This window comes from Lujinxingia vulgaris, assembly GCF_007997015.1.
GTDB lineage: Bacteria > Myxococcota_A > Bradymonadia > Bradymonadales > Bradymonadaceae > Lujinxingia > Lujinxingia vulgaris.
The window spans coordinates 227,663-343,005 of record NZ_VOSM01000003.1; the positions used below are offsets into that span (position 1 = coordinate 227,663).

Sequence of the window (115,343 nt, forward strand, 5' to 3'; positions counted from 1 at the left end):
GACCGCAAAAGCCTCGTCAAAGCGCTGGCGCGCCGCTCGGATTCGACGGTCGACGTGCTTCTGCAGGTCAACATCAGTGGCGAGGAGAGCAAGGGTGGGGTGGAGCCCGCTGATCTCAACGACTTTTATGCCAACGTGGTCGCCCGGCCCGAGCTGCGGGTACGCGGGGTGATGGGCATGGCGCCTTATGCCGACGATCCGGAGGAGGCGCGCCCCTATTTTCGGCGGCTGCGTGAGCTTTTTGAGGGCCTGGTCGCCTACGCGCAGGAACACGCCCCGGAGCGCGCCGGGGATCTTCGGGAGATCTCGATGGGCATGTCCGGGGATTTTGAAGTCGCAATTGAAGAAGGTGCCACATTGATTCGCGTGGGCAGCGCGCTCTTTGGAGAGAGGAATTACGATGCATGAGCCCGATGAAACACCGGAAGCAGCGGCTTCGGCCGACACCGAAAAGCTCGTGGTGCCTGCGCTTTCCGACGATGATGCGCCGACCTTTGATGCGCGCCTGAACGACTATCTCGTGATCCTGATCGGCTGCGGGAAGATGGGGCGGGCGCTGGCCGAGGGATGGATCGACAGCGGCGCGCTCGACCCGCGTCGCCTGGTCTGCCTGGATGCGCATGAGAAGACGGCTCAGGACCTGGCCGACGACTTAAACGCGCGTGAGGCCATCCCGGAGGTGGAGCTTGATGAGAACGACAAGCCCATCCGGCGCCCGCGCCTTTATATGGTGGCAGTTAAGCCCGGTGATGTGCGCGCGGTGCTCGAGGCGCGTCAGGAGGAGTTCACCGATGAAGACACGATCATCTCGATCGCTGCCGGCGTGAAGATCGCGTCGATGCGCCGCTACGCCGGGCCGCTCGCCGGAATGGCGCGCGCGATGCCGAATACGCCGGCGCTGGTCGGCGCGGGGGTCACCGGTGTGATGGGCGACGGCACCGTCGATATGGCCGCGATCGGAGCGCTCTTTGAGGCGGTCGGAAAGGTCGTGCGCATCAAAGACGAAGATCATTTTCACGCGCTCACCGCCATCAGTGGCAGCGGTCCGGCGTATATCTTTACGGCGGTGGAGGCGCTGGCCGACGGCGGCGTCTTTATGGGCCTTGATCGCAAGACCGCCATCGAGCTTGCCAGCGCGGTAATGGAAGGGGCGGCGCGGTTGGCCCAGGAGCGAAGCTACGTGCACACCGCCGAGCTCAAAGATCAGGTGGCGAGCCCGGGGGGCACGACCATCGCGGCGCTCGTCGCGTTGGAGGAGCACGGCTTTCGCCACGCGCTGATCCGCGCGGTGGAGGCCGCCGCCCGCCGCAGCGCCGAGCTCAGCGAAGAGGTCTCGGAGCGACGCATCGAAGAGGAAGGGCCCATCGGATAGATGGTTTTTGCACCACCCCACGGGAGCAGGGCAGCACCCACGTCAACGCCATGGATGAGGTAGAAGATGTTCAAGTTCAGCGCCGATGATATCGCCAATCAGTCGTTTCAGTCGAAGTTCCGGGGCTACGACGCCGACCAGGTTCACGAGTTTCTGGAGGGGCTTGCCCGCGAGTGGCGCCAGGTCCAGGACGCGGTGCGGCGGATGCAGGATGAGCTCGACGAGCAGACCCGCGAGCTGCGCGACTACCGCCGCCGTGAGCGCAGCCTGGTCGAAGCCCTGGAGATGGCCCGGCAGGTCGCCGAGGAGATCCGCCATCAGGCCGATCGCGACGCCGAGCTCGTGCTGGCCGAGACCGAGCTCAAAGCCGAGCGCATGCTCACGCGTGCCGAGCAGAAGGTCGGGCAGCTGCGCTCGGAGATGCTGGAGCTGCATCAGCATCGGGTGCGTTTTCAGAGCGAGCTCAAGCATATGGTCGAGAGCTATGGCTCGATGATCGCGCATTTTGAGAAGCGCGCCGAAGGCGTGGAGGTGCTCCCGCCCATCCCCGGTCACGCGCCCAGCCCGGTCTCGCCACGCACTGAGGAGAGCGCGCAGGCGGCTGAGAGTGATGAGAGCGAAGAGGTCGACGACGACGCGCTGGTCGATGAGCGCCCGCGCCGTCATACCTCGCCAGGGATGATCGCCGGCTCCTCGACCTCGCATTGAGGTGGGAAGGGTAGGGCCGCAAGAGATCGTTTGGTGGTTGGGCCGATGTGCGTACCTCTTGGTGCGGCGCGTCGCGCAATGATTGCGTGACGCGCGCCCACCCCTGTGATCTTCGAGGTCGATGTGAAGTTGTTGCGCGCCACCCTTGTTGCGATCCTTGTCTCCGCACTCACGATCTTCAGCGCGCCGGCCCGGGCCGAGGTGATGCCCGGGCTTATCAGCCGACCCGGCGCGGAGGTCGCGCTGACCTACTATTATCCCGAGCGTTTTGAACCGGCGATTGCCCAGCTCGACGCCGAGGCCACCGAGGTGGTTGAGGCGCTGGAGCGCCGTCTGGGAGTCGATGCGCTCGACGGCGTTGACGTCTACCTGCTGCACGACATGAACACCTATTTTGAGTGGAAGGGCGCCGACTACCGCCCGTCGAGCTGGGCGGTGGGGCTTTCGTTGAGTGACCGCTCCACGGTGCTGGTCAAGCACGGGGTGGGGTCGGCGGCGGAGCCGGTCGATATCCGCAAAACCTTCATTCATGAGCTTGCGCACGTGGCGGTCGACCGCGCTCGCGGCGGACATCATGTGCCCCGGTGGTTCAACGAGGGCTTTGCCGTACTTCACGCTGAGGAGTGGACGCCCGAGCGCAGCGATACGCTGACGCGCGCGGCATCGACGGGCAGCGTGATGGCGTTTTCGGCCCTGGACCGCTACTTCCCGCCGCACCACCAGTCGGTGTCGTTGGCCTACGCGCAGAGCTTTCATTTTGTGCGTCACCTGGAGCAGCGCTTCGGCGAGGACTTTTTTGCTGAGGTGATGGCCCAGGTGCGGGCGGGTACGCCTTTTGAGGAGGCGGTGCATAAGAGCAGCGGAAGCACCTTGAGCGCGCTGGAGACGCAGTGGCGAAACGATCTGGAGGAGGGCGCCTCCTTCTGGGCGATCCTGGGCGATGCCAACGGTCTTTTTTTTGGCGCCTCCTTTCTTTTCCTTGTAGCGTTCGTGGTGCGCGTGATGCGTAAGCGCCGCCAGGCGCAAGCGATGGTCGATGATGACGACCCCGGGCCGTGGGATTACGACCCGGAGCTTTACCCCTTGCCTGGCCAGGATCGCTGACGTCGCGTCGCGCCGGCTGCCACGGATGGCAGCATACGCAGGCATCGACACGAACGACGATTGCAGCCAGGAGCTAAGGATGGCTCAGAGCATCTCCGACGTATTCTCTCGCGCCCATGACAGCGACCGAACGCAGCGGCGGACCGCGCGCTTTGTCGCGCCGAAGTCCGATGAGGCGCCGCCGAGCGCGGCGCAGACCCCGACGCTCAACTTAAGCGCTGGCGAGGCCGATGAGGCGCGCCGCGCGGCGTTTCGGCCGCGCGAGAGCGTGGCGCTTCGACGCGATGTGCTCGAAGCCTTTGTAGCCGCCTCGCTGGCCGATCGCGCCCATGTGGCTGAAGATGACGCGGAGGTCGCGCGCCGCCACATCGAGGTGGCCCGCGCCTGTGAGGCGCTTGGTGATTTTGAGCGCGCGCTTGAGATGCTGCGTTGCGCGGGCATCCATGAGGTGATGACCTGGGAGGTCGCACACCTGGTGCGCCGCCTTCGCCGCGCGCTGGGCGACGATGACGCCGTGATCGACGCGCTGGAGCGCGCGCTGGCGCTGCGCGACCAGCCCTCCTGGGCACCGACCTATGTGGAGCTTGAGTTGGCCACCACGCGCTGGATGCGCGGTGGAAGCCCCGATGAGGTGCTGCGCGGCTGCGATCGTGCCGCCGACGAGCGCGAGGGGCGCGCCTGCCTCGACATCTTCGCGGCGCTCTGGGCGCTGCACCTTCGCTGCGACGCGCTGCTGGAGCGTGGCGAGTTTGAGGAGGCACTCTCTGCGCTGGAAGAAGCCGCGCGCCTGCCGGAGCTTTCGGTCGACATTCGCCAGGCGCTGGAGTCTCGCCGGGCGGTGTGGCTGCACGTGTTCGGGCGTCATGACGAAGCCCGCGACCTACTCAACGATCTGGCCAACCAGGGCCAACTTCCCGGCGATCTTGACGATCTGCTGGTGAGCCTGTGTTTTGAATCTGGCGAGGTGGGCCGCGCCTTCGGCGTGCTGCGTCGCTCGGCGCGTCAGGAGCTGCGCCAGGGCGTGCACGCGGTGCCGCTGGCGATGTTGCACCTGACTGCCTCCGATCATCCCGCCGCTGCCCGCGACGTGTTGCGCCAGGGCACCGAGCGCGATGACGACTGGACGCTCCTGCGCCTGCGTGAGCATCTTTTGGAAAGTGAACCCGAAGCGCAGGGTGGGGGAGGCTCCGAGCTGATCGACGTGCTCAACCGTCGCCTGGAAGGCCCGCTCTCGGTGAGCGAGCGTGTGAGCACGCTGACGCGCCTCGGTCGTCTCTATGAGGTTGAAGCCGGGCTTGCCGAGGCAGCCGCTGAGGTCTACCGCGAGGCGCTCAGCTACGACCCTCGCCATGTGCCCGCGCTGCGCGCGCTGGGCCGTCTCTATACCCGCCGCGAGAACTGGCGCGGGCTTGCCGACCTCTACGAGCGCGAGATCACCTCGGCGGACTCTGCGGCCGGCGCCTGGCGTCGTCATTTCCAGCTGGCCGAGGTGTACGAACATCGCCTCGAGCGCGATGAGCGCGCCCTGGAGCACTACCTGCTGGTGCTGGAGGTGCGCCCCAATTACCTGCCTGCGCTTAAGAGCGCCGCGCGTATCTTGAGCCGACTGGAGCGCTGGACGCAGCTTGCCGACCTCTTCCTGGGCCTTGTGGAAGTGGCGCCCTCGCGCCGCCAGAAGCTCTACCTGCTCGATAAGGTCGCCGAGGTGGCCGAGCAGCAGCTCAAGAACTACGAGGTCGCCATCGGCGCCTGGCTGGAGATCCTCGCCATCGACGAGACCAACCCCCGCTGTTTTGCAGCGCTGGGGCGTCTGTACGCGCGCACCCACCGCTGGGAAGACCTCATTGCGCTCAACGAGCGTGAGATCGCGCTGATCGACGATCCGGAAGAGGTCGCTGCGACCTGGCTTCGCAACGCCGAGGTGGCTGAGCAGCAGCTCGATGACGTGGTGCGCGCCGAGCGTTATTACCGCCGCGCCCTGGAGGTGCTCCCCGACTTTTTGCCCGCCCTCGAAGCGCTGGGACGCATTTATATGCGCGGCTCGCGCTGGGATGAGATCGTGCAGATGACCGGTCGTGAGCTGCACACCATCACCGACCCGCGCGCCGCCGCCCGTCAGCTGGGAGCGCTGGCCGAACTTCTGGAGACTCGCCTGGAGCGCCGCGATGAGGCTGTGGCCATCTATGAGCAGCTCCTGGCGATGAACCCGAACGACAGCCACGTGTTCAACGCGCTGAGCCGGCTCTACCGCCAGAGTGGGGCGTGGACCTCGCTGGAGGCGCTGCTGCTCAACCGCCTGGCCTACATCACCGGCGCCGCCGAGCTCGCCGCGGGGTGGGGCGAGCTTGCGATGATCGCGGAGTGGCGCCTGAACAACGCGCAGGATGCCTGCGCGCGCTACCTGGAGGCGCTGCAGGTCGAGCCCACCAACACCCACTGGTTGGGCGGGGTGGCGCGTACCTGGAAGCGCGCCGGTCATGCTCCGGACGCCATCGCCGATCAGCTCGAAGATCTTTTGATGCACGCGACCGAAGCCACGCTTCGCGACCGCTACTTCATGGTGATCGCGCGTCTTCGTGAGCGCGCCGAAGTCTCACCCGACGCCAGCCGGGCCTACCGCGCCCATGGCGCGGCCGACAGCCTGGAGAACCAGATCGTGCTGCGCGTGGCGATGGCCTGTGCGGCTGAGCGCGCCGAGCTTGCTCAGGCGCGGGTGCGACTTCCGCACCACCCCCTGCAGGCGCTGGTGGCCATGGGCCGCCACAACCTCAACGCCTGGGAACGCGACGCTCTGGCCGGCCATGAGTTTGAGATGTTGCCCTCGGCGGCGCGCGCCTTCCTCAGCCAGGAGATCGAGCTGACAAGCGCGGCGGCGGCCACCAACCTCTCGGGGCTGAGCGCCGATCTGGTCGCGGTGCTCAACGGCAGCGAGATCTTTGCGCAGAATCCCGGCGATTCGATGTCGGCCGCCGAGCAGCGCCTGCGCGCCTTGCAGGCGCGCAGGCTTCAGGAGCACGCCCGCTACCTGTCGTGGACGACGCTTGAGGCCGACACGCACACCAACCCCCTGGTGCGCGCCTCGCGCCGCCTGGAGATGGCCCGCTACGCCTCGCGTCACGGGCTCGCCGGCGCCGATGACCTTTATACGCTGGCCTGCGAGGCGACTTTCCCCGAGCTGGTCGAGCATGTGGGTCCGACTTTGGTTCCGGAGGGTGAGGCCGAACTCGACCCTGCCGACGAGGCGTCCACCGCGATGATCCCGGCTGACTGCGAGCATATCGAGGCGCTCTACACCGCGCTCCGAGAGACCTCGCGTTGGGACCTGCTGCGCCACTGCCTTCAGGCCCATGTCGGGCGCGAAGGTTTAAGCCAGACCCGTCGCCTGGAGCTCTTTGAGTTGCTCGCCACGCTTTGCGCCGACGAGCTCGCGGACTACGAGGGCGCGCAGCGCGCGCTGACCACCTGCTGGCAGATCTCCGAAGACGCGACCTACCTGCGCTCGCTGGTGGAGCTGGCCTCGCGTTTTGAGAAGATCGACGACGCCATCGACTTCCAGCGCCGCCACTTCGAGTGCATCACCATGGACGACGAGCACGTCGTCGAGGAGCGCATTCAGTCGGGCTACTGGCTCGGCCGCCTGCTGATGAGCGTCGACGATGAAGCGCACCTGGAGCAGGCCATCGACTGCCTGGAAGACCTCGTACACGACTACGAGGGGCTCGAAGCCTTGCACCGCGCTGAGCGGCTGCTGGCCCGCGCCCATCGTCAGGCCGGCAGTGGCCGACGCTCCGCCGAGCTCTACGAGCGTGTGCTGAAGTTCCAGGTCATCGGCGAAGAGCTCGACGACTGGCGCGCGCTGGTCGATGTGCGTCATCGTCTGCTCAATGATGTCGCCGGTGCCTACACCCTGCAGTGGCAGATCGTGCGCGCCTTCCCCGACTCTCGCGCCGACCTGGATCTGCTCATCGATCTGGCTGCCGAAGCCGGGGAGGTCGCCGATTGTGTGGAGCAGCTCGCGCAGCTCTCTCACGCGACGAGCTCGGCGGCGAAGATCGATCTACTGGCGCGCGCGGCCGAAGCCGCCGACGAGGAGCTCGGCCATATCGAAGAGGCCGCGCGCTACTTCGAGCGTCTCATCACGCTGTGTGAACAGGACACCGAGCGCTCGGCCTACTTCCGTCGCCGCCGCGCCTTCTGCCTGGCGCGTATGGCCGGTCGCGAAGCACTGGCGATGAAGGCCTTCCGCGAGCTGCTCGCTGAAGAGCCCTTTGAGCCCACGAACTACCGTGGTCTGGAGACGCTCTTTGAGCGCGCCCAGGCTCACGATCGCCTGCGCCTGACCCGCCAGACCCTGCGCGCGCTGGGCGCGAAGGTGGAGCTCAGTGAGGCCCGCACCAAGACCACGCCCTCGCGCGCGGTCGACGCCGAGCTGGTGGAGCGCCACCTGATCGACGATGCCCTTCGCGGCGGCGTCTTCCAGGCGCTGCAGGCGGCGGTGCCCCTTGTGGAGCGCGTCTTCTCGGAGACCTTGCCCCAGAAGAAGGCCCTCGACGGTCAGCGCCTGCGCTCCGGCGATCATCCGGTCTACGACGCGATCGCCGATGGTTTTGCCGCCATCGGCGTGGTGAAGTTCCGACTCGTTGTGGGCGACAGCGGCCCGGAGCATCCGGTGGTCTTCGCTGAGAGCACGCCGACGGTCTGGCTCAATGAGGCGCTGATCGACGGGCTCAGTGAGGCCGGGCTGCGCTTTGTCGGCGGCTACTGCGCCGCGCTCGTCGTCAGCGACCTTGCGCCCTTGATGAGCCTGGATGGCCGTCAGGTCTGGCACCTGATGGAGGGCGTTGCCCTGCGTCAGAACGGCCGCGGGTTTACAGACCGCGTCGATCTGCAGAGCCAGGAGCTCGGCGAGCAGGTCGGTGGGCCTTTCCACACCCCGGCGCGCCGTCGTCTGGCCCAGGCGATTGAGGCGCATGAGGGCCTCATTGAGCGACTGGCCACGGCCCATTGTGAGGCGTGGGGCCGCAACGTCGACGCGTTTGCCGCGCGTTTTGGTCTCTTGATCTGCGGCGATGTGGCCGCCGCCGTCGAAGCGATGCTTCGCCTGGAAGGTTGGGGCATGGCGCTCGACGAGGTCGCCACCCAGAAACGCATCCGCCACCACGACGGTGTGGGAGCGCTGGTCGCTTTCGCCCACGACGACGCCTTCCTGGAGCTTCGCTACCGCCTGGGACTGGCCGGCCGCCCCAGCGCGCTGGAGATCTGAACAGGCATTGAGACCGGCACAGCCTTCATGATGAAAACACCCCGGAGCGATCCGGGGTGTTTTTTTTATACGCGCAACAATCGAAGTTTAGTCTTGCCTAAATCTTTTATGGGGTTAGATTAACTTCTCAGGTGGGGGCGGCTAATTTTCGCCCGGGCGCATAGGGTATGCGCCGACATCGCCTGTGAGGCTTATTATGATGACGATGAACCAACTTTTTCTGCGCGTTGCCTTCGTGGTGGCACTGATGCTGTTGAGCGCGTGTGAGCGCGAGGCGGAGCCCGTCGACGATCGCCCGGTGGTTGTCGCGACCACGACCATGCTCGAGGATCTGACTCGTGAGCTGGCCGGCGACGATGTCCGGGTGGTGGGGCTGCTCTCCGCGGGCGCCGACCCACACATCTACCAACCTCGCCCGGCCGACGCTCGCCAGATCGCCGAGAGCGACCTGGTGGTCATGAACGGGCTGCTGCTCGAAGGCTGGATGGAGGGTTTAGTGCGCCACGCCGGCGGTGAGCGGCCTATTCTGGTGGTCGGCGAGCGCATTGAAGAAGATCGTCTGATGTCGGTCGATGGCGCGGTGGACCCGCACTTCTGGTTCGACGTGGCGCTCTGGCAAGAGGGGGGCAAAGGGGTCGCCGAAGCGCTGCAAGCGCTCTTCGATGAGGGTGACGCACGTCGCGCGGCGATCGCCTCGCGTCACGCCCGCTACGACGAGGAGCTCGAAGCGCTCGATGACTGGGTGCGCGCCCAGCTGGCGACCGTTCCCGAAGAACAGCGGGTGCTCATCACCAGCCATGACGCCTTTGGCTACTTCGGACGCGCCTACGATCTGGACGTCGAGGCCATCCAGGGCTTGAGCACCGAGCAGGAGGCCAGCCAGCGTGACGTCATCAACATGATCGAGGTGGTGCGCAAACGAAACGCGCCCGCGGTCTTTATGGAGTCCTCGGTCGCGCCCGGGCTTATTGAGCAGGTCGCGCGTGAGACCGGCGCGCGCATCAGTGGGCCTCTTTACTCCGATAGCCTGGGGCCGGAGCAGAGCGGGGCGCACACCTACGTCAAGATGGTGGAGTCCAACGTGCGCCTGATCACCGGCGCCTTAGGTGGCAGCCCCGAGGCTTTTAAATGGCGAGCGACACGCACCTCGCCAGCAGGTTCCGAGGAGAGCGACGCATGAGCCGTAGCGATGCGCTGAACATCCAGAACCTCAACCTCTCCTACGGCGCTGAGCGGGTCGTCGAAGACGTCAACCTGCGCCTTCAGCCCGGGAGCCTGGTCGGCATCGTCGGACCGAACGGAGCGGGAAAGTCCACGCTGATCAAGGCGATCGCCGGCGCCAAAGATCCCGACAGCGGCACGGTGACCATCTGCGGTGACACCGGGCGACGCGGGCGACAGAAGTTGACCTACGTGCCCCAACGCGGCGAGGTCGACTGGGACTTTCCGATCACGGCGGAGGAGGTCGTGCGTCAGGGCCGCTTTGCGCATGTCGGGCTCTTGCGTCGCTTTAACGCCGACGACAAAGGCGCAGTCGCAGACGCCCTCGACGCGGTCGCAATGACGCCCTTAAAGCATCGCCAGATTGGAGAACTCTCCGGCGGGCAGCAGCAACGCGTGTTTCTGGCGCGCGCGCTGGCCCAGGGCGGAGAGGTCTTCCTGATGGACGAGCCCTTCGCCGGCGTCGACGCGGCCACCGAGAAGGCGATTGTCGACGTGCTCCGCGCGCTTCGCGACGCGGGCAAAACCGTAGTGGTGGTGCACCACGACCTGGTCACGGTGAGCGACTACTTCGATGAGCTCGTCTTATTGAACCGCACCATCATCGCCCACGGCCCCACCTCCGAGGTCTTTACGCCGGAGAACATGCGGAAGACCTACGGCGGAAACCTTGCGATTTTTGAGCGCCGCGACGCGGCCGAAGCGGTGGAGTAGGGCGATGAAGACGGGCAGTACCGAGATCTTCTGGAGCCGCGCCGCCGAGTTCTTCTCTTTGCAGTACGACTTTGCGCTCTATGCGTTACTCGCGGCGGTGCTGGTCGGGGTGATTTGCGGGTTGGTCGGCACCTTTATGGTGCTGCGAGGCATGTCCCTGGTGGGGGACGCCGCCGGCCACGCAACCCTGCCCGGCGTGGCGATTGCATTTTTGATCACTGGCACCAAGAGCGCGCCGGCGCTTCTGCTCGGCGCGCTCGCCAGTGCGGTGCTCGCTGCGATGACCATCACCTGGATCAGCCGCGGGCCGCGCGTACGCGCCGATGCCGCGATTGGCATTGTGCTCTCGACCTTTTTCGGTCTGGGGATCGTCCTGCTCTCGTATATTCAGGCCTCACCCACCGGACAGCAGGCCGGCCTCTCGGAGTATCTCTTCGGCAACGCGGCGGCGGTCACCCCGGCGCAGATCGGCGTCGTCGCCCTGGCCGGGGCGCTGCTCGTGGTGCTCGTCGGCGTCTTCTACCGACCGCTCTCGCTGATGGTCTTCGATGAGCGATTTGCGCAGTCGCTGGGGTTGCCGACCCACTGGCTGGAGTTGGGGCTGATGGCCGCGCTGGCCGTCGCGGTGGTGCTCTCCATTCAGGCGGTCGGCGTGATTCTGGTCGCGGCGATGCTGATCATTCCTCCCTCCGCGGCGCGTTTTCTCTCCAAAAAACTCCCCGGCGTGATGTTCGCCTCGATCTTAATTGGCGGCATCAGCGGGGCGATCGGCGCGATGATCTCGTACGTGTACGAGGGCGTGGCCACCGGCCCGGCGATGGTGTTGGTGGCGGTCGTGTTCTTCGCACTGGCGCTGGCCTTTGGGCCGGTGGGCGGCGCGTTACCCCGCGCCCTGCGTCGACGAAGCGCTCGCCAGATCGCGCTGCAGAGAGGCTTGCGATGACCTTCCTTATCGAACCCTGGCAGTGGGGCGACTGGATGTGGCGGGGCATGCTCACGCTGAACCTCGTGGCGATCACGAGCGCGGTGTTGGGCGTCTTTTTGTACCTGCGTCGCATGAGTCTTATCGCCGATGCGCTGGCGCACGTGGCGCTGCCCGGCATCGTGATGGCCTTTCTGGTCACGGGCTCGCTCGATGGGGCGTTGATGCTGGGGGGGGCCGCGCTGGTGGGGCTCTTTACAGCGGTAGCCATTGAGTGGGTTAGCCGCCAGCCGACGGTTCGCAGCGACGCGGCCATCGGCGTGGTCTTCACCGCGCTCTTTGCCCTGGGCGTGATCCTGCTCTCAACCCGGGTTCGTGATGCGCATATTGATACCCACTGCCTGCTCTTCGGCGATGTGCTCGGCGTGAGCGACCGCGCGCTGAGCCTCGTCGTCTGGAGCACCCCGGTGGTCCTGGGGTTGGTGGCCATCTTTTACCGCTGGCTTTCGGTCAGCAGCTTTGACGCGCGTTTTGCGCTGGCGCTGGGGGTGCCGGTTGCCGCCCTTAACTACGGGTTAATGAGCGCGGTGACGGTCACGGCAGTGGCCGGTTTTGAGGCGGTGGGTGCGGTGCTCGTCATCGCCCTGATCATCGTGCCGGCGGCCACCGCACATCTGCTGGCCCGAAGCCTTAAGGGAATGCTGGCGGTAAGCGTCGGCCACGGGATCATCGCCAGCTGGGTGGGGATGTACCTGGCCATCGGCCTCAATATCTCCGCGGCCGGCGCGGTGGTCGTGGCCGGTGGTGCGCTCTACGCGCTGGCCTTTCTCTTTGCTCCGGGCCACGGGCGTTTCTGGCGCTGGCGACGGCGCTCCCTGGCCCACAGAGGGCAGCACCAGCCCTTGTCGCCCCCGGGGTGATCTGTTAGACCCCGCCTGAATCTAACCCCTCGCCATGGATGATGCGTCGATGCCCACGATTTCGGTCGAAAACTACCTCAAGGCCGTCTTTCATCTTCAGGGGGATGCTGGCGAGCGGGTCAAGACCAAGGCGCTTGCCGAACACCTGGACATCTCGCTGCCCTCGGTCACCGGGATGCTCAAGTCGCTGGCCGACGAAGGCCTGGTGGATTACCTGCCTTACCGCGGCGCCTTGCTCACCGAGGCGGGCCGTCGCATGGCCCTGCGCGTGATCCGCAATCACCGCCTCATTGAGGTCTTTTTGATGAAGACCCTCGACTACAGCTGGGATGAGGTGCACGCAGAAGCTGAGCGCCTGGAACATGCCGTCAGCGACACCCTTGTCGCGCGCATTGAGCAGGCCCTGGGGTACCCCAAATTCGATCCCCACGGCGACCCGATCCCCAGCGCCGATGGCGAAATCTCTCGCCGCGATGTGATGCCGCTCAGCGTGGCCACCGCCGGGATGTGGGTGCGTGTGGAGCGCGTGCTCGACCAGACCCCGGAGGTGCTGCGCTACCTCGACCGCATCGGTCTTCGCCCCGGGGGGCTTGTACACGTGCGGGAGGTGCTCAGTTTCGATGGCCAGATGTTTCTGACGCTCAACGACGAAGATGTCTCCGTCAGCGAGAGTCTGGCAGCCAAGATGCTGGTCACCGAGGTGGAGTCCCCGTGAGTGATGCATACGCGCTGAGCGTTCAAGTGGAGGATGCGCCCGAGAAGGCGACACTGCTCTACGACGCCGAGTGTGGTTTTTGCACCTACTGGGCGCGGCGCTGGGCGATGAAGATCGGTGACGCCCTGAGCATCGTCGCGCTGCAAAGGCGAGGGGAGCGCTTCCCGGTTATCGCCGAGCGCGACCTGCTGGAGGCGATTCATTTTGTCGACGTCGAGGGTAGCGTCTGGCGTGGGGCGGCGGCAGTCTACAAAGCCGCGTCGTTGCGCCCACGTTACCGTCTGCCCTGGTGGATGTACCGCTACGTTCCGGGGTTTCGACAGCTGAGCGAGTGGGGCTACCGGCTGGTGGCCAACAACCGTATGACGGCCTCCAGGTTGACGCGGTGGATGCGACGCGAACTTCCCGATGACGCGCCCAGATAGGGGCGCGATAGCGCCTGGCAAGCGTCAGCAGTTGTAGACAGGCAAGGGGGCGGTTCTTATAGTGCGCCGGAGTTCGGTGCCACCCACTTTGATGGGGTTATTGTCTATGGTGTTTGAGATCGCGACACAGCCGCTTCGCGAGGCGGCACAGGCCGGAGCGCCGGGGGTGCTCGATGGCAAGGCGGTGGCCGCAGCGCTGCTCTCACAGGTCGAAGACGCCACCGCGGCGCTCGCTAAGCGCGACATCGTGCCCACACTTGCTGTCGTGCGCGTGGGCGATGATGTGGCCAGTGAGATCTATGTGCGCCACAAGGAGCGCGCCTGCGCGAAGGTCGGCATCGACTTCCGCCACGAGCATCTCCCCGCCACTGCGACGGAAGCCGAGGTGCTCGCCACGCTTCGACGCCTCAACGACGATGAGAGCGTGCACGGCATCTTGCTGCAGCTTCCGCTCCCCGGAGACATGAACGGCGCCGATCTGCTCACCGCGATCGATCCGCAGAAAGACGTCGACGGGTTTCACCCCCTAAACCTGGGCGGGTTGATGAGCGGCAACGCCGTTCTGGAGCCCTGCACGCCGCGCGGAGTGATGACGCTGCTGGCAGCCTCCGGAGTGGAGCTTACCGGAAAACACGCGGTGGTGATCGGCCGCAGCGTCATCGTCGGTCGCCCGATGTCGTTGATGTTGGCCCGCGCCAACGCCACTGTCACCCTCTGCCATCGTCACACCCGCGACCTCGCCGAGCTCGTCTCCCGGGCCGAGGTGCTGGTGGTGGCGACCGGCGTCGCCGGGCTTGTTCACGGCGACTGGGTTCGCCCCGGGGCGGTGGTGATCGATGTGGGGATCAGCCGCGTGGATGGCAAACTTCGCGGCGATGTCGACTTTGAAGGCGCGCGCCAGCGCGCAGCCGCCATCACCCCGGTCCCCGGTGGTGTGGGCCCGATGACGGTGGCCACTCTGATGGAAAACCTGGTGCGCGCGGTGTGTGTGCGCCACGGTTTGCTCTTCCGAGACGGTGAGCTCATTGATGCCGCCTCGGCAGGCGTTCGTTTTGACTCCGGCGTGGGGCTCGCGCCCTGGCGTGCGCGCCCCATCGCTTCGACCTGAGCCCGCTGGATCTTTAACGCGATTGGCACAGCGCTAACCCTGCTACCCGGGCTGCGTGAGGTGCCCCGATGATGGAAGCCCCCTATGTCTGATGCACTTCACCGAGTCCCACTTCACGCCCGCCATGTTGAGCTTGGCGGGCGCATGGTGCCTTTTGCCGGCTTCGAGATGCCCGTGCAGTACCAGGGCATCAAAGATGAGCACCTCGCGGTGCGCTCCTCCGCCGGCCTCTTCGATGTGAGCCATATGGGCGAGGTGGAGGTGCGCGGCCCCGACGCCATCGCAGCGGTCGATGCGCTGGTGACCAACAACGTGCGCGGACTCGTCGATGGGCAGGCCCTCTACACGGTGATGTGCGCGCCCGACGGCGGCATCGTCGATGATCTGATCGTCTACCGACTCGCCGAAGACCATGTCTTTATCTGCGTCAACGCCGCCAACCGTCATAAAGACGTGGCCTTTATGCGGGAGTACCTTCCGAGCCTTAACGCCACCCTGGAAGACACCTCCGACGCGTATGTTCAGCTTGCGCTGCAGGGCCCGAAGGCCGAGGCGCTGCTTCAACCTCTGGTGAGCGACGCAGAACTGTCTGCCGTGAAGTTCTTTCGCTGCGCCTGGATGCATGTGGCCGGCGTCAACGCGCTGGTTGCCCGCACCGGCTACACCGGCGAAGACGGCTTTGAGCTTTACATCCCGGCGGAGGGTGGGGCGACGATCTTCGACGCGCTCGTGGAGCGCTACGTGCCCGAAGACCTCACGATGTGTGGACTTGGCGCACGCGACACGCTGCGCCTTGAGGCGCGCCTGCCCCTCTACGGTCAGGATCTCAGCGCGCAGATCAACCCGCTGGAAGCAGGCTTGAGCTGGGTCGTCAAACTTGATGCCGGCCACGACTTCGTTGGCAAAGCGGCGCTCGAAGCGATCAAAGCGAAGGGCGTGGCCCGACGCCTGCGTGGTTTTAAACTTGAGGGACGCGGCGTGCTGCGCCCGGGCTACCCGATCTTCGTCGATGATGCGCAGGTGGGCGAGCTCACCAGCGGCGGATATGCCCCGACGCTTGATGCCAGCATTGGGCTGGGATACATCGACACAGAGCATACCGATGTAGAGCGCGCCGAGGTTGAGATCCGCGGTCGCCGCCTTCCGGTCCAGGTCTCCAAAAAGCCGTTTTATAGCCGTCCGCGCTAAGCCCAACCCCCATGTTCGCGAGAGAAGCTCGCGTTGAGGAGCCGTCATGCAACTTCCCGATTCCTTCCGCTACTCCAAAGACCACGAATGGGTCAGCGACCAGGGCGATGGCACCGTGCTGGTGGGCATTACCCACTATGCGCAGGATGCGCTGGGCGACATCGTTTTTGTGGAGCTCCCCGAAGTCGGCGCAGAACTCAGTGCGGAAGATGACTTCGGCGTCGTTGAGAGCGTCAAGACCGTCTCGGATGTCTACGCACCCGTCTCGGGTGAGGTCGTCGCCATCAACGATGCGCTCGAAGACGCGCCCGAGTTGGTCAACGAGAGCCCGTACGAGAAGGGCTGGATTGTGCGAATCAAGCTCAGCGATCCTGGCGAGATCAACGCCCTGATGGATGCCGCAGGCTATGAAGCCTTTCTTAACGATGGCGAGTCCTGATCATGCGCTACATTCCGCACACCGAAGATGATATCGCCCGGATGCTTGAGGCCATCGGCGTCGAGAGCATCGACGCGCTCTTTGAGCGCATTCCGCAGGAGCTGCGCGAGCGGGCACGCGAGCTGAGTTTGCCGGCGCCGATGAGCGAGATCGCTCTGAACCAGCACCTGGGCGCGCTGGCTTCTCGCAATCAGACCTCCGATCCCTCGACGATCTCGTTGTTGGGAGCGGGGTGTTACGATCACGTGGTGCCTCAGGCGATCAATCAGCTTCTGCTTCGTGCGGAGTTTTTGACCTCATATACGCCCTATCAACCCGAGATCAGCCAGGGCACCACCAAGACGATCTTCGAGTTCCAGTCGATGGTCTCGGAGGTGCTCGACATGCCCATCGCTAATGCCTCCATGTACGACGGGGCGCATGCTACGGCCGAAGCCGCGCTGATGGCTCAGCGGATCAGCCGCCGCGAGCACGTCTTCGTGGCCCGCAATGTTCACCCGGAGTACCGAGAGGTCATCGAGACCTATTTGCGCTACCAGGACGGCGTCTACCACGAGTTTGATGTGGACCCGACGACCGGGCGCATCGACCTCGACGACCTTAAGGCGCGGGTCGAAGATCCGCGGCGAGTGGCGTGTGTGATCTTCCAGACCCCGAACTTCCTCGGTGTGTTGGAAGACCCGCGCGAGCTCGTGGCCTGGGCCCAGGAGCACAAAATCCTGACGGTGGCGGCCTTCAATGAGCCGCACGCCTTTGCGCTGGCCAAACCTCCGGGAAGCCACGGCGTCGACATCTGTGCCGGCGAAGGCATGGGGCTGGGTGTGGGCTTGAGTTACGGCGGCCCCGCACTGGGCATCTTCGCCGCCCGCGAGAAGCATCTTCGCGCGATGCCCGGTCGGCTCGCCGGCCAGACGGTCGACTCGCTCGGCCGAGAGGGCTATGTGCTCACGCTCTCGACCCGCGAGCAGCATATCCGTCGCGCGCGCGCGACCAGCAACATCTGCACAAACCAGGGGCTGATGGCGCTCGCTGCGGCGATCTACCTGAGCCTGATGGGGCGCGAGGGCTTTAAAGAGCTGGCGAGCCTGAATATGTCGCGCGCGCGCCATGCGCTGCGCGCCTTTGAAGAGCGCGGTGTGGGGCGCCGCGTCTATTCGGGAAGCTTCTTCAATGAGTTTGTCATCGAGCTTCCCACCTCGGCGCGCGAGGTGATCGACGCCTGCCTCGATCAGGGCATCGCGCCGGGGCTCGACCTGGGCAGTGTACGCCCGGAATGGAGTCACCACATGCTGGTGGCCTGCACCGAGATGACGACCGCGGAGTCGCTGGATCGCGCCCTGGATGCGGTGGAAGCGGCGCTCTGATCGCCGGCGACGTACGATTTCACGATGACCGGCCGAACATGAGACTTGCGGGGGGGAGAATTGCGATTAGCATTGCCCGCTAAGTCCAACATTTTCTATCAGGAGCCCCATGTACAGCTACGACGATGCGGGCCTGTTTGACGTTGAGGCAGGTCTCTCTCCGGACTTTGATGCCCAGTGGTCGGATCGCTGCCAGGACGCGATCGCCAGCCTTCGACGTCGTATTAGCGAGGGTGAGCTTGGCTTTGCGACGCTTCCCGAGCGCGACCCGCTCGATCTGATCACGTGGGCCGAGGGGCGGCGCGCGGAGGGGTGGACCGATCAGATCGTGATTGGCATCGGCGGCTCCAGCCTGGGCACGCGTGCGGTGCTGGAAGCGATGGGGCCGGCCTGGCAGGCGGCCATGCGTACGCATTTTGCCGAAAACCTCGACCCGGTCACGCTGCATGCGATCCTCCGACAGGTGAACCTGCAGACGACGCTCCTCGTGGTCGTCACCAAGAGCGGCTCGACCATTGAGACGATGAGTCAGCTGTGGATCCTCTACGACGCGCTTGTCGAAGCGGTCGGGCAGGCTCAGGCCGACCGGCAGGTCATCGCCATCACCGATCCTGAGAGGGGCTCGCTTCGTTCGCTGGCCACGGAGCGGGGCTGGGAGACGTTCGATGTGCCGCCCAACGTCGGGGGGCGCTTCAGTGTGCTCAGCCCGGTCTCGCTGGTCCCGCTGGCGCTCGCGGGCTACGACATCGACGGCCTGCTCAGCGGAGCGCGCCGTTGTCTCGATGGCAGTGATGCGTCGTGGATGCAGCTGGCACGTATCGCGGCGCAGCATGTCGCGCTGGGCGATCAGGGCTACGGGCAGCTGGTCATGATGGCTTACGCCGACAGACTCAACGCGCTGGTGGACTGGTTTCGTCAGCTCTGGGCGGAGAGTCTCGGAAAGGCGCGCGATCGCAACGGGGCGCGGGTGCACACGGGCATTACCCCCATCAAAGCCATCGGCGCGATCGATCAGCACAGCCAGGTGCAACTCTACATGGAGGGGCCCAACGATAAGCAGATTATCTTCGTGGAGACCCGCTCCCACAGCACCGATCTGACCATCCCGGCATCGCCTTCGCTTCCGGAGGCGTTGAGCCATCTTCAAGGGCGCAGCCTCGCGGAGATCCTTCATGCGGAGGCGCTGGGTACCCGGGCAGCGCTCGCCAGGGCGGGGCGCCCCACGGCCTGCTGGAGTCTCGAATCGACCGGTGCGGCCAGCGTGGGGGGCTTCCTTATGGCCTGGATGTTCATTACCGCGCTGGCCGGCGAGCTGCTGGACATTGACGCCTTTGATCAGCCCGGGGTTGAGCTCGGCAAGAAGATCGCGCACGGGCTGCTGGGACATCCGGAGCACGGGGCGTTGGCCGGAGACGTGGCGCCAGTCACGTTCGACGGCACCCCCGAGTCGTGGGCGGCAGGGCGCTGAAGGTCGCGTTGTGGGCTTTGCAATCGACGGGCGACTTTGTTTTAATCAGTCTGGAAGAATCCCGCTGACTCCCTGAGTTTGACCTGAGGTTGGTGCCCCGCCTGTAGGGCGCGCTGCACCGGGTCAACTCGACGTAGCAAATCGCACCTCCTGCGGAGGTGCCCTTGCCAACCTCGGTGGAAACCGCCCCGGCGGATTCGGAGACGAAGAAGGCGATTATGGGTAAGGACAGCACCGTCGTCACCGTCATCAGTCAGATCCCCAAGTCGGGATCTTCGATGCGCGATGCTTGCCTGGTGGTCATCAACGGGGGTGACCTCGGTAAGAAGTATGGCCTGGCTCAGCCTTCGACGGTCATCGGCCGGTCCAGCAAAGTCGACATTCAGATCGATGAAGACTCGATCTCGCGGAACCACGCCGTCATTAACAACCTGGGCAACGAGATCGTGGTGCGCGATCTGGAGTCGACCAACGGCACCTACGTCAACGACCGGCCCGTGCGGGAACATCGGCTGATGGATGGCGATCAGGTCAAGATCGGCCGCACAATCTTCAAGTTCCTCTCCGGCAGCAATATTGAAGCGGCCTACCACGACGAGATCTACCGCCTGACCACCACCGACGGGCTTACGCAGGTCTACAACAAGCGCTACTTCCTCAAAGAGACCGAGCGCGAGTTGAGCCGTTGCATTCGTTACCAGCGCGAGCTCTCCCTGGTGATGATCGACATCGATCACTTCAAACCCGTGAACGATACCTACGGTCACCTGGCCGGCGATCATATCCTCAAGCAGGTCGCTCAGCGGATCGTTCGATCGATTCGGCGCGATGATATCTTTGCGCGTTACGGCGGCGAAGAGTTCATTCTTCTGCTCCCCGAGATCGACAAAGCCCGTGCGATTCAACTCGCCGAGAAGATTCGTGTGCTGATCAGCGAGGAGCCCTTCACCTTTGATAACGTCGATATTCCGATCACGCTCTCGATGGGGGTGACCGATCTGCGTGAGTATCTGGCGCGTTTTGCCACCCCCCAGGAGATCGATATGAGCGCAGAGGTCAACGCCTTTGCGTTCATCAAGATCGCTGATGAGCGGCTCTACAAGGCTAAAGAGACCGGACGCAATCGCGTGGTGGGTCAATAGCGTCGCGGCGCCGCACCGACGCCCGTAACGTCAGGTTTTAAAGCGAAGCGAAACAGAAGAGGCCGGCAGTCATCACTGCCGGCCTCTTCGTGTTCAGGGCTGTCGCGGGCGATGCCTCAGCCCAGCCGGTGGAACTTGATCAGGTTGGTCTCGGTGCCATGGCCGGCCGGCGAGCCCATGACGACGATGATCTCATCGCCTTTTTTGGCGCCGCGCTCCCGACGCATCAGATCTTCGGCGCGTTGCAGCATCAGGTCGGTACTCTGCGACATCTCGAGCAGGTAGGGCTCCACGCCCCAGTAGAGCGCCATCTGTCGGTAGACCTGCTCGGAGGGCGTGCAGGCGATGATGGTGTTGGTGGGGCGATAGGTCATCATCAGCCGGGCGGTGGCCCCGGAGGTGGTCAGCACCACCAGGCCGGAGACACTGAGCTCGTCGGCGGCGATTGCCGCAGCACGCGCGACCGCATTGGGGAAGGTCTTGAGGTGGCTGATGGAGCGAGGTTCGGGCAGCGAATGAAAACGTGGCGAGCGCTCCACCTCTTCGATGATGGAGCTCATCATGCGCACCGCCTCGATGGGGTAGCGACCCGCGGCGGTCTCGCCAGAGAGCATGACGGCGTCGGTGCCGTCGAGGATGGCGTTGGCCACGTCGGAGGCTTCGGCGCGCGTCGGACGGAAGTTCTCGGTCATCGACTCGAGCATCTGGGTAGCCGTGATGGTGAGCCGCCCCTGCTCGTTGGCGCGCGCGATGCACATCTTCTGGAGCATCGGCACTTTTTGGGGAGGCATCTCCACGCCAAGGTCACCGCGGGCGATCATGATGCCGTCGGAGACGGCGATGATGTCATCGATCTCGGCGATGGCCTGGGGCTTTTCGATTTTGGAGATGATCTTGATCGACTCGGCCGCGCTCTCGGGCATGCGTGAGCGTAGCTGGTGAATGTCGAGCGCCGAACGCACAAAGCTCAGGGCCACGTAGTCAACGCCGAGCTCCATGCCAAATTCGAGATCTTCGCGATCCTTTTCGGTCATGCTCGGTGCGGAGACGGCGGCGGTGGGCAGGTTGATGCCCTTGTTGTTTTTGAGCGTGCCGGCGACCTCTACCAGTGTGCGCACATCGGGGCCCTGAACATCGACGACGCGCAGTCGAATGAGACCGTCGTCGAGCAGCAGGATGTCGCCGGGGCGCACGTCGCGGTGCAGATCTTTGTAGGTCGTGGAGACGCGCTCCTGGTCGCCGATGATATCATCGACGGTGATCACGAACTCGTCGCCGCGGGCCAGCTCAACGGAGCCGGTCTCAAAGGTGCCCACGCGGATCTTGGGGCCCTGGAGGTCTTGAAGGATAGCCACCGGGCGGCGCAGCTCTTGGGAGAGCTCGCGGACCATCGCGTAGGTAGCGCGGTGGTCGTCGTGGGTGCCGTGGGAGAAGTTGAGCCGGGCGACGTTCATCCCGGCTTTGATCATCTCGGAGAGAACCTCAGGGGAGTTGGAGGCAGGCCCGAGAGTACAGACAATTTTGGCGTGGCGCATGGTCACCGCAATGGTTCAAAGAGCGTGAAAAAAAGAGAGATCAGTCGTTCCGATCCATACATACGCGTGTCGGTTCAATGCTTCCGACAACTTCGCGATTTGGGCAGTGAATTCGAAGGTTGGTGCGGGTAGGGTCGAGCGGGCAGACCTCGTCCGAGCATCGGGGCTGGCACCACTGCTCGCCACCGATGCCAATGCAGGCGCTGCCCTCGGGGCAGCCGCCGGCCTCACAGCTGCGCGTGCAGTAGCCGATGGCGTTATCGTCGGAGTCGGAGAAGTAGTCCAGTCGGCAGGTCTCCGAGGCGCATTCGGCGTCGGAGGTGCAGCGCGCGCCGATCGACTTCAGGGAGTCCGGGAGGCAGGCGTTAGCCCAGGCGATCTCGCCATCGACCTCGGTGCGCACGGCCACGCAGCTCATATCTTCGCGGGCGCAGCTGACCTGGCAGCGCTCCAGGCAGTGGGACTGGAGTTGATGGTTGATGCCGTCGACGATCCAGCAGCTCTCGTGGTCGCCGCAGGGGTCGTTCTGGCAGGCGCTGGTGCAGTAGGAGGTGCCGCCGACATTGAGGCAACTTCCACCGGCGCACTCCGTGTCGGAGGTGCATTCGGCACCGTTGGCCAGCCCGTTTCGACATTCGCCGGCGGCGCATACCTGGCCACCGGTGCACGTGTCGGTGCGGTAGGCCAGGCCCGTGGCGCGGCAGGTGAGCTGGGTCTGTGCGTCAACGCAGCGGGACTCTCCCGGGGTGCAGATCGGATCGGGCTCGCAGACGCCAGCGCTGCAGGAGGTTCCTTCGTCGCAAGGCGCGGCCTCGTAGGCTGTACCCGTTTCGTTACAGACCTCGCGGGCACCACCGACTCCGCAGCGCGCCGTTCCGGCGCAGCACACCGGGCAGGGATCGGGCGCGGTGTCGGCGTCGTCGGCATCAGCGCCGCTGTCGACCGGGTCGGGCGAGGTGTCCTCGGAGGCATCGCTCTCGGTGGCGTCTTCGCCCGTGTCGGTTGCGACAATGGGGGCGTCCACGCCAGAGCAGGCGCTCAACAACGCGATCGTGAGGAGAGGGAGCAGCGTCAAGATGGCCCGGCGCACAGCGCCAGAGGTAGGTCGGGTGCGCGCGCGATCGAGATGCATCGAGACTCCACAGGTTGGGCCGGCCACCACCGGGCGCAGGGCAAAAGTCAGCGTGAGAAACCGGGCTCAGACTAGGTTCTCACTGCGCCGAATGCAACCGGGTTCGCCGGCGTGGTGACCTGTGCGGGGAGCTCAGCCCTGGGCGGACTCAGAGGGGGAGGAATTTGCGTTGGAAAGTGCATCCTCGACCTGGAGGGTGAGCGCCTCGGCGTGGGCGCGCAGCTCACGCAGCTCGCGACGCTGCGATTCCAGCATCGACTGCCCGTAGAGCCATCCGCCGGCGGCGCAGAGCAGGGCGGCGGGCAGCCGCCCACGCAGCCAATCGGAGCCGCCGGACATCAACCCGATCTGAGCTCCGATCACGGTAAGCTGGTTGGCGGCGCTGGCGTTTGCGTCGCTCATATCCAGCTGCGCACGCAGACCTCCGAGGCGCGCGCGTGCCGCTCGCCATTCGCCGCGTCGCATGTGTGCTTCAACTCGGATGAGCTCCCGGGAGAGCCCGCCCAGTTCGGATTCGAGTTGTTGGAGGGGGCCGCGAATATTGGGCATGTTGTCCTCGGTCGGTAGCGTTATGTATGCGTCAGAGTAGGGCGCCAAATCTTGCGAAGTCGGCCGCGAAGTCAAGCGCCCACCCTGAGTCACCCGGAGATCTCAAAAGGAACGCGCACCGCCTGGGCGACGGTCAGCGGATCACCGGTGTCGAGCTGCTGTGCGCGACCCTGGGAGTCGAATGCACGCACGGTGAGGGTGTGCGACCCGGGGCTGAGACCCTGAAGGTTTGCGCTCCAACGCACCCAGACGTTGGGAAGTGGCCACGCTTCGTCGCTCTGCGCGGCGTCCGCCATCAACGTCTGAAGGGCCGGCGAGAGGCTCTGGCGCACTTCGTCGGCATCGTCGCCGAGGAGGTCAGCCGGCTCTTCGGGGCCGTCGTCCACGCTGAAACGGACCTCGGTGATGGCTGCGTCCCCGCTGACGGCGACGCCCTCAATGGTGATATCGGGCCCCTCAAGCGTGGCGTTGCGGCCGGCCAGGGTGATGGTGTGGTTGGCCAACGCCATTTTGCCCGGGGCGTCGATGCTCTCGACGCCGCGAAAGCGCACCGTCTCGTAGACGCCGAAGGCCTCCTCGTTGGCGGTGAAGTCGATGCGATCGAGCCACTTCATGTTTTTGTAGCCCCACATCTCCGGGATGATCAGGCGAACCGGGCCGCCCCGAAGTCGGCTCAGGGGCTCGCCGTTGAGCTCGTAGGCGAGCATGACCGGGAGCTGGCCGGCGGCGCTGAGGCGCGCGACGGGGATGTTGCTGGTGAAGCCGTCTGCGCCGTAGGTGCGAACCTTCACCGCCTCGGGTGGGACATCGAGCGCGTCGAGCACAGCGGTGAGGGGCACCCCCGTAAAAAGGCCGTTGGCGATGAGGCTCGTGAGCAGGGGGCCCAGGTTGAGGCTGAAGACACAACGCAGCGTTTTCCAGTAGGTGAGCTCGTGGCCCTGGGCGCCAAGATCGCGAAGTTCCTGGTAGGTGAGCTGCGCGAGCTCTTCGTCGCCGGCGGTGATGGAAAGTCGCCAGTCGTCGGCCGCGATGTTCGGCGCGTCTTCTTTGGCAATGGAGTTGCCGCTCTGCCAGAACCACACGCCGTCGTCCTGGGGGGTGACAAACGGCGTGTCGCCTCCGGCGCCGAAGGTCTCCACGTCGACGAATTCGCAGCCGCTGGTAAAGCGCAGCGCGAGCAGCGCGGCGGAGCCTGTGGCGAGCGTTTTGAGAAACTCACGGCGATTAAAACGCGTCATAAAGACTCCGTCAGGGTGCGAACTCGTAGGCGACACCGAAGAGGATATCGGTGCTCTGGACGGTGTTGACGCCCCAGGGGGTGAGCATCAGATCCAGACTCAGCTGAATGCCGCCGGGGACGCTGGCGATGACGCTGGGGCCAACCTTCAGGTAGCTTTGCGTCAGCGGGGTGAGGTTGAAGATGTCGAGCGCCTCGGGCGGGCCCAGGCCGATGACCGATTGCGCGACGCCGCGCACCCAGATCGCATCGTGAGGCGCCCACCCAACCTCGGCCATGATCGGGATCTCATCGTACATCTCCACCGGTTCGCCACCGGCGGCCTGCCGATCGCCGCGCAGGCGGTAGCCCACACTCATCGAGGCATAGAAGGGGCGTGGCCAGAGACTGGCGCCAAGCGAGAGCCCGAGTTCGTGCTCGCGCACACCGTTTCCCAGTGTGGGGACCATCGGGTCGGGATCGGCGGTGTAGCCGGTGGGCGATTTTGTGGCGGCGTAAGCCGAGAGCACCACCGGCGCGTCGATGATGCTGGCGCGCGCGCCCAACCAGACGTCGCCCAGGCCAGTGACGCGGGCGCGCTGGAGGTCACTTTCGAGGGTGAGTGATTGAAATGCGGCGCTTCCGTAGACGGTCAGGCGCGGCAAAAGGCCGTACTCTGCGTAGGCGAAGGCCGCGCTTGAGGCGAAGGTGCCCGCCACGTCGTCGCTGAGCAGCTGAAAGGTCTCCCCGGTCTCTTTGTACTGCTGGTCGGCCCGGGCGTGACCCAAACTCAGCTTGGCGTAGAGCCCGCGATCGGGCTGCGTCCAGGCGCCGGCAAAGGCCGGGCTGGCCTGAAAGAAGATCGTGAGCGCAAGGCTCGTTGCGATCGCTCGGAGCAGGGTCCGAGGGGTGATGTCGCGCATGCGCAAACCCAGACGTGGGGAAATGAAGACAGCCGTGAAGAGGATGCAGGCAGGCAGCTTAACCGCTACGAACTGGCGATACCAGCACGTGCTACGAGGTTCAGCGCTGCCCGCGTAGCTGTTGCAACACCACGCTGATGGCGACGATGACGTTCCCTGGTGCCAGTACGACAAGAAGGTAAGGCAGGACCCCGCCGATGGCCATGAGCATTGCGACGAAGACGATAAAGTCTTTGCGAAACGCGTAGTGCACAAGGGAGAGCGCGCGTTTGAGGGGGGAGGGGGACGGCTCCTCGGACTTAAAGCTCCACTCGAAGGCCAGAAGGTCGCCGCGGCCCCGGGCGATAAGCCAGCGGTAGTACACGATCATGCTGGCGAGCTTGCCGCCGCCGGCGGCAAGGCCCAGGTAGAGCCATACCTCGGGGCCGAGGGTGGCCAGACCGACTTCAAGCGTGCGCCAGGCGCCCACGCCCAGACCGATGTAGAGCAGCAGGTCCGATAGGTCGTCGCTGACGGTATCGAGCCACTCGCCGAGGACGCTGAATTCGTAGCGAACCCTGGCGAGCTCGCCATCGACGCCGTCGATGACCGAGTTGAGCTGGTAGAGGATTCCCGCGAGGAGAAACGCCGTATAGCCACCCACGCCGGCGGCCACCGCCGCGGCGATGCCCAGCGAAAAGGTCACCACCGAGATGTGGTTCGGGCCAATTGGCGAGGAGACGAGCGCGCGGCTCATCGCCAGGCTCAGGTGACGGTTGAGGTGGCGCGAGACGATGCCGTCTTGAGGCTTTCGGCAGTCGTTGAAGAGCGCATCTTCGGCGCGGGAGATATCTGAGGGGGCTTTCAGGCTGATGGACCAGCCTTCAGGGGTACGGGCGTCGGCGGCCGAGGTGGGCGCCTGCCTTTTACGAAGCGCCGCCAGCTCGCCGGGCCAGTCGAGCTCGGAAGTGTACGCGACGCGCTCGATCTGATGTGGCTGCAACGTCAGGCTATCGTCGGAGCTGTCTTCCGCGCAGCGCTCCACGGCGCGTTGCACCACCGCGCGTTGAAAGACGCGGTGGGCCGGCAGGGCCAGCACGCAGCTCGGGTGAAGATCATGGAGCAGGGCGGGGGCGTCGTTCGCGTCAATGACATGCACTTCACCGCGGCGGCGGGTGGCCTTCGAGATGGCGTCATTAAGGGAGGATGCCGTCCGGCGTTCGTCGCACAGAACGACGACGGTGGAGACGCCGCTGACCAGGCACATTCGGGCGATGCGATCGACGAGCGAAAGCCCGGCGACCTCCACGGCTGGCGGGAGGTCGTCGGGCAGGCCGCCCAGGTCGGTGATGGCGATGATGGTCATAGAAGGCAGCTCAGCGCGCCGTCTCGGCGTAGAGGCGCTGGGCGAGCTCACGCTCGTCGGTGCTCTCGCAGATGAACTCCAGGCCGTAGGCGCGTCGGCCGGCGACCTCGGTGCGGCGGCGGACGAGTGCGCGCAGTGCGAACTTCTCGACCTCCGGACCGCCGATGACGGTCACGGTCAGATCGACCTCGGTGCCGTCGGCGATGGTCGATTCCGTTTTGACCAGACACCCGTTGAGGCTGACGTTGACAACCTGGCCGAAGATCTCGCGGGGGCCGCCCGACCAGGTCATCGTAGCGATGGCGCGGGTGGCGTGGCGGCGGATGCGGGTGTGCGGGCCCGGTTCAAAGATCGGGGCGCCGGGGCCGGAGCGGAGCTCGGTCGTGGCGGGGGCGTCGAAGTTCAGGGGGGATGCGCTCATGATGACCTCCATGTCTGAAAAGCGTGGGCGACCGATCCGTGGTCGTTGTCGCTTCGGCGGCACAACCCTGTGCCCTTTGCGACCGGCGCAGGTTAACCCGGGAGATCGGGGGCGCAACTATTTTTCTGACGCGTTGTCTTCACCCTCCAGGCGAAGTTCACCGGCGGGAAGTCGCAGCAGGTAGCCCTGCGTGTCTTCAACCAGAAAGTCGGCGATCCCGTGGTACACCGAGCGCTTAAATCGCGCCTCGAAGCGGCCTTCTTTGACAGGGCAGTAGAGCCGACCGCCTTCGGCGTAGCGCAGGCTCTCGGCCTTGAGTTCCTCTTCGGTGCCGTCGCTCAGCCAGAGGCGCGGCGGGACGGCCTCCCAGTCCGCGCGTTCAACAAAGAAGCCGGTGTCTTCGACGACGATCGGGTAGGTGAAGCGGCCGATCTCGAGTACCCAGGTGCCACCTTCGGTGCGGTTGACGCTGCGGCTGAAGAGGTCGACCACGCGCTGGTTTTCAAAACGCAGGCCTTCGTGCAGCCAGGTGCCGTGCGCGTTGAGGCGAATCTCCTGAAGGGTTCCGCCTTTGCGTAGAAAATCCTGAACAACCGTCGGAAGGGTGGGGTCGATGGCGTCTTCGGGAGTCGGGGTGGTGTTGTCGTTCTCAGCCATGGCGTTCCTCGACGACGACGGGGCGGCTGCGCTCGAATCCAAAGATCGCGCGGCTCAGAGGTGTGTCGCTGGTCTCAAAGACCTCGTCGGTGGCCGCGCGCAGCTGCTCGAGGTTGCCTTCGCCCGCCTCGTGAATGACCAGCAGGTGATCTGGCGAGGGCATCGAGAAGCGCAGCCCCGGGCCGACCTGGGTGTAGAAGGCGTCGGCGTAGACCATGGCCCGCGCAGCATCGTGACCGTCGCCGGCGTGCAGGCGTCGCACATGGAGGAAGTCTTCAAACTGGCGGGTCTGCAGCTCCCGGGTGCGGTGAAAGAGCATGCTGCGAGCCCCGGAGAAGACGCGATCGCCGGTGGCCCCCCAACGCTCAAATTGATCGGCCGTCACCACACGAAGACCCGGGCTGATGCGGATGACGAACGCGCAGACAACCTCATCGGAGACACACTGCACCCAGGCCGGCTGCCCGTGTACGGCTTCGACGCCCATCGGGAAGCTCGGGGGCTGGTAGATGGGCATCAGCGCGCCGGCGCTCTCGACAAAGTTCCACTCGGCGGCTTTGGAGTGGCGCGGCTCCAGCAGGGCGTGCTCGACGCCGCTGACAAAGCCGCTGATCAGGGGCTTGATCTGATCGTCGTCGCTTTGCTGAAGGAGCTCGATCAGCGCGCCCGGATCGACGTTGGCTTTGCGCGCGGAGGGGCCGCGGCCCATGGCGACATTGAACGTGCCGGCGACCTCAGAGGGTTGAAGGTTGGCGAGGCGAAGGCTCTCGGCGATGTAGGCCAGATAGTCGTTCATTGAAGGTCGGAGTCTGGGGAAAGTGGAAGCGCATCGGCACAGACACGCGGATGGGCGAAACGATAAACACCTGTGCAGCGGGTCAACGATTTCAGACCGGCCTCACGACCTCAGCGGGATCATCAGGTCGCGAGCAGCAGCTCGGCGGGGTCTGGCAGCTGATGGCCCGGCCAGAACCAGGCGCCTTCACACAGCAGCACCGCGTCGCGCTCAAGTTTCCAGCAGGCGTCGGTCAGGGGAAAGGGGTGATCTGTGAAGTGGCGCTTTAGCCTTTCTGAAAGCAACGCTTTAGCTTTCTGGCGCTCAACGCTGCCCGGAGGCTCGGGGCGAGCGATCAGGAGGTGATCGCGTGTGGGCGCGGCGACGTAGCCGCCGTCCTGGGCGCTGTCGAAGTCCAGCTCGGGCATCACCAGAGCCCGCGAGGCGCCAAAACCTTCGGTGGTCGAGAGGGTGCGGAGACGCACTCCAGGGACTTCTTTTGAGGTCACCCCCCGAACTTTGTAGGAGTTGTAGAAGAGCGCGGTGCGGGCGTTCTCCCAGCGCGTGGCCTCCTCGGTGTCGGACTCCTCCTGGCGGGCGCGGGTCATCAGGTCGATGCGCAGTCCGGTTTCATGCACGATCACCGCGTTGAGGTGTCCGGCGGAGTTCAGGGAGGTGCGCCAGAGGGCCTCTTCCTGACTCACCACCTCGAACCAGCGCCGCGTCCACCGCGGGACGAGGTGCAGCAGATGTTCGCCATAAAAGGTCGGGGCTTCGTGGTAGCGCTGAACGGCAGTCCGACGAAAGCGAGGCTTTTTGGCGGGGGCGTCGCGACGGGCATGCTCCACATCCAGGCCAAGCCGGATGCCGTAGAGCGCCCAGGCAGCGGTAGACCGCTCGCGCGCAGTGTCGGGAGCGGGCAGGGCGCTTTCATCAATCCGCACGCTCAGGCCGCGACGCTCCACCACCCAGGTATCATCGTCGCGGCGCAAGCCCAGCCCCAGGGCGTGGGCCAGTGCGTCGTGTGAAAACTCGGGGTGCGTCACTCGGCCGGCTCCTCAACACGCTGGCGGAAGACCTCGGAGCGGAAGGGGCGAAAGCCCGACTCATGGCTTTCAAAAAGGTGGGTCTCAATCTCGGCCAGCGCGCCGTCTTCGATCGTGTAGATATTGAACTTTCCAGCCATCACCGGGTCGCCACCTTCCATCGACGTGCTACCCGCCTCGCATACATAAGTCGTGCCTGGCTCGCCGAGCTTGGGAACCTGCAGCACCGAGAGGTAGTGATTGTGGCCGTGGAGGACGAGGTCGACGTTCTTCTGGCGCAAGGTCGTGAGCACCTCGTCGGCGTTGAGCAGGCGACGGTTGAAGTTGAAGCGGTGATGCTCATCGGCCATCAGCGGGTGGTGAACGACTACAACCTTAAAGCGTGACTTGAGCCTTTCATCGTCGAGCAAACGGGCGGCCTGCTCCAGCTCATCCTCGGCGACCTTGCCGGTGGCAAAGAGCCAGGGGGTAGCAAGGCCGCTGTTAAGGCCCACAATCGCCACATCGTCGCGCAGATGGCAGAAGGGGTAGCCGCGCTCCAGCTGGTATTCGGGGAGGTCGCTTTTGAGGTAATCCTTAAAGTGACGCTCGAATCTTCCTTCTTTTGCCGCCCCGGGGGTGTAGTAGTCGTGGTTTCCGGGAACGACGCTCACGCGGGTAGAGGCGGACTCGATGCTGCGGATGATCTCGGCCGCAGCGGCGAACTCCGAATCCAGCGCCAGGTTGGTGAGATCGCCGCTGATGACGATGTGATCGACGTCGAGTGAGGCCAGCGCCTCCAGCGCCCGCTCCACCACCACCGAGGAGTGCGCTTTGGAGCGGTTCAAGAGCAGGTTGAGCCCGCCGACCAGGCGCTTGTTGAGGTACTCCCAGGGGCGAACATCAGAGATGGCGAGGATGTGAAGGTCGGAGATGTGGCCAATGCGCATGGCGCGGCTCCTGGTGTTGAGCGGTTAGGGCGCTCAACGACCGGAGCCGGAGCGCGTCAGGGGGTGCCGCCGTTTTGAGCTTCGACGAGCTCAATGGTGCGGCTGGCGACGTTGTTGGCGCGGTTAACATCCCCGAACTCATCCAGAGGGTCAACGACCACGTGCAGGTAACCTGTGCCGGGGGTGTATCCACCCGGGAGGGCGACCTGCCCGGTGACCTCCATGGTCTGGCCCGGTGCGACGTCGCTCAGCGTGAACTCACCAAGGAAGATGTCTTGCGCCTCATCGCGAAGCGCCGACGCGCCGAGGAAGACTTCGTAGGTGGGCGAGCTGGCGGTGTCGCCACCGGCGTTGGTGAGGTCAAAGCCGTAGCGCACCACGTCGCCCTCCTGATAGGAGCCCGGGCCGATCGTGAGGTCGGTGGCGCTCAGATCGATTCCGGGGAGGTTTTCGGCCTCCAGGGTGTATGTGACCCGACGTTCGCTGCCACCGACGGAGACCTCGACAAAATAGCGCCCGGAGACCGGTGGCACATAGTCGACGAGCTCGGCACGCGGCAGCCCGGGCGCGCTCTCATCGAGGTCGTCGGGGGTGCGGTTGGGGCGGTAGATCTGCATGCGCAGGATCCCCGGCTGGGCCTCCGGAGTCAGGTTGGCGCGCAGGGTCACCGGCTCTCCGGCAGCGAGCTCGACGTGGTAGACGTCGACATCGCCCACCGGGCAGCGATCGAGGGCCGCCGGAGCGTCGAGCGCAGCCCGCAGGCTGGTGGCGTTGTCGAGATCGTCGTTGGGCTCGAAGTCGCCGTCGCAGCGCAGCGCCGGGTCGACCTCGCGCACGTCCAGATCCAGTGTGTAGGTCGTGGAAGCATCCGGGTCGACGGGGACCAGGGAGACGCGCAGGTAGTAACACTGCGCCCCGTTGACGTAGTCGACGCTCACCTGCTCCTGGTCGACGCCGCTGCGCGCGCTGGTGTCGATCACGCTGCGGTCGGCCGCGAAAAGACGCAGGTCGAGGTCGCCCTGGCTGTTGAGGAAGTTGATGGTGGCGTCGAACTGCTGACCGTCGGCCACACAGATCTCGTAGTAGTCGCTCTGACCGGCGCAGGCCAGAAGGTTGCTGAAGCTGCCGTCGGAGAGCGACGCGGCTTCATCAAAGGAGGTGTTTGGCGAGAAGGGGTCAAAACAACGCGTGAACACCTCAAAGGAGGTGCTAAACGCGGCGTTGTTGTTTACCCGCGTCTCGTTGAGTGTGCCGGCCGGGTCGAGCACCAGCGCAAGGTGGTAGGTGCCGTCGGCGACGCCCGCGCCCAGCTCCACCGGAAGGGTGAGCTGACGGCTGGAGCCCGCCTCAATCGAATCGATGGGGAAGTTGCCCAGGGTGATGTCGCCCGCGCCACCGAGCTCGCGGGTGGCGGTCAGGATGACGCGAGCCTCAAAGCCGCCGGTGGCCTCATCGCCGATGTTCACGATCTCGGCGCCTAAGTCGATGGTCGCACCTGCCGACCAGGAGGTCTGCGGGGGGATTTCGAGTGCGCGCGGCAGCACATCGACGTCGGTGGCCAGATCAAGCACCTGGACGTCCAGCTCGTAGTAGTTCTGATCGCCGGCGCTCCGACCGCACACCGAGTACGGGTACACCCGGCTCTCCGGCGCCAGAAAGACCGCCACCTGCTGCTCGTCATCGCTCGATGCGCTGGCCAGCTGCTCCGAGCCGTTGGGCGCAAAGAGCGTCGTCTGCAGCGCGCCGCGCTCGCTGTCAAAGCGCGTCGTGATGATCAGCGACTGACCGGCGCTCACCTGGGTCTCGTAGAAGTCGCAGATGTTTGGCGAACATACGGCCGCGTCCTGCGCGCCGGCGGCCACGTTGACCGCGTCAAAGACCTGGTGGTTAGGGCTGTTGGCGTCTTCGACGCAGGTGCAAAAGGGCCCTTCGACGATCAGCGCGTTGGTGCCGGTGCGGCGGTTGTTGCCCACGTTCTCTTCAGGCAGCAGCTCCCCGGTGTCGACGGCGATGCCGAAGCTCTGGCGCTCAACAAAATCCGCACATTGCGCCTCCAGCTCAAACTCCAGCTCCACGCACTCGCCGGGGTTGATGTTGGGGATCTCGAAGGTCTCAATGGGCTCGGCGCCGAAGTCCACCGAGTTACCCGCCGAGCGGAAGAGGGCGCCGGAGGTGGGGCCCGAAGCGTTGGAGCCGTCGACGCAGATCTCGGCGCGCACCGTGGTGAGTTCGCCCTGAACGGCGGATTGAGGAACGGTGAGTGAGGCCACAAAAAGATCGATGTCGGCCTCATCGGTGATGTTGACCGCGTCGAGCTGCAGGGCGGTATTGTTGGAGCGGAAGGGCTCCTCGATGGCGCCCAGCGGGTCGCAGACGATGTAGGGGTAGTAGACGCCGGGGCGCACGAGCATCGGCACGTTCACCGCCCGCTCGACCTCGCGGGTTGCGCCGCTGGCCAGCGCGGCGACGTTGACGTTGGTGATGCGCAGGTCGTTATCGACGTTGGGTCGCGCCTCAAGACCCAGGTAGACGCCGCAGAAGAAGCTGCCGACGTCCAGGGTGCCCTCGTTGGCGATGGTCGCGCCGACTTCGAGGTTGCCGCCCAGGTAGGTGCTCTGCGGGGTGACCAGAAAGTCGCGCACGGCGATGTCGGGCCCGTCAACGAGCTGGTCCGAGACGATGATCGGCTCTTCGATGGCCAGCTCGTTGTTGTCGAGGGTGCTCTCCTCGACGTCGCCATCTTCGGAGAAGGCTTCGATGAAGATGTAGACATCAAGTTCGCTCTCCGGCTCCGGGATAATTTCTTCATCCAGGACAAAGACCTCGGGGCCGATGACGCGGGACGCCTGCGCGGGAAGCCCTATCGGGGCGCTCTCGTGGATGAGGATGGCCGAGTCATCGCGCACCGCGCTGCCGATCTGCAGGTAGGTGCGGTGTACCACGTTGAAGACGTCTTCGCCGCCGCGGTTCTCCAGCACAAAGCCGCGGGTCAGCCGATTGAGTGTGGGGAAGGCGCGGTCGGGGCTGACCACAAGCTCCGAGACGCTGATGTCAGCAAGGCCTGCGTCGAAGTTCTCAATGCGAAGCGGGGTCAGGCTTACGGCGATGTTGTCGTCGAGGTCCGTGTCGGCCAGCTCGCCATCGGGGGCCATGACCACGGCGACAAAATAGGAGCCGGACGCCACATCGGGCACCGCCGCTGAGAATCCCACGTTTCGGGTCGCTCCGCCGGCGAGCACTTCGGCGTCGTCGGTGGTCGCCTCAACGAGGGTTTCGCCCAGGACGGTCAGGCTGGCGAGGTCCTCGCTGGAGACCTGCGCGTCGGCGGAGAGGTAAGCGCGAACCGGAATGTCGGTGAGCACCGGTGAGGCGGTGCGGTTGATGAGATCAAAGGAGATCGTCGCATCTTCTCCCGTCCGCACATTGGTGGGGCGGGCGCTGACCGATTCCACGCCGAGATTGATCGGATCGTAGACCTGGTAGGTGATCGTCTCGCGATCGGCGCGGCTGCCCTCAAAGAGCGCCTCGACCTCAATCGTATACTCGCCGACCGACGCATAGCGGTGGCTTGCGGAGCCCTCGACGCCAGAGCCGCTGAGCGTGGCGCCGTCGCCGAAGTTCACCCGCCAGCTAAAGCCGTCCGCGCTGCGTCCCTCCGCCGGCGCGACCGAGAACTCCAGGCGCACCTCCACGTCAGGATAACCGGCCGCAGGGCGAAGCGCGTCGATCGTCAACGTGCCGGCGCCGCTGCTGGTATCCGGATCGTCGCCGCAGGCCGCTCCGGCAAAGAACATCAGCACGGTGAGCAGCACCACCATCGGTGCGGAGACGAGAGAGAGAGCAGAGGATCGCATGACCATAAGTTACATCGGGGAAGAAGAGGCTTTAGCTACGTTCGGGCGAAACGCGCCTGGTGAGGCGATTGGTCCGAGTATCCGGACCTTACCACTCCATGAGGGTAGGGCGCACTCGCGCTTCAAAAGGAGCGTCATCCTGCGTAATGCTCCGGCGCATTTCAAGGTAAGGTGCCCGGAGCATCGCCTGTGAAGAGGGTGCAAAACGCAACCTTTAAAGACGTGTAAACGCCAACGGGCTCGGGGCGAAGCGCCTTGACGAAGTTTTGAGCGCTGGTCTAGCTTACATCGACGTTTCATCCCCCCCCCGCGACACTCCCTACCCGTAAGCGGAACATTCCGCGATATCGACTCGGGTGACCATTCTGAAAGAGAAGCAGGAGGAAGGCTCTTGTCGACGAATAATAACAAGCCAGATCTTTCGGATTTGAAGGCGCGGCTGGGGTTGAAGCCCGCTGCTAAACCCGGGGCCGCGAAGCCTGCCGGCGCAGATAGCGCGAGCAGCTCGGGCGCCCGTTCCACGATCCCGCGTCCCGGGGCTGCGTCACCGGCGCAGCCTTCGAGCAGTGATGCTGCGGTGGCCACGCCCTCTCGTCCCGTGACGCGCCCCAACCCGGCTGCGTCGGGCGCGCAACCGGTCCAGCCTGCGCAGACGCAACCGGCTCAGCCGGCCGCGCAACCCGCGCCTGCTCCGGTGCGGCCTGCCGGTCCGCCGGCGGCGGCAGCCGGCCCGCCTCCCACCGCGATGGTTCCGCCTCCCAAGGCCAAGCCTGAGCCGCGCCCCAAACCTGTGCCCATGAGCGCTGAAGAGATGGCGGAGATCGAAGCCGCCGCCTCGTCGCTCGACGGCGGGGGGATCTTCTCCAAGAACGCGATCGTGGTCATGGTCGTGCTGGCGCTTGTGGGTACCTTCTTTGGTTACTTTGCCGCTCAGGGCCAGAGCAGCCGCCAGATTGAGATCGCTCGCATCGAAGATGCGCGCGCTCTTCAGGAGTCGATCGATCCGGCGCTGGCCACCTTTGGCGAGATGGCCGAGACCATCGCCAAGCTCTCTCCCTCCGAAGTTGATTTCGAGGCGGCCGAGTCTCTGGCGGCCAAGCAGTTTGTGGTCAGCGGAGACGTCCTCTCCAGCAACCGTCTTCTGCTGGGTCGAGACGTCATTCACCCCCTGACTGCCTACATGGCGGAGTCGGCCGTGCTCGCTGAGCTGCTCGCCGAGCATAAGCGCCTGACCACGGTGGTGGATAAAGCGGAGATCGAGCGCCTGCTCTCCGAGAATGAGGTGCTCGACGAAGATCTTATCGCGGTGGTCTTTGACTACCGCCACCTCTTCACCCAGGGGGGCAACGAGGCGTACCGTCCGCGTCCCGGCCGTTTGGTCACCCTCAAAGACCTTGAGCGCGATGATGAAGGCATGCTTGAAGCGAGCATGTTGAACTCCGAGCGCACCCAGAAGGTCGAAATGCAGGCGCTGGTGCCCCTGGAGCGCGCCGAGATCCTTAAGACGGCGGGCGACAACGCGCTGCAGCGCTATGAGCGTCGCGTCAAAGAGATTCAGGAGCGCACCGAGAAGCTCAAGCAACGCATTAACCCGCTGAGCTCTTCTCTTGATGAGCTGGCCTCGCAGCCCGAGCCGCCTTTGCTCAGCTTGTGAGAAAGCTGTTCTGAGCGCTAAGGTCCCCACCCACATCGGCTTGTCCGGTGTGGGTTTTTTCGTCTCAGGCTGGTTGGTTTTGGAGTTTTAGGGAGCGGCGTCGATGGTCAACACCCTGGTCGAGTTGTTTGAAGAGCAGGTCCAACGCTCAAGCGTGCGCGTCGCGATGCGCTTTTATGAAGATCAGGCGTGGACCGCACGCACCTGGCGCGACTGGTGGGAGCGCTCCGAGCGCATCGCTGCCGGGCTGATGGCGCTGGGCATTGAGGCGGGCGACCACGTGGCGTTGATCGCCTCGACCCGTCCGGCCTGGGTGGAGGCCGATATGGGGATCGCGATGGCCGGCGCTGCCACCGTCGCGTTGCACCCCGCGGCCGGTGAGGCCGGGATCGCCGCCGCGCTCAGCCATTGCAAACCCGGCGTGGTGATCGTCGAAGATCCCGTGCAGATGGCCCGCCTTGTGGCAATCCCCGAGGCCCTGGCCTCGGTGCGCGCGGTGATTTACGTCGACGCCGATGTGATGGTGAAGACGCGCGGGGGAAGGGCGCGCGAGTTGATGCGGGTGGATGCGTTTCAACTTCCCGAACACATCGCCCGGCTCTCGATCGATGAGCTCGGGCAGCAGGGGCGACGCAAGCTCGCCGAAGACTCGCGCTATGTGGCGTCGAGGCGGCGGCAGATCACCCCGGAGATGAACGCCGCGGTGGTGTTTACCGCGGGCACCAGCGCTGAGCCGCGTGCGATATCACTGACCCACCACAACCTCGTGGCCCAGGTCGAGGCGATGTCGGCGCTGCGCCTCTTTAGCTTCGATGATGTGCAGCTGCTCTTTTTGCCCCTGGCGCACGTCTTCGCTCGGGTGCTCTACCTGGCCGGGATGGGCTCAGGCATGACCGTGGCGTTTGGCCGAGGCGCGCGTCATCTACTCGATGATCTTGAGGAGGTCCGGCCGACGTTGCTCGCGAGCGTGCCCTGGGTCTATGAGCGCCTTCAGGCCGAGATCGTCTCCCGGGTTGAGGAGCGCGGGCTGCGCGCGCAGCTGATGCCCCTGGCGTTGGAGGTCGGTAAGACGGTGCGTCGGCGCATGCTGGGAGGTCAGCCCGCCTCGCGCCTCTTGCGCTGGGAGCACGCCTTTTTCTCTAAAGTATTACTTGAGGACGTTCGGGAGCGGCTGGGCGGACGCATGCGGTTTTTGATCAGCGGCGGCGCGCCGCTTCGCCCCGAGATCACCGAGTTTTTCTTCTCCACCGGGGTGCAGTTGCTGGAGGGCTACGGTCTCACCGAGGCGTGCGGCGCGGTGGCCTTTAACCTCCCCGAAGATGTGCGCATTGGCAGTGTGGGCCGCGCGCTGCCGGGCGTCGATGTCACGCTGGCAGAAGACGGCGAAGTTCTCGTGCGAGGCGACACCGTCGCGCACGGGCTCACACAAGGGGAGGGCGCCGGCCAGGTCGACGCGCGCGGCTGGCTGCACACAGGCGACATCGGGCGGTTTGATCGCGAGGGCTTTCTCTTTATCGTCGATCGCAAACGGGAGGTGGTGATGACCTCCACCGGGCGCCAGATTGCCCCGGGGCCGCTGGAGAGCGCGCTGGAGGAGTTTGAGCTGATTGCCCACGCCGTGCTCGTCGGCGAGGGACTTCCTTTTGTGTCGGCGCTGGTGGCGTTGAACCCGGATCGGCTTCTGGAGTTTGTGCAGGCCCAGGGGCTCGACTACCGGGCCTCGGTGCGTGAGCTGACCACCCATCCTACGGTGCATCAGGCGTTGATGGGGCATCTCGATGAGGTGAATCGCCGGCATGCTGTGGCCGAGCGCATTCGCCGGATCGCGGTGATCCCGGAGTTTCTCTCGGTGGCCGACCAGACGCTGACCGCGTCCGGGGAGGTGCGTCGCCCGGTGGTGCTGGAGCGCTATCAGGCGCTTGTCGACTCGCTCTACGCCGACCGCCGCGTGGGCGCGGAGGCTGCGGCAGGAAAAAATTGACGGCGCTCCACCGTGTCCTACCGTGGACCACGTTAGTTCGCCGGTGGCCATGAAGGCGCACCGAAGTCAACGCGTTCGAATTATGGAGGATTCGATGAATCGCATCAGCGGCACCATCCGACGTCAGCCCAGCTTCCGTCCCTCGTTTGCCGGCGTGCGTCGCCACCCTCGCTGCGAGCTGCAGACCCGGGTCTTTGTGCAGGACGCCGACGGCTGGGAGATTCCCCTGGAGAGCCTGGACTTCTGCCCGACCGGGATGTTTGTGCGATCGAATTTTCTCTTTGAGCCCGGTCAGGTGCACACCTTGATCTTTGAGGGCCCCGGTGGTGAGTCGACCTACGCGGTGCGTGCCCGGGTGGTGCGTGCGGAGACCGGCGCGGAGTTTGGCGATCGCCTCCCGACCGACTTTGTGCCCGGCATGGCCTATGAGTTTGTCGACGTGGCTCCGCGGGTGCGCCAGCGCCTCTTCGGGCTGGCCTCGATGTGCGGCGTGCGAGTCTGAGCATGATCGACTTCGCCAAGTTTCATGGTCTGGGAAACGACTTCATCGTCGTTGAGCAAAACGCCGAGGCGTGGACGGCGGCTAAGGTGCGCGCGATCTGCGATCGCCACCTGGGCGTCGGCGCCGACGGCGTGTTGGCCCTGGAGCGTCTGGGCGAAGATCATCTGCGCATGGTCGTCTTCAACCAGGACGGCAGCCGCCCGCAGATGTGCGGCAATGGCGTGCGTTGTGCGGCGGGCTACGCCCATAGCCGCTGGAACATGAGCGACGCGATCCTTGTGGAGAGTGACGCCGGGCCGCGCCCCTGCGAAATCATCCCGGGCAACGCTCCGGGACTCTGGCAGGTCAACGTAGCGATGGGGCCTGCGCGCATCGGCGCGGCGGGCTCCTTCAAGGTGCAAGGCCGAACCTTTGACTACGTTCCGGTCGATATGGGCAACCCCCACGCGGTGATCCTGGAGTTTCCCGGCGATGAGATCGTCGATCGCGCAGGGACGCTCGCAAACGCCGCCCACCCCGACTTCGCCCAGGGCGTCAACCTGGAGTTCGTCGAGGCGCGGGGTGACGAATGGCACACAAGCGTGTATGAGCGGGGCGTCGGACGCACCCGGGCCTGCGGCACCGGGGCCTGCGCCGTCGCCGCCGCGATCTGGAACCTGGATCTGGCCAGTCCCGACGCACCGGTGGTCGTCGCGCTCCCCGGCGGGAGGCTCACCATCGCGCAGCGCAACGGCCAGATCTGGATGCAGGGTCCGGCTCAGGAAGTCTTTACAGGGATGTACCCGAACATCAGGAGCAACGAAGATGCGTAACCTCATGTTGGCCTCCGCGGCTATCGCCACAGTGTTTTTGACCGGCTGTCAGGAGACGGTCGTCGTCGCCTCCAACGGCGCGGCGATGGTCGTCGCCTCGGCGCTGCTCTGGTCGACGGTGCGTCTGGGCAAACACTCCGATCGCGACAAGGAGTGAGCATGAAGTGGTCCGAGGTCTTCGAGCCGGGGCTCTCCACCGACGAGCTCTTTCTCAAACGTCTGCCGGCGATGCAGCAGACGCGCCAGCAGGAGTTTCGGGAGTTCTCCAGCGCGACGATCATCCTCAGCGTGCTCTTTGAGGACGTGGACCAGCGCTACACCCTCACCTTTGACCGGGACGGGCTGGAGGTCATCGACGAGGAAGCCATCGACTTCCCCGTGGCCAGCGCGCGAGGAAAACTCAGCGACTGGCAGCGTGCGCTCCCCTGGATCCAGGAGCTCGTGATCCCGGCCGACGCGCAGGTCGCCCGCTACCGCGGCAAGGTGCACCTGACCCCGGAGATGATCGAGCATTTCGAGCGCTTCGACGGCGTCTTCCAGGTCGAGGTGACCGATCTTCCCGACGGCCGCCCGCTGAGCTTTTCGATCGTCCTTAACGACTATGAAGCCCCCGAAGATGCGCGCGTGGTGCGGGCCTCGGTCAGCTGGCCGCTGCTTCAGGACGTGGCCCACGGTCGCGTCGATCCGGTCCAGGGCGCCCGTCAGCTTTCGATCGCCGGCGAGGTCGGTCTGGCGCTGGAGATCGGCGCCTTCATCATGCGGGAGCTCGGGCTCTAGGAGCCTTGCGCGCCCGCTTTAAGGTCGATACACAGGGGAGGTAAACGTGCCCCCCGACCCCCCTCCGGCGACTCCCAGCCCAGCGACCCCCCTATGATTCTTCAGCCCCGCGACGTCGGTTGGATTGAAGTCATCTGCGGACCGATGTTCTCCGGTAAGACCGAAGAGCTGATCCGACGCCTCAAGCGTGCGAGCTACGCCCGCCAGAGTGTGCAGATCTTCAAGCCGGCTATCGACGACCGCTACGATGAGAGCGCGATCGTCAGCCACAGCCAGATCTCCCTGCCCAGTGTGGCCGTCAAAAACCTCGATGAGCTGCGTCAGGCGCTTGACCCTCAGGTCGATGTCGTGGGCATCGATGAGGTGCAGTTCTTTGATGAGCGCGTCATCGACTTCTGCGAAGAGCTCGCCGACGGCGGCCGCCGCGTGGTGGTGGCCGGCCTCGATCAGGACTACCGCGGGCAGCCCTTCGGGCCGATGCCCGGGCTGCTCTCGGTGGCCGAATACATCACCAAACTGATGTCGATCTGCATGCGCTGCGGCAACCCCGCGCACCGCAGCTACCGACTCTCCGAAGATCCCCAGCAGGTCCTGGTGGGGACCGCACAACAGTACGAAGCCCGCTGCCGGCGCTGCTTCACCGAGGGCTACCCCTCGCAGAGCGCCGCGGCGTCTCAACCCGCAGAATCCCAACGTATGGAACCCCGAGGTCGTCGATGAAAGCTCCCAAGCGCAAACTCAAAGTCCTTATCTCCGAGGAGGAGATCCAGAAGCGCTGCCGCGAGCTCGCCGCGCAGATCAACGAGGACTTCGCCGGCGACTCGGTGCACGTCATCGGCGTGCTCAAGGGCTCGTTTATGTTCCTCTCCGATCTGGTCAAGCACCTGACGGTGGATGTGTCGATCGATTTTCTGGGGCTCTCCAGCTACGGCACAAGCCAGGAGACCAGCGGTGTGGTGCGCATGACCTCCGACCTGGCGTTGCCCATTAAGGAGCGCAACGTCATCATCGTTGAAGACATCATCGATACCGGTCTGACCATGAAGTACCTGGTCGAGAACCTGCGCACGCGCATGCCTTCCGATCTCAAGGTGTGCACGCTCTTGTCGAAACCCTCCAACACGCGCGAAGATGTGCCCCTGGATTACGTGGGCTTTACCATCGGCGATGAGTTCGTGATCGGCTACGGTCTCGACGATGCTGAATTTTCGCGCAACATCCCCTACATTGGGGTCGTTGATTTCGATTCGCAGGATTAAACAAGCCCCCTCACCCCGTGCGTGAGGGCGCGCTCTGAGGAGAGACGCTATGTCGAAACGAGCTTTTGGGAACTCAAAGACCGGAACGCTACTTGCGATGGTAGGCGCGGCGACGATCTCGCTGGGCGCGCTTGCAGGCTGTGAGGCGCCGGACTGGGAGAACCCCGATTACGTCGCGAAGATGCTCAAGGAAGGTGAAGGCGCCGAGAAGTCGATCGCGCTTGAGAACCTCCGTAAGTTCCCGGAAGAGCGCTACAGCGAGGTCGCCCCGGCGCTGGTCGAGATCTATATGGCCGGCGAGCGCGACGCCAAAGACGCGATGAGCTACCTGGTGCAGTGGCGGGTGCCTGAGGCGGTCGACGCCTACATCAAAGAGATGGAGACCGATGAGGCCGGCTACGCCGGTGCGGCCGCCGAGGCGCTGGGCATTCTCGACCACCGCGCGGCTATCCCCAAAATGGTCGCGGCGCTGCAGGGCACCGACAACAACGAGCGTAAGCAGGGCATCCTGCGCGGGATGGCGCGCATGTCCGACCCGCAGATGGTCGAGCCGATGGTGGAGCTGCTCAAGCTCGACGCCGACAACTTCCCGATCGCGCTGCACGCTTACGCCTGTGAGATTCTCGGCAATATTGGCCAGGAGAACGCCGGCGCCATCACCGAAGAGGCGCGCGACATGGTGGTGCTCGGGATGTTCCTGAGCAACAACACCAACCAGAACACCAACCGCGAGTGTGGCCTTGCCGCCCAGCAGATTGGCCCGACGATCGTGCCGCATCTGGTCAAAACCTTTAATGGCGAGCATCAGGCCGTCAATCAGCTGCTGATGAAATACAATCAGGGGCCCGATTATGCGTTCCCGCCCAACCAGGCCAAGCTGGTGAGCGCGATTCGTCTCGGGTCGATGCGCGCGCCGCAGGCCGTGGAACTCTTTATGGCCGACCTCAAGAGTGAGAAGGGCGCGCCCGAAGAGCTCTCGGGCCGCCAGGCGGTGAGCTGGCGTCTGAAAGAGGGCAACGCCACCGACGAGATGATCCTTGCGCTCGGTGACCTGGGCGATCCGCAGGCCCGGGAGCTGCTTGAGGAGATCGTCAGCGATGAATACACCAACGATGAGTGGGACGAGATCACCGACGGCCTCATCGAGCTTCAGCTTCGCCAGGACGCCGCTACCGCGCTGGCCCGCCTTGGCGACCGCGCCGCGCTCCCCACGCTGATGAAGATGGCGAAAGACGGCGTCATTGTGGATCTGGAGAAGCGCTTTGTGATGCTCGCGCAGAACGGTCAGCCGGGCAAAGAAGAGGAGCGCTACCAGTTCAACTGGATGGTGGCCCAGTCCTACGCGATGCTCGCGGAAGCCGACCAGCGTGAGACCTACCAGGGTCTGATTGATGCGACCGATGAGGGCGGGCTCAAAGAGAAGTACAAGAGCTTCCTTCCGGCCTTCGATGTGGCCGCCGAATGTGGCGGTGCCGGTGACGCGGCGGCCCAGGCTGCCTGCTACGGCAAGAAGATCGAAGACGAAAACGAGGTCGTGCGCTCCAAGGCGGCCTACGAGCTGAGCCGACTTCCCGCCGAGGTCGCCTCGCCTGTGGTCGCCGAGGCGATTAAGACGCAGAACCTTGAGACGCGCGAGCTTCTCACCTTCGCCGGCTACCGGGTCGCCACGCCGGAGCTCGCGCAGGCCGTGGGCGAACTTCTCGAAGAAGAGAAGGGGCGTAGCAACGACGCCGCCCGCCGCGATCGCAATCGCCTGAAGCTCCTGCACGCCTACGCTTTGCGCTCCTCGCAGGGCGGCGCTCAGGCTGCCGAATAAGGGTATCTATGAGCCTGACAGCTCGCCCGAGCGTGGCGCTCCTTGAGGGGAACGCCACGCTGGCACGAATCATCAGCGAGACACTTCGAGCCAGCGCGCTTGAGGTCGTAAAGCTCAGCGGTCCACCGCCGGGCGCCGAAGGCGCCCGGCTTGTGATCGTCGACGTGGACAGCGCCGGGGTTGATGCCCGGCGCTGGCTGCGTTTTTGCGAGGAACGTCAGCTCCCCGTGCTGGTGTGCGGGGTGGCCAGCTCGCGCGCCCATTTTGCGCAGTATCCCTGGCTGGGCCGCCCCTTCACCACTCGTCAGCTTGAGCGCGTCTGCGAAGAACTCTTGCGAGAGGGGACACCCTCGCGCCGCTCGCAGTCGGTGCCCGGTGGCATTGAGGTTCGCGATCCGGTGACCGTCGAGATGGAGGGCGATGACGCCTCCGATCTGGAAGCAGAGCTGGGGTTGAGCCCGGGCACCCTGGGCGGCGGTGCGTACGAAGACGACGATCTTCTGGAGATGATCGACGTCGATACCACCGGCTCGATGATTCTGGAGATCGAGGATCTTCCCGGAGGACTGGGGCAGGGCGGCATTCTTAAGGGGCAGGCACAGCGTCACTCGCTGGATGCGGCACGGCTTGAGGCGGAGCGCTCGCGCAGCGCTGAGGTCGATGTGACCATCGACGAGGTGATCAGCCCCTCGACCTTTCCAGAAGTTCCCGCCGGCGTTGAAGTTCCGGCGTCTGGCGGTGACGCGACGGTGATCTCCGCGGTGACGCCGTCGCCCGAGAGCGATCGCGTGATGCTCCATCAGGTCGCTCATCTTCTGGCGGAGCATTGGGAGCGCATCGGGTTGAGCGCCCGTGCCAGCGACCGGGCCGAGCGCCTGGAGCGTCTGCTGGGCGCGATGGTCGACGCCGGCATCGACCGCGTCGCCGAAGAGCTCAGGAGGGTGCCCAACGCCCGCGGCTTCTCCGGCCAGCTGGAGACGCTCTCGGTGGTCGACCTGCTGCACACCCTGCGCGAGCGGCGGCTGCGAGGGCGCCTGGAGGTGAGTCTTCCGGGACGAAGTTTCGTGCTCTACGTCGATGGCAACGCCCTCCACGAGATCGAATCACTTGGCGAGAGCACCGACGGCGTGCTTCTGGAAGTGCTGCGCGCTGAGGGAGCGCTCGATGAGAGCGTCTACCAGCGCCTCTCCCACAAGCTGCGCACCGGGCAGTTTGATGAGGGGCCGCTCGAGATGTTCTTACGCCGTGAGCAGCTCGTCGATGACCTGCGCCTCTTCGACGCCCGGAAGGGCAGGGCGAGGCGACTGCTTGGCGAGATCTGCGGAGGACGTCGAGGGGGCTTTGCTTTTATCGAGGTGGCGCGCGACTCCAGCTTCGCCTGGCCGACCCGCGGCCTGGACCTGAAGATCGATACACTGCTCCTGGAGATCATGCGCGAGGTATCGCTGGATACCGGCCACTCCGAGGCGACCGCGCGCACGCGCCTGGTGCTCGACGCCGGTCGCGCCGCCAGCGTCGACCCTCAGGCGCTCACCGACGATGAGCGTCAGCTGCTCAACTTCTTTGAAGAGGGGCAGACCCTGGGAGAGGCCCGCGCGCGCCTGGCGACCACCGGCGAGGAGTCGGTCGACCGCGTGGTGCAGCGGCTCAAACGCATGGAGCTCCTCAAACGGAAGTCGAGCGCTGGCGAGGTCATCGTCAAGCGAGCCTCCGGACCTCATGAGCGTCCCACGGCGGTGAGCAACTGGGAGATCGACATCCCGGAGCTCGATCGCTCGCATCCGGTTGAGGTCGTCACGCCCCGGAGCACCGATGAGGAAGAGACGCAGCAGGAGCGCGGTTTTCTCGCCGGCGCCCCGATCGAGGAAGACGCCGATCTGAGCTGGGATCAAGAGCTTGACTCGATCTTTCGTCGGGCGGCCGACACCGCCGAATTTGATACGCAGGGAAGAGACGATGACGACACGAAATAAGCTGCGTTATGCGGCGCTGTGCGTAGCCTCGGTGGTCGCGATCACCAGCGGCTGCCAGGACGAGGAGCCCGGACCCGAAGAGGTCTTTCGAGGCTTCGTCGAGAACATCTGGCGCGGCGAGGATGCTCAGGCCTTGGAGGCGGTCGCGCCCGACACGCGCGCGCGACTTCTGGAGCCTCTCGACGACGTGGAGCAGAGCATCGGCGAGGCGCACGGCCTGGAGCCGGTCGACATGTTGATCGTGACCCGTCTCGATAACCCCCACGAGCTCCAGGAGGTTGAGGTCGTTGGCGAGCTTCCCGATCCGCTCGAGGAGGGCAGCCGCGTGGAGCTTGCGCTGCGCATGCTCGATGATCGCACGGGCAACGCGACGATGGTCTATCAGGGCGGTCGCTGGTACGTTGATCTGCCGCTGGACGAGGTGGACACCGAGCAGGTGCTGGTGCCCCTTCATCGCGAGGATAAGGAGCCGCAGGCCGCCCCCGAAGAGGCGCCTGCCGCCGAGGAAAGCACTGAGCACTCCGAGGAAGAAGGGAAGGTTGAGCGATGAGTGAGTCGTCGAATAAGCCGCCGCGCGTTCCCCCGCCGTTGACGCCCGCCGGGCGCAAGCCTTCGGCTCCCGGGGCGAAACCTCCCGGACCGCCTCCCAGGCCCGCCGTTCGGCGTCAGGCACCCGGCGTTCGCGGCAGCACCCAGGCGCCGGAGGCCGCGACTCTGAAAACCGGCGATGCCGTCGGTGGACGCTTCGTGGTGGAGCGCTATCTGGGAAGCTCCGGCGGTGGGGTCAGCTACCTCTGCAACGATCGTCAGACGCAGTCGCCGGTCGTTGTGAAGGTGCTCGAGATGCCCTTCCCGGGCGACGACGCCTTCGCAAAACTCAGCGCCGAGGTGCGCCTGGCCGGGAGCATCGACCACCGAAACCTCACCGGTGCGGTGGGGATGGGGCGCACCCAGAATGGCGAGATTTTTATCGCGATGGAGTTCGTGGAGGGGTCTACGCTCTCGCAGCTCGTGGCCCAGAGACGCGAAGAGGGGCGCACGCTGAGCATTCGTGACACCTTCACAGTGCTCGCCCACGTCTGCAGCGCACTCTCGGCGGTGCATGAGCGCAAAACCAGCCACGGGGTGCTCACGCCTTACAACATCTACGTCAACAAGCAGGGCGTGGTGAAAGTGGGGAACCTGGCCTTCGGCCGCATGGTCAGCACCTTTCTTCACGGACGAGGGGAGGGGCCTTTTCATGACAGCATCTACGTGGCGCCGGAGGTGGCTGAGTCGCCGGGGAACCTGAGCGCCGCGGCCGACCTCTACAGCCTGGGCATGATCGCCGCAGAGCTGCTCAACCCCACCGGTCTTCCCAGTGAGCGAAAGCAGGCCCACGAGATGGCGCTCGACGGGCTTGCCAAATACCCGCCGGCGCTCTTCAGCCTGGTCTCGGCGTGTCTCTCCGCCGATCGCACGCAGCGACCGCGCTCCGCGCAGCACTTCCGCGATGAGCTTGAGGAAATCGCCCGCGACGCCGGCGCGCGCTTAAGCGGCGCGGCCCCTCCCGGCGCGCTGCCGGTGGAGCCGGCCGTGGCTGAGAGCGAGGAGGGCGACAGCCTCTTTGATCTTTTCGACGTCGGTGACATCGCGCCGCCCCCGGCCGATGAGGCCGAGGCCGAGCGCTACCTCGTGCAGAAGAGCGGCCTCGACTACGGCCCCTTTACCGAAAAGCAGATCATCGATCAGCTTCGCGCCGACGAGATCGACGAGAACTCGCTGGTGCTCGACCGCTTCACCCAGCAGCGTTGCCGTCTCATCGAGATGGAGGCGTTCACCGCCGAGGTCGAAGCCTACATTCCGGAGCGTGAAGAGCGCCGCCGGCGTGAGGCCGAAGCCCGCGCCGAGCTGCAGCGTAAGGTCAAGAAAGGTGGCCTTGCCGCGCTGGTCGTCTCCATTGTTGCCGGGCTCGTGGTGCTGGCGGCGATGGGCTGGTTCTGGCTGCAGCAGCCCGACCCGGAGCCGATGCCTCTGGAGCAGGCCTTCGCGTCGCTGGATTATACCTTCCTGCCACCGCCCTCGGAGTTTCAGGCGGTGGCGGTCGACTCCGACCTTCTGCAGAGCATCTTTAACCCTCGCGCCAGCGAGGAGGAGATCGCGCGCACACTCAAGAAAGTGCGCGGCGCCGGTGGCAAGCGCGCCTCGGGCAAAGCTGCGGCCGGCGGCGGCTCCGGGCAGCGTGAGGCCGATGTCGATATGGCCAACTTCTCGGGCTCGTCCAAGCACCTGAGCGACCAGGAGATCAACCGCGTTATTATGAGCGACTTCAACGCGATGACCGACTGCATTCGCTCCGAGCTCAACCGAAACAGCTCCTTTAAGGGGCTGACGGTGCAGTTCTTTATCCGCCCCTCCGGCACCACCGGCGGTGTGCAGATCAAGGAAAGTCAGTACCAGAGCCGCGAGGTTGGCCAGTGCATGATCCAGCGCTTCCGTGCGATGAAGTTCCCCGAGCACGGCGCCATCTCCAACCGCGGTGTGGAGTTCCCCCTCTACGTGCAGTGAACCCGCAGGTGGCAGCATGACGACCCGTGAGCGCCCGAACTTCTCGCCGGGCGACTATAACAACCTCGGTGCGCAGCCGCGCACCGAGCTGACGCTTGATGGCGAGCCGGCGACCCTGAACCTCGGGCGCGCGCTGGGTGAGGCGATGCGTGAGCGCGGCGAGGGCTTCCTGGGCCTCGTCGGCGACCTCGGTGCCGGAAAGACGACGCTTATCAAGGGGTTGGCCGAGGGCATGGACATCGCCCCCGACGAGGTCTCAAGCCCCACCTATGCGCTGGTGCAGGAGTACGGCGCCGAGGGCGAGCTTGTGCATATGGACCTCTACCGCCTGGAGCATTACGACGATCTGGAGTCGCTGGCCTACTGGGACTACATCGACCGCCCTCAGACGTTGGTCTGCGTGGAGTGGCTCGACCGCATCCCCCACGCCTGGCCCGGCCAGGGCGTGGTTGTGGAACTTCTGCGCCAGGGCGATGGCCGCCAGGCACGCATCTTCGCCAGCGAGGCGTACCACGCCCTGGTGGAGCGCATCGGCTCCGATCTCAACGACATCACCTGAAGGATCTACCCATGAGCGCGACCCCCAATGACACCCCGACCCCGCAGGCCGAGGTGGTGCTGCCGGTGGCGGCCCGACGGAAGATCGAGTCGCGCCTTCGCACCCGCTACCACGCCTATCTTCGCCCCGGCGAACGCATCGGGCTGCGGGTGGAAGAAGAGTCCGATTTTGTCTTTGCCTGCCTCAAACTCACCAGCGCCGATAAGCGTTTTGCCCTGGAGCTCGAAGGCGCCGCCATCGTCCAGGATCAGGACGCCGCCTTCCTCGCCGCAACTTCGCCACGCGACCGGCTGCTGGCGGTGATCGAGTTTCTGGCCGACCAGCTCAACGACTATTTTCGGGTTCAACGAAACCAGCGCTTTCACCTGGACTGGCGAAAGCACCCGTGCAGCGGGCTTATCGTGCGTTTTCGCGGCACCGAGCGCTCCCCGGAGCTTGAACAGCAGGCCAACCGGCTTCTGGGAGAGACGTCGGAGGAGATTTGAGTCAGCAACCCGACGATCCCCAGCTCTCCGGAGCACCGAGCGTCTTTGCCGCGCTGATCTTTTACGGCGCGATGCTGGGCGTGGCCTGGCTTCTGGGCGTGGTGTGGCTGGACTTAAACCTGCTGGTCTGGCCGGAGAAGTTGCAGGGCGCCACCGCGATGCATGCCGCGCTGGGTGCCGCGGTGGGGCTCGGAGCGGTGGTCGCCTCGCGGCTGGTGGAACGCTACACCGCCTGGGGCCGCAACCTCGGGGATGCTTTTGCGGGCATGCTCGGTCCCATGACTCCCGGACAGGTGCAGGTTCTGGCGCTGACCAGCGGGGTTGCTGAAGAGATCTTTTTTCGGGGCTTTTTACAGCAGGCCTTCAGCACCGCCGGATGGGCCGGTCCTTACGGCGACTGGGTGGGGCTTGTGCTGGCGAGCGTGATTTTTGGGCTTATTCATATTGGCCCGGAGCGCGATACCTTTCGGCCCTGGACATACATGGCGCTGGGGCTGGGCGCGATCTTCGGGCTGATGTACCTCTACACCGGTTCGGTGCTTGCGCCGGTGATCGCGCATATCACGGTGAACTATTTCAACCTGGGCCACATCTCGCGGCAGGCGTTGGCCGAGGGCGAGGGCTTGAGCCCCGAGGATGAGCGATGAACCCGGTGGTGGTGATCACAACGGTGCAGCCGGCGTTGATCTTCTGGATCGCTACGATCGCGCTTTTTCTGGGCATCGCGCTGGCCGCGATCGTCTCGCCAGGGCGGCGATGGTTCGAGCTCACCGTGATCCTGGCGCTGGCGATGCTCGTCTTTGGCGCGGCGGGATTTGCCTTTACGCAGCTGGTGCTGGGCTATGATGTAGTGGTGGTCGACGCCATCGCTTCAATGCGCGGATAGGCGCCGAAGTCGTTGTCTGGTGCGGTCTAGAGCGTGCACGCCGCCTCAATCGGGCACCCCGGGCAGTGCTCGTCGGAGCGGCGGTGAATGCAGCGCCGACCGATGCCCAGGTGGCAGAGCGCAAAGTCATATTTGAGGGGATCCTGAGCGTCGAGCGAGGCCAGCCGCTCGGAGACCTCGATCGCCGCGCGGGCGTCGAGCGTCTTTCGGGTGAGCAGCCCCAGGTAGCGGCAGAGGCGACCGGTGTGGGTGTCCAGGGGCATCACAAGCGCGTCGGGCGAGAGGGAGGGCCATAAGCCCAGATCGATGCCGTCGGGGCCGCGGCTCATCCAGCGAAAGAAGAGGTGCAGGCGTTTGCAGGTGCTGCCATCGGCCGGGTCGGGGAGCAGGTAGCGAAACCCGCGCGAGAGCTCCTGGCGCGCACGGCGCTGACGCAGTGTCTGCACGAAGTTGGACGCGGCATGCAGGTGGCGCTCGCGGGCGCTTAAACCATCGGTTTCGGGGAGGCCACGGCGGTAGAGTTCGCTGAGGCTTCCTTCCCGGCGCAGCGTCGTTCCCAGGGCTACCGCGAGGTCGGCCAGATCCTCGCCGCGGGTCATGCGGTAGGTGAACGCGGGCCAGCGCGTTGCAAGATCCTCAAGCGGGGCCACCCGGAGCGTGTGGGCAGGGTGGGGCCCCAGGGGCGAAAGCGCGCGCACGATGGCCTCGCGCAAGACCTTAACCTGGCCGTAAGCCAGCGAGCTTGCCACAAGTGCGGCGACCTCCCGATCCTCATCGCGCTCGTACTCCCAGACGCGGCCCACCGGATCATGGTCGCGACGGGCGAGGTGGTCGCATTGCGCCATGGTTTCTTTAAGTAGTGCTTTAAGTGTCTGGGAGTTCGGCATGGGGGCTCAGGGTGAGAACGACGAGGTGAAGATCTTTCGTACAAAATTTTTGACCGCCGCGCCGCCTCGCATAGGGTGTGCCTCCGATGTGGGAGAGGCGCGGTGGAACGCGGCCTCGCCCTGGCACCCGACGATGCGCCGAAGTCACGGAGGACTCAATGGCCACCAAAAAGAAGATGACCCTGTACCTGCCCGAAGAGCTTCTCAATGAGATGCGGCAGGAGGCGCTTCGCCAGGATCGCTCGTTGAGCTGGATCATGGAAGCCGCCTGGAAGATCGCCCGGGAGCGACTTCGCGAGATGCCCGGTGTCGACGAGCTCTACGAAGATTACGAGGCCGCCAGCTGAGCGGACCTTGCGCACGAGCGCACTGCGCGTTGATGGGCCGCCGGGCGATTGCGCCCGCGCGGCCCTTCGATTATGGAAGAGGCATTGCTGAGCGTGCATTCCTCCAGAGCCCGAAGAGTTGCCCATGGCCGAGAAGACCCCGCCGAGTTCGACTGCGTTGAGCCCCCGCGAGCAGCGCCTCCAGAACGTCACGCGTAAGGCGCGCCGGCTGGGCTATGTGGTCTTCTTCGGCACGGCGGTGCTGGTCTTCTTGCCGATCGCCTTCGGTGCGATCACCGGAATTCGGGACGGACGCATCTGGGATCCCTTTACCGGGCAGCAGGTCGGCGCGGGATCGGTGGAACCGGACTGCCGGCAAGACGCCACGGACCTTCTGATGGAGGCCGGGCGTCTCAACGCTCTGAGCGCGTCCTGGGAGAATCGCCACCGCCGCTGGGTTACGCGCTGCAAAGGGGAAGAGCCGGTGGCCTTCTCGATGTTACGCACCGCGCGCGGCGAGCTTCGACGAGGGGAGTCGGGCGGCGAGGCTGCAGCTGAGGACGATCGGGATTAACGCAGCGCTTCGAGCGCCGGCGCCGGCACAATGAGCTGGTAGCGCCCGGCGGAGTCGGTGCGTCCTTCGGCAAGAACGTCGCCAAGATCGGGGTGGGTGAGCTGCACGGTGATTGCGCCGGTGTCGTGCTGCGGGTGCACGAGTTGCCCACGCACGATGGCGGGAGCCTCCAGACGCCAGAGCAAGGTCGGGGATTGGTCGCTGGCACTGAAGGTCTCGACCTGACGCGGCTGGCCAAGGTTTGCCGGCGGCACGATCGTGGCGCGATAGTCGCCGGCGGGAATCCGCGCGGCCCAGCTGCCATCCTCAAGCGTTGCGATGCTGCGGGAGAAATCCGACCTCTGGAGGTGCTCCAGACGAAGGCGCGCTGATGCGATCGGGTCACCCTCATTGGTGACCACGCGCCCGGAGAGGGAAGGGCGAGCATCGAGCTCAAGCGTTGCGCTCAGGCCATCGAGGAGGTTGACCTCGGTGCTGGTGGCTTCCAGCGCGCTCTCCGCCGGGGGACGCACCTCCAGGGTGTAGGTTCCGGTGAGCAGGCTTGCGCGCGCACGACCTTCCCCGTCGACGGGGAGAGGACGCTGAAGCTCGCCAATCCCCAGCGGCGCGCGGGCCATAAGCGAATAGGCGGACCAATCTTCGGGCTCGGCGTCCGGTGGACCTTGCAGCTGGACCTCGAGCTGCAGCAGCTCGATGAGCCAGCTGCCCAGGTGAAAGCGCCCCCCGGTGGTCTCGGGTCCGATCGCGTCTTCAAAGATCGCAACCGGGATAAGATCGTCGGTCTGGGCGGGGCTGACATGGAGGTCATAGCTGCGGCCGTCGTCAGGCACCCGCAGCGTAAACTCGCCAAGAGCATTGCTGAGCGCCGAGGAGGTTGTCTGGCGAGAGTCGGGATCGATGCCGATAACGCGCGCGCCGCCCACGGGAAGATCGAGGAGGTCGAGCGGAAGCCCGGATTGACGGACCAGGGTCCCGCGGATCTCTCGGAGCTCGGAAGTGGCAGGCACCTCAAGGGTTCGCTCGCCATCTTCCCGCGCCGCCAGCGTACCCAGGTCGTAACGCGGAAGTTCGCTGCTATCGGGCACCAGAAGGATCGCGTAGTCGCCTCGGGCAAGCGTGAGCGTGGCGCGACCCTCGCGCACGCTGACCTGGCTCTGCGCCTCGGAAACGGTGTTCTCGGGGATGGCGACCAGTGTGGCGCTGCGATCGGGCGACAAACCCTCGATGCTCAGATCGATGGTGATAAGCGCTTCGACGTCGACCATCGCGCCACCCACCGGCCAGGCCTGAGGTGCGATCGTCTGCGGCGCGATGCGCGACGCGCTCGATGGGAGGATCGTCAGACCGTAGCGCAGCGTGGTCTCTGTAACCGGGACCACGCAGAGCTCCTGCTCGCACCGCCGGTCCGAGGGGCATTCCGCATCGCTCTGGCATTCGCCATAACGCACCGTGGGTTCATCCTCCGGAGGTTGAGGCTCATCGGGCCCCCCGGGGCCGCAGGCGGCGATGGCCAGGCCGGTGAGCAGGCCCCCGAACGCCCGCAAGGGTCGAGAAAAAGTCTTCTTCACAGCGCCTCCGAACACAGACCGGGCCTCAGGCGAAGCTGCCAGCTATGCGAGACCAAAAACCCCTCGGGAGCGACCTCGACCTCCGAGCCGGTGACGCGCACAAAGCGTCGGTCGGCCACGATCAGCCAGATCGTCTCATCGGCCCGGTCGCGCAGGCGCTCGCTGCAGGGATCGATGTTTGTGGCCACTCGCTCGTAGACATGGAAGACATCGCGATGGCGCGGATTGCCAGGCACCGCGCTGACTTCGGCCTGCTCCAGAAGTCCGCTATGCTCCCCCATCCACACGTAATACAGAGCGTCTTCTTCGTTGGGATCAAAGAGCCCCTCAGCGGCCAGCGTGATCTCGCGCGTCGTCTCCACGCGCACCACGTCGAGCGCCGGTGAGACGAAGTCGCGATCGATGTAAGGGGGCAGGTTCACAGGGGCTTCCTCCACATGCAGTGGCGATCCAACGCAGCCTACAAGAAGCAAAGCCCATGCCACGCGCCCAAAGCGGCCTCTGAGGTCCGCAGATGGCGACGACGCGGCATGGTCGGCCTGTGAAGTGTCGATAAACTCGGACATCGGTGTCAGACCTTCTCCAGATATCGGAAAATTGTGCGTGGATCGACGTCGAGGTCGCGGGCGGTCTGGCTGCGGTTGCCGCCGTTTCGCTCCAGAGTCTCCAGAATATAGGTCAGCGCAAACCTCTCTTTGGCTTCTGCCAGAGACTGTCGCGGAGGAAGAGCGCTCTCCTCCAACTCCAGGTCAGTGGGGGTGAGGGCAGGACCGGTGGCCAGAATCAACGCGCGTTTGATGCGGTTTTCGAGCTGGCGCACGTTTCCCGGCCAGTCGTAGCGGCAGATCGCCTCGCGGGCACGGGTGTGAAGCGGACGCGGTGCGACGCCGAGCTCGGGGGCCAGGCGTTCAATGAGGAAGTTGGCCAGCAGAACCACATCTTCGCCGCGCTTGCGAAGCGGCGGAAGATGCAACTGCACCACGTTGAGGCGGTAGTAGAGATCTTCTCGAAAACGCTTGCTGGCGACGGCTTCGGTCAGGTCGACGTGCGTGGCAGCGAGCACCCGGAAGTCCAGCGCTTCGGGGGTGTTGGAGCCCACGCGGGTGACGCAATGCTCCTGCAGCACGCGCAGGAGTTTTACCTGCAGCGCCCCCGGCATCTCGCCAATCTCATCGAGAAAGAGGGTGCCCCGGTGGGCGGCGTGAAATTTGCCGTCGCGGCGGGAGGTGGCGCCGGTGAACGCGCCGCGCTCATGGCCGAAGAGCTCGCTCTCGAGAAGATGCTCCGGGATGGCACCGCAGTTGATCGTGATAAAGGGCCCGTCGGCGCGCGGGCTGCGGCGGTGAATCTCGTGGGCGATGAGCTCTTTGCCGGTGCCGGTCTCGCCAGTGATCAGAACGCTGACCGAGGCCGGGGCCACCCGCTTCACCGCCTGGAAGATCGTCTGCATCGCCTTACTGGCCCCGATCACCTCGCCGAAGCGCTGGCTCTGAAGCCGGCCGCGCAGCGCGTCGCGATCATGCTCCAGGGCGTTGACGTGCAGAGCATTGGCGACGATGAGGCTCGCCATCGAGGCGAAGACCTGCAAAAGCTCCAGATCGACCCCGGCGAAATAGCCGGTGATGCGATCATCGCCCACATAGATCAGCCCCAGCAGCTCGCCATGCGCGAAGAGGGGCAGGCAGAGCACGCTGGAGAGCTCCAGGTCCACCACCGACTGCGCCCCCTCAAAGGCCTCCTCCTCGCGCACATCGGCGATGATGAGCGGCTGGCGGCTGGCAATGGCGTGCGCGATGATCGAGTCGGAGAGGTGCAGGTGGGCGTCTTCCATGGCCCGGGCGTCGACGCTGCGTGCGACCGGGACGCTCCAGCGCCCCTCGCGCACAAGGATCACAAATCCCTTCTGCCCATCGCTGAGTTCGAGCACGGCGTCGAGCACGTCTTCGAGCACCTGCTCGACGTCATAGGTGCCAGTGAGGCGCGTGGCCAGGGCGCGAAGATGCTCCAGTTCCGGGCCGTCTGTGCTTCGCTTCGTGGCGGGCTGGCCGGGATCGAGCAGCGAAAACTCCAGCTGCGCCTCGCCAATCGTCAGCTTGTCGCCGTGGCAGAGCGTGTGTTCGCGGCGTTTTTTGCCGTTCACCATCACGCTCAACTTCCGGGAGGTGGTGCGCAGCACAAACCCGGCCCCATCGAGCTGGATGGTGGCGTGATGATCGGCGACTCCCGATGTGTTCAGGCTGACGTCGTTGGCGGGCGCGCTCCCCAGCGTCACCACGCGTTCGCTCAGGGGGTAGAAGTCGGGATCAGAGGCGCCGAGCACACGAAGGACAGCCATAGGAACACCGTATCGAAGGGAGAATGTCGTTTCAGAATAAGGCAGACGCGCCGCACGTGTCAGCTCCCGAACTCAGGGGGCGTCTTCAAGCTCGGGAGGAGGTGCGTCCAGGGTGCGCAGGGTCACGTCCGTCCTATCAAAGTGGTAGAGGGCGTCGGCGACGCTCAGTCCCCAACCCAGCGCAGCCACAGCGAGCCCGGTCCACTGCAGGGTTTGCCAGCGTCGCGCCTCGTCGTGGGCCGCGGCGGCGATCAGGCCGCGCCGGTCGCGATAGGCCTCCACCTGCCAGAAGCCGATGAGGTTTGCGGCCAGGCCCAGCGCCTGGGTGGCCGCAAAGACCGAACCCCGGATCGGGTGTCCGTTTTGAAACTGACCGGCCCCCATCGGCAGAAGCGTCACCCATGGTGAGCGACGGGTGATGCGTCGCTCGACATAGATCAGCGGTGAGTCCTCGGGCGATGGCGAGGCGGTGCCAGGGAGGGGAAGTCGCCTCACAAGCGTGCGCTGCAATGCGACCAGATCTGCGGGAAACACCAACGGGTCGAGCGTGTGGTCGGGGGCCTCAATGACCGAAACCTGGAGCTGCGCTCGGACGTGGGCCATCAGCTCACTGGCGAGCGCAGGGTCGGAGAGCGCCTGGCTCTCGAAGTAGAGGCCCAGCGCGAGCAGCGCGCGCGCCCGGGCGCGCTCTTCGGCCGGAAGCGCGTGGAAGGCATCGCTGTCGATAAAGGGGGAGAGCAGGGGGCGCAGGCGCTCAAACTCGGCGCGTCGCAGCGCGCTGAGAGCCTGCTCCAGCGGTGAATCTTCAAGTGATACTTTAAGCGCAGGGTCGGAAGGCTCCTGCGCATAAGCCGGCAGGACGCAGCCCAGGAAGATGGCGAGCGTCAGCGTAGCGAGCGCAGATCGTCGACCGAGGGTGCTGCGCTCAGCGTTGGGGGACGGCATCGGCAAGGGAAAGCGCCAGGGAGGAAGTTTGTCCGGGGCGTACGGTCACCGTACGCACAAAGGTGCGGGTGAGGTCATGCCGGCTGGCCACGCGCACCTCCAGCTGGCGTTCGGCGAGGGCTTCGTCGGCCCTGCCGAAGGGAACCTCGATGGGGCCGGAGGCCCCGCCGGCGCTGACGACCAGCGGGCTGGTGCGCTCCTCAAGCCAGACCAGCGCGTCGCGATCGGTCACAAGCTCAATGTAGCCCGGCAGCCAGCTCAGGACAACGCGCTGCGCGCGTTGGCTGGACTCCTCACTGACGTCGATCGTGGTTTTTAGAGGCGCACAGCCCGGGCTGGAGGCCTCAAGCTCGATTGTTTCGGCCGGCAGCTCAATGCCGCGGGCTGCCTCGATGGCCGAGTAACGCTTGCCCGCGATGCTGAGCGTGGCCGCAGCGGGCATAACCCTGAAGCGTTGCTTGAAGGTTTGGGGCGCAGCGGGCGTGTCCTGCGTCGGGGCATCGACCACCGCCGCCACGGCAGGCACTCTTCTTGTACGCGCCGGCGGAGGGTTTGCGCTGACGCTATCGACACGCGCCAGGTCGGGCGCCGAAGCTGAGGGGGCCACAGAAGCCGCCGCGCTGCGCCGTGCGTCCTGCAGCGCCGCAAAGACCTCTTCTCGGGGTACAGACCAGTCAACCGGGGGCGCCGGGGCCTCGGTGGTTTTGGGCTGGGCCAGGGCCTCGTCCGCGTTTCGCTGCGGTGCGAGGTTCCGGGACGAAGCTCTGGCGGCAGGTGCCTCGGAGGTGGGGGATAAGCCAGCATGCCAGAGCGCTCCGGCGGCAGCGAGCGCCGCCACCGCAGCACCCATCCCGAGCGCCCGGCGTCTGGATCCTTCTTTCTCGCCAGCTCCGGCGTGAAGCGACGAGAGGCGGCTCAACGCGGCCTGCGAGTCCGGTTGGTAGGCCAGAACGCGCTCAAGCTCGTAAGTTGCTTCCAGGGTTTGGCCCTGCTCGATGAGCGCATCGGCGCGCCCCAGGAGCGCGTCGCAGATCGTGTCTTGGAGTGGGGGAAGGTTGTTGGTTTCTGAGGTTCCTGAAGTGTTACTTTTGGTTTTATTAATGTGTTGCTTTAGGTGTGGTTGCCATGACACTTCATCGAAGAGGGGCTGAATCTCCTCCAGCGCCGCTCGGGCGTTGGCCGGGCGGTGATCGGGGGAAACGCTCATCCAGCGGCTGATAAGAAGGCTGAATCGGCGTCCTGCCTCGGGTTGGAGTCGATGCGCGGGGGTATGATCGCCGTGCTCAATCGCGCGCAGGATCTGCGCCGGGTGCTGCCCCTGGAAGGCGTCTTGCCCGGTGACCAGTCGGTAGAAGGTCGCGCCGATCGAGAAGAGATCACTGGCGACGTCGGCGCGGCCTCCTTCCATCAGCTCCGGCGCCATATAGGCGGGGCTTCCCAAAAGCGCGCCGGTACGGGTGATGCGGGCCTGGTCGAGGAGGTTGGCCAGCCCGAAGTCCAGGAGCACCACGGAGGCGTCGCTTCGCACCATGATGTTTTCGGGCTTTAAGTCGCGGTGGATGATGTGGTGCTGATGCGCAACGTCCAACGCTCGAAGGGTTTTGGCGATCAAGACCCCTGCGAGCTCGGCGGGCAGCGGCCCACAGCGCTCAAGGATCGTGGCGAGCGACTCGCCATCGACGAGCTCCATGACGATGTAGGCGTCGTCGGTCTGGGGCGACGAGAAGTCGTAAATTTTGACGATGCCCGGGTGGTCGAGGCGCGCGACGGCGCGGGCTTCGCGCTCAAATCGGGCGCGGTGTTCCGCGACCTTTGCCAGATGCGGATGCAGACGTTTGAGCGCAACCTCTCGGCCCAGGGTGCGGTCGAACGCGCGAAAAACCGTGGCCATGCCGCCCTGTCCGAGCTCCTCGATGAGCTCATAACGCTCGGCGATCGTCTCGGGCGTGGGGATCGGGCTCATGGCGCGGCAGACTCCGGCGCGCAGAGCAGGGCGGGGCGCTCGACCTCGGGCCGAGCCGCCAGCAGCGCGGCATCGTCACGCCGCCCGACGATGAGCAGCGCGGCGAGGTGTGCGGACGAGCCAAACTCCGGACTGGACTCCGAGAGGGAGTTCAGCCAGGCGGCGGCCGCACCGTTGCGAAGTTGCGCGTGCTCTTCAGGCAACTTGAGGGTTTCGCGCTCCGCGTCGTCCAGTGTGGCGAGGGGTTCGAGGTTGCCTCCAAATACAAGCGCGTCGAGGAAGGCGATGGCCGCTCGTCCCGGTCGGTGGTCGAGCGCGCGAAAGTGCTGGCGGGCAGCGTAGAGGGCGCGGGCTCCGCTAAAAACATCGCCACGCGAGAGGGCTCGGGTTCCGGCAGCAAAGCCGGCCCGCGCCTCCGCGAGAAGATTGCTGGCGGTGAGCACCGTAAAGGCCTCACCGCTGACATCTTCCAGCGCCACTCGCCCGGCGAGCTGATGGAGCGAGGCGGGCAGGTGATCTTCGATGTCGAAGTTTAGCGGGACCAGGCCCACGCAGGCATCCGCAACAGGCTCGCGCCTGGCGATCTCACGAAGCTCCGAGCCCGCATCGGGGTGATCGAAGCCGCGTTTTCCAGCGCTGCGCTCAAACTCAATGTAGGCCGCGATAAGATCGCGCGCGGCCCGAAGCTCGGGGAGCCCGGGCGAACAGTTGGTCGCACGCACCAGATGATCGCCGGCCAGCTGAACATGGCCACGTTGTGCGGCGGCGACTGCGAGCGCCAGACTCCAGCGCGCGCAGGTGTCAGCATCTCCCAGCGTGCCGGCGAGTGTGGCTGCGGCGCTGAGCTCGTCGACGTCGAGGGTCTGGGCGCCGGCCGCGCGATAACGCGCGTCGAGCAGGAGCAGGGCCTGGCGGGTGTAGGGACGCGCGCTGACCGGGCGGGCCTCAAGCTCTTCAATGAAACTCGCCGGGCTCTCGCAGAGGGCGTCGATGCCTTCTTCAGCCCACCAGGCAACAAACTCCACCCACTGACGCCGCTCCCGGCCAAGGAGCGGGCGGTCGCCGCGGCGGGCGGCGTTGGCAAAGTGCCAGCGAAGCGCCTGCGTTCCCTGGCACGTCGGGTCAGGCTCGCTCGTGACCTCGGCCACCGCTCCCAGGGCTCGCCGGAGCGCTTCTGCGGCGTTTGCGTCATCGGTCAGGGGAAGGAGTGCGATCCATAGCTCGGCGCGCTCTGCGGGCCTGTGGAGCGTACTGGCGAGGTTTTGTAGTCTGGCGATATCAAAGCTGGTGCGCAGCTCCAGGGTGGGAATGGCTCCCAGCGCGCGCAGCATCGCGGGGTCATTTTTTTGACGATCGCGCAGGCCGTAGGATGTGGCGGTGCAGGCCTCCAGGCTCATCGCGTCGCAACTACCGGTTGTGTCAGGCTCGAAGATGGCCTGCCAGAGCGGGAGCGCGCCGGCGACATCAAAGCGGGGGCGCAGCGCGTCCGCGGACTCGACGCCCGGGAGTGTCTGGCCGTGCATGCCGAGCATAGCCCAGATGGCCAGGGCCCAGTCCTGCTGGTTGTCTTCCTCGAAGCCGACGACGTACTCGCGGTAGGCCAGCCCCTCCGAGGCGCTGCGGGTCGCGTGCGCGGTGCGTAGCTCGGCCCAGCGGTACCAGGCCAGACGCTCATCATTGCGCCGGCTCCTGGCGAGTTCTTGTTTGCGTGCGCGCTGCTCCAGGTAGCGGTCGGTCTGGCCGAGCTGGGCGTGAATGATCGCCGCACCATCGAGCAGATCGGGGATGTTGGCGCTGTTCCAGACGTTGCGGCCGGCGTGATGGGCCAGACGCAGGGCGGCTTCCAGCGAGCCACCGGTCGCCAGGATGTCCATCACACGAAGCGCACGGGCTTCACTCTGCGCGCTGACCGGAAGACGAACGATCGCGCGCTCGGCCCAGAAGGCGGCCAGCTCCCAGTCACCGACCGCCGCGAAAGCCGCCGAGAGGCTCCACGCGTGGGCCAGGGGGGCATCGACCGGCTGGGGGCTCATCGCGAAATTGGGCGGTCCGAGCAGGCGATCATCATGGGTCGCCATCAGCGGACGGGTGATGGCGGGCATCTCCACCAGCGTGTGCTCGGCGGAGGGGCAACGCACGAGGGCATCGGCGCCGGCCATGAGCGCGCGCGCCTCCATGGCGACCGGGTGTGGCGAGAGAGGTTGAGGAAACTCGGGGGCGTCGACAAAGCGCGCGGCGCTGCGAGCCGCATCCTCGGGAAGATTGCAATCCGGGCTGAGCGCGATACGCGGCGTGGCCGCGAAGCGGCCGCGGCGGGGGGAGCTGGCGATTGCCAGCCAGGCGCCCTCTACAGGCTCCCCTTCGAGTTGAACTCCCGCGCCGACGACGTCCACCACAGCGGATCGCCGGTAAGGAAGATGCATGACCCCCGCATCGGCACTTCTGAGGCGAAGGCTGGAGGTTGCCGCGTCGACTTCGAAGAGCGACCAGCGCGTGCCCGCGGGGGCCTCACACGCCTCGGCGGTGAAGGGGCCCTGGCCGCGGCAAATCCGCCCGGAGGGCGTCGCGTCTGCTGTCACTGGCGAGAGCCGACCCTTGAGCGAGCCGCGCAGCGGCCAGGCGTCGATACGTTGCAGGCGCAGACGCTCGGACTGAGCGTCAATTACCACGAAGAGGTGATTGCCTTCGTCCCCCTCAAAACGGGCGACGTCTCCAACTTCAAACTCCCATCGCCAGTCTTCGCCGCGATCGGCCTGCATCGACCAGGTGCCGTCTTCCAGGAGCGTCAGCGCGGCGCTGTCGCTGATGCGATCGTCGGGCTGCACGCGCATCGTGATGGCAAAATCATCGGCTGCACCTGGTGAGCTTGCGCACCCGACGGTCCCCAGCATGGCGATGAGCAGCAGCGACCCGACCCGACTCCAATTATTCATCCCTGATACCGAACCTGCAGCCGCGTGCGGCCGACGCAAAAACAATCGCCGTCGATAAGCTCAACGGCGCCACGAATGCGAATAAAGGTGCCTGACTCGCTGATAAGGTCGCGCAGGTAAAACTGCCCGTCGCGGCGCTCAAAGCTGGCGTGTGGCGAGGAGAGCAGCTCGTCGTGAGGGAAGTTCAAATCGGCACCCTCGCGGCCAATCAGCATCGAGTCCACAATAGGGTAAATCCCGCGGATATGCCCTCCCTCAACGTATTCTACGAGACGCGGCGCGGTAGGCAGCTTCGGGGCGCCCAGGGTGGGTACGGCCTGCGTCGGTCCTGTGTCCCAGCCGGTTCGAAACGCCAGGCGCTGGGCGCCCACGAGGATCTCGTCGCCGTCCTCCATGACAAACTCGTCTGCGATGCGCAGGTAGACGCCGTTATGACTTCCCAGATCTTCGAGCACCCAGGCGCCTTGCTCCAGGCTGAGCTGAGCGTGCCAGCGGGAGACGAAACGATCGTCCAGCGTGAGGTCTGCGCGTTCGCCCCCCAGCAAAAAGCGCGGTCTCTGAAGACGGATGCGCCGCGGTGAACGACCGGGCGACTCGACGTCCAGAAACGCCGCGGGTTGATGCGTGCGGCCATTCCGGCGCGGGGCCGTGGAGCGTGGTGTGGCGGGAGCGGGTGCAGCCGGGGAGACCGGTGCTGAGCTCAGCACATGATCATCGGCCACGCTTGAGAAAAGATCGGCGTCGTCGACGTCGAAGGGCAGGCTCTTGTCACGAGAGTCAGACATAGCACGAGGAGAGGGTGCGGGACGTGCCAGCGCATCGCGCTTTGGGGGGCGCAGCGTCGGCAGTTGTGGGCAGAGAACGCTGGGCCGACGCTAACACAGCGCGCGAAGCCGGGACAACGCCTCTGCGCCCGGCTTCGCAAGCATGTCTCACCTGAAGACCGCCTCAATCCCCTCGGAACGAAGTCTCAGGACTCGTCGGAGGTCGCCCGGTCATTCGACCGGTCGAGCTCGGCCTGGGCGTTGCGCTCGTAGGCGTCGATGATCTTCTGGACCAGGGGGTGGCGGACCACGTCGTGCTGGGAGAATCGGCAAAACGCGATGCCCGGGATGTTGTCGAGCACACGCTCCGCCTCCACCAGACCACTCATGCGTTTGGAGGGAAGATCGATCTGGGTGATATCGCCGGTGATGACCGCGCGGGAGTTAAAGCCGATGCGGGTCAAAAACATCTTCACCTGGGCGTTGGTGGCGTTCTGCGCCTCATCGAAGATGATGAACGCATCGTTGAGGGTGCGACCGCGCATAAAGGCCAGGGGGGCAACTTCGACGACCCCGCGCTCGAGCATGGTCTCGGCCTTCTCAAGCTCCACCATGTCGTGCAGCGCGTCGTAGAGGGGGCGCAGGTAGGGGTTGACCTTCTCGGCCAGGTCGCCCGGCAAGAACCCCAGCTTCTCGCCGGCTTCCACCGCCGGGCGCGTCAGGATGATGCGTTTGACGCTTTTGGAGAAGTAGGCCGAGAGGGCCATCGCCATCGCCAGGTAGGTCTTTCCGGTGCCGGCCGGCCCGATGCCGAAGACGACGTCATGCTTGCGGATGGCGTCGACGTAAGCCTTCTGGGCGAGCCCTTTGGGCGAGATGATCTGGTTGTGTTTGGTGGTCAGGACGCGGTCGGTAAAAATGTCGACCAGGTTGATCTTCGGATCGCGCACCAGAAGATCGATGGCGCGCCCGACGTCGACGGCGCTTAAGTGATGGCCGCGTTGCCCCAGGGTGTAGAGCTGGCGCAGCACCCGCTCGGCGACGCGCGCGTCGTTGGCAGCCCCTTCGATATGGGCCTCGGTGCCGCGGGCGCCGATGCGCACGTCGAGGCGCGTTTCAATGAGTTTGAGGAAGGCGTCGCGGTGGCCGTAGATGTAGCGCGCCACTTCGGCGTCGGCGAACTCCAGGTGAAGCTGAACAAGATCGGTGTCGGACAACGGAGGCGACCTCTCGCAATGGGAGCGAACTCAGGGCGACGCCGTGTCGCCCTCGGGAAGTTGCAACGTGAGCTCAAAGCTATCCACGCCGCGGCTGTAGAGCCAGAGCTCTGTGGCCGAAGGGTAATACAAGTCAGATTGCAGCAGCAATCCCCGGTCGACCAGCTCCTGGAGGCTGGCCGGGTAGCGATCCTCGAGCCGGTAGCTTGTGGCGATGGCCATCTCGATGCGCTGGCGCTGCGCCTCGATCAGCGGTGGGGTGAGCCGGGCCTGGAGATCGTCGCGGTCGACCTGCACAAAAAAGTCGGTCTTCTGAAAGGTCAGATAGCTCCAGACGCCGATGCCGATAAAGAGCACCAGGATGATGACGGTGACGCTGTGGTGGAGCACCAGCGTGGCCAGGCCGGCGCGTTTTCCGGGGGGGACGGGAGCGTTGGGTTGGGTACTCATCGCTTCGCCTCGCTTTGCCCTCGGGCGCCTCGAACACGGGTGGGCTCCACGCCGGCAACGAGCCCCCACAGACCCACCAGCGCGCCCAGGGCCATCAAGACTATGGCGATGGCCTGCTGTCCGGCCCAGCCTTCATGAAAGAGCTCCGTCGGGACGCGCCAGAGCCCCATCGGGTTCATCAGCCAGAACGCGCCAAAGGCAAGCGCGAAGAAGGCCAGTGTGCCGCGCAGCGCGTGCCCCCCGAGGGCATGACCCATGCCGGGAAGCAGCAACGAGAGGGTGCGGCGCAGAAAGGATTGAAAGCGGTCGCGTCGTCCCAGGGTGGTCTCGCTGTGGATGCGCGCGTGATAGTCCAGCGTCGCTCCCGAGACGAAGGTCTGGTAGCAGGGCAGGCAGTAGTGATGGCCTCCCAGATCGCGCGCATCATCGGGGTCACGCGCAAGGCCGCATTTGGGGCAGGGCGTGCTGACGCGCTGACGCAGGTAGATCTGCAAGGTCATCAGCAACCAGAGCAGCCCGGCGCCTCCCACGTAGGGCGCCAGCGAGAGCGGAAGCTGCGGGCCGGCCAGCGCCTGCCAGAATGGCGAGATCATGGAGATGGTGGTGATCGTCTCGGTGTAGGCCAGGTGTTCTTGCCAGATCTGGGAGCTCTGCAGGGGGATGAGCATCAGCAGGCTGTTGGCGTCGCGACGCCCGGTGTCCAGGTAGCGACCCACCGAGGCCAGCCCGTGGCGCACCGCCTGATCGAGCGCGTCGTAGCCGCCTTCTTCATCACCGCTGAGCTGCAGCGCGCGCATGCGATTAAAATGCGGCTCGGGGGCTTCGGGAAGCATCAACTCGGCACGCTCCAGAGGCTCGAGCGCCTCGTCGGGACGGGCCTGCGCGATGAGCGCGGCGCCCTTGAGGTTGGCCCACTGCGCCTCCAAAAGACGCGTTGCCTGATTCTGCGGATCGTCGCTCAGATCCACCACGCGGGCCATCGCCTCCGGGGTGCCGGTCCGGAAGAGGGCCACCGCCGCGGCGTAGCGCTGCGTGGGAGTTGCGTCTTCACCGAGGTGTGCCTTCGCACGCTCCAGGCAGCCCGAATCGCAGCCGCGCAGATGTTCGTGGGCCAGGGTCTGTGCGGGACTTCCGGGGAAAAGCACCATCCGGCTCAGCGCCACATCGATCGAAGGCAACGCCAGAATCACCGCGAGGAAAAAGGCTGAAACGACCCGCTCATTGATCTGCTGAAAGGGAATCACCATCGCCAGCATGATCAGCACCGAGGCCAGCGGGGAGCGCAGCAGCAGGCCGGGCACGATCACCAGGGCTACCAGCAAGATCACGGTCTGGTTGGACGAGAAGCCTCGCGGCAGCCAGCGCGTTCCGTCGTAGGCCGCCACGCCAAAGTAGCGCAGGAGCTGAGACAACATAAACGCGCCAAAACTCACCAGCACGCTCAGCAAAAAGAAGATCGAAAACTTCAGCACCCAGGCCATGCAGATGTCGGGCGACTGCACGCCACGGCGCACGCCCTCCACAAAGGGAGCGATGGCGCGATGAGGTGCGCCCTGGTCCTTAAGACGTTGTCGAGCAAGCTCCAGCGCCGGGTAAGGAAGCTCCGGCGCCATGGTCATCGCCATCGTCAGGAGCGCCTCGGTGTCGGCGGTGCTCAACCCGTAGTGATCGCGCGCGCGCGCCACAGCCAGCACTGCAAGTGCATGCTCGGGCAACGAGACCCGGCCCAGGCTTAATGCATCATCGCGCAGAGCCTGAAGCTCATTGATCCCGGGCTCACCACTCTCAATCAACGTGCGCCAGAGGCGCCATTGCACCTCCAGGTTGAGAGGTGCAACCGTCGACGGGGCCAACTCGCCACTGCCCGCCTGCACGTCCTGCTCGCCAAGCCGCTCGATCATACGGTCCAGGCTTGCGTCCTCGTGCTGGGCGTGGGCGCTGAGCGGCACGCAGAGCACCGCCGCACATACCGTGAGGATCGCCGCCAACAAAGGAAGTCTGCCGCCGAGAAGGGGCCCCCACAGGCCTGTGACGCACGCTTGGGATAACACGGGGTTTGCTCGAGCTGGGGTCGATGGGCAGAGTGAACCGTCCGGGCGCATTCTATGTCCCGGGCAAAAATTTACACAACTGTAGTTAACAAATTGTCACGAGACGCGCATCCTCCGCCACGTTCGAGATGCAACTTCTGCCACGAGGCCACCATGAGTGATGATCCTCACCCCCCCGGTGCTTCCCACCCCCAGCTCCGGCTGCAAGGCTTAAAACGCGCTCAGCGCCTGGGCGAAGAGGCCGCCTCCTGGGGCTTTGACTGGCCCTCGGTCGAGGGCGCGCTCGCCAAGGTCGACGAAGAGCTCATCGAGCTGCGCGACGAGCTTAAGCACCCCGCCCCCTCCCAACAACGCGTTCGGGCGGAACTCGGCGATCTTATCTTTGCGCTCGTCAACGTCGCTCGCCACCTGAACATCGACGCGCTCGAGGCGCTTGATCAGGCCAGCGACACCTTCGAGCAGCGCATCACCTCGGTGCGCGCTCAGGCCGCACGGGCCGGGCATCGCCCTGAAGATCTCAGCCTCGATGCGCTCGAAGCCCTCTGGCAGAAGGCCAAGGTCGCGGCCGGTCTTGATTCGCCGAATTCAAGCGACCTATAGTGCGCCCCGATTACGTGTGACGCGCCGGGCATGTCGGCGACGCCATGCCTTGAGCTGTCTTTCCATAAGTAAGGAGCAGGGACGATGCGATGTGATGCGATGAAGTTGGGCTGGCCGCTGTTGCTCAGCGGGGCGATGGCCTTCGGGATGGCGAGCGCCTGTTCGGGCGAAGATGGAGAGGGCGGCGAGGGCACTGCGTGTGAGAGCAACGCCGACTGCACCGATCCCAATATCTGCCTTGAAGGCGGAACCTGCGGCCCGGACGACCAGGGCGACACCGGTGAAGAGCCGGTGATCGAAGAAGAAGACTACGTCGTCTCGTACGTGCGTCGCAGCTTCCCGCCCAACCAAGAGTACGACGTCCGCCTCTACGCCACCAGCGACGCCACCCATAACTCCATTGTGCCCGAGAGCGCTGACTGCACCCCGCCCAACCTCTGCGGCGTGACCGAGAACCTCTCGCACTTCGTGTACATGGAGAATGGCGAGGGTGGTCTGCAGAACATCTACACCGCCACCATCGATCCGGATTCGCTGGAAGTAACCGGCACGCTGGAGCTCTCCGAGGAGGGCGTGCTCGACGCGCGCGTGCGTGGCGCCGGCGTGGCCTACGTCGATGGCAACACCGCGTATTACAAAGAGATCGGCGGTGAAGCGCAGGTCGTCGGCGTGGTCGCGGCCGAGCCCGAAGGCGATGAGATCCCCGTGCCCGCCCACTGGGATGTGGACCCGGAAAGCGGTCGCACCGCGCTCTACCAGCCCACGCTGGATTCGGTCACCGTGCTCGTCGGCGAACTCGGCACGCCGATCAGCGCCGAAGACCAGCTGATCACGATCAGCGGCGCGAACTTCCCTGGCGAGGCCGGCAGCTACTACATCGGCGCCCTTCCCACCGCATTTAGCCCTGACGGAAACCTCGTCTCCTTCATCACCGTGGGCCCCAACAACTACAACGCCTGCAACTCCAACGCCGACTGCAGCGGTACCGCTCAGGAGTGCGGCGACGAGAACCGCTGCACCGCCATTGAGGCCACGGTCAACATCATCGACATGAGCAACGCCTCGAACCTCGGTGAGGCCTGCGCCTCCGATACCGAGTGCGGCCCGGTGCATCGCTGCGACGCGGCCACCGACGACTTCGACCGCGCCATGTGCATGCCGCAGCGTGTGGTCTACGGCCTGCCGCACTTCCCGCAGCAGGGCGAGCCCACCCGGGCCGGCTGCGACTGGACGCGCGAAGATGGATCGTTTGCCTACACCGACATCGACAGCGAGATGACCTTCGGCGAAGACGGCCGCATCTACGTGGCCGCGGCCCGTGACTGCGTGCGCCCGCTTGGCGAGGCGGCCGGTGAGGGCACGGAGGCCAACATTCCCCTCTCGGCCATTACCCGCATCGATCCGCAGGCGGGCACCTTCGACGAGATCTACGGCAACCCCCAGGGTGACGACTTTGACGAGTCGCGCTGCTACGACGAGATCGAGCAGCAGGTCGTCATCGACGACTGCATCACCCGTGTGGTCAGCGCGAAGCTCTCGCCGCAGGGCAACGACCTGATCTTCTCGGCGACCAACCCCAACGTGGTGGATCCGGGGCTGGCCGACCGCACCTTCGATATGTGGAGCGTGCAGCGTGACGGCGCTGAGCCGGCCTGGCTGACCCGCGAGCCCTCGACCTGGTCGGTGGTCAACTTCCGCGTGCACGCCGACCCGCGCATCGACGACGCTGAGGAGGAGGCGGCCGAATAACCCGGCCAGCCTGCCCGCCCGAACGAAAAAAGCGCCGCGTCCTCAATTGGGACGCGGCGCTTTTTTGTGGTCATCGCCTCGGCCGCCATCGACGTCGATGCGTCGGCCGGGCCTGAGGATGGTTATTCTTGCTCGTCTTCGCCCTGCAGGTAGTCGTTGGCCGCGGGGAACTGTTTGATGGTCTCGCGGGCAATCTCCCAGGCTTTCTGAACGACCCAGGACATTGACCGGTCCTGTCGAAGTGACTCCTCGCGGATCTCATCGAGGTAGTCTTCGGGGAAGTAGAGGCTCTGCTTGCGCTTATCACTCGCCATGACAACTCGCTCGTTGGTGTGGTTATCCCGATTTAAATGTAACCAATAGTCATACTATATCTGCACCGGGCGCCGGAGGCCAGCGCGAGATGCGCCGAGGCCAACGCGCACCGGCTGGTAGGGCAGATGGCGCTTATTGGGGTGTTACTCAGGGGCGCTCTCGCGTTCTTTTTGAATCCGGCGGCGCAGGCGCTCGCGGGCGGCCTCCGCGGGAGCTTCAACCTCGGGCAGCGCGGCATTGTTTCGCACGGGGACGGCGCCAGCCTGCCCGCCGAAGGTCAGCGTGCCGAACTGATTGATGTCGTGGAAGTCGCGGCGGGGGCGCGTGCTCCAGCCGTAGGCAAAGGTCTGCCCCTCGGTGGGTCGGTCGAAGCGGTAGAGGTTCGCCCGCCAGGAGCTCCCGGGTTCGGGCGCGCCATCGACACCGGGAAGTTGCGCGAGCGGAATCTGCATCTCCACCGACCAGAAGCGGTCTTTGCTCTCCTCATCGTTGAGCGAGCCCTCCAGATGCACCGCCGTCTCAAGCCCCTCCATCGCGAAGGGTTTGGCGGCGGTGATATCCTCATCGCGGCTCTTCGCTTTGGAGCCTGGGCGATGCGGGAAGCGCGCGTCAAAGATCGTGTTCTGCGGGCTGACCTGAAGCTCGACGTAAGGGGCGTTTGGCCCGCCCGGGGCGATGAAGAACTCGAAGACCTCCTGGGTCCAGAGGGGATCGTCGTGCTCGGTAAGTGAGCCCCAGACGTGTTCATCTTCCAGGTACGCCGCCACATAGAGGTGGGTGGCGTCGAAGGCCAACTTCACGTTGCTCTCGTAAGGCGCGCGCGGGTTGAAGCCCTTGAGCGACACACTTTGAAGATCGGTCCAGACGGCCTCATCGAGTTTGCCGTCGATGGTGATGGACTGCGCCTGCGCCTCGGAGATGCGGCGCACCTCATGGCGAGGCAGGCCGGCTTCGCGCTGCGGGTTGCCCGTGATCTTGAGCGTGGGCCCGATGGCGCGCCGGTCTTCGGTGATGTTCTCGCCCTCGACATGCGCGCGCTCATCGCCGCGGAAGAGACCTATGTAGGGGAGGGCGTCGCCGGTGGGGAAGTCTTCACGCAGCACGAAGGTCTGGCTGTCGCGAATGATCTGACCCTCTTTCCAGAGCGAGGTTCGGTAGAGCTCGTCGACCGGGTAATGGTCCAGGTTCTGGCGCAGCGGGTGCACCTGGGAGTCGAAGTGCACAAAGATCTGCCAGTCGCGCTTCACATCTTTGAGCGCGCGCCAGTACCAGGTGAAGGTGACCTCCTGGCCGGCTTTGAGCTCGCCGTCGATATCCAGGCCAATGAGCTCGATGGCGTCGTTGTAGGTCGCGCCGATGGCGTGCTCCGGCTCGGGCGCTTCTTCCAGGATATGCTCACGCACCTGGCTCCATTGCTCCTGGGTGAGCACGACCTGCGGCTCGTTGCTCTGGCATGCGGCGCAAAGCGTGCCGGCAGAGAGTGCCAGCGAAAAGACCAGCGCATGGCGACTGAAAGGACGATTCAGGGCAGACATCCGGGATCCTCATCTTCAATGGGCTGCGCCCACAGTACAGGTTGGAATTTGGCGCAAAAGTCGTTGCGCGCGAACCTAACGCACCGGGCGGGGGCGATGCAACGCTCCGCCGCGCTGAGAATTGGCCAGCGCCCCCTAACTGTGCTACCTCACGGCGCCAGAGGCGCGTTGCGCCGAGAACAGGATCACCATCACACATCAAGCGAAAGGTCAGGCGATGACAGACGGGATTGGGCGAGTGCATATGCTGGGGATTGGCGGCATCGGGGTATCGGCGGTTGCGCGTATTCTTCATGCGCGGGGCGTCGAGGTCACCGGTTCCGATGTGCGCGAGAGCTCGCTGACCGAGGCGCTGCGCGCCGAGGGCATGCACATCACCATCGGCCACGACCCCAAAAACATTGAGGGCGCCGACCTGGTGGTGGTCTCCACGGCCATCCCTGAGGAGAACGTGGAGCTTGTGGCGGCGCGCGAGGCGGGCATCCCGGTGGAGCATCGCTCCTCAATCCTCGCAAAGTTGCTCGAAGGATACCGCACCATCGGCGTCACGGGCACCCACGGCAAAGGCACCGTCTCCTCGATGATCGCCTGGATCCTGGAGTGCGCCGGGCTGGAGCCGGGCTTTGTGATCGGCGGCATGCTCAACAACTTCGGCGTCAACGCCCGCGACTCCGGCGGCAAATGGATGGTCGTGGAGGTTGATGAGAGCGACGGCTCGCATCACAACATCGAGTGCGACTACGTGGTGTGCAACTTCCTGGAGCTCGACCACCTCAACTACTACGACGGCCTCGACGACATCATCGCCAAGATGGCCACCTTCCTCGAATCCAACACTCGCCTCAAAGAGGCCTTTGTGAACCTGGACTGCGCTGGAAACCGCGAGCTTGTGGAGCGGGTCAACCTGCGCCCGACCGGCTATGCGATGGAGCATCGCGCGGAGTTCCGCGGCGAGCTTCTGGATAAGGGGCAGCTGCCGATTCGCTACCGCGCCTACCACCGCGATGAGGTTATGGGCGACTGGGAGCTCAACCTTCCGGGACGCTACAACGTGGTCAACGCCATGGGTGCCATCGCGGTGGCACGGCGCATCGGCGTGGCGCCGGAGGTCATTGGCAAGGCGCTGGCGACCTATAAGGGCCTGGAGAACCGCTTCACGATCGCCCAGGGCGGAGGGGTGACCATCGTCAAGGATTACATCAGCCATCCCACGGGCATCAAAAAGGTGCTGGAGTCGGCAAAGGATCTGGTCGATGGCCGCGTCATCAGCGTGTTTAAGCCCTACCGCTACACGCTCATCAAGTACCTCAAAGATGAGTATGGCGAGGCGTTCCAGGGGAGCGATGAGGTGATCATCACCACGATGTACGCCGCCGAAGAAGATCCCATCCCGGGCATCAACACCCAGACGGTGGTCGACCGCATTGAGGCCAACGGTCTGCCGGTTACGTTCATCCCGAACCAGCCCGATATCAACGACTACCTGCTGGAGACGGTGAAGCCGGGCGATAAAATCATCTTCTTTGGCGGCGATGACTTCTTCCGTCAGGCCGACCAGATCCTGGCCGAGTTCGCGCGACGCGCCGGCAACACCGAAGCCGATGATACCGAGCAGCCGCGTTTTGACGGCCCGCTCAACGAGGGTGAATAAGACGATGGCCGAGCAATGGTTGAGCTTTCAGAAGTTCGCGGTGTGGGGCGCCGGGGTCAGCGGTGTGGCCGCAGCAAACCTGCTGGCGCGCCGCGGTAAGGACGTCATTCTCAGCGACATCAAGCCTCTTGATGCGCTGGCGGAGGTCCAGGAGCGCCTTCACCCGAAGGTGACGTTGGTCGGTGGCGAAAACGTGCTGGAGGGGCGCGAGGTCATCGTGGTGTCGCCGGGCATGAAGCCCTCGCACCCCGACTTTACGCGGGCTCGCGAGCTGGGCGCGCATGTGATCTCGGAGGTGGAGCTCGCCTGGGAGGCCAGCAAAGCCCGCTGGATCGGCATCACCGGCACCGATGGCAAGACCACCACCACCTCACTGGTGGGCCAGATGTTGCAGCAGGCGGATGTGGAGCATGTGGTTGCTGGCAACATCGGGCTGCCGCTCTGCGCGGTGGTCGAGGAGCTGAGTGAAGACGCGGTGGTCGTCGCCGAGCTGAGCGCGTTTCAGCTCTGGAGCTGCCACAACCTGCAGCCGGCTGCGGCGACCGTGACCAACGTGGCCGCTGACCACCTCGACTATTTTGAGAGTTTTGGGGAGTACGCCGACGCCAAGCTGCGCATCTTTGAGCTTCAGAAGGGCCAGGGCGTAGCGGTGGTGCCGATGCGCGACCGTCTGGTGCGCCGCTGGTTTAAGGAGCCAAAAGGTCAACGGATGGTGGGCTTCTCAAACCGCCCCGATGATGTCTCGGAGCTCGATGAGGCGGTGTGGTTTGAAGATGACCAGGGTTGGGCGCGCGAGGAAGACGGCGTGGATCTTTGCTGGCTGGAGTCGTTTGAAGACACCGAGCTTTTTGGTGCCCATAACCAGCTCAACCTGGCCTGCGCCGCGGCGCTGGCCCGCAGCGTGGGGGTGAGCTGGGAGCATATCACCGAGGCCGCGCTCAGCTTTGAGCCGCTGGCCCACCGCATGGAGTATGTGGGGGAGGGCAATGAAGTTGCCTTTGTCGACGACTCCAAGGCGACCAACGCCCACGCCTCACTGGCCGGGATGCAGAACCTGGACGCGGGCTTTGTGGTGATTGCCGGTGGTGTGGATAAGGGGCTCGACCTGAAGGGCTGGGCCAAATACGTCGCCCGAGAAGCCGGCGCGGTGGTGCTCCTTGGCGAGATCGCCGAGCGCATGGAAGAGGCTCTTAAGGAAGCTGGCGCGACGAAAGTGCACCGTGCCGCCTCGATGGAAGATGCCGTGGAGCAGGCCTTTAAACTGGCCAGGCCGGGGAGCACTGTTGTGCTCAGCCCGGCCTGCTCCAGCTTCGATATGTTCGAGAGCTACGCCCAGCGCGGCCGCGTCTTTCAGGCCGCGGTCGAGGCGTTGATCAGCTCTCTTCCATAATGATCAGGACCTGATCTTCGTCGACGGCGTCGCCCTCTTTGATGAGGATCTCTTTGACGACGCCGTCGCAGGGCGCGGGCACCGGCATCTCCATCTTCATCGACTCGAGGATGATGAGGTCATCGTCTTCTTCGACCTCCTCGCCAATCTCGACTTCGATCTTCCAGACGGTGCCTGTGATGTGCGCGCGAACTTCTTCAGCCATGACAATCTCCTTCCATTAATCAGCGGGTTATGTGGGCCAGGTGCGACGCGGATTACTTCGCACGCGGCGTACGATTTATCCAGTCACTTTGCTCAGCGCTTCTCCAGCCAGCCGGTGTGGATGTCGCCGGCCTGGAAGTCGGCGTCGTCCATCAACTCAATGTGCATGTTGAGGTTGGTGGTCAGCCCGCCGATCTCCATCTCGGTGAGCGCGCCTTTCATCTTCGCGATGGCCGCCGGGCGGTCGGACGCGTGCACGATGAGCTTGGCGATGAGCGGGTCATAATAAGGGGTGACCTCACGGCCGGCGTCGACGCCGCTGTCCAGACGCACGCCCTCGCCAGTCGGGGCCTTGAAGGTCGTGATGGTGCCGGGGGCAGGCATGAACATCTTGTCGGGGTTCTCGGCGTAGAGGCGGCACTCGATGGCGTGGCCGTCGATGGTGAGCGCGTCCTGAGCGATGGTGAGCTCTTCGCCGGCGGCCACCCGAAGTTGCCACTCCACAAGGTCGAGCCCGGCGATCATCTCGGTGACCGGATGTTCGACCTGCAGGCGAGTGTTCATCTCAATGAAATAGAAGTTGCCGGCCTCATCGGCGATGAACTCTACGGTGCCGGCGTTGACGTATTCGCTGGCGCGGACCAGCGCCAGCGCCGCCTCGCACATACGCTCGCGCAGGCCATCGTGACGCGAGACGAGCGGGGAGGGCGCCTCTTCGATGACCTTCTGGTGGCGGCGCTGCACGCTGCACTCACGCTCAAAGAGGTGAATGGCGTTGCCGTGCGTATCGGCCAGCACCTGAATCTCAATATGGCGCGGGTTCTCGATGTAGCGCTCCAGGTAGAAGCTCGGATCGCCAAAGGCCGACTCGGCGCGGCGCACCGAAGCCTGCACGGCTTTGCGCAGCTTTTTCTCGTTTTTGGCCAGGTTCATACCGATGCCCCCGCCGCCGGCCGAGGCTTTGACGAGGATCGGGTAACCGATGCTTTCAGCGAGCGCGATGGCGGCGTCTTCATCGGCCACGACCCCGTCGGAGCCGGGGACCACCGGCACGCCGGCCTTCTGGGCAAACTCGCGGGCGCGGGCCTTATCGCCCATCAGCTCCATGACCTCGGCGCGCGGGCCGATGAAGGTGATGCCGGCGGCCTCAACGGCGTGCACGAACTCGGAGTTTTCGCTCAGAAGACCGTAGCCGGGGTGGATGGCGTCGACGCCCGCTTCGCGGGCGACCTCCAGGATGCGCTCGGCGTTGAGGTAGCTCTTGGTCACGTGCGCCGGGCCGATGAGGTAGGCCTCATCGGCGATCTGGGTATGCGGCGCGCCCTCATCGGCTTCGCTGTAGACGGCGACGGTGCGAATGCCCATGCGTTTGCAGGTGCGGGCAATACGAGCGGCGATCTCACCGCGGTTGGCGATCAGGACGGCTTTAAACATCAGCGAGTTCCTCATGCAGAAGGTTATCCCAAAAAACTCGGGGGGATGTCGGGGGTCGTGTGTGTTCGTGGTGCGAGGTAGCATGAGAGCGCGCGCAGGGTCAAAGATAGCCGAGGTCGGTGGCGATCAGGCGCGCGGCCAGCGCTCCATCACCCGAGGCCGTGGCCACCGAACGCAGCGGCGTGTGGCGGATATCACCGATGGCAAAGACGCCCGGCACAGCGCTGCGTCGGTCGGCGTCGGTGTGCACAAAACCGCGCGCATCGAGCTCAAGGCCGGGCACTTCGGGGAGCACCGGCGCGATGCCGATGCGCACAAAAAGCGCGGCCACACGCAGGGTGCCCGGAGCGTCGCTGCCTTCGAGCGCGAGGTCGCAGGCGTCGCCGGCCGGTGAGATTTTTGTCACCAGGGTCGGCGTCGGCCAGAGGGTGATGTTGGGGTTTGCGCGCGCCTCCTCCAGAAAGCTCTCGCGGGCGCGGGGGGCGCTGCGCATCAAGAGGTGCACCCGGCACTCAAAGCTCGCCAGGCGCAGCGCGTTCTCCAGGGCGGCGTCACCGCCGCCGACCACTGCGACCTCGCGGCCTGCAAAACGCTCGGCGTCGGCCATCGCGCTCTGGCTCACAAAGCGCCCCATGCATTCGGCCTCACCGGGTACGCCCAGCGTGCGGTAGCGGGTGCCTGTGGCCAGCGCGACAGCCTCATAGCGGCGAGGGGGGAGTCCCTCGAAGTCCGCGCGCAGTGCGGTGTTCGGGGCATCGGGGGCGGGGAGCAACCCCACCAGGGTCGCCGTTTCGGGGCGCAGGTCATGTTTGGAAACCTGCGTTCGGAGCGCGGCGGCCAGCTCACGGCCGTCGGCCCACTCGGTGCCCGGGAAGTTGCCGATGCGGTTGTTGACCCGCAGCAGCATCCCGCCGACCTGGCCGCGGGCGTCCACCCAGTCAAAAGGCACGCCGAAGTCGTGCAACCAGAGCGCGGCGCTCACCGCGGCGACCCCGCCGCCCACGATCAGTGCCCGAGCCTCCTCGCTCATAGCGACTTCTCCGCACGCTGAAATTGCGCGATGCACTCGGCGCGAAGCTCACCGCTGGCGAGCACGCCGCGGGCCTCGATCGAGATAAGCTCGCCATGCTTATGCGCCCCGCGCATCTCCATGCAGAGCTGTCGGGCGCGCAGTCGCACAAGCAGGCCGGCCGGATTGAGGGTGGTCTGCAGATGCTCAGCGATCTCGATGATCAGCCGCTCCTGCACCTGAGGTTTGGCCGCAAAATGGTCGATCACTCGCCCGATGCTGCCAAAACCCACGATGTGCTCAGAGGGCACGTAGGCCACGTCCATCGTACCGAAGAAGGGCAGGAGGTGGTGCACGCACATGCTCTGAAAGGGGATGGCGCAGGTGAGCACCGGGCGGCTGCTGGCGCTGCCGTCATGGAGTCCGGGCGCCTCAAAGGTGCTGATCGCGGGGGCGGGCTCATCAAGTCCGCTGAACAACTCGCCCATCAGCCCGGTAAAACGCTCCGCGGTGCGGGCAAGCTCCGGATCCTGGTCGGCACGCAACCCCACTGCCTTCATGAAGGCTCGAAAATGCTCGACTGCCTCATCACTCATACGACCTGCACCGCGGGTTCAGCGTCTCAGAAGATGGTGTTCTGGTTGCCGCTGTTAATGGGCACTCCCAGGTGGCGAAACGCGCTGGCCGAGGCCACGCGCCCGCGCGGGGTGCGCTGAATAAAGCCCTGCTGCAAAAGGTAGGGCTCGATGACTTCTTCGATGGTGTGGCGGGCCTCACCGATGCTGCTGGCCAGGGTGTCCAGCCCGGTGGGACCGCCGCCGAACTTGACCACGAGCGCGTCGAGGTAAAGGCGATCCAGGTAATCAAATCCGGCCGAGTCGACCTCCAGACGCTCCAGCGCGTAGTCGGCCAGCTCATCGTCGATGGTGCTGTGGTTTCCGACCACGGCGTAGTCGCGCACGCGGTTGAGCAGGCGGTTGGCGATACGCGGGGTCCCGCGGCTGCGGCGCGCGATCTCAAACGCCCCGCGCTCCGAGAGGCCGATGTCCAGGATGCGCGCCGAGCGTTGCAAGACCGACTTCAGATCGTCGGCGTCGTAATAGTCCAGGCGAGCCACGTAGCCGAAGCGGTCGCGCATCGGGGCCGTCAGAAGTCCGGAGCGGGTGGTGGCGCCCACAAGCGTAAAGGGAGGCAGCGTGAGCTTCATGTTGCGGGCGTGCGGGCCCTCGCCAATCACAATATCAAAGTAGAAGTCTTCCATCGCCGGGTAGAGGTTCTCCTCGACTACTGGCGAGAGGCGGTGAACCTCATCAATAAAGAGGATCTCGCCCTTTTCCAGCGAGGTGAGAATGCCGGCCAGGTCGCCTTTTTTCTCCAGCGCCGGGCCGCTGGTGATGTGGATGTTGACGCCCATCTCTTCCGCGAGGATCTGCGCCATCGAGGTCTTCCCCAGACCGGGCGGGCCGCTGAAGAGGATGTGGTCGAGCGGGGCCTGACGCATCTTGGCCGACTTGACCATCACCCGCAGGTTATCCTTGATGGCCCGCTGGCCGACGAACTCCTCAAAACGCCGGGGGCGCAAATACTCATCGAAGGAGACATCATCGCCGGTGGGCGTCATCTCGATGTTGGGATCGCGAGGCATAAAACGACTTCCTCAAAAGGTGGTGCGTGGGTGCGGGCTCAGGCTTAGCGGAGCAGCTTCAGCGCAAGAGCTTTAAGGCCATGCGCAGGAGCTCTTCGACGGGCTGATCGTCGGTGGCCTCGCGGGCCACATGATCGACGGTGTCATCGACCATCGCCGGCGGGTAGCCCAGGTTCTGCAGGGCGCTGCGCAGGTCGTCGATGGCCGAGCGTTCGACGGCGACCTCGCCAACGGAGCGCTCAAAGCTGAAGTCGCCCAGGGCGTTTTTAAGCTCGAGGATAAGGCGCTGCGCGGTCTTTTTGCCGATGCCGCTGACCTTGGTGAAGGTGTCCACCCGGTCGAGCTCCACGGCCATGACCACGTCGGCCGGGTCGAGGTCCGAGAGGACCGCCAGCCCGATCTTGGGGCCGATGCCGCTGACCGAGATCAGTTTTGCGAAAAGACGACGCTCATCGCCCGAGGCAAAGCCGTAGAGCTGAATGGCGTCTTCGCGCACGCTTGTGTGAATCCACAGCGAGACCTCGCCAGCCTCATTGGGGCGAAGTTTGCCGGCGCTGCCCACCGGCACGAAGACCTGGTAGCCAACGCCGCGCACGTCGAGGATGACGCTGTCGAGCTCGGAGGTGAGCAGGCGGCCTGTAAGATGTGCGATCATAAGCGGAGTTCCATCCTGAGAGCATGTTCAGCGTTACTCTATTGCAGGCGGCGCTGAAAGTCGAACGCCTGACAGTGGCAAATCGCAACCGCCAGGGCATCGGCGGCGTCTTCGGCGAGTTCGCCGCGCAGCCCCAGGTGCACGCGAACCATCTGGCCGACGGTGTCTTTGGAGGCGCGCCCGCGGCCGGTGACGGCCTGCTTTACCAGGGTCGGGGCGTATTCGTTGAGCGCGAGGTTGGCGTGGCTGAGCGCGAGCAGCGCGACGCCGCGGGCCTGACCGAGCTTGATGGTCGACATGGCGTTTCGGGCCACGAAGACGCTCTCGACCGCGGCCTCATCGACCGAATACTCGTTGAGCACGGCGCTCAAGCCTCCGTAGATGATCTCCAGGCGCTCGATGAAGGTTTTGGCGCGCGAGGCGTTGATGCGTCCGCTGGCCACATGTTCGAGCTCCTGGCCGCGTTTTTTGATCAGGCCATAGCCTGTAAAGCGGCTGCCGGGGTCGATGCCGATAACAATCACAAGAGTTCCGGGGGTATCGCGAGGGGGTTAGTGCGGGAGGTTCAGGGTGGCGAGCCAGGCGTCGATGCAGCGATCGATGATCGCGCAGCAATGCTCGAAGATCTCGCGACCCTGGCCGACCGGGTCGGGGATGCCCGTTTCAACCTGCTGCTCGGGATCAAAGCGCCAGATCTCGACCAGCCGGCTCTGAAGATCCGGTGCGAGCTGCAGAAGATGGCGGCTATGGCGAGGCGACATCACCAGGATGTGGTCGGCCATGCGCATCAGCGGCAGGGAGACGCCCTGGGAGCGATGATCGTCAAGCGAGGCGCCGTAGGGCTCCACGGCCATCTGCGCAAACTGGGCCGCAGGACGGCCCACAAGCCCCAGCGTGCCCGCAGAGATCACCACGGCGCGCTGCTGCAGCTTGATGCGCAGCAGTGCGGCGGCCATTGGCGAGCGGCAGATGTTGCCGGTACAGACACAGATGATGCGGCGGGTGGACATGGCGGGCCGTGAGCCTTTCAGTGGGGCAGGGGAGTGTCGAAGAGCGCGCGGTACGAGGGCGGAAGATCGCGATCGATGTTGGCGCTGGCGATAAGTGGGCTTAGGTCGGCGCCGCTGAGGGTATGCCAGTAGAGCACGCGTTTGTCAGCCAGGCTCTGGGCGCGGGCGGCCAGAGCGGCGAAGGTTTTGGCCGTGTAGGTCGGCTCAAGCTCCAGATCACAATGGGCCGCAACCGTCTCGATGACCCGAAGGCCCTCGGGGGTCTCTTCGCCATAGCCCTCGCCGAAAAAGTCGTCGAGGAGGGTGACATCCCCGGCGCAGATTTTAGGGATGTCGGGACCGCCGGCCTCGCGGATGAGCTGGGACGCCTTATTGGCCATATGGGCGGTGAGCGGGGCGTTGCATACAACCTTATCGACGACGCGCACGCCGACAATCGTTGCGCGAAGTCCCGCCAGACGCGCACCGAGGATGAGCCCGGCAAGTGTGCCGCAGGTGCCGGCGGCGACATAGATTTCGTCGGGCTTCGGGCACTCGCCATCCTCGATTTGCCTGGCGAGCTCCAGGGCGGCGTTGACGTAGCCCACCACGCCCAGGGGCGATGAGCCGCCGCCGGGGATGTAGTAGGGGTTTTTGTCGCGGGAGAGCCACTCGCGGATATGCGTCTTCGCCATGGCGAAGGGAAGTCCGTTTTTGGACTCGACCGGCGTGAGCACGGGTTGAGTGGTGCTCAACGCGCGCAAGACCTCCAGCACATGCGCGGTCATCGGTTGGGGAAAGTGCAGCGCGTGCGGCTCCAGCCCCACCTCCCGGGCATAAAGGGCGGTGGCCAACACGTGGTGACTTCCCAGCGCGCCGACCGTCCAGACCCGCTCATGGCCGCCGGCCAGGGCGTCGGCCAGGATAAACTCCAGCTTTCGCACCTTATTGCCGCCGTAGAGGCTTCCGGTGAGGTCGTCGCGTTTGATGAGCAGCTCCCCAACACCGAGCTCCGCGGCCAGCGTCGGGTAGGACTCCACCGGGGTGGGGAGCTGGCCCAGGCGCACATGGCCCAGCGCGCGGGTGGCGGGGAAACGCTCGAAGATTTCCAGATCGTTCATAGACCTTCCCATGTGTTTTGAGCCGCGCGGTGTTATCTTTGCGCTCGTGTTGTGGAAGTACTCGCGCCGGTCGCGATGTTCACACTCTGAGCGACGATGACGACCTTATCCTAACCCACTGGATGGAGCCTTTTTATGAGCAAGCCACGCAGCGACTATGACGCCTCACAGAAGTTGATCCGCGTTTACCCCTCGTTTGATTCCCCCAAAACGCTGGTGCCCCGCGAGGAACTTAACGCGATGGGCGCGATTCTGCAGGCGGGAAAAGATGAGCAGGGCCGCGAGGTTGAGGCCATTCGCTACGTCTTCGACTCGGCGGAGAGCGCTGAGTACAACCAGCAGGCGCTCTCCTTTATGAAGTTTCAGACCTACGTCGATCAAGGCGATGGCGAGCGCCCGGTCGAGGGTGAGGGACCGGAGTTCGCGGTGCGCGAAGATTTCGGCATCGACGACTGAGCCCGGACGCCCTGGCGAGCGGCGTCGCGTTTTTCTGCAGGCGCCAGATTAGAAAAAACGCGAGACGATAAAGCCCAGGGCGGCCAGCACCAGCACCACACCGACGATGATCTGGGTTTTGGGATCGAGCTTCGTGGCACCGGCCTTATCAACCTCGGCTGCACGAAGCGCCGAGGGGCCTACCTGCGCCGGGCCCACAGCCACCTCGGAGGTGTTCTCTCGTCGGGGCAGGGTTGGCTGGGCGCCTGAACGCTGTTCCGCTGGCGCGACAGGCGATCTGCCGGACGCTCGCGACCTCTCGGGCAGCTCCGGAGATCGGTGATGCGGGTTCGTCTCGGGCTCAAGCTCCAGCGGATCATCGGCCCAGTCATCCTCGAAGGTCGGCAGCGGGCCGGAGCGCGAGATCGACTCCCGGGCGACCGCGTCATGTGCGCCGGAGAAGCGAACCTCATCAAAGAGCTCGGTCTTCTCGTTGGCGAAGTCTGCGGGCACGCTCTTGAGGCTTGTGGCGTCATCGGCGCGCGCGAAGTCGTCTTCGAGGCTCACCTGGGCGTAGGCCCCGCTTAAACGAACTTCTTCGGGGATCTCCTGCATCGGAGCCGTGCTCTCTTCGATCTCCCCGACTTTAATCGGCGCGGGAACGGGTGTGGGCGCTTTTCGCGCGGTGCGCGCCCGTGGGTCTCGGCCCCGCGGACCGGATTCTGATGCGGACGCGCGCGCGAGCGACTCAAGCGCTGGATCCTCTTGCTCAAAGAGATCCTGGAGAAGTTTGCCGCTCTCCAGGCCGGTGTGCCCCGGGGCGATCTCGGCCAGCACCTGGCTGAGGGCCTGAGAGAAGTCGTAGGCGCTCTGATAGCGGTCCTCGCGCTTTCGGGCCAGGGCGCGCTCCACCACCTCGACGAGACTCTCGGGCAGCCCGTTACGCATCTCGCGAATCGGGCGGATGTCGGCCTGGCGCGCGCGCTTGAGCATGGTCAGCGGATCGTCGCACTGGCCGTAGACCGAGCGGCCCGTGAGCATCTCGTAGAGGCAGATGCCCACCGAGAACAGATCGGATCGGTGGTCCAGAGGCTCATCCCAGGCCTGCTCGGGGCTCATGTAGCCGAACTTACCCTTGATGACGCCGGCGCGGGTGCGCTCGCGCATCTTCGAATCGAACTTAGCGATGCCGAAGTCGATGAGTTTGACCTCGCCGAGCACGCTTAAGAGGATGTTCTGCGGGCTGATGTCGCGGTGGACCAGCTGCAGCGGGCGCCCATCGCTGCCGGTGCGGGTGTGCGCGAACTGCAGGCCGTTGCACACATCGCGGGCGATCTGCACCGCCGTTGCCACCGGGACCGCATAGCTGCGCCGGGCGCCTTCGGCCAGAACGGCGTGGAGGTCGCGACCGTTGACGTACTCCATGACGAGAAAGAAGTTCCCGTCTTCGCTTCCCACATCGTAGAGGCTGGAGATGTTGTTGTGCCGCAACACCGCGATGAGTTTGGCCTCTTCGAGCAGCATCCGCGTGAAGCTGCGGTCGGCGGCCAGGTGGCGGTGCAACACTTTGACGACGCAGGGCTGTACCAGGTCGCCGTAGCGCATCGCGTGCGCCAGGTAGACTTCGGCCATGCCGCCGACGCCAATCCGCTCGATGAGGCGATAGGGTCCGAGTGATCGCACCGTGGGAATCCTTGGGTCGGCAAGAGGGCCGGGGGGCAACAGTGAGGAAGGCGGGCAGGGGCGCAGGCCGAAAGTTACGGGCGGCCCTTTCGTCATCGCGCCGATTGTATCCCATCAACCTGTGTTGACAACCGCGCCGGCGGCTGTGCTGCTGCCTTGACACTGATTCGGCCCCACCCCTACACTTCGCCGGCGTTCTCGAAGAAATAAGTTGGCGTCGGCGTGCCAGTTCTTAGCCTTGAAGCCCCCAGGAGGGCCGGCTGGTTCCGGGTCGAAGACGCGCGCGTCGTGTCGCTTACACGGGTTGTGCCACGGATGAGATAGGGAGGATGGCGTACATGGTCACCAACGATAAGATTGAGAACTTTATCATCGAGCACGGCCTGCCTTTTGAGCAGGTTCAGGAAGGCCTGTGGTTGATTCATGACGAGATCGACTACATCGACAACATCGTCGTCTACCACACCCCGCCGGTGATCACGTTTCGCGTCAAGCTGATGGATGCCCCCGAGAAGGGCACCCGCGACGCGCTCTTTAAGCGTCTGCTGGAGCTCAACGCCACCTCGATGGTCGCCGGCGCTTACGGTCTGGAAGACGACGCGGTGGTGATTGTTGATACCCTGCAGAGTGAGAACCTGGACCACAATGAGTTCCAGGCCACCATCGACGCGCTGGCGATCGCGGTGCGCGAGCACTACGAAGAGCTGCGCGCGATTGTCGGTCAGCCCAAATCAACCGCCCAGGCGTCTTCCTGACGCCAGCGGTCTCGCCGCCAGATGGACTAACGCCCGCACCACCTTGTTTCCGGCCTACTACTACCGCTGGAGCCTGTGAGCACAGCCCCCGGCCACAGGCACATAGGAGAGAGAATATATGGGACTCTTTAATCGGATCGGCACGCTCCTCAAAGCCAACATCAATGACCTGATCAGCCGCGCCGAGGATCCGGAGAAGATCCTCAACCAGCTCATTCTCGACATGAAAGAGCAGCTGATTCAGGCCAAGAAGCAGGTCGCGGTGACTATCGCCGACGAGAAGCGGCTCAAGAAGCAGCTCGACAATGAGCTGCAGCAGGCTCGCGACTGGGAGAAGAAGGCGATGATGGCCGTGCGCGCCGGTCGCGACGACCTGGCCCGCGAGGCGCTTTCGCGCAAAAAGGAGCACGACGACCTCAGCTCCGAGTACCAGAAGCAGTGGGAAGCGCAGAAGGCCGCTGCCGACAAACTTCGCGACTCGCTTCGCCAGCTCAACGCCAAGATCGAAGAGGCCAGCCGCAAGAAGAACCTGCTCATCGCACGTAAGAAGCGCGCCGAGGCCCAGAAGACCATCCAGGAGACGATGTCGGGCCTGAGCGACACCTCGGCCTTCGACGCCTTCGATCGCATGAGCGGCAAGATCGAACAGATGGAAGCCGAGGCCGAAGCCAGCGCCGAGCTTGCGGAAGGCTTCAGCGGCGACGACCTCGCCGCGAAGTTCGATGCCCTGGAAGACGACCACGGCGCCGACGAGGCGCTGATGGCCCTTAAGGCCAAGATGGGCGTCGGTGCCGAGAAGAAAGAAACCCAGTTCGACTTCGAGGAAGAAGAAGCCGAAGAGAAAGAGACGGTCTCCGCCAAGCGCGGCACCTGGGATAGCGACGAGTTCTAAGCCGCAGCGCATCGGCGCTGCGTAAGAAGTACGAAGGTTGCGACGCTGCGGCCGAGCGCGCCCGATGGGCGTCCTCGGCCGCAGCGCGTTGTGCACCACGGAGGTAAAGGTTGAGTGAGCACGATTCGACAACATCCGCTGACGAGGGGCAGGGGCCCGTGCCGGTCGGGGGGGTGCTGTGTGCGGGCTACGGCTCGCGGCTCGCGCCACTGACCGATGTGTTGCCCAAGCCGCTGATGCCCTTTCTGAACACGCCGATGGTGGCGTACGCGCTGAACCATCTGGTGGGGGCGGGGGTGGAGCAGGTGGGCATCAACCTGCATCATCTGCCCGATGCGATTCCGCCTGTGGTCGACCGCCTCTGCGGCAACTTCAGGATTCGCCCGCGCTATGTGCGCGAGTGGGAGATTCTGGGCACGGCCGGCGGCGTGCGAGGCATCTGGCAGGGGCTGGAGGAGCCGGAGACGACGCTGATCGTGCTCAACGGCGACAGTATCATGAACATCGATCTGGCAGCCCAGCTTCGGGCGCATCGCCAGAGTGGGGCGCTGGCCTCGATGGTTGTGCGCCCGCGGGCGAGCGACCAGCCGGGGCGAGTCTGGCTTAATGAGGCTGGAGAGCTTCGAGGGCTGCGGGATGCGCGACATCCTGAGGCGGAGCACGAGTCGTTGAGCGAGTTTGACTTCACCGGCGTGCATTTTCTGGAGCCGGAGTTGTTGCGCCACATCCCCCTTGAAGAAGGGTGCATGGTGGGCGACGTCTACATCCCGATGTTGGAGCGTGGCGAGCGCATCAACGCGCTCATCAACGATGACTTCTGGGCGGCGCTGGATAACCCGCGTCTCTTCTTCGAGACGACGCGGCGGGTGCTGCGGGAGCCCGGGCTCTTTGCTCAGGCGCCTCTTCCCGAAGCGCTGGGGAAGTCGCTCTACATCTACAATCAGGACACCATCGATCCCAAGGCGCAGCTGGCCGGGCCGATGCTCAGCGGTCTGCATGCGAGCATCGCCTCGGGCGCGCGCGTGGGCCCGGAGGTGGTGCTCGACGGAGTGGAGGTCACAGGCGGGACGCGTATCTCGCAGTCAATTCTCTACGGGATGGGGCGGCTGGAAGGGGAGTGGGAGCGTGTGATGGCGGTGGCCGGAAAGGTCGTGAGTTTTTCACTCGACGACTGATCAAAAAGGGGGCGCCGCGGCGCCCCCTTTTTTGCTCTGGCCAATTTTGCTCTGGCCAATTTTGCTCTGGCCAATTTTGCTCTGGCCAATTTTGCTCTGGCCAATTTTGCTCTGGCCAATTTTGCTCTGGCCAATTTTGCTCTGGCCAATTTTGCTCTGGCCAATTTTGCTCTGGCCAACATATGTGCGCGTCAACCCACCAGCCCGGCGTCGGGGCGCTCGATGCGGAGGCTGGAGCGGCCGTTGCCCTCCGGGGTAACTCGAACGCGGTATTCCACACTCTCTTTGAGCCCCTCGACGTGGCTGATAAGCCCGATCTGGCGGTTGCTGCGCGATTGCAGCGAGTTGAGCACCCCGATGGCCACCTGCAATGACTCCTGATCCAGGGTGCCAAAACCCTCGTCGAGCAGGAGCGTCTCAAGGGGCATGTGCACCTGGCGAAGGTCGGCCAGCGCCATCGCCAGGGCCAGCGACAACAGGAATGACTCCCCGCCAGAGAGGGTGGTGACCGGGCGCACGCTGTTGGCCCGATTACGATCCAGAATCTCAAAGTCGAGTTTCGGAAGTCCCTGCTCATCTCGCCGGATCTGCAACGCGTAGCGCGGCGCGAGATCCTGGAGGTGGTGGTTGGCGTAGACCGCGATGTTCTGCAGGTGGAAGCTCAGCGCATGATTCTCAAAGGTCGTGCCGCCATTAATGCCGATGAGGTCGTGGATCGTCTTCCAATGCCCCAGGGTTCGGTTCAGCGCTTCGAGGCGCTTGCGGCCCTCGGCCAGATCCTCGCGTTTCTGGTCGTCGGCGTTTAAGCGCTCTTTAAGGGTGGCGACCCTGGCGGTGGCGTCGCGCAGGTCGGCCTCGCAAGACTCAAGACGGGCTTCCAGTGCCTCAAGGTCCCGAACCTCGTCGAGGCCTTCGGGGCGTGTGTCTTGAAGTTGTTTGAGCGCGTTTTCCGACTTCTTCAAAAGCTCTTCGGCGGTGGCTTTCTCCTGACGTAGCGTGTCTCGAAGCGTCATGAGTCGCTCGCGCTCCTCAACGCCGAGCAGGGCGGCGCGCAGCGCCTCAAGGGTATCGACGGGAAGTGTTTCCAGCAGGTCCTCGAGGCTCTGCCGTGCCGTCTGGCGCTTCGTGGCCGCGTCGTCGAGCTCTTTTGTGTGTGACTTAATGTCCTGGTTGAGGTTTTTGAGCTTCTCCTGGACGCTCTCCAGGTTCTTGCGAGCGGTCTCATAGGCCTCAAGCGACGCGCTGACCTGCTTCTGGAGGCGCTTTTCAACCTCGTCGGCGCTCTGGCCCTCGAAGATGCCCTGACGCTCTTTACGCAGCTCCCCGAGCTCGGATTCGCGGGCCTGCAACGCCTGTGCGCGTTCTTCAACGTTCTCGCTCTCGCTCTTATGGCGCGCCTCAAGGGTGGCGAGGTCTTTTTCGATGTTGCTTCGTCGGCCCTTCAGGTCTTCGAGCCGGGCTTTGAGTTGGGCGCGGAGGGCGCGCTCTTCTTCGAGGCTTGTGATGTGTCGATCGAGCGCGTCGACGATCGTGCCGCGGTCGTCGCCGGCCTGGGTATCCAGTGGGCGGTCGAGGGTGTGCAGCTGCTCGGAGAGCGCTTCGAGGCGTACCCGGAGCTTGCGGCGGTCCTCGGCGACCTTTTCGCGCAGCGCGGTGATCTCCTCGGTGCAGCGAGCCACCTCGTCGGTGGCACGTTCGAGTTTCGGGCGGAGCTCGGCGAGTTTCGCGTCGGCCTGGTTGAGCTTTTCGCGGGCGTCGATGAGCGCTTTGTCGGCCACATCGAGCGCGTCGAGGCGTTTGAGTAACGTCTGTGCTTCGGTCTGAAGCGTTTCGCTGCGAGTGTTGAAGTCCTGAGTAAGTGCACTCCAGTCGGGGGCGTCCGCCAGCGGTGCGTCCAGCGCATCGGCGACCAGGGCGCGCAGGCTGGTGACTTCGCGCTGAAGACGTTCGTTGAGCTCTTGAACCCCTGTGTCTGCCGCGTCGGTTTCGGCCTTCACGCGGCTCTGCGTGCTGGCAGCGGCCGTGCTCGCCTGGCGCGCGGCTTCCAGTTCTTCTTCGATGCCCCGCAACAACTCCAGGGCGCGCTCCTGGCCGTCGCGAAGTTCCTCGTGGCCGAGGTCTGAGCCTGCATAGGGGTGGGTGGTGCTGCCGCAGACCGGGCAGGGCTCCTCGTATTTAAGCAGACCACGGGCGTCAATGAGCCCAAAGAGGCGTTCCGCCAGCACCTTTTGCTCCTCGGCGAGCTTGCGGGCGTGCTCTTTTTTCTCGACGAGCGCGCCGGCGTTTTGAGCGTTTTCGACGGCCTCGTTGAGGGTTTGTTTGAGGGCGTCGCGACGAGACTCGGCGTCCTTCACCCGGGCGCTGAGTTCGACGAGTTCTGTGGTGCGTTCGGCGGCCTGGCGAAAGGTGCGGCTGTGGTTTTCCAGGCGGCTTATCGCGGCAGTCCAGGCGCGGCGGGCCTCGCTGGCGTCGGGTTTGTCGCCCAGAATCTCTTTGAGTGCCTTTTGCCTGGATTCAAACTCTTTGCTTAAATCCTCATGCTCTTTCTCGTAATTCTTAATGCTTTGCTTGAACTTTTCGGCGTTCTGGGTCTGCTCGGTGAGCGACTTCTTGAGCGTTAGGCCTTTGTGCGTGCCTTCGTTATTGGCGTCGCGTTCGCTCTGGAGCGCGACAACCTGAGGGCGCATCGCCACGATGGCGTCGCTGAGTTCGTCGGACCAGGGGGCCGTGGGTTGGTCGGCCTCAAGGCGTTTTTGCTCGGCGTTGAGCGCATCGAGAGCCTGCGCTTCTTTCGTGGTCAGTTTTTTAGTTTCGTTGAGGTTCTGTTTCGCGGTGTCGAGCGCGGTGCGCTCCGCGCCGACGTCTCTGGTAAGCGAGGCGATCTGGGTGTCGAGTCGGCGCGCGGCCTTAAGAGGTTCGGCGTTGTCTTTAAGGGCCTGGTCGGCGGCGTCGCGCACCTTCTGTCGCGTGAGCAGCGTCTCTTGATGAAGCTCCACCGCCTCTTCGAGTTCGGGGCGCTGTTCTCGAAGTTCGGCAAGTTTGACCTGCCGGGTCTTGATGTCGGCGTCCAGGGTGTTGAGGTCGCGCAGCGTTTCGCGGGCCGGCTCAACCGTTTCGCTCAATGCCAGGCGGTCGAGCTCAAGGGCGTGTTCTTGAAGCGCTATCGCGGCGTCGGATGCGCGCTTCTGATGGACCTGTTGTTCGTGCTCCAGCGCGTCGACGGATTTTTGCCATTGAAACATCTCGCGAGCGGCGTTCCGCGCGCTGGTGGCCAGGGTCTCGGCAGCCGTGGCCTCCTCCAACTTTTCTGTGAGAGCCTGGCGCTCTTCGGCGCTGAGGAGGTCCTGGGCATTGAGCTCGATGGTCAGTTTTTCGACCGCTTTTTTGGCCTGGCTGTGGCGTTGCGCACACGCCTCCCCGATCTCTTTAAACTCGCTGACGTCGGTGAGCTGCTTGAGCAGGCCTGCCTTGGCCTTTTCGTCGCCATGCAGAAACTCGGCGAACTTCCCCTGGGGCAAAATGACGGTGCGCAGGAAGTCGTCGAGCTGCATCGCCCCCAGGACTTCGTCAAACGCGGGTCCGTAGTATTTGGCACGGTTGTCGTCGGCAAGTATTCGAGGGTCGGGATCATCAGGATGGCTTAAGGCTTCAATCTTACGCTGGTCGTTTTGAATGTTGCCGTCGGGGTTGCCGTGGGCGCGGCGCAGCGACCAGGTCGCCCGGAAGTATTCTCGGACGCCGGAGCCGTTGCGCCGGCTGAAGGTCAACTCGGCGGAGCACTCGCCGGTGCCGCTGCTCATAATGTGGTGGTTCTTGCGATCCTCATCCCCTTTTTTTTGTGCGTTGAGGCGAGGGGTGCAGCCGAAGAGGGCCAGGCAGATGGCGTCGAGCAGCGTCGTCTTGCCTGAACCGGTAGGGCCGTGGATCAGAAAGAGCGGAACACCGCGTAAATCCGGGTCGAAACGCAGCTCGTGGGTGCCGTAAAAAGAGTTAAGGTTTTCAATTTTCAAGCGGTGGAGCTTCATAAATTACCTTCAGGATTCTTCAAGCAAAACATTAAGAGTCTGCTGCTCAGGCGTCGCGAGCTCCAGCGGAGCGTCGTCGTGCGGAAGCAGGTCTGCGAAGGTCGCCATGATCTCGGGAGGCGGGGCCTGCCCCTCGTTTGCCGAGCGGTAGAGTTGCTCGAAGAGGTAGGTGGGCGTGACCTTGTCGAGAGGAATGACCTCCTGTTCCCCGATGGCGATGTGCTCGCGCTCGGCGTTGAGAACCTCGCGAAACGCGATGATGCGCGGGCGCTCCTCGGGCTCAAAGCTCGACTCGATGGCCTCGCGAAGTCGCTCCAGGGTGCCGGGGCGAGTGATGTCGACCACCGACTCAATGGCCACGTAAGGAGGCAGGGGCGCCGTCCAGGTGCGTTTGGCGACGAGCTTCTCAAGGGCCTCCGGGGTGTCGCGGTAAATAATCAGCGGGCGAAACTCCGGAACTTCTCGCCGCTCAATCACAACCTCCTCGCCGACCTCGATCAGGAGCACCTGACGGGGCGTCTGTGCCTCATTGAAACGAATGGGAACCGGGGTGCCGCTGTACCAGATGCGGCGCTTCTCCACGGCGAAGCCGCGGTGGATGTGGCCGAGGGCGACGTAGTCGTAGTCTTTGCAGAAGATCGAGGGGGGCAGGGCGCCCAGGGCGCCGATCTGGTGGAGATCGGTCTTATAGTCGTTGTCTCGAAGCTCCTGAGCGGAAGCCAGGCAGGTGAGGTGGGCAACGCCGACCAGGGGAAGGTCGCCAAAACGCTCGCGGGCGCGCCTGGCGAGCTCGGTGTAGAAGTTCTCAAAAGCGTCGTAGAAGTTTCGGGCCAGGTCGGGGGCGATGCCCTCGCCGGCGATTCGTCCGACGCCCAGACGAGATTCGTGGATGTAGGGGGTGGCGACGACAACGGCCTGCGGGTTGCCCTCGGCGTCGGGGATGGGAATGAGCGCGCGGTCCCAGCCCTCGGGGTCGGAGGAAAGTCCGCCGACCACATCCACCGAGAGCGCGCGCAGAACTGGCGCCGGCGCGTCGAGCTGGCTGGCGGAGTCGTGGTTTCCGCCCACCACCACGACTTTTTTAAGCGCGGGGAGGTCCTGGCAGCGGTGAAGAAACCGGTAGTAGAGTCCCTGAGCGCGGGCCGGGGCCTGGGCGCTGTCGAAGACATCGCCGGCGATGATCAGGCATTCGACCTCCGCGTCGCGCAGCGTCTGGTAGAGCCAGTCGAGAAAACTCGCCTGCTCTCGCTCCAGGGAGGCTTGCTCAAGGGTGGCACCCAGGTGCCAGTCGGAAGTATGTAAGATACGCATCAGCTCACTCGATTCTTAAGTCATTGCTCGATATGCTCAGCGGAGCGTATCGACAGCATGCTCTCTCCTACAAGGCGCGCTTGAATATGTTTAGCGCCATAATGATCGTAGGAGGCATAAATATAATGTGAGGGGCACCCGCGCGAGGGGGTGGCGTTCACGTCTGGAGGTCAAGATGACGCATCAAAAAAGCACTGGAAGGCCGTGGCTTCACAGGAGTTCAGTGGCGTTATCGCTGGTGTTGCTCGGGCTGGCCGGGGGGTGCAGTGAGTCGGTGGTCACCGCGGAGTGGGAGGGGGATGTGGGCTTTGACGCGGGCGGCGATCTCGACGCCGACTCGCCAGACACCACCGTGCCCGATCCTCCCGACGGCGACAATCCCGACCCGGGAGACACGGGCACTCCGGAGGATCCCGATGGCGGAGACGGTGGCCAGGGCGATGCCTGCGCCGACGAAAACGTCATCCCCAACCCCGGCCGCCAGGGGAGCGAGGCGTGCCGCCCGCAGGCCGGGTGGGGCACGCGCGCGTATTTTGTTGCGACGCACGGCAATGATGCCAACGAGGGCTCGCTGCAACGACCTTTCGGCACCATCGGCGCGGCCGTTGAGGCGGCGTCGACCGACGCTGAGCGTTCCTTTGTGCTGGTGGAAGTCGGCACCTATGACGAGGTGCTGGAGCTGCGTGAGGGCGTGCACGTGGTGGGGGGCTATGCGTTCGGGTGGCTCTACGACCCCAACGGGCGGGTAGAGATCTCGGGCGGGCGCCCCTCGGTGATTGGCGAAGATATCGAAGCTGCGACACGCCTTGTGAACCTGCGCGTTCGCGGGCAGGACGCGCCGGAGGGGGAGACGTCGGTGGCGATGCTTCTGCGCAACAGCCAGGGGGTGGTGCTGGAGAGCACGGTGATTGAGGCGGGGCGTGGAGGCGCGGGTGTCGATGGTGGGGAGGGATCGATCGGTGGCAATGGCCGAGCGGGAAGTCCGGGGGGCGATGCACCGCCGCGTCGCGATCTGGCCGGTTTGCGTTGTATTAATGAAGACAATCCCCCCACACCCGGGGCGGGGGGAACATCGAGTTGCGGGGCGCCGGGAGGGCGAGGCGGGGACTCCGGGTTCAATTATGGCAGCGGGGAACGTGGGGACTCCGGAAGCGCCGGCGATCTGGGGGGGCCAGGTGGGAGCGGTGGTGAGAGTCCGCAGGACGGTACTGTGGGCTCGCGAGGAAGCAATGGCGTGCAGGGGCCTTCAGGCGCGGGAGGCAGCGATGAAGGGCACTTCGATCTGAACGCCCTCCGCTGGGTAGGTCAGAGCGGTGCGCCTGGCGGGCTGGGCACTCCCGGCGGCGGTGGGGGCGGTGGCGGTGGGGGCGGTGGCTATCATAATGAAGGAACGTTTGGCGTCTTTTGCGATACCTGGGGAGGCGCCGGCGGTGGCGGCGCCAGCGGCGGATGTCCGGGAACGGGAGGTCAGGGCGGGGGCCCGGGAGGCGCATCGATCGGGGTGTTGCTCGAGAATGCGATCTTCACCGGGCGAGCCGCCCGTATTGTGGGCGGCATCGGTGGCGTAGGGGGGCAGGGCGGTGTTGGTGGCGCGGGAGGTCTGGGAGGCACGCCCGGCGGCGGTGGTGGTAACCGTGAGCTTAACAGCGGTCTGGGAGGTGCGGGCGGCGCGGGCGGCAACGGCGGCCAGGGAGGTACCGGCGGAGGCGGCGCGGGTGGGCCCTCATTTGCGATCTATGCGACCTCTCCGGTCACGCTCAACGATCTGGGCGATGTTGAGATTGTGGCCGGTCAGGGTGGGGAGGGCGGCGGGCCGGGAAGTGGCGAGCTCAAGGGAGCGACCGGGCGGAGCGCGGAGTTGGAGGTGGCGCCTTAAGGTCGAGCTGAGCACTTCAGCGAACTCTGGCGCTGGCGTTGTTGCCAGAGATGAAAAGGGCTCCCGAATGGGAGCCCTTTTTCGTGGAGAAGTTCAGTGGTGATGCGGCGAAGCCTTACTCCTGAAACTTGCGTTTAAGGTCGGCCAGGTCGTCGCGGTCGCCCTCATTTTTGCGGGGCGCGCTCGGTGCCGAAGACGAGTCGCTGCGAGATTTGCGATCTTCGAGGCGGCTGAAGATGGCGTCGAGCTCGGCGCGGCGTGGGTCTAGGCTGTTGCCGATGTCGCTGATCTCGCGCATGGCCTCGATGTCGGCTTCCATGCTGTCGATCTTGCTGGACATGCGGTCGAACTCGCGCATGGAGCGGGTGGTGTCGAAGGTCTCGTCGGTCACGAAGTCCGCCGGGGTCGGGCTGGAGGTGCGCGGCGTGGTCGAGGAGGGAGTTCTGGGGGCAGGTGCGGCGTCGCCCTGCTCGCGGGCTTCCATGCGGCGGCGAAGCTCGGCGTCCCAGGCCGACTCATTACGAAGGGATGGGCGTGCGCCGCTCTGGCGCCTGGAGGCTGCGCGCATCTTGCCGCGGGTGCCTTCGAGCTTGTGCTCCAGCGCTTCGAGGGCGCGGGCGATGTCCTGCATATAAGCGCGATGCTCATCGAGCTGGTCGCGCAGGCGGCGCGCCTCGACCATGGCCTTGTTTTTGACGACGAGCGCCTCGCGGGCCAGATCCTCGTCACCGTTTCGCAGGGCAAGCATGGCGCGATCTTCCCACTGGTCAGCCTTTTCACGCTCGCTGCGGATCTGCTCGATGATCTGGCGCTCCCCGCGGCGCAGCTCGGCCTGCTGGCGCTTGGCATCGCGAAGGCTGGTCTCGACCTCGCGCAGGTTGGAGCGAACCCCGCCGCGCTCGCTGCGCGAGCTTTCATTGAAGTTCGAGCGAATCAAGAGGTTGAGGCGGTCGAGGATGCTCATAAGGACTCCCTGCAGCGGGGTTATTCGCCAAAAAGGCTCAGGTTGTTGTCTTCAGCACGGCGGGCGCGCGACTCCGAGCTCCGGCCGCTCTCCGAGTCGGCCTGCGACGCCCCGCCATTAAGACCATCGGACGGGGACGCCGGCGCTCCGGGCACAAGGCCGGGGCCGCGCGAGGCGTCGCGTGAGACTCGCCCCTCATGCTCCCAGCGGCCTCCGGTGGGCGGTGGCGCAACAAACATAAAACCTTCCAGCGCGCGGCGGTAATCCGACCAGCCACCGGCCTGGGCGTCACCGGTCATCAGGGGTTCGCAGGCATTCCAGCACATGTTCATGCGGCTGTCGATGAGGTCGAGGAAATGCAAGATCATCGCCTCGGCGGTGCGCGGGGTCACCGGCGAGCCGTACTCAAGGCGGCCGTGATGGCTGAGCACCAGGTGCTTGAGGTGTGTGACCAGCTCGGCATCCACTGGCGGCTGCAGCGCCCCGGCCACCTGACCTACAATTTCGGCACCGCGCGCGATATGGCCCACCAGGCGACCCTCGGTGGTGTAGTCGAAGCTGCGGCGGTAGGAGAGCTCCTCGATCTTGCCCATGTCGTGCAGCACGACGCCGGCCACGACCAGATCGGAGTCGACAAGCCCCGGGTAGTAGGTCTGGTAATGGCGGGCCATCTGCAGGCCCAGGCGCGCCATGGAGAGGGTGTGTTCGAGCAGCCCGCCCAGGAAGTTGTGGTGGTTGGTCACCGCCGCCGGCGCCTGCTTGTAGCGGGTGGCGAAGTTCTCGTCGCCAAGCAGCGCGTTGAGGAAACGGCGCACCTCGGCGCTCTCGATACTGGTGTCGATGAGCTCGCGCAGCTCCTCGAAGAGCAGGTCGGCCGACCAGCGCGAGTGCGGCATATAATCGGCCAGATCGACGCCCGCGTCGTCGACGCGCTCCAGATCGTTAAGGGTGATCTGGAGGTTGTCGCGGTAGCTGCTCACCCGACCGCGGATGGCGACGAAGTCGTCGACCTCAGCGCGTTTGTCGAGCACCAGCGCGTTATCCCAGGCGCGCACCTCGATGGTGCCCGTGCGATCTTGCAGCGTCATGCTCAGGTAAGGATCGCCCGAGCGGGTCTCGCGGATGCTCTTTACGGCGAGCAAAAAGGTCGATTCCACCACGGAATTATCTTCAAGATCGGCGATAAACACTTTTGAGCGGGCCATCGAGGCGCTCCATCTTCAGAGGTACATTTTTGCGTCCCGCCGTCTTCGCGGGGCGATTGCTCAGCGTCACCGGCCCGGCATAGCACAGCGCGTTGGGGCAAAAAAGGTGCGCGCTCCTTCGTATGCCGATCGCCAAAGTCCACGTATCCGGCGGGTGACACGCCCGGGAGGTCGATTTGTTGATCCCGACGACCAGCGTGGCAGAATAGGCGCGAGAATGCCTCGTCCGAGTATTAACTGCCCGTGAGAAGAACAGGGATTGTTCGGGACGGCCACCCAGGAAGTGCCTTGAGTCAGGATGACGCCCAAAACCCGCGCCCGCGCCGCGACACCTCACCGGTCCATGATGAGGCGCCCTCGGGCTCCTCACCGCTGACGATGCCCTCGGACCGGCCGCGGGAGATCGCCGCCGGGGAGGCCGGCCAGATCGTCAAGATCTGCAAGAGCTGCATGGTCTCGCAGAAGAGCGGCGGAGGCTACTGCGTCAAATGTGGCGCTCCGCTGGTGCCGATTCGTGCGGTCAAAGACAGCTGCATCGGCGATGTGGTGGGCGGGAAGTTCAAGATCATCGAGCCCATCGGCTCCGGCGGGATGGGCGATGTGTACCTGGGGCTCAATGAGAAGCTCGGGCAGCGCGTCGCGGTGAAGTTTCTCAACCAGAAGTTCACCTCCGATGAGCGCATTGTTCTGCGCTTTCTCAATGAGGCGCGCTCCTACTGCAAGGTCAATCACCCCAACGCGGTGACGCTTCTGGAGTACGGTCAGCATGAGAACGGCGCGCTTTATCTGATCACCGAGTTTATTGAAGGAAAGAGTCTTACGGAGGTGCTGCGCAGTCAGGGCCCGCTCGATCTGGAGAACGTCGTCTCGATCGGCCTGCAGGTCTGTGAGGTGCTGCGCGCCGCGCATGCTCAGGGGGTGATTCACCGCGATTTGAAGCCCGATAACCTGATGCTGATGCCCGCCAGAAAAGGGCGTTTTGCGGCGAAAGTACTCGACTTTGGCATTGCGAAGATCGCCGACGATGATGACGCCCCGATGACCGAGACGGGCTCGATCTTTGGCACGCCGGAGTTCATGTCGCCGGAGCAGGCCCGAGGGGATGTGGCCGACCCGCGCTCCGATCTTTATGCGCTGGGGGTGATGCTCTTCTTTATGGCGACGGGGAAGTTGCCCTTTAAGGGGAAGAATAAGTTCGCGATCCTCAACAAACAGCTCAACGATGCGCCGCCCCTTCCCAGCATGGTTCGCGAGGGGGTGGAGGTGGACGCGAACCTGGAGGCGGTGATTTTACGCTGCCTGGCCAAAGATCCGGCAGACCGCCCGGGCGACGCCGAGGCGCTGGCGGAGTTGTTGGAGGCGGTGGCCGCTGGCGAGCGTGTGGAGGCGCCGCGGGGTGCCCGGGAGGCCGGGCGTGTGGCGGCACAGAAGCGCAGCGCTGCCGGCGGGCAAGGACTGGCCGAGAGCAGTGATTTCAGCGAGAGCGCCGATGTGCAAGATGCCCCGGCGAATGACGCGCGCCTTGATGGCGAACTTCGGCTGGAGAGCGGCCCGGTGGGGCCGGTGGACATCGCGTTGGAGTCGGATGTGGCGCCGGTGTTTCGCGCCGAGCTTGCCTCCGAGCCCGACATTGGTGGTGACGAGGCGTTCGCCTTTGGCGGCACCGACGCGCCCTGGCCGCCGCGCCGGCGAAAGCGTCAGCGCTCGCCAGCGCTGGTCGCGGCGCTGAGCACCGTTGCGGTGGTGGGTCTGGCGATGGGGTGGAGCATCTGGAAAAACACCCAGGCTCCGACCGATGTTGTAGCCCAGGCCACTGAAGAGGTCGGGGCGGGGCAGTGGGCCGGCGTTGAGGCCGCGGTGGGCTACCTCATTGAGGCCGGCAAGATCGAGGAGGCGCGCCAGGCGCTGGCAGCAGCCGGCAGTGATGATGTGCGCGCCGCGGCGCTGCAGACCCGCATCAACCGCGTCGCCAACCTGGAGCGCCAGCTCGGCGCCGCGTTGGGCGCAAAGCAATGCGACCAGGCCCGCGAGCATTATGAGGCGTTGCTGGCGCACGCGCCGGGTGCGGCCACCGCGAAGTTTGAGGCGGTCGAGGGCTGTGCTGAGGCTTCCGCGAAGGCCCCCGCAGCCCGGACCAGGCCCTCACCGCAGCCCGCTCCAAAGCCTCAACCTGAGGTCGCAACTCCTCCTGCCGAGCGCGCTCCCGAGCCGGTGAAACCCGAACCTCCCCGGCCTGAGGAAGAAGCACCCGCAAGTCCGTCGCCTGCGCCGGTGGATGAGGCGTCGCCGGAAGATCCGGTCGATGAGATTCCGGTCGATGAGATTCCGGTCGATGAGATTCCGGTCGATGAGGCTCCAGACAACGAGGCGCCGGAGGCGGACGCCACCGGTGAGGATGCGCCGGCTGGAGAGCCTGCGGCTGACGATGCGGGAGGCTCTGCCGACGGGCAAGCCGAGGCCGATGCGCCTGCCGAAGATGATGAGCAGGCCTTAGGCGAGGGTGCGGCGCCGGCCTCGGACGATGACGCGGCGGATGCCGGCGACCCCGATGATGGGCTGGCGCTGCCTCCTCGCCAGCTCTAGAGCACCGATAGCCTGTGGTTGCGCGCGCGGGGGCAATTTGCTAATCCCTGCGATCCGTTTATCTGTACCCAGAATGCGCCCTGATATCGCTCACCTACCCCTTGTGTGGGGGACGGCGAAGGGGGCGCTTAAGCCCGGAGACTCCGGGAGGTAAAAGACCGTGCTCTGTCATCAGTGTGGAAGTCCTGTCGAAGACGACGCGCAAAAATGCCCCAACTGCGGTGTGGGGCTGCGTCGTGCGCGCCGCAAAACCAAGACATCGGCCGAAGGGCTGCGTCGAATGACGATGGAGCTCAAGGCGCTTGACGTCCAGGGGCTCTATTTTCCGCCGGGAGAGGTCATCGCCGAGCGATTCAAGCTCGAAGAGCGCATCGGTGAGGGGAGTTTTGGCCAGGTCTACCGCGCCGAAGACACGCTGATTGAGACGGATGTCGCGATCAAGCTCTTCGCCACCGATGTGCTGCGCACGCCCATCGATGAGGAGCGCTTCTTGAAGGCGACGCGGGCTGCCCGGGCGCTGACCCAGCGCAATGTGGTGCGTCTGCATGATAGCGGCGTGCATAAGGGGCATCCCTGGGTATCGATGCAGCATCTGGAGGGGCTGAGCCTCGACAAGGTGCTGAAGATGCGCGGGGAGCGCGGGCAACGCTTTGAGCTCGATGAGCTTGAGCCCATCGTGCAGCAGATCACCCTGGCGCTGCAGCATATCGGCCGCGATTACCCGCATGGGAACCTCAAGCCGCAGAACATCATCCTGATGCCGGACCTGCTCAAGGTGACCGACACGTATGTGTTGGCCGCGCTTGCGCCGGAGGTTTTTGCGGGCCGGGCCGATGAGAGCCCCTTTGTGGCGCCGGAGTTGCGCAGCGCCTCGGTGGTGCCGGATGCCCGGGTGGATGTGTACAGCGTCGGAGCGCTGATCAAGGCGATGGTCTTTGGTCAGGAGCACACCCCGGGGAGTTACCAGGGGGAGTCGCCGCTTGAAGCTGTGGACGCGCTGGTGCGCCGCGCGATGGCCTTTGATCGCAGCGAGCGCTATGCCTCGGTGGAGGCGCTGAGCGAGGACTTCTCGACGATCGTCGATACGGGCCTTCGCCTGGCGAACGCCGGGGTGGTCAGCGAAGCGCCGGCCGCACCGCCGGCTCCGCCGGCCCCTCCTGTAGCTCCGCCCGGAGCGCCGGGGGCCGACCCGCTGGCTCAAGAAACAGCGATGGATATTGGCGAGCCCCTTGAGGATGACATCGCCACCGTTGAGGTGAAGCGCTCGAGCCAAAAGCCCGAGCTCATCGACATGCTGCCGACCAATGAGGTCGACCGCGACGCCCACCCCACCTCTGCAAAAGCTCCCGTCGCGCCCGCTCCGCCTGTCGCTCCCCCGGCCGAGCCCGAAGCTCCCCTGGCCGATGACGCGCCGGAGTTGGAAGAGCGCCCTCCGGTGGTTCCCACCCAGGTGGCCGCCGCGCCGAAGGCCAAAACGACGCCGGCAAAGCGCGAGTCAAAATCGCCGGCCGGCTTGATCGCGGCCGTCGTTTTGGTGGTCGTGCTCATCGCCGTTTTTGCGCTGAATCGCGGTGGCGAAGACGACGCGGCGGAGGCACCCGAGCCCGTGGCCCAGGCCAACGAAGTTAGCGAGGAGCCTCAAGAAGAGGTCGCGAGCTCGCCAGAGGCCGACGCCGGCGCCGATGTGGATGAAGCCGCACTCCAGGCTGAGCGCGAAGCCTTTGGCGCGCTTCTCGCGCAGGCCGAACCTCAGACCGAGAAGGCGGTGAGCGATGCCACCCAGGCCGCGCAGACCCGCGCCGAAGAGCTTGCAGAAGAAGCCAGGGCGGCTGAAGCGGCGGCCACAGAAGCCGCCCCGGCGGCGGTTGCTCAGGCCGACTCATCGGCATCTTCCGCGAGCGCCGGCAACGGAAGCTCGGCCAGCCAGCCCGCGCAGACCGGTGGGGCGACTCGCCCCACCCAGCAGGCTCCTCGGCCTGCGGCCAACGCCACAGACTGCCCCCCCGGCATGCTTCTTGTGCGCGCCAACGCCGGCAACTTCTGCGTCGACGCCTACGAATACCCGGGACGCGGTCGCACGCCGAAAAATCGCGTGACCTGGTTTGAGGCGCGCCGCCTCTGCGCCCAGGACAACAAACGCCTCTGCACCATGAGTGAGTGGCGCTCCGCCTGCGGCGGAGCGGCCTTCCCCTACGGCAACTCCTACGACGCCGACCGCTGCAACACCGCCGACGAAGATGGCTTTGAGCGCAGCCTGGCCGCTGCCGGAAGTTTCGCGCAATGCCGCAGCCGCTCGGGCGCCTTCGATATGACGGGCAACGTCTTTGAGTGGGTCGAAGAGCAGCGCGTCGCCGGCGGCGGCTACGACAGCGAGTCGGACGTCGCCTCCTGCCGCTACTCCTCGCCAAAAGCGCCCGGGTCTGGCGAGGCGAATATCGGGTTCCGCTGCTGCGCGAGCCCTGAATAAGCCCCGAGAGAAGGTGGAGTCATGGTAGAGAGCGCGCCCCGACCGGGGTGCGCTCTTTACGTTTGAGCATCGGCCTTTGCCTGTCACACCGTGCGCGCGGAGTGCTGGAGAAGGTGTCGCCTGCAACGCGCGCCTCGTGGTATGAGCGAGCATCATTCGAAGTCACAATGAGGTCTGTGTCCCATGATGTCTGAAGTGTTGGTCGACGCGCAGGTCGCCGAAGCGATACGCCGTCTCGAGATCCCCTTTAATCGCTACGGGCTCGACCCCTACGGCATCTCTCGCGATCATCTGGAGATCTTTTTCTCGATGCTCGCGCCTTTCTACCGCACCTACTTTCGGGTGCGCTGCTTCGGCCAGGAGCACGTGCCGGCGACGGGGCGAGTGATGGTCGTGGGCAACCACTCCGGCGGACTTCCTGTGGACGGAGCGATGGTGCTCGCGTCGCTCTTGCTCGGCCTGGAGTCGCCCAGGCTGGGGCAGGGGATGGTCGAGAAGTTCGCCAACCGCTGGCCCTTCGTCTCGCACTGGTTCAGTCGGGTGGGGCAGTTTACAGGCCTGCCGGAGCACGCCGAGCGCCTGCTCGAAGATGAGCGCTGCCTGATGGTCTTCCCGGAAGGTGCGCGCGGCACGGGCAAACTCTACCGCGACCGCTACAAGCTGGTGCGTTTTGGCAGCGGCTTTGTGCGCCTGGCGATGAAGACGAAGACGCCGATTGTGCCCTTTGCGTTCATCGGCGGAGAGGAAGCCATCCCTACAGTGAGACATCTCAAAGGGCTGGCGAAGGTCATTGGCGCGCCTTACATCCCGCTGACGCGCTACGGTCTGCCGCTGCCTTTACCGGTGGCCTGCCAGATCTTCTATGGCGAGCCGTTGGTCTTTGAGGGCACCGGCACCGAGACCGATGATGTGATCCTGGGCCATGTGAACCGGGTGCAGGACGCGATCGCCGAGCTCATTGAACAGGGCCGGGACTGGCGCCGCGGGGCGGTCGAGCGCGGTGAGCTGGAAGGAGGTGTGCGATGAAGGTGCTGATCACCGGGATCGCCAGCGCGCTGGGCCGACTTCTGACCGCTGAGCTACTTGCAGATGGCCATCAGGTTGTGGGCATCGATCGTCGCTTCTGGACGGATGCCCCGGCGGGGGTGAAGATCTTTCATGTCGATGTGCGCAAGCGTCCCGCTGAGGAGGTCTTTCGCACGGAGCGTCCCGACGCGGTCATTCATATGGCCACGGTCACCCACTTCTCGGCCAGCCCCCAGGAGCGCTACCGCATCAACCTGGGGGGCACGCGCGTGGTGTTTGAGCATTGCGACACCTACGGCGTAAAGAAGGCCATCTTCGTGGGGCGTCACACTTTTTACGGGGCGGATGCGGAGTCGCCGCTCTACCACACCGAGGAGGAGCCGCCGATGGCGGTGAGCACCTTCCCGGAGCTTGCGGATCTTGTGGCGGCGGATCTTTTTGCGGGGTCGGCGCTCTGGCGTTTTCCGCAGATCGACACCGTGGTGTTGCGGATCTGCTACGCGCTGGGGGATGCCGGCCAGGGCACTCTGGCGTCGTATTTGCGCGGGCCGCGGGTGCCCACGGTGCTGGGTTTTGACCCCCTGTATCAGTTCATTCACGACCGCGACATGGCCCGGGCGATTGCCCTGGCGCTCAACTCCGAGTTGCGGGGGATCTTTAATGTGGCCGGCCCGCCGCCGGTGCCGCTCTCGTTGTTGATCAAGGCGACGGGGCGAAAGCAGCTGGCGTTGCCCGAGCCGCTTTTTCGCAGCGCGCTGGGGCGTTTCGGACTTCCGAAGTTGCCACCGGGCTCACTTAACCACGTCAAATACCCCATCGTCATCGACGGGGCGCGCTTTGCCGAGGCCACCGGCTTTGAGCCCCATTACGATGAGGTTCAGACGATGGATTCGTTTGTGTGGGCGCGTTTCTAAATCGTGACGTGAAGGGGTAGCGGCGCGTCTCAATCGTCGCCAGACCTGGGGATGAAGTGCGCCTCGATGAAGTCGGCGTCGTTGCGGCGGCGCCGGATCGTCGCCAGCGCATCGTGGGCGGCCCGGGAGATGTGCAAGTCGTCGTCTTCGCTGAGCGCCAGAAGGCGCTGGTAGGCGGTCTCGCTGGCGCTGCGAAAGAGCAGGGGGATGGTGTGTTGAACGGGGTCGAGCAGCTCGTTTGCGCCGGCGGCGTCGAGGGCGGTGAGGCCCGCGGGCGCGACGCGAATGAGGATCTCGGCCGCGCGGGATGCGGACTTCGCGTCCTCGCCGGAGGCCAGGGTGATAAGCCCGGTGAGCTGGTCTTCGGGCCAGGCGTCGAGCGCCCGGGCGCTTAAGCGGTCGAGGAGCTCCAGGGAGGCCACCTCAAGCGGTCTATGCTGGCCTGGGAGGTTGAGGGTGACGATGGCGAGCGCTCGGAGCTCGGTGTGGGTGTCTGGCGCGCTGTTGTCGGGGAGGCGGCGCGCCGCGGCCCTCAGCGTCCAGGCCAGGGCCATGGCAGCCTCGTCGGCGTGGGTATGTTGAAGGCGTTGCACGCCCACGTCCGCCGCGCGGGTGATGCGCGCAAGCGACGCCGTATCGAAGTGGCCCGGAAGGTGAGAGAGAGCGCGCGCGGCGACCTCATTGATGCCGGGGTCTTGCTCCAGGAGCATGCCGAGCAGTGCGCGCTCAACCTGCGCGTCGTCGGGGGCCACTGCGGCAGCGAGGGCGGCGCCGCCCCGGCGGACCAGCGCCTCGGGGTGGGTCAGGGCGCGGCGCACGGCTTCCAGCTCAACGGAGCGTGACGGCGGAGAGGCGCAGGCCGCCACCGCTTGCAGGGCCAGGGTGAAGCGCTCGCTTTCGCGGGATTGAAGGTGCCGCTGCAGGATGTCGCGATGTCCATCCTCCGACGACGCAATGAGAATCTGAAGCGCCTGGTCCACCGGCCCTTCATCACGCGTGAGGATTGCCCGGGCGACCTCGACCTGGTCGGGGCGCCGGCGCCACTCCCGCACCAGAACGCGACGTCGTGGGCCTGCCGATGCGATGAGGTTTTCCGCAAACGCCGCGCTGGATTGCCCCTGATCGCCATGAAGAGGCAGGTCGCTGAGCGCATCCAGGGTGGCGCGAAGCTCGGAGGCGTTGGTCTCCTCAAGAGATTCGCGAAGGTTCTCCAGCTGCAGCGCGGAACGGCCGTTTCCGACTCGCCGCAAGATGCGCAGGGCACCTTTTACAACTTCCGGGTCACGGTCTTCGAGAAGATCCTCGGCGAAAGCGCGGGCGCGACCGCGCAGCGCGCTGTCCTCCTCGGCGTGGTCCTCGACCAGCCGGACGAGCATCGACATCGCCAGGGTGCGCCCGCTCTGCTCCTCGATGACCGTGGCCATATCAAAGACGTAACGCATCAGCGGGAGGGCAGCTCCGGTGTCGATTCGCGAGCTGAGCCAGCGCAAGAGCGCGCGATGCACCCGGGGGCTTATTAGCCCCAGCGAGGAGAGCGCCACCTCCCGGGCTTCTTGCCCCCCGGCGCTGAGCGTCGCCAGAATCTCATCCTGATGGATGGCATCGGGGTGATCGAGGCGTGCGATGGTTCGGGCGATATCCGCGCGACGGTCGGGCATGGTTGGGACTCCCGGGGGGACTAAAAAAAGCTGATGATAAGGTCAAAAACACCAGTGTTTATGCGGCGAAAGCGAGCTTTCAACTTTCTTGACACGATCCGGGCCCATGTTAGCATCGCCCCTGTCTGCATGTCAGCACATGCACCCATCAGACGCCGAATTCTTGCGACGATGGCCCCGAGAGACGGGGCGTCAGGAGGCTTTTTTGTCGAAGCACACTCCCCGAAATCGAGCGCGTCTTAAACGGCGCGGCGCCCGCGCGGTGGCGGCCTACCTCTTTGGTCCGACCCTGCTCCTGGGAGCCTGCGCGCAGCAGCAGCCCGTGGAAGATATGCTCACCCACGCCGACCTCACCGAGGTTCAGGAGCGGGTTGAAGATGTGGAGCGTACCAACGGGCGACTCACTGTGCGCATCGAAGAGATGGAGCGTCAGCTGATCTTGATGCAGGATCGGGTTGAGGCCAATCGCATCGTGTTGCAGCGGCGCGGGTATCTGCGCAACAGCCACGAGGCTTTCGCCCGCGCCGAGCCCTCTCGGCCCGGACCTGCGCCGGAGTCGCACTACTCGCAACGCGCGCCTCAAGAGGGCTATTACGACGGCTACAGCGCTCGCCCCCAACCTCCGGTGGAGCGTCGGCCGGTGACCCACATTCCGCTCTCCGATCAGCAGTCCGGTCGCCAGCAGGCGCCGGTGGAGCAGCATATTGAGATTGTGGTCGAAGAGCCCGCCGCAGGCGATGAAGAGGCCGTGGTCTTCACCGATGAAGATCTGGCGGCTTATTTTGGTGAAGAGCAGCGCGCACAGCCGGCTCCGAAGGCGAACTTCGGTGGAGGGCGACGCGCACAGGCGCCGGTGACCGATGAACGGCTGGCGACCCGCGAGGAGGTCGAGCGTTCCGAGCCTTCCACCCCGGCTCCAGCCCCGCAGACCCAGCGCGAGCTGCTCGACCTCTACCAGGAGGCGCTCACCAGCTACCGCGCGGGCTCCTACAGCGAGGCGCTCCAGGGCTTTGAGACCTTTTTGAGCGGCGAGCCCCGCGAAGATTATATCGATAACGCACTCTACTGGATCGGGGAGTGCCACTATGGTCTGGGCAACTTCAGCCAGGCGGTCACGCAGTTTGAGCGCATCCTCAACGAGCTTCCCGGTGCGGCGAAGGTGCCCGACGCGATGCTCAAGATGTCGCTGGCCTACGACCGGCTCGGAGAGCCGGGCAGGGCGGTGGAGCTTTTGCGCAAACTCAGCGAAGAGTACCCCACAACAAACGCCGGAAAGCTCGGCATCAAACGCCTCGACGAGCACCCGCATCGGGATGCATCCTAAAGGGTCTCGTGGCAGACTGAACGAAGACGCGATGATTGAATGCCCTCAAAGGCGGGCATGACACACATCTGGAGCAGATATGTCGAAGAAGAAGGTCGGACCCAACCCTGGCCGTGGCGCCAGGCGGGCGATGAGTGGCGGGATTCTGGCTGCGGCCACCATGGCGATCTTTGGTGCGCCGGCGATGCCACAGGCCCAGGCCCAGTCGCCCAGTGTCTACGCCAGCGATCTGCCCGATTACCATGTGATTCGCGACGGCGACACCATCTGGGATCTCTCCGGGAGCTACTACGGCGACCCCTACCAGTGGCCGCGGATGTGGAGCTATAACGCGCACATCACCAACCCGCACTGGGTCTATCCCGGAGATATCGTCTATCTGCAGGAGGCCCCCCCGGCGCAGGCCGCCGAGGCCGATGCTTCTCCGGCTGCCGCGCAGAGCAGCGAGCAGCCCGTCGCCAGCGGCATGTATTTGCCCACCGGCGGCATGATCACTGCCGAAGAGTTGGCCTACACCGGCCGCATCATCGGCTCGCCGAAAGAAGCGACGATGCTCGGTGAGCATGATCCGGTCTGGGTGGGCTTTGGCGAAGACGCCTACACCGAGCGGGAGCGCGAAGAAACCAAAGAAGAAGATCGCACGGCGATGGAGGAGCAGGAGGTCGCCGTCGGTGACCGCTTCGCGGTGGTGCGACTTCAGGAAGAGATCACCGATGAGGAGGGCAACGCACTCGGCCAGAAGTACATTGTGCTCGGTAGCGTGGTGATCACCGAGGTCTCGGAGAATCACGCCGAGACGGCGATGATCGACCAGTCCTGGCGAGAGATGGAGCGCGGTGATGTGCTCGTGCCTTATGAGCGTCAGCTCAAGGCGGTGCAGCCGCGCCAGGCCGAAGACGACCTCATCGCGCATATCGTCGATACGCTCCAGCCGGGCTTTGCCTTTGGTACCGACCAGTATGTGTTTGTGGACCGGGGCGCCGAGGACAATGTGCGCGTGGGCAACCGCTTCTTCATCTACCAGCGTTTCGAAGGGCTGGGACGTCCGGGAACCGCGCCCGACGATGAGATTCCCTGGCAGCGCGTGGGTCAGGTGCTGGTGGTCGATGTGCGCGAGAACTACTCGACGGCCATCATCACCAAGGCGAGCCGCGAGATCGTGGTGGGTGACCGCCTGGAGATGTACGCCGGCTACTGAGGTTGGTCTTTAAGAACCGGGCGCAAACAGGCGCCCGACACGGCGGCGTTCCCGGAGCGAACGCAAAAACAAGACGCCCGGGCCACGGTATGTGGTCCGGGCGTTTTGTCGTTTATGCCTGAGGAGCTCACCGCAACATCTTCGTGAGATGAAGGGCGGATTGAAGACATTGGGGAAGAACTATTGTGAAAACGCGAGCAGCCCGAGAGGTGGCGATCCTATATCGACGTGGTCGGGATTGTGTGGGCTCAACTGGCGCTCCATATTTATGAGTTAACATAATATACACTATCGGACGTTAAGGGTTTGGGAAAAGAGAGGGGCGCAGCCCGGAACCATTGGATACCTTTGATGTGTTCCAGGCTGCGCCCCGCTCAGGTCTTTATCGACCTCAATGTCCAACGCGTGTTTCAGGACGGCTTAAGCTTGTCCATAAGTTGTGCGAAGAAGCCCTTTTTCTTGTTCTTGCGCATCTCCATCAGCCGCAGGTGGCGTTTGGCCTCCACGTTGCGGGGGTTGTGCTGCATGGCCTGATGAAAGAGCCCCTCGGCCTCCCGGGTGCGCCCGAGCCCTTCGGAGACAACGCCCATAAAGGTCAGAAGCCAGTCGCGGTCGGGGAGCTCCATGCTCAGCGCGTCGAGCTCTTTGAAGATCTCCTGAGCGCGGCTGCGGTTGAGTGGCGTGCCCTCGGCGTTCTTCTGGATGAGCAGGTATTCGGTGTAGAGAAAGTGCGCCTTGTACTCGAGGTCGTCGACGTTGTTTTCGCTGGCGATCTTGAACTGCTCGTGGGCGCCGGCGTGAGCGCCGGTCTCGAGCATCTTCTGGCCTTTGCGAAAAGCGTTCTCGGCGGTGAGGATCGAGCTGATGTCGGTGTTGGCGCCGGAGAGCTGAAGATCGTACTCGGCGCGCTTGTCCGGGTCGGTGAGCACCTGGTGGGCGGTGTTGATCGTGGCGAAGATCTCCTGGACGAGCTTCTTGTCGTCACCAAGCTCGTGGGCGCTGAAGCGGTCGACGTGCCACTTCTTGGCGAGCTGGCGAAACTCTTTGGTGGCCTGCTGCTTGATGATCGCGTCATCGAGCCCACTCTGAAGTCCCAGAAGATCGTAATAGCTGGTCTCGGCGAGGCTCTGGTGCATCTGCCGAATCTCGCGACGTACGGCTTCGGTATCCTGACTCATAGTGGGGGCTCCTCAAGGGACAAAGTCCGCCAAAAATGGCGGTCTGACGGCGAAATCAAGCGCCCGAAGTCTACTCAATCGCGGGCATAGTGACAACGCGGATGCGGCTCGCGACGTACGCCAACGCAAAAGCCCCCGCAGCGCGAACGCTGCGGGGGCTTCTGAGAGTGGCTACGCAGGGACTTGAACCCCGGACCTAGCGGATATGAGCCGCTCGCTCTAACCAGCTGAGCTACGTAGCCTTGATGTTGTCTGCGATGTTTTCACCGCCGACGTGGCGCAGAGAAATAGGGCCTTTGAGGGGGAACGTCAAGACTGTTTTTGCAGTCTCGGTGCAATTTTTCGCCCTGCCCCCATAAATTCCGCCGAGGAAATTGACACTGAGCCGATCCCGGGTACAACGGAAGTCCCCGTTTGGGCACAGAAAATTACAAATTCACTTCATTCACACTCTATCGGCGACGCTTTATGAAAAAGCCAATCTCAGGACGAGATCGCGTCTGGACCACGATGGTCACCACCGCCGCGCTAACTTTCGGGGTCGTAGGAGCGACCGTGATGACTGCTGGGGCCAGCCCCCCGGTGCAGGAAGTTGAGCGCGCGCAGCAGGTGGCCGAGCGTGCCGCGGCGGCCGACGGCGCGGTACGCACGTTGCGTCTGAGCGCGGCGCGTGAAGAAGCGCGCCAGCAGGCTCGCCAGCGCGCGGAGCGCCTGGTGGGTGTGGCCAGCGCCTTTGAACCGGTGACCTTCCCGGCGCTTCCGGATAACTGGGTTGCTGCGGGCCTCGACATCTCCAAAGCGGAAGTTGTGGGCGATAAGCTGGTGCAGACGCTTCCCAGCGGTGCGCGCGTGGTGCTGACGCTCGATCCGGAGCTTCAGTCCTATCTGGACCAGATGCTTCAGGCGAACCTCGTGCCTCATGGTGGCGTGGTGCTCATGGAGCCGCATACCGGCCGGGTGCTTGCGATGGCCGAGAACTCGCGTCGCGGTGAGGAGTACGACAACTTCACCCGCCAGGCTCAGGCGCCATCGGCATCGGTCTTTAAGATCGTGACTGCCGCGGCGCTCATCGAGGGCGAAGGCGTCGATCCTCATCAGGAGGTCTGCTACCACGGGGGCACCCGCGGTTTGACCGTACGCAACATCGAGGGGAGCCCGCGGCTGGATAACCGCTGCAACGATCTCGAAGGTGCCCTGGCGTGGTCGATCAATTCTCTGATCGCCAAGCAGGCGTATAAGAACATCTCGGCCGACGAGCTGTTGGCCTGGGCGGAGCGCTTTGGCTACAACCAGGAGATCCCCTTCGAGCTGCCGGTGCAGATCAGCGAGGCCTACCGGGTGGACGATCCGCACGAGCGTGCTCGGGCGGCGGCCGGTTTCTGGCACTCGCATTTGAGCCCGATTCACGGCGCGATGATCGGGGGGGCTATGGCCAACGATGGCGTGATGATGCGCCCCACCCTCATCGATCGCTATGAGGCGCCCGACGGCACGACGCTCTATGAGTTTGAGCCGCAGGTCTTCCGCGAGGTGATGACTCCGGAGACCGCGCGTAAGTTGAGCCAGATGATGGTGACCACGGCCGAGCGTGGTACGGCGCGCCGCTACTTCGGTCATAACCGACTCTTCCCCAATTCGGTGGAAGTCAGCGGCAAGACGGGCACCCTCTCCAACCAGGATCCCTTCCTGCGCTTTACCTGGTTTGTGGGCTTTGCTCGCCATAAAGAGTGGGACGACGACCGCGGCGTGGCCGTGGCCGGCCTGATGGCCAACGACCCGGCCTGGCATCTGGTGGGCCCGCAGGGCGCCAGCGAAGGTCTGCGACGCTACTACCAGCTGGCCCGGGAACGTCGCCAGAACGTCGATGAGGCCGTCGCCTCGCGCTGAACCGCGTTGAGACGTTTTCAGAACAAAGAAAAGGCCGGCTCCTTCGGGAGTCGGCCTTTTTTGCGTGATGCGAGCACGATGCGGGGCGTGTGCGTCTCTCAGGTCTCGCGAACGGCCGACTCCTCCTCGGCGTAGCGTTGTTCGATCGCCTCGACGGCTGCGCCCAGCTCTTCCCAGGCCATGAGCACCTCGGTGAGTTCTTCTTCCACGGCGTGGAAGCGCTGGTTGATGCGTGCGACCTCGTCGCCGGCCTCATACGTGGCGGGATCGGCAAGTTTTGCCTGCAACTCGCTATGCTCGGACTCCAGCGTCTCGATCTTCTCTTCGAGCTTTTTGAGTTTTGCACGCAGCGTGCGGGTCTCGGCGTCGCGGCGTTTGCGGATCTCGGCCAGCGCGCGGCGCTGATCTTTGCGGGAGACGAGCGGTCCATCCTGCGCCGGTGCGGCTGCCCCCGCGCTGCTCACTCCCCCCTGCCCCGGCTCACCCCCTTCCAACTCCTGCGTTCGCCGCCATCGAAACTCCTCGTAGGTGCCCGGGTAGACGTTGAGTTTTCCGGCTTCGACGAGCACGACTTTGTTGACGACCTCATTGAGAAAATAGCGGTCGTGGCTGATGACGCAGAAGGCGCCCTCGAAGTTCTTGAGCGCGTGCTCCAGCACCTGGCGCGAGGAGATGTCGAGGTGGTTGGTGGGCTCATCGAGGAGCAGCACGCCGGCGGGCTCAAGCAGCATCTTCGCCAGCGCCAGTCGGCCCTTCTCCCCGCCGGAGAGCACGGAGATGGGTTTGTGAACATCGTCGCCGCTGAAGAGGAAGGCGCCGAGGATGGAGCGCACGCGGCTGTGGGACTCCATCGTGGCGCTGGCTTCCATCTCTTGAAGGACGGTGCGGCGAAGATCGAGCTGGTCGACCGAGTGCTGCGCAAAGTAGCGCAGCTGCACTTTATGCCCCTCAATTACCTCGCCATCATCGGGGGGAAGGCGTCCGGCGAGCATCTTGAGCAGCGTGGTTTTGCCGGCACCGTTGGGGCCGACGAGCGCGACGTGGTCGCCGCGTTCGAGCACGAAGTCGACGCCTTCGTAGATGATGTTATCACCAAAGCGCTTGGAGACCTGGCGGGCCTCCAGTGCGACTTTGCCGATGCGCGGCGGCGCGGGAAACTCAAAGCCGATGGTGGCCTGATAGTCGGGCGGGACGACGATGCGTTCGATCTTCTCGAGCTGTTTGATGCGGCTCTGCGCCTGGCGGGCTTTTGTGGCTTTGTAGCGAAAGCGCTCGATGAAGTCTTCGATCTGCGCGATCTCTCGGGCTTGTTCGGCGGCCTGGGCCACCAGGCGCTCGCGGCGCTCGCGGCGCTCCTTGATGAAGTAGTCGTAGTTGCCGTTGTAGAGGTGCACCTGCCCGCCGCTGAGTTCGGCGATGGTGTCGACCAGGCGGTTCAGGAAGTAGCGGTCGTGGCTGATGACAATGATCGTGCCCTCGTAGCCGCTCAAAAACTTCTCCAGCCACTCGATGCTCTCCAGGTCCAGGTGGTTGGTGGGCTCATCGAGGAGGAGGACTTCGGGGCGAAAGAGAAGCAGTCGCGAGAGGAGCGCGCGCATCTGCCAGCCCCCCGAGAAGGTCTGGATGGGGGCGTCCATTTCATCATTGGAGAAACCCATACCTGCGGCGATCTCGCGAGCGCGGCTGCGAAACTCGTAGCCGCCGCGAACCCGAAACTGCTCCTGAAGATCGGCGTAGGCGGCGCTGGCCTGCTCGGAGCTCTCACCGCGCGCGAGCGCCTCTTCGGCCTGCTGAAGATCGCGCTCCATGTCGAGCAGGTCCTGGCGTCCTCCGAGCACAAGATCGAGCACGCTGCCCTGCTCTTCGACGGCGAGCTCCTGAGGCAGGTAGCCCACGCGAACACCGCGCGGTTGAATGACCTCGCCACTGTCGGCCTCTTCCTGACCGACGATCACGCGGAAGAGGGTCGTCTTTCCGGCGCCGTTCGGTCCGACAAGGCCGATCTTCTGGCCGGGTGAGAGCTGCCAGTTGAGGCTCCGAAAGAGCTCGTCGCTGCCGTAGGCTTTGCTGATGTTATCGAGACGAATCATAGAGGCTTCTCCGCGAGGATGTTGCCGCGAGGTATACCGATGACGCGCGTCGGGGGCAACGTCGCAGGCGGCGGGCGCCGTCGGCAAATTGACACGGATTTTGGCGCGCTGGTATCGTCGTGACCACCTCCAGGATGATCACCTCCGGGCTCGGGGGGCCGCACCGTGCGCTCCGATCCGGGTAATCTACGCCCAGGAACAACGATGAAACGATGGTTCTCTGGCATCTTCGCCATGATGATGTGCAGCGCCCTGCCCCAGGCCTATGCGCAGGACGCGCCGGACGCACCCGCTGAGGTTGTGGTGCTGCGTTTTGCCAACTCCGAGGTCGACCAGGCGGTGATGGACCGCTTCTACACCGAGCTCCACGACGCGCTGGAGGCAACCGAGGAGATGACGCTCGCCCCCGGCGGTGAGGTCACCATCGATGACCTTGTGATGATGGGCGGGTGCAGCACTCCGGATGCGGCGTGTCTGGCGGGACTGCAGGATTTTGTGGCGGGTGAGCGGCTGGTCTACGGCTCGATTCAGCGCAGCGAAGACGTGCACATGTTCTCGATGTACCTCTTCGACTTTAAGACGGGGGAGTTTCTCCAGCGCATCGAGGAGAAAACCTTGAGAGGCGACGATGCCTGGGTGGCCCGGGGGTTGCCGGCGGTGGTCGAACATTTTGTCTGGGGCGAAAGCGCCGAGGTGCAGGTTGAGGTCGGCGGCGGCGCGGACGTGGAGGTGCGGCTCGATGGCGAGGCGGTCGGCCAGGGCTCGCAGACGCTTAAGGACGTGGCGCCGGGTGAGGCGGTCATCAGCGCGAGAAGCGAAGATGGCGAGCAGCTCATTGAGCGTGTGATTCTTCGTCGGGGTGAGAACCCGGCGGTTTACTTCACGTTTGAGAACGCGATCGATGAGGCGCCGGCGGTGGCGTCCAGCGGTTCGTTGTTGCCCGGCGTGGGCCTGGCGGCGCTGGGCGTGGCCGGGGTGGTCGTGGGCGTTGTGGGGCAGTCGCAGCTGGGAGGGCTTGAGGCCGATGCTGAGGCGCTCGTTGCCGGCCGAAGTGCCATCTCCCCGGGGCAGGTCTCCCGGGCCGAAGAGTTGCAGTCGCAGATGGACCGGGCGCATACGATGCGGGTCATCGGCTTCTCGGCCGGCGGGCTGGCGTTGGCCGCCGGGGGTTACCTGATCGTGCGCGCGCTGGGTGCTGCCGACGATGAGCGTGACGGGCTGAGCTGGGACGTCGGCGTCAATGCCGACTCCGTCGGCGCCAGCGTGCGCCTGGACTTCTAAGGGCAAAATACCCGCGCACGCATGGTGCGTTAGCAGCGGGCAACGGCTTGCAGCGACTATAAAAACGCCCGCCTCGCATATGCGCGAGGCGGGCGTTTTTTGTTTTGCTGTCTCAGACTGGCGCGTTGCTCAGTCGATGCGTGCGAGACCGTACGCTGCGATGGCGCGCATCAGCGGGTTGTCGCGGCCGAGATAGCCCCGGAAGGAGGCTTCGAGGTCGGCCTGCCCTTCACGCGCGAGCGCCCAGGCGGCCACAATCGCGGCGGGCTCTTCGCCGAAGAGGCGCACGACGCTCTCCAGCGTGGCGGCGATCTTTGCGTCACCTGAGCTTGCCAGCTGGTAGACGAGCTCGGCGCGAACTTCCGGGTTGAGGCCGGCCGAGGTGGCGAGCTCTTTGGCCAGCGGCAGCAACGTCTCGCGGTAGCGCTCAAGCTGGGCGATCGCGGCCTGGCGCACGCGCGAGGAGCTGTGGTTGAGCATCGCCGTGTAGAGGCTCTTGCGCACCTCAGAGCTGAGCTCCTGAGGGTTGAGCGCGTCGGTGAATTGCTGCGGCGGGTTACGAAGCGCGGTGCTCATGTGGCGCTGCGCAGACTCCGGCGCGAGCTTGAGCAGCCCCACAAAGGCGTCCCACTGCACATCGAGGTTGCGGTCGCGCAGGAGCATCTCCAGAGCCTGCGCGGCCTCCGGCACACCGGTGTTGATCAGCGATGCGACGAGCTGGCGCTTGACCTCCGGATCCTGGTCGGTGGTCAGAAAGCGCATCACCTGAACCGAGCCGCGATCTTTGATGTTGCCCAGCGCCTCGACGGCAGCGAGGCGAATCTCTTTGTCGCGCTCATTGGTGACCGCGCGGCGAAGGCCGGTGAGGGCTTCGGGGTTGGCGATCTGGCCGAGGCCGCGCGCGCTGTGCAGGCGGATCTCGCGCTGACCTTCAAAAAGTCCGCGGCCCAGATGCTCGAGGGCCTCGGCGCGGCGCGTCAGCCCCAGGGCCTGCACGCCGACAAGACGCTTGTCGAACTGGTCGCTGCGGAACATCGCGACGAGCTCCTGGTACACGGCGTCATCGCCCGTGATGGCGGCGAGCTGGTAGAGAAGTTCGCGATCGCGCTGATCTTCGGTGGCTTCAATCAGCGGACGAATCTCATCGAGGCGCACGCGGGCGCGATGCTCCACGAGGAAGCCGAGAATCTCGGCGCGATCGGCGGGCTCAAGCGTCGCGGCGTGCTTGAAGAGCGGCGCGGCGCCCTTGTCTTCGCCAAGGCGCACAAGCTGGCGAGCGGCCTCGCGTTTGACCGCCTCGTCGCGATTATCCAGGGCCTTCTCCAACACCTCAACGAGCTCCACACGGGAGTCGGGCTTGTCGAGGAAGGCGGCGGTGATGGTGGTGGCATCCTTGCGAACGCCGGCGTCGCGGCTGCGCAGCATCTGCTCGGCAAACGTCAACGCTTCGGGCCGCGCGCTGTAGACGGTGGCCACGCGGGCGTCTTCGCGACGCTCGGCGTTGGTGCTGGTGAGCGAGTCTTGCAGCATGCCGTAAAGGTCGCCGCTCTGCTGGGCCAGATAACGAAAGACATCGCGGCGGGTGGCGGCGTCAGCCTCATCGAGTGTGGCTGCCAGCAAGGTCTTCTGGACCGACGCCGGCAGCGCAAAGACGAGCTCGCGGAGGTGGGCGTAGGTCGTGGCGCTCTCTTTGAGGATGGACGCGCTGTAAGCGGTCGCGCTGCGATCGCCGGAGAGCATCAGCGCAAGGCCCACCGCCAACTTCTCCCGCTCGGCTTCAGCGCCCTTTTTGGCTTCCAGCTCACGGCGTCCGGCGCGGTCGGCGGTCTCACCCAGGGTGAGCAATGCGGCCATGCGCACCTGAGGATTAGCGTCCTCCTGGAGCTGCTGCGCGAGCTCGCGCGCTTCATCGCCGAGCTCGGCGGCGTAGCTCGCCGGCGCCGGTGCTACAATCGCGGTGGCCGTCATGGCGGTCAGAGCGTGTTTCCACTTCATCGCTGCGTCCTTTCCAAAAAGTGCGCTCAGACAAAAGCGCCGACCGGTGAAGGTCGGCGTCTTTCACTGGCACAGAGGGTGTCTTAGCCAAAGTATTCGGTCATGCGGGAGAGGATGCGCCCCTCTACTTTGCCCTTGAAGGGGCGAGTGATGAGGCTCAGATCGATGTCGATCATCACATCGGACTCGGTCACCTGGAACTGGCCGGTGAAACCTTTGCCTTTGATCTTGGCGTGCGACTTGTCGTCGTTCCAGCTGATGTTGTTGACCAGCGCGGGGAACTCACCCTCGATGTCGGCGACGATGCCGTGGACTTTGGCTTTGGCTTCTTCGGGGTTCATACCGTGGGGGCGCTTGATGGAGATATCCGACATAGGTCTGGCTCCTGGTCTGGCGAGTCGGCAAGGTGCCGGCTCGTCATGGGTTGGATGGCCGAAGTGGCCAGAAATTCAAACGTAAGGCGCGCAGACGGTAGCAACCGGGCTTTTCGTCGTCAATCCGGCGTGCCGCGTAAGACGTGGCTGAATAGGGGGCGGGCACGAAACCCTCACCTCCCAGGAAATACGCCCCGGCCTCACCAACGTCTGCGAGCAGATTCCCCGTAGCTGCCGGTCGAAATCAGGTAGCAACCCCGGGCGCGCAACAGGTTTATAGCCCTTTCGTCGAGGGCGATTCGTGGTAACGGCTGACCTCGATCAGATTTCCGTCAGGGTCGCGAAAGTAGACGGACGTGATCGGGCCTACGGCGCCGGTGCGCGCTACGGGCCCCTCTTCGATGGTGACGCCCTGCTCTTCAAGATGCGCCATGACCTGCGTTATCGGCCAGGTGGTGACCAGGCACAGATCAATGGCCCCCGGGGTGGGACGAAGGGCCTTGGGCTCGAACTCGCGCCCGGCCTGGTGCAGGTTGAGCTTCTGATTCCCGAAGACCAGTGCGCTGCGGCCCGCCCCGAAGCGCTCAAGACGCATACCCAGAACGCGCTGATAGAAGGCGAGGGTCGTGTCGATGTCGGCGACAGTGAGTACCAGATGGTCAAGTCCCTGGATCATGGGCAACTCCGATTCGGCAATAGGAACTATGTTGTGCAGGCAACGCTTCTGGTGGTGAGCGTCGGGCGCGGCCCAGGCGTGCAACGTCGTTTGTCGCACGCAGAAGAGGTGACGATGTAGATAACTTGCTACCCCTTTCAATGCGATGTTAGTTTGGGGCGATGACATGCCCACCGGCTCAATGAAGTGCCCCGTTCTCCGAGGTCAGGATGAAGACGCCCAGGATGCTGATGATCGCCGCCACGCTCGCCATTGCCGGAGTGTCGGTTGATGCGCAGGCGCAGACGATCAAGCGCTATGATGATGCCGGCGACGGCAGTCAGTCGCAGATTTACATCCCGGGGATGCCCGTGCC

98 protein-coding genes, 1 tRNA gene and 1 pseudogene (2 of these 100 running past the window's edge) are annotated in these 115,343 nt (G+C 64.8%); 53 read left to right on the forward strand and 47 right to left on the reverse strand.

Translation table 11 applies throughout. The annotated features are described in order from the left end of the window. The 17 genes and pseudogenes from FRC98_RS07950 to FRC98_RS08030 all read left to right on the forward strand — a co-directional run. Positions 1–408: the 3' portion of a YggS family pyridoxal phosphate-dependent enzyme gene (locus FRC98_RS07950; protein ID WP_230467413.1), read on the forward strand. It extends 321 nt beyond the left edge of the window; the window shows 408 of its 729 coding nt (coding positions 322–729); its start codon lies beyond the left edge, outside the window; its stop codon occupies positions 406–408. Further along, positions 401–1,372 (forward strand): pyrroline-5-carboxylate reductase, encoded by a 972-nt coding sequence (gene proC / locus FRC98_RS07955; RefSeq protein WP_146980769.1) that lies wholly within the window; start codon positions 401–403, stop codon positions 1,370–1,372. Before FRC98_RS07950 ends, proC begins: the two co-directional genes overlap by 8 nt. 66 nt (positions 1,373–1,438) lie before the next feature. Next, positions 1,439–2,080: a DivIVA domain-containing protein gene (locus tag FRC98_RS07960; protein WP_146980770.1), complete on the forward strand. Its 642-nt coding sequence runs from the start codon at positions 1,439–1,441 to the stop codon at positions 2,078–2,080. A gap of 123 nt (positions 2,081–2,203) precedes the next feature. Further along, on the forward strand, positions 2,204–3,184 hold the full coding sequence (locus FRC98_RS07965; protein ID WP_146980771.1) for a peptidase MA family metallohydrolase: 981 nt from the start codon (positions 2,204–2,206) through the stop codon (positions 3,182–3,184). A 79-nt stretch (positions 3,185–3,263) separates the two neighbouring features. After that, a complete protein-coding gene (locus tag FRC98_RS07970; RefSeq protein WP_230467414.1) occupies positions 3,264–8,447 on the forward strand; it encodes a hypothetical protein in 5,184 nt (1,727 codons plus the stop codon). Between the two features lie 196 nt (positions 8,448–8,643). Beyond that, positions 8,644–9,627: a metal ABC transporter substrate-binding protein gene (locus tag FRC98_RS07975; RefSeq protein ID WP_146980773.1), complete on the forward strand. Its 984-nt coding sequence runs from the start codon at positions 8,644–8,646 to the stop codon at positions 9,625–9,627. Next, positions 9,624–10,382 (forward strand): metal ABC transporter ATP-binding protein, encoded by a 759-nt coding sequence (locus tag FRC98_RS07980; protein ID WP_146980774.1) that lies wholly within the window; start codon positions 9,624–9,626, stop codon positions 10,380–10,382. Before FRC98_RS07975 ends, FRC98_RS07980 begins: the two co-directional genes overlap by 4 nt. Before the next feature lie 4 nt (positions 10,383–10,386). Further along, positions 10,387–11,325: a metal ABC transporter permease gene (locus FRC98_RS07985; protein ID WP_146980775.1), complete on the forward strand. Its 939-nt coding sequence runs from the start codon at positions 10,387–10,389 to the stop codon at positions 11,323–11,325. Beyond that, positions 11,322–12,224 carry a metal ABC transporter permease gene (locus FRC98_RS07990; RefSeq protein ID WP_146980776.1) on the forward strand — a complete coding sequence of 301 codons (903 nt, stop codon included), beginning with the start codon at positions 11,322–11,324 and terminating at the stop codon, positions 12,222–12,224. The genes FRC98_RS07985 and FRC98_RS07990 overlap by 4 nt, the downstream gene beginning before the upstream one ends. Positions 12,225–12,273: 49 nt before the next feature. Then, the gene (locus FRC98_RS07995) at positions 12,274–12,939 is read left to right on the forward strand and encodes a metal-dependent transcriptional regulator (RefSeq protein ID WP_230467415.1); all 666 of its coding nucleotides are present in this window, start codon (positions 12,274–12,276) and stop codon (positions 12,937–12,939) included. Next, a complete protein-coding gene (locus tag FRC98_RS08000) occupies positions 12,936–13,364 on the forward strand; it encodes a thiol-disulfide oxidoreductase DCC family protein (protein WP_146980778.1) in 429 nt (142 codons plus the stop codon). Before FRC98_RS07995 ends, FRC98_RS08000 begins: the two co-directional genes overlap by 4 nt. Positions 13,365–13,470: 106 nt before the next feature. Further along, positions 13,471–14,367, forward strand: a pseudogene (gene folD / locus FRC98_RS08005) (bifunctional methylenetetrahydrofolate dehydrogenase/methenyltetrahydrofolate cyclohydrolase FolD); the annotation flags it as partial. Between the two features lie 189 nt (positions 14,368–14,556). Next, on the forward strand, positions 14,557–15,660 hold the full coding sequence (gene gcvT / locus FRC98_RS08010) for a glycine cleavage system aminomethyltransferase GcvT (protein WP_146980780.1): 1,104 nt from the start codon (positions 14,557–14,559) through the stop codon (positions 15,658–15,660). A gap of 46 nt (positions 15,661–15,706) precedes the next feature. Next, positions 15,707–16,099: a glycine cleavage system protein GcvH gene (gcvH, locus tag FRC98_RS08015; RefSeq protein WP_146980781.1), complete on the forward strand. Its 393-nt coding sequence runs from the start codon at positions 15,707–15,709 to the stop codon at positions 16,097–16,099. Between the two features lie 2 nt (positions 16,100–16,101). After that, entirely contained in the window at positions 16,102–17,463 is a 1,362-nt protein-coding gene (gene gcvPA / locus FRC98_RS08020) for an aminomethyl-transferring glycine dehydrogenase subunit GcvPA (protein ID WP_146980782.1), read from the forward strand. Positions 17,464–17,572: 109 nt separating this feature from the next. Further along, complete coding sequence (locus tag FRC98_RS08025; RefSeq protein ID WP_146980783.1) at positions 17,573–18,931, forward strand: phosphoglucose isomerase-related protein; 1,359 nt, start codon at positions 17,573–17,575, stop codon at positions 18,929–18,931. 218 nt (positions 18,932–19,149) lie between these two features. Beyond that, positions 19,150–20,073 carry a GGDEF domain-containing protein gene (locus FRC98_RS08030; RefSeq protein ID WP_146977193.1) on the forward strand — a complete coding sequence of 308 codons (924 nt, stop codon included), beginning with the start codon at positions 19,150–19,152 and terminating at the stop codon, positions 20,071–20,073. 116 nt (positions 20,074–20,189) lie between these two features. On the opposite strand, the gene pyk is transcribed toward FRC98_RS08030, so the two are convergent. The 12 genes from pyk to FRC98_RS08090 all read right to left on the reverse strand — a co-directional run bounded on the left by pyk (position 20,190) and on the right by FRC98_RS08090 (position 34,461). Beyond that, on the reverse strand, positions 20,190–21,608 hold the full coding sequence (gene pyk, locus FRC98_RS08035; RefSeq protein WP_146980784.1) for a pyruvate kinase: 1,419 nt from the start codon (positions 21,606–21,608) through the stop codon (positions 20,190–20,192). 40 nt (positions 21,609–21,648) lie between these two features. After that, positions 21,649–22,740 (reverse strand): hypothetical protein, encoded by a 1,092-nt coding sequence (locus tag FRC98_RS08040; RefSeq protein ID WP_146980785.1) that lies wholly within the window; start codon positions 22,738–22,740, stop codon positions 21,649–21,651. A 132-nt stretch (positions 22,741–22,872) separates the two neighbouring features. After that, positions 22,873–23,289 carry a hypothetical protein gene (locus FRC98_RS08045; RefSeq protein ID WP_146980786.1) on the reverse strand — a complete coding sequence of 139 codons (417 nt, stop codon included), beginning with the start codon at positions 23,287–23,289 and terminating at the stop codon, positions 22,873–22,875. Positions 23,290–23,378: 89 nt separating this feature from the next. Next, a complete protein-coding gene (locus FRC98_RS08050; RefSeq protein ID WP_146980787.1) occupies positions 23,379–24,527 on the reverse strand; it encodes a molybdopterin-dependent oxidoreductase in 1,149 nt (382 codons plus the stop codon). 10 nt (positions 24,528–24,537) lie between these two features. Beyond that, entirely contained in the window at positions 24,538–25,428 is an 891-nt protein-coding gene (locus tag FRC98_RS08055; protein ID WP_146980788.1) for a hypothetical protein, read from the reverse strand. Between the two features lie 100 nt (positions 25,429–25,528). Next, complete coding sequence (locus FRC98_RS08060; RefSeq protein ID WP_146980789.1) at positions 25,529–26,773, reverse strand: CDP-alcohol phosphatidyltransferase family protein; 1,245 nt, start codon at positions 26,771–26,773, stop codon at positions 25,529–25,531. 10 nt (positions 26,774–26,783) lie between these two features. After that, a complete protein-coding gene (locus FRC98_RS08065) occupies positions 26,784–27,194 on the reverse strand; it encodes a PilZ domain-containing protein (RefSeq protein WP_230467417.1) in 411 nt (136 codons plus the stop codon). Between the two features lie 117 nt (positions 27,195–27,311). Beyond that, a complete protein-coding gene (locus FRC98_RS08070) occupies positions 27,312–27,851 on the reverse strand; it encodes a DUF1285 domain-containing protein (RefSeq protein WP_146980791.1) in 540 nt (179 codons plus the stop codon). Next, entirely contained in the window at positions 27,844–28,647 is an 804-nt protein-coding gene (locus tag FRC98_RS08075; protein WP_146980792.1) for a hypothetical protein, read from the reverse strand. The genes FRC98_RS08070 and FRC98_RS08075 overlap by 8 nt, the downstream gene beginning before the upstream one ends. A 122-nt stretch (positions 28,648–28,769) precedes the next feature. After that, positions 28,770–29,672 (reverse strand): hypothetical protein, encoded by a 903-nt coding sequence (locus tag FRC98_RS08080; RefSeq protein WP_146980793.1) that lies wholly within the window; start codon positions 29,670–29,672, stop codon positions 28,770–28,772. Next, the gene (locus FRC98_RS08085; protein ID WP_146980794.1) at positions 29,669–30,601 is read right to left on the reverse strand and encodes a metallophosphoesterase family protein; all 933 of its coding nucleotides are present in this window, start codon (positions 30,599–30,601) and stop codon (positions 29,669–29,671) included. Before FRC98_RS08085 ends, FRC98_RS08080 begins: the two co-directional genes overlap by 4 nt. Before the next feature lie 56 nt (positions 30,602–30,657). After that, a complete protein-coding gene (locus tag FRC98_RS08090; RefSeq protein WP_146980795.1) occupies positions 30,658–34,461 on the reverse strand; it encodes a CARDB domain-containing protein in 3,804 nt (1,267 codons plus the stop codon). A gap of 571 nt (positions 34,462–35,032) precedes the next feature. Between FRC98_RS08090 and FRC98_RS08095 the strand changes: the two genes are divergently transcribed. From FRC98_RS08095 to FRC98_RS08165, 16 genes are all read left to right on the forward strand, one after another. Next, positions 35,033–36,109, forward strand: a complete 1,077-nt coding sequence (locus FRC98_RS08095; protein ID WP_146980796.1) for a hypothetical protein — start codon at positions 35,033–35,035, stop codon at positions 36,107–36,109. 103 nt (positions 36,110–36,212) lie between these two features. Further along, on the forward strand, positions 36,213–38,090 hold the full coding sequence (locus FRC98_RS08100; RefSeq protein ID WP_146980797.1) for an AMP-dependent synthetase/ligase: 1,878 nt from the start codon (positions 36,213–36,215) through the stop codon (positions 38,088–38,090). A gap of 94 nt (positions 38,091–38,184) precedes the next feature. Continuing rightward, positions 38,185–38,592: a PilZ domain-containing protein gene (locus tag FRC98_RS08105; RefSeq protein ID WP_146980798.1), complete on the forward strand. Its 408-nt coding sequence runs from the start codon at positions 38,185–38,187 to the stop codon at positions 38,590–38,592. Positions 38,593–38,594: 2 nt separating this feature from the next. Next, complete coding sequence (gene dapF, locus FRC98_RS08110) at positions 38,595–39,404, forward strand: diaminopimelate epimerase (protein ID WP_146980799.1); 810 nt, start codon at positions 38,595–38,597, stop codon at positions 39,402–39,404. Beyond that, a complete protein-coding gene (locus tag FRC98_RS21410; RefSeq protein WP_230467418.1) occupies positions 39,397–39,561 on the forward strand; it encodes a hypothetical protein in 165 nt (54 codons plus the stop codon). The genes dapF and FRC98_RS21410 overlap by 8 nt, the downstream gene beginning before the upstream one ends. Before the next feature lie 2 nt (positions 39,562–39,563). Beyond that, on the forward strand, positions 39,564–40,181 hold the full coding sequence (locus tag FRC98_RS08115; RefSeq protein WP_146980800.1) for a hypothetical protein: 618 nt from the start codon (positions 39,564–39,566) through the stop codon (positions 40,179–40,181). Between the two features lie 93 nt (positions 40,182–40,274). After that, the gene (locus tag FRC98_RS08120) at positions 40,275–40,901 is read left to right on the forward strand and encodes a thymidine kinase (RefSeq protein ID WP_146980801.1); all 627 of its coding nucleotides are present in this window, start codon (positions 40,275–40,277) and stop codon (positions 40,899–40,901) included. Then, the gene (hpt, locus tag FRC98_RS08125) at positions 40,898–41,440 is read left to right on the forward strand and encodes a hypoxanthine phosphoribosyltransferase (RefSeq protein WP_146980802.1); all 543 of its coding nucleotides are present in this window, start codon (positions 40,898–40,900) and stop codon (positions 41,438–41,440) included. Before FRC98_RS08120 ends, hpt begins: the two co-directional genes overlap by 4 nt. A gap of 49 nt (positions 41,441–41,489) precedes the next feature. Further along, positions 41,490–43,256 carry a HEAT repeat domain-containing protein gene (locus tag FRC98_RS08130; protein ID WP_146980803.1) on the forward strand — a complete coding sequence of 589 codons (1,767 nt, stop codon included), beginning with the start codon at positions 41,490–41,492 and terminating at the stop codon, positions 43,254–43,256. Positions 43,257–43,264: 8 nt separating this feature from the next. Next, positions 43,265–45,229, forward strand: coding sequence for a DUF4388 domain-containing protein (locus tag FRC98_RS08135; protein WP_146980804.1), 1,965 nt, complete (start codon positions 43,265–43,267; stop codon positions 45,227–45,229). Continuing rightward, a complete protein-coding gene (locus FRC98_RS08140; protein WP_146980805.1) occupies positions 45,213–45,779 on the forward strand; it encodes a hypothetical protein in 567 nt (188 codons plus the stop codon). The genes FRC98_RS08135 and FRC98_RS08140 overlap by 17 nt, the downstream gene beginning before the upstream one ends. Continuing rightward, positions 45,776–47,776 carry a protein kinase domain-containing protein gene (locus FRC98_RS08145; RefSeq protein ID WP_146980806.1) on the forward strand — a complete coding sequence of 667 codons (2,001 nt, stop codon included), beginning with the start codon at positions 45,776–45,778 and terminating at the stop codon, positions 47,774–47,776. Before FRC98_RS08140 ends, FRC98_RS08145 begins: the two co-directional genes overlap by 4 nt. Before the next feature lie 16 nt (positions 47,777–47,792). Next, positions 47,793–48,335: a tRNA (adenosine(37)-N6)-threonylcarbamoyltransferase complex ATPase subunit type 1 TsaE gene (tsaE, locus tag FRC98_RS08150; RefSeq protein WP_146980807.1), complete on the forward strand. Its 543-nt coding sequence runs from the start codon at positions 47,793–47,795 to the stop codon at positions 48,333–48,335. A gap of 11 nt (positions 48,336–48,346) precedes the next feature. After that, a complete protein-coding gene (locus tag FRC98_RS08155; protein WP_146980808.1) occupies positions 48,347–48,820 on the forward strand; it encodes a hypothetical protein in 474 nt (157 codons plus the stop codon). Further along, positions 48,817–49,467, forward strand: coding sequence for a CPBP family intramembrane glutamic endopeptidase (locus tag FRC98_RS08160; RefSeq protein ID WP_146980809.1), 651 nt, complete (start codon positions 48,817–48,819; stop codon positions 49,465–49,467). The genes FRC98_RS08155 and FRC98_RS08160 overlap by 4 nt, the downstream gene beginning before the upstream one ends. Next, positions 49,464–49,706 (forward strand): hypothetical protein, encoded by a 243-nt coding sequence (locus FRC98_RS08165; protein WP_146980810.1) that lies wholly within the window; start codon positions 49,464–49,466, stop codon positions 49,704–49,706. The genes FRC98_RS08160 and FRC98_RS08165 overlap by 4 nt, the downstream gene beginning before the upstream one ends. Positions 49,707–49,732: 26 nt before the next feature. Here FRC98_RS08165 and FRC98_RS08170 read toward each other — a convergent pair whose 3' ends face one another. Next, positions 49,733–50,593 carry a TIGR02757 family protein gene (locus FRC98_RS08170; RefSeq protein ID WP_146980811.1) on the reverse strand — a complete coding sequence of 287 codons (861 nt, stop codon included), beginning with the start codon at positions 50,591–50,593 and terminating at the stop codon, positions 49,733–49,735. Positions 50,594–50,751: 158 nt separating this feature from the next. Between FRC98_RS08170 and FRC98_RS08175 the strand changes: the two genes are divergently transcribed. Both FRC98_RS08175 and FRC98_RS08180 read left to right on the forward strand, forming a co-directional pair. Beyond that, a complete protein-coding gene (locus FRC98_RS08175) occupies positions 50,752–50,940 on the forward strand; it encodes a TIGR04563 family protein (RefSeq protein WP_146980812.1) in 189 nt (62 codons plus the stop codon). 124 nt (positions 50,941–51,064) lie between these two features. Then, positions 51,065–51,493, forward strand: a complete 429-nt coding sequence (locus FRC98_RS08180) for a hypothetical protein (protein WP_146980813.1) — start codon at positions 51,065–51,067, stop codon at positions 51,491–51,493. On the opposite strand, the gene FRC98_RS08185 is transcribed toward FRC98_RS08180, so the two are convergent. The 10 genes from FRC98_RS08185 to FRC98_RS08230 all read right to left on the reverse strand — a co-directional run bounded on the left by FRC98_RS08185 (position 51,490) and on the right by FRC98_RS08230 (position 65,719). Beyond that, positions 51,490–53,061, reverse strand: coding sequence for a carboxypeptidase-like regulatory domain-containing protein (locus tag FRC98_RS08185; RefSeq protein WP_146980814.1), 1,572 nt, complete (start codon positions 53,059–53,061; stop codon positions 51,490–51,492). The two genes, FRC98_RS08180 and FRC98_RS08185, sit on opposite strands and share 4 nt — an antisense overlap. Further along, positions 53,058–53,483, reverse strand: coding sequence for a hypothetical protein (locus FRC98_RS08190; protein WP_146980815.1), 426 nt, complete (start codon positions 53,481–53,483; stop codon positions 53,058–53,060). The genes FRC98_RS08185 and FRC98_RS08190 overlap by 4 nt, the downstream gene beginning before the upstream one ends. A 149-nt stretch (positions 53,484–53,632) precedes the next feature. Next, positions 53,633–55,396 (reverse strand): sigma 54-interacting transcriptional regulator, encoded by a 1,764-nt coding sequence (locus FRC98_RS08195; protein ID WP_146980816.1) that lies wholly within the window; start codon positions 55,394–55,396, stop codon positions 53,633–53,635. Positions 55,397–55,468: 72 nt separating this feature from the next. Then, complete coding sequence (locus tag FRC98_RS08200) at positions 55,469–56,347, reverse strand: hypothetical protein (RefSeq protein ID WP_146980817.1); 879 nt, start codon at positions 56,345–56,347, stop codon at positions 55,469–55,471. After that, a complete protein-coding gene (locus FRC98_RS08205) occupies positions 56,322–58,304 on the reverse strand; it encodes a serine/threonine-protein kinase (protein ID WP_146980818.1) in 1,983 nt (660 codons plus the stop codon). Before FRC98_RS08205 ends, FRC98_RS08200 begins: the two co-directional genes overlap by 26 nt. After that, the gene (locus FRC98_RS08210) at positions 58,301–61,237 is read right to left on the reverse strand and encodes a hypothetical protein (protein ID WP_146980819.1); all 2,937 of its coding nucleotides are present in this window, start codon (positions 61,235–61,237) and stop codon (positions 58,301–58,303) included. Before FRC98_RS08210 ends, FRC98_RS08205 begins: the two co-directional genes overlap by 4 nt. Further along, positions 61,234–62,022: an FHA domain-containing protein gene (locus FRC98_RS08215; RefSeq protein WP_146980820.1), complete on the reverse strand. Its 789-nt coding sequence runs from the start codon at positions 62,020–62,022 to the stop codon at positions 61,234–61,236. Before FRC98_RS08215 ends, FRC98_RS08210 begins: the two co-directional genes overlap by 4 nt. A gap of 185 nt (positions 62,023–62,207) precedes the next feature. Next, positions 62,208–63,218 (reverse strand): PhoH family protein, encoded by a 1,011-nt coding sequence (locus tag FRC98_RS08220; RefSeq protein WP_146980821.1) that lies wholly within the window; start codon positions 63,216–63,218, stop codon positions 62,208–62,210. A 30-nt stretch (positions 63,219–63,248) separates the two neighbouring features. Continuing rightward, complete coding sequence (locus tag FRC98_RS08225; protein ID WP_146980822.1) at positions 63,249–63,668, reverse strand: hypothetical protein; 420 nt, start codon at positions 63,666–63,668, stop codon at positions 63,249–63,251. Further along, positions 63,665–65,719: a tetratricopeptide repeat protein gene (locus tag FRC98_RS08230; protein ID WP_146980823.1), complete on the reverse strand. Its 2,055-nt coding sequence runs from the start codon at positions 65,717–65,719 to the stop codon at positions 63,665–63,667. Before FRC98_RS08230 ends, FRC98_RS08225 begins: the two co-directional genes overlap by 4 nt. Positions 65,720–65,872: 153 nt before the next feature. Here FRC98_RS08230 and FRC98_RS08235 point away from each other — a divergent pair, with 153 nt between their 5' ends. Both FRC98_RS08235 and FRC98_RS08240 read left to right on the forward strand, forming a co-directional pair. Beyond that, a complete protein-coding gene (locus FRC98_RS08235) occupies positions 65,873–66,319 on the forward strand; it encodes a MazG nucleotide pyrophosphohydrolase domain-containing protein (protein WP_230467419.1) in 447 nt (148 codons plus the stop codon). 84 nt (positions 66,320–66,403) lie between these two features. Continuing rightward, positions 66,404–68,068, forward strand: a complete 1,665-nt coding sequence (locus tag FRC98_RS08240; protein ID WP_146980825.1) for a hypothetical protein — start codon at positions 66,404–66,406, stop codon at positions 68,066–68,068. Positions 68,069–68,190: 122 nt separating this feature from the next. On the opposite strand, the gene FRC98_RS08245 is transcribed toward FRC98_RS08240, so the two are convergent. After that, complete coding sequence (locus tag FRC98_RS08245) at positions 68,191–68,382, reverse strand: TIGR04563 family protein (protein ID WP_115602651.1); 192 nt, start codon at positions 68,380–68,382, stop codon at positions 68,191–68,193. 144 nt (positions 68,383–68,526) lie between these two features. Next, a complete protein-coding gene (locus FRC98_RS08250; RefSeq protein ID WP_146980826.1) occupies positions 68,527–69,918 on the reverse strand; it encodes a carbohydrate-binding family 9-like protein in 1,392 nt (463 codons plus the stop codon). A 217-nt stretch (positions 69,919–70,135) separates the two neighbouring features. Here FRC98_RS08250 and murC point away from each other — a divergent pair, with 217 nt between their 5' ends. After that, the gene (gene murC / locus FRC98_RS08255) at positions 70,136–71,569 is read left to right on the forward strand and encodes a UDP-N-acetylmuramate--L-alanine ligase (protein WP_146980827.1); all 1,434 of its coding nucleotides are present in this window, start codon (positions 70,136–70,138) and stop codon (positions 71,567–71,569) included. A gap of 4 nt (positions 71,570–71,573) precedes the next feature. Beyond that, a complete protein-coding gene (gene murD / locus FRC98_RS08260; RefSeq protein ID WP_230467420.1) occupies positions 71,574–72,959 on the forward strand; it encodes a UDP-N-acetylmuramoyl-L-alanine--D-glutamate ligase in 1,386 nt (461 codons plus the stop codon). Here murD and FRC98_RS08265 read toward each other — a convergent pair. From FRC98_RS08265 to FRC98_RS08305, 9 genes are all read right to left on the reverse strand, one after another. Next, complete coding sequence (locus FRC98_RS08265) at positions 72,943–73,164, reverse strand: acyl-CoA carboxylase biotin carboxyl carrier protein subunit (RefSeq protein WP_146974365.1); 222 nt, start codon at positions 73,162–73,164, stop codon at positions 72,943–72,945. The genes murD and FRC98_RS08265 overlap by 17 nt on opposite strands. A gap of 92 nt (positions 73,165–73,256) precedes the next feature. After that, positions 73,257–74,597 carry an acetyl-CoA carboxylase biotin carboxylase subunit gene (locus FRC98_RS08270; RefSeq protein ID WP_146980829.1) on the reverse strand — a complete coding sequence of 447 codons (1,341 nt, stop codon included), beginning with the start codon at positions 74,595–74,597 and terminating at the stop codon, positions 73,257–73,259. 100 nt (positions 74,598–74,697) lie between these two features. Continuing rightward, positions 74,698–75,627, reverse strand: a complete 930-nt coding sequence (locus FRC98_RS08275) for an NAD(P)/FAD-dependent oxidoreductase (RefSeq protein ID WP_146980830.1) — start codon at positions 75,625–75,627, stop codon at positions 74,698–74,700. Next, positions 75,624–76,202: a GTP cyclohydrolase I gene (folE, locus tag FRC98_RS08280; RefSeq protein WP_146980831.1), complete on the reverse strand. Its 579-nt coding sequence runs from the start codon at positions 76,200–76,202 to the stop codon at positions 75,624–75,626. The genes FRC98_RS08275 and folE overlap by 4 nt, the downstream gene beginning before the upstream one ends. Positions 76,203–76,228: 26 nt before the next feature. After that, a complete protein-coding gene (gene ruvB, locus FRC98_RS08285) occupies positions 76,229–77,251 on the reverse strand; it encodes a Holliday junction branch migration DNA helicase RuvB (protein WP_146980832.1) in 1,023 nt (340 codons plus the stop codon). Between the two features lie 58 nt (positions 77,252–77,309). Beyond that, entirely contained in the window at positions 77,310–77,906 is a 597-nt protein-coding gene (ruvA, locus tag FRC98_RS08290) for a Holliday junction branch migration protein RuvA (RefSeq protein WP_146980833.1), read from the reverse strand. Between the two features lie 38 nt (positions 77,907–77,944). Beyond that, positions 77,945–78,430 (reverse strand): crossover junction endodeoxyribonuclease RuvC, encoded by a 486-nt coding sequence (gene ruvC, locus FRC98_RS08295; RefSeq protein WP_146980834.1) that lies wholly within the window; start codon positions 78,428–78,430, stop codon positions 77,945–77,947. Between the two features lie 27 nt (positions 78,431–78,457). Continuing rightward, positions 78,458–78,916 (reverse strand): arsenate reductase/protein-tyrosine-phosphatase family protein, encoded by a 459-nt coding sequence (locus tag FRC98_RS08300; RefSeq protein ID WP_146980835.1) that lies wholly within the window; start codon positions 78,914–78,916, stop codon positions 78,458–78,460. 17 nt (positions 78,917–78,933) lie between these two features. Then, complete coding sequence (locus tag FRC98_RS08305; RefSeq protein WP_230467421.1) at positions 78,934–80,016, reverse strand: 1-aminocyclopropane-1-carboxylate deaminase/D-cysteine desulfhydrase; 1,083 nt, start codon at positions 80,014–80,016, stop codon at positions 78,934–78,936. Positions 80,017–80,151: 135 nt separating this feature from the next. Between FRC98_RS08305 and FRC98_RS08310 the strand changes: the two genes are divergently transcribed. After that, a complete protein-coding gene (locus FRC98_RS08310) occupies positions 80,152–80,472 on the forward strand; it encodes a hypothetical protein (RefSeq protein WP_146980837.1) in 321 nt (106 codons plus the stop codon). Between the two features lie 48 nt (positions 80,473–80,520). On the opposite strand, the gene FRC98_RS08315 is transcribed toward FRC98_RS08310, so the two are convergent. Then, a complete protein-coding gene (locus FRC98_RS08315; protein ID WP_230467422.1) occupies positions 80,521–82,134 on the reverse strand; it encodes a serine/threonine protein kinase in 1,614 nt (537 codons plus the stop codon). 329 nt (positions 82,135–82,463) lie between these two features. Between FRC98_RS08315 and FRC98_RS08320 the strand changes: the two genes are divergently transcribed. The 3 genes from FRC98_RS08320 (at position 82,464) to FRC98_RS08330 (ending at position 84,956) form a co-directional block, all read left to right on the forward strand. Beyond that, positions 82,464–82,889, forward strand: a complete 426-nt coding sequence (locus FRC98_RS08320; RefSeq protein WP_115602636.1) for a type III secretion system chaperone family protein — start codon at positions 82,464–82,466, stop codon at positions 82,887–82,889. A gap of 118 nt (positions 82,890–83,007) precedes the next feature. Then, on the forward strand, positions 83,008–83,781 hold the full coding sequence (locus FRC98_RS08325; protein WP_146980839.1) for a PspA/IM30 family protein: 774 nt from the start codon (positions 83,008–83,010) through the stop codon (positions 83,779–83,781). Between the two features lie 110 nt (positions 83,782–83,891). Further along, complete coding sequence (locus FRC98_RS08330; RefSeq protein ID WP_146980840.1) at positions 83,892–84,956, forward strand: nucleotidyltransferase family protein; 1,065 nt, start codon at positions 83,892–83,894, stop codon at positions 84,954–84,956. Here FRC98_RS08330 and FRC98_RS22225 read toward each other — a convergent pair. From FRC98_RS22225 to FRC98_RS08345, 3 genes are read right to left on the reverse strand one after another with little or no spacing between them, the layout of a single operon-like run. Next, positions 84,872–85,138 carry a pentapeptide repeat-containing protein gene (locus FRC98_RS22225; protein ID WP_370469237.1) on the reverse strand — a complete coding sequence of 89 codons (267 nt, stop codon included), beginning with the start codon at positions 85,136–85,138 and terminating at the stop codon, positions 84,872–84,874. The two genes, FRC98_RS08330 and FRC98_RS22225, sit on opposite strands and share 85 nt — an antisense overlap. 9 nt (positions 85,139–85,147) lie before the next feature. Further along, on the reverse strand, positions 85,148–88,981 hold the full coding sequence (locus tag FRC98_RS08340; protein ID WP_146980841.1) for an AAA family ATPase: 3,834 nt from the start codon (positions 88,979–88,981) through the stop codon (positions 85,148–85,150). A gap of 9 nt (positions 88,982–88,990) precedes the next feature. Beyond that, entirely contained in the window at positions 88,991–90,292 is a 1,302-nt protein-coding gene (locus tag FRC98_RS08345; RefSeq protein WP_146980842.1) for a metallophosphoesterase family protein, read from the reverse strand. A 223-nt stretch (positions 90,293–90,515) separates the two neighbouring features. Between FRC98_RS08345 and FRC98_RS21415 the strand changes: the two genes are divergently transcribed. Next, the gene (locus FRC98_RS21415; protein ID WP_230467423.1) at positions 90,516–92,168 is read left to right on the forward strand and encodes a hypothetical protein; all 1,653 of its coding nucleotides are present in this window, start codon (positions 90,516–90,518) and stop codon (positions 92,166–92,168) included. Between the two features lie 115 nt (positions 92,169–92,283). Here the strand turns inward: FRC98_RS21415 and FRC98_RS08355 are convergent, their stop codons facing one another. Next, on the reverse strand, positions 92,284–93,132 hold the full coding sequence (locus FRC98_RS08355; protein ID WP_146980843.1) for a PspA/IM30 family protein: 849 nt from the start codon (positions 93,130–93,132) through the stop codon (positions 92,284–92,286). Positions 93,133–93,152: 20 nt separating this feature from the next. Next, positions 93,153–94,337: a 3'-5' exoribonuclease YhaM family protein gene (locus tag FRC98_RS08360; protein ID WP_146980844.1), complete on the reverse strand. Its 1,185-nt coding sequence runs from the start codon at positions 94,335–94,337 to the stop codon at positions 93,153–93,155. Between the two features lie 288 nt (positions 94,338–94,625). Here FRC98_RS08360 and FRC98_RS08365 point away from each other — a divergent pair, with 288 nt between their 5' ends. From FRC98_RS08365 to FRC98_RS08380, 4 genes are all read left to right on the forward strand, one after another. After that, on the forward strand, positions 94,626–96,920 hold the full coding sequence (locus FRC98_RS08365) for a serine/threonine-protein kinase (protein ID WP_146980845.1): 2,295 nt from the start codon (positions 94,626–94,628) through the stop codon (positions 96,918–96,920). 160 nt (positions 96,921–97,080) lie between these two features. Further along, positions 97,081–99,387 (forward strand): protein kinase domain-containing protein, encoded by a 2,307-nt coding sequence (locus FRC98_RS08370; RefSeq protein WP_146980846.1) that lies wholly within the window; start codon positions 97,081–97,083, stop codon positions 99,385–99,387. Between the two features lie 186 nt (positions 99,388–99,573). Then, on the forward strand, positions 99,574–100,413 hold the full coding sequence (locus tag FRC98_RS08375) for a lysophospholipid acyltransferase family protein (protein ID WP_230467424.1): 840 nt from the start codon (positions 99,574–99,576) through the stop codon (positions 100,411–100,413). Continuing rightward, entirely contained in the window at positions 100,410–101,327 is a 918-nt protein-coding gene (locus FRC98_RS08380; protein ID WP_146980848.1) for an SDR family oxidoreductase, read from the forward strand. Before FRC98_RS08375 ends, FRC98_RS08380 begins: the two co-directional genes overlap by 4 nt. A gap of 29 nt (positions 101,328–101,356) precedes the next feature. On the opposite strand, the gene FRC98_RS08385 is transcribed toward FRC98_RS08380, so the two are convergent. Beyond that, positions 101,357–102,985 (reverse strand): hypothetical protein, encoded by a 1,629-nt coding sequence (locus FRC98_RS08385; protein WP_146980849.1) that lies wholly within the window; start codon positions 102,983–102,985, stop codon positions 101,357–101,359. A gap of 205 nt (positions 102,986–103,190) precedes the next feature. Here FRC98_RS08385 and FRC98_RS08390 point away from each other — a divergent pair, with 205 nt between their 5' ends. Both FRC98_RS08390 and FRC98_RS08395 read left to right on the forward strand, forming a co-directional pair. After that, entirely contained in the window at positions 103,191–104,309 is a 1,119-nt protein-coding gene (locus FRC98_RS08390; protein WP_230467425.1) for a tetratricopeptide repeat protein, read from the forward strand. A 79-nt stretch (positions 104,310–104,388) separates the two neighbouring features. After that, positions 104,389–105,507: a LysM peptidoglycan-binding domain-containing protein gene (locus tag FRC98_RS08395; protein ID WP_146980851.1), complete on the forward strand. Its 1,119-nt coding sequence runs from the start codon at positions 104,389–104,391 to the stop codon at positions 105,505–105,507. Positions 105,508–105,917: 410 nt separating this feature from the next. Here the strand turns inward: FRC98_RS08395 and FRC98_RS08400 are convergent, their stop codons facing one another. Both FRC98_RS08400 and FRC98_RS08405 read right to left on the reverse strand, forming a co-directional pair. Continuing rightward, on the reverse strand, positions 105,918–106,685 hold the full coding sequence (locus FRC98_RS08400) for a tetratricopeptide repeat protein (RefSeq protein WP_146980852.1): 768 nt from the start codon (positions 106,683–106,685) through the stop codon (positions 105,918–105,920). Positions 106,686–106,853: 168 nt separating this feature from the next. Beyond that, a tRNA-Met gene (locus FRC98_RS08405) sits at positions 106,854–106,927 on the reverse strand. Between the two features lie 316 nt (positions 106,928–107,243). Here FRC98_RS08405 and FRC98_RS08410 point away from each other — a divergent pair. Continuing rightward, entirely contained in the window at positions 107,244–108,572 is a 1,329-nt protein-coding gene (locus tag FRC98_RS08410) for a penicillin-binding transpeptidase domain-containing protein (protein WP_230467426.1), read from the forward strand. A gap of 98 nt (positions 108,573–108,670) precedes the next feature. On the opposite strand, the gene abc-f is transcribed toward FRC98_RS08410, so the two are convergent. Continuing rightward, entirely contained in the window at positions 108,671–110,662 is a 1,992-nt protein-coding gene (gene abc-f / locus FRC98_RS08415) for a ribosomal protection-like ABC-F family protein (RefSeq protein ID WP_146980854.1), read from the reverse strand. A 204-nt stretch (positions 110,663–110,866) separates the two neighbouring features. On the opposite strand from abc-f, the gene FRC98_RS08420 reads away from it, so the two are divergent. Continuing rightward, positions 110,867–111,943: a hypothetical protein gene (locus FRC98_RS08420; protein WP_146980855.1), complete on the forward strand. Its 1,077-nt coding sequence runs from the start codon at positions 110,867–110,869 to the stop codon at positions 111,941–111,943. A 129-nt stretch (positions 111,944–112,072) separates the two neighbouring features. Here the strand turns inward: FRC98_RS08420 and FRC98_RS08425 are convergent, their stop codons facing one another. The 3 genes from FRC98_RS08425 to FRC98_RS08435 form a co-directional block, all read right to left on the reverse strand. Next, on the reverse strand, positions 112,073–113,938 hold the full coding sequence (locus tag FRC98_RS08425; RefSeq protein WP_146980856.1) for a HEAT repeat domain-containing protein: 1,866 nt from the start codon (positions 113,936–113,938) through the stop codon (positions 112,073–112,075). Between the two features lie 83 nt (positions 113,939–114,021). Next, positions 114,022–114,312 carry a polyhydroxyalkanoic acid system family protein gene (locus tag FRC98_RS08430; protein ID WP_146980857.1) on the reverse strand — a complete coding sequence of 97 codons (291 nt, stop codon included), beginning with the start codon at positions 114,310–114,312 and terminating at the stop codon, positions 114,022–114,024. Positions 114,313–114,586: 274 nt separating this feature from the next. After that, positions 114,587–114,988 (reverse strand): VOC family protein, encoded by a 402-nt coding sequence (locus FRC98_RS08435; protein WP_146980858.1) that lies wholly within the window; start codon positions 114,986–114,988, stop codon positions 114,587–114,589. 209 nt (positions 114,989–115,197) lie between these two features. Between FRC98_RS08435 and FRC98_RS08440 the strand changes: the two genes are divergently transcribed. Then, positions 115,198–115,343, forward strand: the 5' end (the start) of a protein-coding gene (locus FRC98_RS08440; protein ID WP_146980859.1) for an AMIN domain-containing protein. It continues 598 nt past the right edge of the window; 146 of the gene's 744 nt are visible here — the first part of the coding sequence; its start codon is at positions 115,198–115,200; its stop codon lies beyond the right edge, outside the window.

Coding starts and splice junctions, on each gene's coding strand:
- proC (WP_146980769.1), top strand. CDS start 401: ATGCATGAGCCCGATGAAACACCGGAAGCAGCGGCTTCGGCCGACACC.
- FRC98_RS07960 (WP_146980770.1), top strand. CDS start 1,439: ATGTTCAAGTTCAGCGCCGATGATATCGCCAATCAGTCGTTTCAGTCG.
- FRC98_RS07970 (WP_230467414.1), top strand. CDS start 3,264: ATGGCTCAGAGCATCTCCGACGTATTCTCTCGCGCCCATGACAGCGAC.
- FRC98_RS07975 (WP_146980773.1), top strand. CDS start 8,644: ATGATGACGATGAACCAACTTTTTCTGCGCGTTGCCTTCGTGGTGGCA.
- FRC98_RS07980 (WP_146980774.1), top strand. CDS start 9,624: ATGAGCCGTAGCGATGCGCTGAACATCCAGAACCTCAACCTCTCCTAC.
- FRC98_RS07985 (WP_146980775.1), top strand. CDS start 10,387: ATGAAGACGGGCAGTACCGAGATCTTCTGGAGCCGCGCCGCCGAGTTC.
- FRC98_RS07990 (WP_146980776.1), top strand. CDS start 11,322: ATGACCTTCCTTATCGAACCCTGGCAGTGGGGCGACTGGATGTGGCGG.
- FRC98_RS07995 (WP_230467415.1), top strand. CDS start 12,274: ATGCCCACGATTTCGGTCGAAAACTACCTCAAGGCCGTCTTTCATCTT.
- gcvT (WP_146980780.1), top strand. CDS start 14,557: ATGTCTGATGCACTTCACCGAGTCCCACTTCACGCCCGCCATGTTGAG.
- gcvH (WP_146980781.1), top strand. CDS start 15,707: ATGCAACTTCCCGATTCCTTCCGCTACTCCAAAGACCACGAATGGGTC.
- gcvPA (WP_146980782.1), top strand. CDS start 16,102: ATGCGCTACATTCCGCACACCGAAGATGATATCGCCCGGATGCTTGAG.
- FRC98_RS08025 (WP_146980783.1), top strand. CDS start 17,573: ATGTACAGCTACGACGATGCGGGCCTGTTTGACGTTGAGGCAGGTCTC.
- FRC98_RS08030 (WP_146977193.1), top strand. CDS start 19,150: ATGGGTAAGGACAGCACCGTCGTCACCGTCATCAGTCAGATCCCCAAG.
- pyk (WP_146980784.1), bottom strand. CDS start 21,608: ATGCGCCACGCCAAAATTGTCTGTACTCTCGGGCCTGCCTCCAACTCC.
- FRC98_RS08040 (WP_146980785.1), bottom strand. CDS start 22,740: ATGCATCTCGATCGCGCGCGCACCCGACCTACCTCTGGCGCTGTGCGC.
- FRC98_RS08045 (WP_146980786.1), bottom strand. CDS start 23,289: ATGCCCAATATTCGCGGCCCCCTCCAACAACTCGAATCCGAACTGGGC.
- FRC98_RS08050 (WP_146980787.1), bottom strand. CDS start 24,527: ATGACGCGTTTTAATCGCCGTGAGTTTCTCAAAACGCTCGCCACAGGC.
- FRC98_RS08055 (WP_146980788.1), bottom strand. CDS start 25,428: ATGCGCGACATCACCCCTCGGACCCTGCTCCGAGCGATCGCAACGAGC.
- FRC98_RS08060 (WP_146980789.1), bottom strand. CDS start 26,773: ATGACCATCATCGCCATCACCGACCTGGGCGGCCTGCCCGACGACCTC.
- FRC98_RS08065 (WP_230467417.1), bottom strand. CDS start 27,194: ATGAGCGCATCCCCCCTGAACTTCGACGCCCCCGCCACGACCGAGCTC.
- FRC98_RS08070 (WP_146980791.1), bottom strand. CDS start 27,851: ATGGCTGAGAACGACAACACCACCCCGACTCCCGAAGACGCCATCGAC.
- FRC98_RS08075 (WP_146980792.1), bottom strand. CDS start 28,647: ATGAACGACTATCTGGCCTACATCGCCGAGAGCCTTCGCCTCGCCAAC.
- FRC98_RS08085 (WP_146980794.1), bottom strand. CDS start 30,601: ATGCGCATTGGCCACATCTCCGACCTTCACATCCTCGCCATCTCTGAT.
- FRC98_RS08090 (WP_146980795.1), bottom strand. CDS start 34,461: ATGGTCATGCGATCCTCTGCTCTCTCTCTCGTCTCCGCACCGATGGTG.
- FRC98_RS08100 (WP_146980797.1), top strand. CDS start 36,213: ATGGTCAACACCCTGGTCGAGTTGTTTGAAGAGCAGGTCCAACGCTCA.
- FRC98_RS08105 (WP_146980798.1), top strand. CDS start 38,185: ATGAATCGCATCAGCGGCACCATCCGACGTCAGCCCAGCTTCCGTCCC.
- dapF (WP_146980799.1), top strand. CDS start 38,595: ATGATCGACTTCGCCAAGTTTCATGGTCTGGGAAACGACTTCATCGTC.
- FRC98_RS21410 (WP_230467418.1), top strand. CDS start 39,397: ATGCGTAACCTCATGTTGGCCTCCGCGGCTATCGCCACAGTGTTTTTG.
- FRC98_RS08115 (WP_146980800.1), top strand. CDS start 39,564: ATGAAGTGGTCCGAGGTCTTCGAGCCGGGGCTCTCCACCGACGAGCTC.
- FRC98_RS08120 (WP_146980801.1), top strand. CDS start 40,275: ATGATTCTTCAGCCCCGCGACGTCGGTTGGATTGAAGTCATCTGCGGA.
- hpt (WP_146980802.1), top strand. CDS start 40,898: ATGAAAGCTCCCAAGCGCAAACTCAAAGTCCTTATCTCCGAGGAGGAG.
- FRC98_RS08130 (WP_146980803.1), top strand. CDS start 41,490: ATGTCGAAACGAGCTTTTGGGAACTCAAAGACCGGAACGCTACTTGCG.
- FRC98_RS08135 (WP_146980804.1), top strand. CDS start 43,265: ATGAGCCTGACAGCTCGCCCGAGCGTGGCGCTCCTTGAGGGGAACGCC.
- FRC98_RS08140 (WP_146980805.1), top strand. CDS start 45,213: ATGACGACACGAAATAAGCTGCGTTATGCGGCGCTGTGCGTAGCCTCG.
- FRC98_RS08145 (WP_146980806.1), top strand. CDS start 45,776: ATGAGTGAGTCGTCGAATAAGCCGCCGCGCGTTCCCCCGCCGTTGACG.
- tsaE (WP_146980807.1), top strand. CDS start 47,793: ATGACGACCCGTGAGCGCCCGAACTTCTCGCCGGGCGACTATAACAAC.
- FRC98_RS08155 (WP_146980808.1), top strand. CDS start 48,347: ATGAGCGCGACCCCCAATGACACCCCGACCCCGCAGGCCGAGGTGGTG.
- FRC98_RS08165 (WP_146980810.1), top strand. CDS start 49,464: ATGAACCCGGTGGTGGTGATCACAACGGTGCAGCCGGCGTTGATCTTC.
- FRC98_RS08170 (WP_146980811.1), bottom strand. CDS start 50,593: ATGCCGAACTCCCAGACACTTAAAGCACTACTTAAAGAAACCATGGCG.
- FRC98_RS08175 (WP_146980812.1), top strand. CDS start 50,752: ATGGCCACCAAAAAGAAGATGACCCTGTACCTGCCCGAAGAGCTTCTC.
- FRC98_RS08180 (WP_146980813.1), top strand. CDS start 51,065: ATGGCCGAGAAGACCCCGCCGAGTTCGACTGCGTTGAGCCCCCGCGAG.
- FRC98_RS08195 (WP_146980816.1), bottom strand. CDS start 55,396: ATGGCTGTCCTTCGTGTGCTCGGCGCCTCTGATCCCGACTTCTACCCC.
- FRC98_RS08205 (WP_146980818.1), bottom strand. CDS start 58,304: ATGAGCCCGATCCCCACGCCCGAGACGATCGCCGAGCGTTATGAGCTC.
- FRC98_RS08210 (WP_146980819.1), bottom strand. CDS start 61,237: ATGAATAATTGGAGTCGGGTCGGGTCGCTGCTGCTCATCGCCATGCTG.
- FRC98_RS08215 (WP_146980820.1), bottom strand. CDS start 62,022: ATGTCTGACTCTCGTGACAAGAGCCTGCCCTTCGACGTCGACGACGCC.
- FRC98_RS08225 (WP_146980822.1), bottom strand. CDS start 63,668: ATGAGTACCCAACCCAACGCTCCCGTCCCCCCCGGAAAACGCGCCGGC.
- FRC98_RS08235 (WP_230467419.1), top strand. CDS start 65,873: ATGAGTGATGATCCTCACCCCCCCGGTGCTTCCCACCCCCAGCTCCGG.
- FRC98_RS08240 (WP_146980825.1), top strand. CDS start 66,404: ATGCGATGTGATGCGATGAAGTTGGGCTGGCCGCTGTTGCTCAGCGGG.
- FRC98_RS08245 (WP_115602651.1), bottom strand. CDS start 68,382: ATGGCGAGTGATAAGCGCAAGCAGAGCCTCTACTTCCCCGAAGACTAC.
- FRC98_RS08250 (WP_146980826.1), bottom strand. CDS start 69,918: ATGTCTGCCCTGAATCGTCCTTTCAGTCGCCATGCGCTGGTCTTTTCG.
- murC (WP_146980827.1), top strand. CDS start 70,136: ATGACAGACGGGATTGGGCGAGTGCATATGCTGGGGATTGGCGGCATC.
- murD (WP_230467420.1), top strand. CDS start 71,574: ATGGCCGAGCAATGGTTGAGCTTTCAGAAGTTCGCGGTGTGGGGCGCC.
- FRC98_RS08265 (WP_146974365.1), bottom strand. CDS start 73,164: ATGGCTGAAGAAGTTCGCGCGCACATCACAGGCACCGTCTGGAAGATC.
- FRC98_RS08270 (WP_146980829.1), bottom strand. CDS start 74,597: ATGTTTAAAGCCGTCCTGATCGCCAACCGCGGTGAGATCGCCGCTCGT.
- FRC98_RS08275 (WP_146980830.1), bottom strand. CDS start 75,627: ATGAGCGAGGAGGCTCGGGCACTGATCGTGGGCGGCGGGGTCGCCGCG.
- folE (WP_146980831.1), bottom strand. CDS start 76,202: ATGAGTGATGAGGCAGTCGAGCATTTTCGAGCCTTCATGAAGGCAGTG.
- ruvB (WP_146980832.1), bottom strand. CDS start 77,251: ATGCCTCGCGATCCCAACATCGAGATGACGCCCACCGGCGATGATGTC.
- ruvA (WP_146980833.1), bottom strand. CDS start 77,906: ATGATCGCACATCTTACAGGCCGCCTGCTCACCTCCGAGCTCGACAGC.
- FRC98_RS08300 (WP_146980835.1), bottom strand. CDS start 78,916: ATGTCCACCCGCCGCATCATCTGTGTCTGTACCGGCAACATCTGCCGC.
- FRC98_RS08305 (WP_230467421.1), bottom strand. CDS start 80,016: ATGAACGATCTGGAAATCTTCGAGCGTTTCCCCGCCACCCGCGCGCTG.
- FRC98_RS08310 (WP_146980837.1), top strand. CDS start 80,152: ATGAGCAAGCCACGCAGCGACTATGACGCCTCACAGAAGTTGATCCGC.
- FRC98_RS08320 (WP_115602636.1), top strand. CDS start 82,464: ATGGCGTACATGGTCACCAACGATAAGATTGAGAACTTTATCATCGAG.
- FRC98_RS08325 (WP_146980839.1), top strand. CDS start 83,008: ATGGGACTCTTTAATCGGATCGGCACGCTCCTCAAAGCCAACATCAAT.
- FRC98_RS22225 (WP_370469237.1), bottom strand. CDS start 85,138: ATGTTGGCCAGAGCAAAATTGGCCAGAGCAAAATTGGCCAGAGCAAAA.
- FRC98_RS08340 (WP_146980841.1), bottom strand. CDS start 88,981: ATGAAGCTCCACCGCTTGAAAATTGAAAACCTTAACTCTTTTTACGGC.
- FRC98_RS08345 (WP_146980842.1), bottom strand. CDS start 90,292: ATGCGTATCTTACATACTTCCGACTGGCACCTGGGTGCCACCCTTGAG.
- FRC98_RS08355 (WP_146980843.1), bottom strand. CDS start 93,132: ATGAGCATCCTCGACCGCCTCAACCTCTTGATTCGCTCGAACTTCAAT.
- FRC98_RS08360 (WP_146980844.1), bottom strand. CDS start 94,337: ATGGCCCGCTCAAAAGTGTTTATCGCCGATCTTGAAGATAATTCCGTG.
- FRC98_RS08375 (WP_230467424.1), top strand. CDS start 99,574: ATGTCTGAAGTGTTGGTCGACGCGCAGGTCGCCGAAGCGATACGCCGT.
- FRC98_RS08380 (WP_146980848.1), top strand. CDS start 100,410: ATGAAGGTGCTGATCACCGGGATCGCCAGCGCGCTGGGCCGACTTCTG.
- FRC98_RS08385 (WP_146980849.1), bottom strand. CDS start 102,985: ATGCCCGACCGTCGCGCGGATATCGCCCGAACCATCGCACGCCTCGAT.
- FRC98_RS08395 (WP_146980851.1), top strand. CDS start 104,389: ATGTCGAAGAAGAAGGTCGGACCCAACCCTGGCCGTGGCGCCAGGCGG.
- FRC98_RS08400 (WP_146980852.1), bottom strand. CDS start 106,685: ATGAGTCAGGATACCGAAGCCGTACGTCGCGAGATTCGGCAGATGCAC.
- FRC98_RS08410 (WP_230467426.1), top strand. CDS start 107,244: ATGACTGCTGGGGCCAGCCCCCCGGTGCAGGAAGTTGAGCGCGCGCAG.
- abc-f (WP_146980854.1), bottom strand. CDS start 110,662: ATGATTCGTCTCGATAACATCAGCAAAGCCTACGGCAGCGACGAGCTC.
- FRC98_RS08420 (WP_146980855.1), top strand. CDS start 110,867: ATGAAACGATGGTTCTCTGGCATCTTCGCCATGATGATGTGCAGCGCC.
- FRC98_RS08425 (WP_146980856.1), bottom strand. CDS start 113,938: ATGAAGTGGAAACACGCTCTGACCGCCATGACGGCCACCGCGATTGTA.
- FRC98_RS08430 (WP_146980857.1), bottom strand. CDS start 114,312: ATGTCGGATATCTCCATCAAGCGCCCCCACGGTATGAACCCCGAAGAA.
- FRC98_RS08435 (WP_146980858.1), bottom strand. CDS start 114,988: ATGATCCAGGGACTTGACCATCTGGTACTCACTGTCGCCGACATCGAC.